At 66.1% G+C, this 84,587-nt stretch carries 76 protein-coding genes and 1 pseudogene; 39 read left to right on the top strand and 38 right to left on the bottom strand.

Annotation, left to right across the window (positions count from 1 at the left end; all coding sequences use genetic code 11):
* The 3 genes from A5481_RS11520 to A5481_RS11515 form a co-directional block, all read left to right on the top strand.
* Nucleotides 1–250 (top strand): DUF1236 domain-containing protein (locus A5481_RS11520; RefSeq protein ID WP_156655620.1); only part of this gene is annotated, 250 nt, incomplete at its 5' end.
* A gap of 189 nt (nt 251–439) precedes the next feature.
* The gene (locus A5481_RS32350) at nt 440–643 is read left to right on the top strand and encodes a DUF3606 domain-containing protein (protein WP_082173214.1); all 204 of its coding nucleotides are present in this window, start codon (nt 440–442) and stop codon (nt 641–643) included.
* 266 nt (nt 644–909) lie between these two features.
* Nucleotides 910–1,086, top strand: coding sequence for a hypothetical protein (locus tag A5481_RS11515; RefSeq protein WP_156311913.1), 177 nt, complete (start codon nt 910–912; stop codon nt 1,084–1,086).
* 4 nt (nt 1,087–1,090) lie between these two features.
* Here A5481_RS11515 and A5481_RS11510 read toward each other — a convergent pair whose 3' ends face one another.
* From A5481_RS11510 to A5481_RS11485, 6 genes are all read right to left on the bottom strand, one after another.
* A complete protein-coding gene (locus tag A5481_RS11510; RefSeq protein WP_048435012.1) occupies nt 1,091–1,543 on the bottom strand; it encodes a response regulator in 453 nt (150 codons plus the stop codon).
* A complete protein-coding gene (locus A5481_RS11505) occupies nt 1,540–2,658 on the bottom strand; it encodes a sensor histidine kinase (protein ID WP_064503954.1) in 1,119 nt (372 codons plus the stop codon). Before A5481_RS11505 ends, A5481_RS11510 begins: the two co-directional genes overlap by 4 nt.
* A gap of 223 nt (nt 2,659–2,881) precedes the next feature.
* Nucleotides 2,882–3,118, bottom strand: a complete 237-nt coding sequence (locus A5481_RS11500) for a hypothetical protein (RefSeq protein ID WP_048432339.1) — start codon at nt 3,116–3,118, stop codon at nt 2,882–2,884.
* Nucleotides 3,119–3,260: 142 nt separating this feature from the next.
* Nucleotides 3,261–3,635, bottom strand: coding sequence for a response regulator (locus A5481_RS11495; protein WP_048432338.1), 375 nt, complete (start codon nt 3,633–3,635; stop codon nt 3,261–3,263).
* 4 nt (nt 3,636–3,639) lie between these two features.
* Nucleotides 3,640–6,174 (bottom strand): GAF domain-containing protein, encoded by a 2,535-nt coding sequence (locus tag A5481_RS11490; protein WP_156655619.1) that lies wholly within the window; start codon nt 6,172–6,174, stop codon nt 3,640–3,642.
* Between the two features lie 339 nt (nt 6,175–6,513).
* Nucleotides 6,514–6,693 carry a hypothetical protein gene (locus A5481_RS11485; protein ID WP_048432337.1) on the bottom strand — a complete coding sequence of 60 codons (180 nt, stop codon included), beginning with the start codon at nt 6,691–6,693 and terminating at the stop codon, nt 6,514–6,516.
* A 340-nt stretch (nt 6,694–7,033) separates the two neighbouring features.
* Between A5481_RS11485 and A5481_RS11480 the strand changes: the two genes are divergently transcribed.
* The 3 genes from A5481_RS11480 to A5481_RS11470 all read left to right on the top strand — a co-directional run bounded on the left by A5481_RS11480 (nt 7,034) and on the right by A5481_RS11470 (nt 10,196).
* Nucleotides 7,034–7,333, top strand: coding sequence for a hypothetical protein (locus A5481_RS11480; RefSeq protein ID WP_048432336.1), 300 nt, complete (start codon nt 7,034–7,036; stop codon nt 7,331–7,333).
* Nucleotides 7,334–7,387: 54 nt separating this feature from the next.
* Nucleotides 7,388–7,834: a hypothetical protein gene (locus tag A5481_RS11475; protein ID WP_053082242.1), complete on the top strand. Its 447-nt coding sequence runs from the start codon at nt 7,388–7,390 to the stop codon at nt 7,832–7,834.
* A 112-nt stretch (nt 7,835–7,946) separates the two neighbouring features.
* A complete protein-coding gene (locus tag A5481_RS11470; protein WP_048432335.1) occupies nt 7,947–10,196 on the top strand; it encodes a ParB/RepB/Spo0J family partition protein in 2,250 nt (749 codons plus the stop codon).
* A 221-nt stretch (nt 10,197–10,417) separates the two neighbouring features.
* Here A5481_RS11470 and A5481_RS11465 read toward each other — a convergent pair whose 3' ends face one another.
* The gene (locus A5481_RS11465; protein ID WP_082172954.1) at nt 10,418–11,095 is read right to left on the bottom strand and encodes a Ros/MucR family transcriptional regulator; all 678 of its coding nucleotides are present in this window, start codon (nt 11,093–11,095) and stop codon (nt 10,418–10,420) included.
* A gap of 199 nt (nt 11,096–11,294) precedes the next feature.
* Between A5481_RS11465 and A5481_RS11460 the strand changes: the two genes are divergently transcribed.
* The 3 genes from A5481_RS11460 (at nt 11,295) to A5481_RS11450 (ending at nt 18,004) form a co-directional block, all read left to right on the top strand.
* Nucleotides 11,295–15,650: a strawberry notch-like NTP hydrolase domain-containing protein gene (locus A5481_RS11460; protein WP_048432334.1), complete on the top strand. Its 4,356-nt coding sequence runs from the start codon at nt 11,295–11,297 to the stop codon at nt 15,648–15,650.
* Between the two features lie 25 nt (nt 15,651–15,675).
* Nucleotides 15,676–16,737 carry a DUF7146 domain-containing protein gene (locus A5481_RS11455; protein ID WP_048432333.1) on the top strand — a complete coding sequence of 354 codons (1,062 nt, stop codon included), beginning with the start codon at nt 15,676–15,678 and terminating at the stop codon, nt 16,735–16,737.
* Between the two features lie 340 nt (nt 16,738–17,077).
* A complete protein-coding gene (locus A5481_RS11450; RefSeq protein ID WP_048432346.1) occupies nt 17,078–18,004 on the top strand; it encodes a DUF2493 domain-containing protein in 927 nt (308 codons plus the stop codon).
* 39 nt (nt 18,005–18,043) lie between these two features.
* Here the strand turns inward: A5481_RS11450 and A5481_RS11445 are convergent, their stop codons facing one another.
* Nucleotides 18,044–18,514 (bottom strand): hypothetical protein, encoded by a 471-nt coding sequence (locus tag A5481_RS11445; protein WP_156311722.1) that lies wholly within the window; start codon nt 18,512–18,514, stop codon nt 18,044–18,046.
* A gap of 465 nt (nt 18,515–18,979) precedes the next feature.
* Between A5481_RS11445 and A5481_RS33440 the strand changes: the two genes are divergently transcribed.
* Entirely contained in the window at nt 18,980–19,153 is a 174-nt protein-coding gene (locus A5481_RS33440; protein WP_156311721.1) for a hypothetical protein, read from the top strand.
* A gap of 577 nt (nt 19,154–19,730) precedes the next feature.
* Nucleotides 19,731–19,904 carry a hypothetical protein gene (locus A5481_RS34625; protein WP_167350030.1) on the top strand — a complete coding sequence of 58 codons (174 nt, stop codon included), beginning with the start codon at nt 19,731–19,733 and terminating at the stop codon, nt 19,902–19,904.
* Nucleotides 19,905–20,076: 172 nt separating this feature from the next.
* Here the strand turns inward: A5481_RS34625 and A5481_RS11440 are convergent, their stop codons facing one another.
* The 3 genes from A5481_RS11440 to A5481_RS11430 are packed head-to-tail and all read right to left on the bottom strand — an operon-like array spanning nt 20,077 to nt 22,554.
* Nucleotides 20,077–22,077 carry a type IV secretory system conjugative DNA transfer family protein gene (locus A5481_RS11440; RefSeq protein ID WP_048432332.1) on the bottom strand — a complete coding sequence of 667 codons (2,001 nt, stop codon included), beginning with the start codon at nt 22,075–22,077 and terminating at the stop codon, nt 20,077–20,079.
* Complete coding sequence (locus A5481_RS11435) at nt 22,074–22,271, bottom strand: conjugal transfer protein TraD (RefSeq protein ID WP_048432331.1); 198 nt, start codon at nt 22,269–22,271, stop codon at nt 22,074–22,076. Before A5481_RS11435 ends, A5481_RS11440 begins: the two co-directional genes overlap by 4 nt.
* A complete protein-coding gene (locus A5481_RS11430; RefSeq protein WP_048432330.1) occupies nt 22,255–22,554 on the bottom strand; it encodes a TraC family protein in 300 nt (99 codons plus the stop codon). Before A5481_RS11430 ends, A5481_RS11435 begins: the two co-directional genes overlap by 17 nt.
* A 525-nt stretch (nt 22,555–23,079) precedes the next feature.
* On the opposite strand from A5481_RS11430, the gene traA reads away from it, so the two are divergent.
* The 4 genes from traA to A5481_RS11410 all read left to right on the top strand — a co-directional run bounded on the left by traA (nt 23,080) and on the right by A5481_RS11410 (nt 29,544).
* A complete protein-coding gene (traA, locus tag A5481_RS11425; protein ID WP_082172953.1) occupies nt 23,080–26,820 on the top strand; it encodes a Ti-type conjugative transfer relaxase TraA in 3,741 nt (1,246 codons plus the stop codon).
* Nucleotides 26,821–27,041: 221 nt separating this feature from the next.
* Nucleotides 27,042–27,329: a hypothetical protein gene (locus A5481_RS11420; RefSeq protein ID WP_048432329.1), complete on the top strand. Its 288-nt coding sequence runs from the start codon at nt 27,042–27,044 to the stop codon at nt 27,327–27,329.
* Nucleotides 27,326–28,627: a Fic/DOC family protein gene (locus tag A5481_RS11415; RefSeq protein ID WP_048432328.1), complete on the top strand. Its 1,302-nt coding sequence runs from the start codon at nt 27,326–27,328 to the stop codon at nt 28,625–28,627. Before A5481_RS11420 ends, A5481_RS11415 begins: the two co-directional genes overlap by 4 nt.
* Nucleotides 28,624–29,544 carry a hypothetical protein gene (locus A5481_RS11410; RefSeq protein WP_048432327.1) on the top strand — a complete coding sequence of 307 codons (921 nt, stop codon included), beginning with the start codon at nt 28,624–28,626 and terminating at the stop codon, nt 29,542–29,544. The genes A5481_RS11415 and A5481_RS11410 overlap by 4 nt, the downstream gene beginning before the upstream one ends.
* An 84-nt stretch (nt 29,545–29,628) precedes the next feature.
* On the opposite strand, the gene A5481_RS11405 is transcribed toward A5481_RS11410, so the two are convergent.
* Genes A5481_RS11405 through A5481_RS35190 form a run of 9 tightly spaced genes read right to left on the bottom strand, consistent with a single transcriptional unit; the run spans nt 29,629 to nt 37,619 of the window.
* Nucleotides 29,629–30,036 carry a hypothetical protein gene (locus A5481_RS11405; RefSeq protein WP_245238640.1) on the bottom strand — a complete coding sequence of 136 codons (408 nt, stop codon included), beginning with the start codon at nt 30,034–30,036 and terminating at the stop codon, nt 29,629–29,631.
* A 14-nt stretch (nt 30,037–30,050) separates the two neighbouring features.
* The gene (locus tag A5481_RS11400) at nt 30,051–33,038 is read right to left on the bottom strand and encodes a hypothetical protein (protein WP_048432325.1); all 2,988 of its coding nucleotides are present in this window, start codon (nt 33,036–33,038) and stop codon (nt 30,051–30,053) included.
* The gene (locus A5481_RS11395) at nt 33,035–33,520 is read right to left on the bottom strand and encodes a hypothetical protein (RefSeq protein ID WP_048432324.1); all 486 of its coding nucleotides are present in this window, start codon (nt 33,518–33,520) and stop codon (nt 33,035–33,037) included. Before A5481_RS11395 ends, A5481_RS11400 begins: the two co-directional genes overlap by 4 nt.
* A 16-nt stretch (nt 33,521–33,536) precedes the next feature.
* Nucleotides 33,537–33,791, bottom strand: coding sequence for a hypothetical protein (locus tag A5481_RS11390; RefSeq protein ID WP_048432323.1), 255 nt, complete (start codon nt 33,789–33,791; stop codon nt 33,537–33,539).
* On the bottom strand, nt 33,791–35,092 hold the full coding sequence (locus A5481_RS11385) for a DotG/IcmE/VirB10 family type IV secretion system protein (RefSeq protein ID WP_048432322.1): 1,302 nt from the start codon (nt 35,090–35,092) through the stop codon (nt 33,791–33,793). Before A5481_RS11385 ends, A5481_RS11390 begins: the two co-directional genes overlap by 1 nt.
* 9 nt (nt 35,093–35,101) lie before the next feature.
* Nucleotides 35,102–36,187, bottom strand: coding sequence for a DotH/IcmK family type IV secretion protein (locus tag A5481_RS11380; protein WP_082172952.1), 1,086 nt, complete (start codon nt 36,185–36,187; stop codon nt 35,102–35,104).
* Nucleotides 36,184–36,840, bottom strand: a complete 657-nt coding sequence (locus A5481_RS11375; RefSeq protein ID WP_048432321.1) for a DotI/IcmL family type IV secretion protein — start codon at nt 36,838–36,840, stop codon at nt 36,184–36,186. The genes A5481_RS11380 and A5481_RS11375 overlap by 4 nt, the downstream gene beginning before the upstream one ends.
* Nucleotides 36,837–37,106 (bottom strand): hypothetical protein, encoded by a 270-nt coding sequence (locus A5481_RS11370; RefSeq protein ID WP_048432320.1) that lies wholly within the window; start codon nt 37,104–37,106, stop codon nt 36,837–36,839. The genes A5481_RS11375 and A5481_RS11370 overlap by 4 nt, the downstream gene beginning before the upstream one ends.
* A gap of 3 nt (nt 37,107–37,109) precedes the next feature.
* Nucleotides 37,110–37,619 (bottom strand): thioredoxin domain-containing protein, encoded by a 510-nt coding sequence (locus A5481_RS35190; protein WP_245238638.1) that lies wholly within the window; start codon nt 37,617–37,619, stop codon nt 37,110–37,112.
* A gap of 590 nt (nt 37,620–38,209) precedes the next feature.
* Between A5481_RS35190 and A5481_RS33435 the strand changes: the two genes are divergently transcribed.
* Both A5481_RS33435 and A5481_RS11360 read left to right on the top strand, forming a co-directional pair.
* Nucleotides 38,210–38,521 (top strand): hypothetical protein, encoded by a 312-nt coding sequence (locus tag A5481_RS33435; protein ID WP_156311720.1) that lies wholly within the window; start codon nt 38,210–38,212, stop codon nt 38,519–38,521.
* A 44-nt stretch (nt 38,522–38,565) separates the two neighbouring features.
* Complete coding sequence (locus A5481_RS11360) at nt 38,566–39,093, top strand: hypothetical protein (protein WP_245238646.1); 528 nt, start codon at nt 38,566–38,568, stop codon at nt 39,091–39,093.
* A 19-nt stretch (nt 39,094–39,112) separates the two neighbouring features.
* On the opposite strand, the gene A5481_RS11355 is transcribed toward A5481_RS11360, so the two are convergent.
* Nucleotides 39,113–39,634: a hypothetical protein gene (locus A5481_RS11355; protein ID WP_048432317.1), complete on the bottom strand. Its 522-nt coding sequence runs from the start codon at nt 39,632–39,634 to the stop codon at nt 39,113–39,115.
* 242 nt (nt 39,635–39,876) lie between these two features.
* Here A5481_RS11355 and A5481_RS11350 point away from each other — a divergent pair, with 242 nt between their 5' ends.
* The 20 genes and pseudogenes from A5481_RS11350 (at nt 39,877) to A5481_RS11265 (ending at nt 61,145) form a co-directional block, all read left to right on the top strand.
* On the top strand, nt 39,877–41,058 hold the full coding sequence (locus tag A5481_RS11350; protein ID WP_048432316.1) for a type IV secretory system conjugative DNA transfer family protein: 1,182 nt from the start codon (nt 39,877–39,879) through the stop codon (nt 41,056–41,058).
* Between the two features lie 4 nt (nt 41,059–41,062).
* Nucleotides 41,063–42,244: a type IV pilus twitching motility protein PilT gene (locus tag A5481_RS11345; RefSeq protein ID WP_048432315.1), complete on the top strand. Its 1,182-nt coding sequence runs from the start codon at nt 41,063–41,065 to the stop codon at nt 42,242–42,244.
* Complete coding sequence (locus A5481_RS11340; protein WP_048432314.1) at nt 42,225–42,857, top strand: YcbK family protein; 633 nt, start codon at nt 42,225–42,227, stop codon at nt 42,855–42,857. Before A5481_RS11345 ends, A5481_RS11340 begins: the two co-directional genes overlap by 20 nt.
* Complete coding sequence (locus A5481_RS11335) at nt 42,854–43,099, top strand: hypothetical protein (protein ID WP_048432313.1); 246 nt, start codon at nt 42,854–42,856, stop codon at nt 43,097–43,099. The genes A5481_RS11340 and A5481_RS11335 overlap by 4 nt, the downstream gene beginning before the upstream one ends.
* A 14-nt stretch (nt 43,100–43,113) precedes the next feature.
* A complete protein-coding gene (locus tag A5481_RS35185; RefSeq protein WP_245238636.1) occupies nt 43,114–43,755 on the top strand; it encodes a hypothetical protein in 642 nt (213 codons plus the stop codon).
* A complete protein-coding gene (locus tag A5481_RS32345) occupies nt 43,752–44,153 on the top strand; it encodes a hypothetical protein (RefSeq protein ID WP_082172951.1) in 402 nt (133 codons plus the stop codon). Before A5481_RS35185 ends, A5481_RS32345 begins: the two co-directional genes overlap by 4 nt.
* Nucleotides 44,150–45,100: a M23 family metallopeptidase gene (locus A5481_RS32340; RefSeq protein WP_082172950.1), complete on the top strand. Its 951-nt coding sequence runs from the start codon at nt 44,150–44,152 to the stop codon at nt 45,098–45,100. The genes A5481_RS32345 and A5481_RS32340 overlap by 4 nt, the downstream gene beginning before the upstream one ends.
* Complete coding sequence (locus A5481_RS11320; RefSeq protein ID WP_048432310.1) at nt 45,097–45,861, top strand: hypothetical protein; 765 nt, start codon at nt 45,097–45,099, stop codon at nt 45,859–45,861. Before A5481_RS32340 ends, A5481_RS11320 begins: the two co-directional genes overlap by 4 nt.
* A complete protein-coding gene (locus A5481_RS11315; RefSeq protein ID WP_048432309.1) occupies nt 45,858–46,868 on the top strand; it encodes a hypothetical protein in 1,011 nt (336 codons plus the stop codon). The genes A5481_RS11320 and A5481_RS11315 overlap by 4 nt, the downstream gene beginning before the upstream one ends.
* Nucleotides 46,868–47,863, top strand: coding sequence for a hypothetical protein (locus A5481_RS11310; RefSeq protein WP_048432308.1), 996 nt, complete (start codon nt 46,868–46,870; stop codon nt 47,861–47,863). Before A5481_RS11315 ends, A5481_RS11310 begins: the two co-directional genes overlap by 1 nt.
* A 69-nt stretch (nt 47,864–47,932) precedes the next feature.
* Nucleotides 47,933–48,711, top strand: a protein-coding gene (locus A5481_RS32335) for an IS5 family transposase (RefSeq protein WP_425350167.1) whose coding sequence is annotated in 2 segments (ribosomal slippage) — nt 47,933–48,262 and nt 48,265–48,711 — 777 coding nt in all. Because the reading frame shifts where the segments join, the coding sequence is not laid out codon by codon here.
* Between the two features lie 28 nt (nt 48,712–48,739).
* Nucleotides 48,740–51,013 (top strand): DotA/TraY family protein, encoded by a 2,274-nt coding sequence (locus tag A5481_RS11295; protein WP_048432305.1) that lies wholly within the window; start codon nt 48,740–48,742, stop codon nt 51,011–51,013.
* A gap of 14 nt (nt 51,014–51,027) precedes the next feature.
* A complete protein-coding gene (locus tag A5481_RS11290) occupies nt 51,028–52,356 on the top strand; it encodes a hypothetical protein (protein WP_048432304.1) in 1,329 nt (442 codons plus the stop codon).
* Nucleotides 52,357–52,879: 523 nt separating this feature from the next.
* The gene (locus tag A5481_RS11285; protein WP_048432303.1) at nt 52,880–53,116 is read left to right on the top strand and encodes a ribbon-helix-helix domain-containing protein; all 237 of its coding nucleotides are present in this window, start codon (nt 52,880–52,882) and stop codon (nt 53,114–53,116) included.
* Between the two features lie 176 nt (nt 53,117–53,292).
* Nucleotides 53,293–54,426, top strand: coding sequence for a plasmid replication protein RepC (gene repC / locus A5481_RS11280; protein ID WP_048432302.1), 1,134 nt, complete (start codon nt 53,293–53,295; stop codon nt 54,424–54,426).
* 349 nt (nt 54,427–54,775) lie between these two features.
* Nucleotides 54,776–55,314 (top strand): annotated as a pseudogene (locus tag A5481_RS35180) (transposase family protein); the annotation flags it as partial.
* Nucleotides 55,315–55,870: 556 nt separating this feature from the next.
* Nucleotides 55,871–57,073: a plasmid partitioning protein RepA gene (gene repA / locus A5481_RS11270; protein WP_048432342.1), complete on the top strand. Its 1,203-nt coding sequence runs from the start codon at nt 55,871–55,873 to the stop codon at nt 57,071–57,073.
* Nucleotides 57,070–58,104: a plasmid partitioning protein RepB gene (gene repB / locus A5481_RS32330; protein WP_082172955.1), complete on the top strand. Its 1,035-nt coding sequence runs from the start codon at nt 57,070–57,072 to the stop codon at nt 58,102–58,104. Before repA ends, repB begins: the two co-directional genes overlap by 4 nt.
* Before the next feature lie 783 nt (nt 58,105–58,887).
* A complete protein-coding gene (locus tag A5481_RS33425; RefSeq protein WP_156311719.1) occupies nt 58,888–59,133 on the top strand; it encodes a hypothetical protein in 246 nt (81 codons plus the stop codon).
* Nucleotides 59,134–59,963: 830 nt separating this feature from the next.
* Nucleotides 59,964–61,145, top strand: coding sequence for a Fic family protein (locus A5481_RS11265; RefSeq protein ID WP_048432301.1), 1,182 nt, complete (start codon nt 59,964–59,966; stop codon nt 61,143–61,145).
* A gap of 758 nt (nt 61,146–61,903) precedes the next feature.
* Here A5481_RS11265 and A5481_RS11260 read toward each other — a convergent pair.
* The 11 genes from A5481_RS11260 to A5481_RS11210 form a co-directional block, all read right to left on the bottom strand.
* Nucleotides 61,904–62,914, bottom strand: a complete 1,011-nt coding sequence (locus tag A5481_RS11260) for an ABC transporter substrate-binding protein (protein WP_167350028.1) — start codon at nt 62,912–62,914, stop codon at nt 61,904–61,906.
* Nucleotides 62,915–63,004: 90 nt separating this feature from the next.
* A complete protein-coding gene (locus A5481_RS11255) occupies nt 63,005–63,538 on the bottom strand; it encodes a cupin domain-containing protein (protein WP_048432299.1) in 534 nt (177 codons plus the stop codon).
* A gap of 5 nt (nt 63,539–63,543) precedes the next feature.
* A complete protein-coding gene (locus A5481_RS11250; RefSeq protein ID WP_245238634.1) occupies nt 63,544–64,563 on the bottom strand; it encodes an alcohol dehydrogenase catalytic domain-containing protein in 1,020 nt (339 codons plus the stop codon).
* Nucleotides 64,564–64,704: 141 nt separating this feature from the next.
* Nucleotides 64,705–65,865, bottom strand: a complete 1,161-nt coding sequence (locus A5481_RS11245; RefSeq protein WP_156311718.1) for an FUSC family protein — start codon at nt 65,863–65,865, stop codon at nt 64,705–64,707.
* A gap of 173 nt (nt 65,866–66,038) precedes the next feature.
* Nucleotides 66,039–66,800 (bottom strand): SDR family NAD(P)-dependent oxidoreductase, encoded by a 762-nt coding sequence (locus A5481_RS11240; RefSeq protein ID WP_048432297.1) that lies wholly within the window; start codon nt 66,798–66,800, stop codon nt 66,039–66,041.
* Nucleotides 66,801–66,804: 4 nt separating this feature from the next.
* Entirely contained in the window at nt 66,805–67,665 is an 861-nt protein-coding gene (locus tag A5481_RS11235) for a 2,4-didehydro-3-deoxy-L-rhamnonate hydrolase (RefSeq protein ID WP_048432296.1), read from the bottom strand.
* Nucleotides 67,666–67,763: 98 nt separating this feature from the next.
* Nucleotides 67,764–68,549: a 2-keto-4-pentenoate hydratase gene (gene mhpD, locus A5481_RS11230; RefSeq protein ID WP_048432295.1), complete on the bottom strand. Its 786-nt coding sequence runs from the start codon at nt 68,547–68,549 to the stop codon at nt 67,764–67,766.
* Nucleotides 68,550–68,559: 10 nt separating this feature from the next.
* Nucleotides 68,560–69,438, bottom strand: coding sequence for an alpha/beta fold hydrolase (locus A5481_RS11225; protein WP_064503952.1), 879 nt, complete (start codon nt 69,436–69,438; stop codon nt 68,560–68,562).
* Between the two features lie 48 nt (nt 69,439–69,486).
* Nucleotides 69,487–71,319 (bottom strand): FAD-dependent monooxygenase, encoded by a 1,833-nt coding sequence (locus A5481_RS11220; protein ID WP_064503951.1) that lies wholly within the window; start codon nt 71,317–71,319, stop codon nt 69,487–69,489.
* 37 nt (nt 71,320–71,356) lie between these two features.
* Nucleotides 71,357–72,310 carry a 3-carboxyethylcatechol 2,3-dioxygenase gene (locus A5481_RS11215; protein WP_048435815.1) on the bottom strand — a complete coding sequence of 318 codons (954 nt, stop codon included), beginning with the start codon at nt 72,308–72,310 and terminating at the stop codon, nt 71,357–71,359.
* 68 nt (nt 72,311–72,378) lie between these two features.
* Nucleotides 72,379–73,608 carry an ABC transporter substrate-binding protein gene (locus A5481_RS11210; RefSeq protein ID WP_048435816.1) on the bottom strand — a complete coding sequence of 410 codons (1,230 nt, stop codon included), beginning with the start codon at nt 73,606–73,608 and terminating at the stop codon, nt 72,379–72,381.
* 137 nt (nt 73,609–73,745) lie between these two features.
* Between A5481_RS11210 and A5481_RS32320 the strand changes: the two genes are divergently transcribed.
* Complete coding sequence (locus tag A5481_RS32320; RefSeq protein WP_167350085.1) at nt 73,746–74,528, top strand: IclR family transcriptional regulator domain-containing protein; 783 nt, start codon at nt 73,746–73,748, stop codon at nt 74,526–74,528.
* 836 nt (nt 74,529–75,364) lie between these two features.
* Here the strand turns inward: A5481_RS32320 and A5481_RS11205 are convergent.
* The 6 genes from A5481_RS11205 to A5481_RS11180 form a co-directional block, all read right to left on the bottom strand.
* On the bottom strand, nt 75,365–77,239 hold the full coding sequence (locus A5481_RS11205; RefSeq protein WP_082173322.1) for a flavin-containing monooxygenase: 1,875 nt from the start codon (nt 77,237–77,239) through the stop codon (nt 75,365–75,367).
* A 202-nt stretch (nt 77,240–77,441) separates the two neighbouring features.
* The gene (locus A5481_RS11200; RefSeq protein ID WP_048435817.1) at nt 77,442–78,149 is read right to left on the bottom strand and encodes an ABC transporter ATP-binding protein; all 708 of its coding nucleotides are present in this window, start codon (nt 78,147–78,149) and stop codon (nt 77,442–77,444) included.
* The gene (locus tag A5481_RS11195) at nt 78,142–79,962 is read right to left on the bottom strand and encodes a branched-chain amino acid ABC transporter ATP-binding protein/permease (RefSeq protein WP_048435818.1); all 1,821 of its coding nucleotides are present in this window, start codon (nt 79,960–79,962) and stop codon (nt 78,142–78,144) included. The genes A5481_RS11200 and A5481_RS11195 overlap by 8 nt, the downstream gene beginning before the upstream one ends.
* Nucleotides 79,959–80,843 (bottom strand): branched-chain amino acid ABC transporter permease, encoded by an 885-nt coding sequence (locus A5481_RS11190; RefSeq protein ID WP_048435819.1) that lies wholly within the window; start codon nt 80,841–80,843, stop codon nt 79,959–79,961. Before A5481_RS11190 ends, A5481_RS11195 begins: the two co-directional genes overlap by 4 nt.
* Nucleotides 80,844–80,932: 89 nt before the next feature.
* Nucleotides 80,933–82,150: an ABC transporter substrate-binding protein gene (locus A5481_RS11185; RefSeq protein WP_048435820.1), complete on the bottom strand. Its 1,218-nt coding sequence runs from the start codon at nt 82,148–82,150 to the stop codon at nt 80,933–80,935.
* Nucleotides 82,151–82,316: 166 nt separating this feature from the next.
* Complete coding sequence (locus A5481_RS11180) at nt 82,317–83,090, bottom strand: carboxymuconolactone decarboxylase family protein (protein WP_048435821.1); 774 nt, start codon at nt 83,088–83,090, stop codon at nt 82,317–82,319.
* Nucleotides 83,091–83,418: 328 nt separating this feature from the next.
* Between A5481_RS11180 and A5481_RS32315 the strand changes: the two genes are divergently transcribed.
* On the top strand, nt 83,419–84,369 hold the full coding sequence (locus A5481_RS32315) for a LysR family transcriptional regulator (protein WP_167350086.1): 951 nt from the start codon (nt 83,419–83,421) through the stop codon (nt 84,367–84,369).
* Nucleotides 84,370–84,587 lie beyond the last annotated feature (218 nt).

Below are 84,587 nucleotides of genomic sequence, written 5' to 3'. Positions count from 1 at the left end.
GGGCACCGTCAACGGCATCCTTGGCATCGACACGCGCCCGCGCTTCCGCAGCTACGTCGTGCGCGAACGGCACCCGTCTTACGCCTACGATGGCGATGTCCGGGTCGGCTCAGTGCTGCCGTCGTCGGGTGTGACCTACTACGACGTGCCGGCCGAGTATGGCGCCGGCAGCCACCGCTACACCATCGTCAACGAGCGTCCGGTGCTGGTTGACCCGCAGAGCCGGCGCATCGTCGAGGTGATCGACTAAGCGTCGCAGGACCGAATGAGGAGCGAGCGGGCGTCCCTCGCCCGCTCTTTCTGTCTCTTAAGAGACAATCCATTGCTGAAATTGTTAGACTGCCATCCAGCCTAGGACCGGCAACAAAGTGCATCCCTCTGCGTTGATAGAAGTACCGATGCCGCTTACGGCTCTGCTTATTCGGTTGGGAGTATCATCATGGTGTCTAGCGTTTCCCAGCCGATGAGCCGCCAGCGTCACATCGATATCTATTCCCCTGTGGATCGCGCCTACTGGTGCGAGCGCTTTGGCGTATCAGAGGACGCGCTGCGTCAGGCTGTGAAGCTGACAAGCACCCGGGCTAGCACGGTTGCGGCCCACCTCGGGATCTCCTTGTACGGAAAACGCATCCATCCTGCATGATGCCTGACGCGCGCCTCATTGGCTGGCCTAGTGGTCGCTCAATACAAAGGATTTAAAACGACTACTTTGAGGGCGCTTCGGCGCCCTTTTTGCTGTTCAATTCGGGTAAACCCATCTTAACGCCCTTGCCGCATCGTTAATGCCATCCTAAGCATAACAGCATAGTTTGAGAGATCGAACCGCAACACGGCCCTATGCTTGGTCATTGATCCGTGTCTGACCCCACGGGAAAGGTCCCTATGTCAGATACGACTCGCGAGGACAAAATGGCGCTGTTGCAGCAGGACGGCCTTGCGCTGCATCGCAGCCAGCCAACCGAGCACCATCTCGGCCGGCAGCTGCACAGGATCTACGAGGCAATGCCAATGCCGGAAGATCCGCAGCTTGCTGCCCTAATCGAACAACTGACAGTGCGCCTGTCCGAAACCAGGCAGCAGGACTGACTGCCTAGCGGCAGTGATCCGCCCGGATAGGCTGTCCGTTCGGGGTATGGCACGCGCACGCCATAGAGCTTCCTCGGGTCCCCGGGCGAGCTAGGGGTTCTTCCATCAACAGCCGCGTCAGCAGATGCTCCAGCGGCGCCGCCTGGTAGGGCTTCTGCAGCACCGGAACCGCCTTGTAAGCGTCCTCCAGCCCCTGCCTGCCGTATCCGGTCGCGAACAGGAACGGCGTGTGACGCTCGAACAGCAGGTCCGCGATGGGGTAGCTGCGCGCATCCCCCAGGTTCACATCCAGCACCGCCAGGTCGAACGATCCGGTGCGGGCCTGCGCCAGGGCCTTGTCGAGGCGCATCGCCACGACAACCTCACAGCCGAGTTCGAGCAGCATGTCCTCGGCCAGCATGGCGACGAGGCTTTCGTCCTCGACCAGCAGAACCCGACGTCCAACGAGCAACGTCATGAAGCTTGCCGCCCCTCGATGGTCTCCTGGCCGACCCAGCCCAAAGTGGTCAGCGGGATCTGTAGCTCGCAGATCACGCCGGCCGGTGCGTAGGTGATTTCGGCGCTGCCATCAAATTCCATGGGGAGCTGCCGCTCGATCAGCCGCGAACCGAACCCCTTGCGCGCCGGCGGCGTAACGGCGGGACCACCGCATTCTTCCCAACGCAGGTTGAGCTGCTGACGACCATCCTCCAGGTCGTGCAGGGACCAGGTCAAAACAATCTGTCCCTCAGGAACCGAGAGGGCGCCGTACTTGGCTGCGTTGGTCATCAGCTCATGCAACGCCATGGCCAGAGTTACGGCCACCTTCGGGTGCAGCCGCGCATCCGGTCCTTGTAGCTGAAAGCGGTTAAGGTCGACCTCCGCCAGTAGGTGCGGCGCCAGCGCGCGCTCGATCACGCTACGCAGGCTGGCACTTTCCCAGTTATCCTCGACCAGCACGTTGTGGGCGGTCGACAGCGCTACCATGCGCGCGTCGAACACGCCCCGCGCCGCCGGGTCCGGCGGTCCCCGAAACGTCTGGGCGGCGATCGACTGGACCGTGGCGAGGGTGTTCTTCACCCGGTGGTTCAGCTCGTTGATCAGCAGGCGCTGGCGCTCGGCCGCAGCCTTCTCCTCGCTGATATCGCGCACCTCGATGATGGTACCGATGATGTTGGTGGCGTCGTCGCGGATCGGGCTGGCGGTGAACCCGACCGGGTAGAAATGCCCGTCGCGGTGGACGAACACCTCCTCGCCGCGCTCCTGGTTGTTTTCCGGGAAGGCGCGGTCGATGGCGCACTCGTGCAATGGGAACGGTCGCCCGTCCGGATAGGTGTGATGGACGATGTCGTGCAGCGGGCAGTCCCGCGCCAGCACCTCGTCGAGGGTCCACCCGGTTAGCTGCTCGGCGGCGCGGTTCATGTAGATGCAGTGCTGGCGGTCATCCATCAGGAAGATGGAGACGGAAGCGTTGTTGAGCACGGCGTTGAGCCGCCGCTCGGTCTCGAAGAGCTGGCCGGCGCCACGCCGCAGGCTCACCAGCGGTGCGCTGGCGACGGCGGTGGACTGCAGCGGTTGCCGGGAGTTCGGCACAGTTAAAACCCTTCTTGCGGGTTGGTCTGGCACCCGCAGCGTAGGCTGGACAGCGGGTAATAGGCATCATGAGCGGCGGTGGTTGCCGCAGACCCAGGGTCTGCAATGCCCAGGGTAAGGGGGATGTTCCCTTGCCTGCTGACGCAAGGCTGGATCGCTGAGCGGACTGTAGCCGATCCGACCCTGGATCCCTTTTCAGTGGGTAGCCATGCCAAGCAAAGCGCTATCCACCGCCTTCCGTGGCGTCGTGGTTGGCGACCTCGAGAGCCGCCAGGTTACCGCGCAATTCCATACCTTTGACCCGGCGGCTACGGCTCATGGACCGGAACGTCGCTGCGGTAGCAAGGTGGTCGTCTGCCTCCATCAGGTCAGCAAACTCGGCCAGTTCGTGAGCCATGCTTTCCTGCTCGACAATCTCAGCGATCATCGCATCCGCCAGCCGCCTGTGTCCGTCGGTCATCCACTGCCACCTGAAATGCCGTTCGCACTTAAATCGCGGACATTTGACCGGGGCGCAAGGTGCAACTGGCTGCCGCTGGCTCTGGCCGGATGTGCACAACGCGCAGAGTTGGTAGCCACCAGTTTGGCCCTTGAACGTGGCCCTAGGCAGCGAACCGCCGAAGCGTCGCCTCGATCTTCCGCCGGTCGAACGGCTTGCCGAGCACGACCCCGCGAGACGGGATCTGGGCCTCATCCCACGGCCGCGACGAGATCATCAGCAGCTCGATCGGCGGCCAGCGGTCGCGGATCAGCAGCGCCAGCTCCATCCCGGCGGTCGAGCCGCGCATGTCGAGATCGGTAAAAACGGTGCGGATGTCGGTGCGGGTTTCCAGGATCTGGATCGCCTCGACAATGGTGCTGGCCTCGACGGGCTCACAGCCCGAGTTTTCAACGAACTCGACCAGCGCAATCATCAGGATCGGATCGTCTTCAACGATCAGGACACGTGGGAGTGCCGGGGGGGAAGACTGACCCATTGACCTAGTGAACCTGAACCTGAACATCGGCAAGCGGGGCGCGGAATTCAGCCTGCAAGCCCACCGGATCGTAACGGAGGTCGGCCACGCGCGTTCCGACCAGCCCCATGCGGATCAGTTTCGAGCCGAACCCGCCGCGGTTGCTCGGTGGTGTCACCGCCGGACCGCCGCTCTCGGACCAGTCGAGCACCAGCGTGGGTGCCTTGCCCTCCTCGGTGCGCCAGGCGATGCGCACCTTGCCGGTCCTGGCCGACAGTGCCCCGTACTTGAGAGCGTTGGTCGCCAGTTCGTGCAGCAGCAACGACAGCGACAGGGCGGCCTGCGGGCTGATGTCCAGGTCCGGGCCGTCAAGCGCGAACCGGTCCATGTCCGCCTGCATCGCCAGGACGCTTTCCATGACGTGACGCATCTTGGCGGCGGTCCAGCTCTTGTGCATCAGCACGTCGTGAGCACGCGACAGGGCCAGCACGCGACGCTCGAACGCTTCGACCGGCTCGCGCTCGGTCACGTTGCGCAGGGTCGAACTGGCGATGGATTGCACGATGGCGAGGGTGTTTTTCAGGCGGTGCGCAAGCTCGTGGTTGAGGACCCCTTGCAGCTCCTCGGCACGCACCCGCGCCACGCCAGCCTCAAGCCGGTCGGCAACATTCCTCAGAAATCCGAGCTCCTCGGCCGTCCAGACACGCGGATGCACGTCGTGGACAATGAACATCGCGACGGCGCGCCCGCGCTCACGCACCGGCATATTGACCAGGGCACCTACACCGATCGCCTGCAGGGCGGCCGGATCGGCCGCCGTCCGCGGATCAGTTGTCACGTCATTGATAGCCAGCGGCTCACCCTGGCGTAAGGGCGTCCGGAGGTCACCGTAGGCGTCGAACCGATGCCGCCCGGCGATGCTAACTTGGCCCGGTGCGGTCCAGTCCGGCTCGACATCGATCTCTTCGACATCACCGATGATGCGGCCGAACCCGGCACGGGTGGCGCCCAGAGTGCGACCGACGATCTCAGCCGCAGCTCGGGTCATGTCGGCGGTGGTCGTTAGATCACGCAGGCCGTCACCAAGCTGCAGCAGCGCGTTACGCCGCAGCTCGGCACCCACCCGCTGGGTCACGTCCAGAAAGATCGTACCGAAGCGGTCGCCGTCGAGTTTGAACGCCCGACCCTCGTACCAGCGGCGCAGTGTCTGCACTTCGCGAACAAACGTGATGGCTTCACCGGTTTCGACCACCTGGGCGAACTCGCTGATCCATTCCTCCTCAACGCCGGGGATGACGTCCCGAACGCTCCGGCCGATCGCCGTCGCCGGCTCGAGACCGAGCAGCGTTCCCCAGGCTGGATTGACCTCGACGAACTGCCAATCCGTGATCTGGCCAGCGGTGTCACGGACCACTTCGCCGATCATGAACCCTTCGCTGAGTCGGTCAAACAGCCCGCGCCAATAGATGGCCTGGCTGCGGGTTTGCGCACGGGCCTCGCTTTCCGCCAGGCTGGCCGTGGTCGCACCGGCAAAAAGCCCGAGCAGGGCTAGATCAGCGTCGGTGAACGCTGCGACCTGGGAGGATTGCAGCTTAAGGACGCCAAGCACGGTGTCGCCGCGCAGCACCGGCACCGCGATCGCTGAACGGAGCTTGAGCTGGTCGCACAGGTCGCGACGGACATGCGGGTTGGTCAGCGCGTCGTCCATGCGCTGTGGCGTGCGCGTGGTCGCGCAGTGGCCTGCCAGGCTGTCGGTCAGGGACAGGCGCAGGCCCGCATGGGGCGCCAGGGTCCCAGCCGGTGTATGATAGACGAGCTGCGCACCATCCAGCAGCTCGACTACACCGCCCTCGGCCGCCGGGATTGCCCGCATCGCTCCGGTGACGACGTGCCTTAGGGCTGCAGGTAGATCACCATCCACAATCGCCAGGGCGGCCTGAGTGTCGCGCAACGCCTCCCGGGCACGGAAAGCACCGGTTTCGTCAACACGCAGGGCATCGCGCTGCTGGATCGCCCGGCGCATGTCGAGTTGGGTCATCACCTGCCGGGCGGCCCGCCGTAGGGCGTCCTGCTGAGCCGGGGTCAGCCCTTCAGGGCGCGGCTGCTGGTCGATCACGCACAGCGAGCCGATCGTGATCCCATCCTGGGTTCGCAGGGGTGCACCGGCATAGAAGCGGATGAACGGCTCGCCGGTGACCAGCGGGTTGGCGGCCGTGCGTGGGTCCGCCAAGAGGTCGGGGACCTGCAGGATGTCCGGCTCAGCCAGGACGAACTTGCAGACAGAGCTATTGAGGTCGGTTTCACAGGGAGGAAAGCCGACGCGCGCCTTGAACCATTGCCGGTCGCGGTCAACCAAGCTGACCAGCGCCACCGGCACCCCACAGGCCAGCGCCGCGAGGTTCACCAGATCGTCAAACCCCTCCTCGGCCGGGGTGTCGAGAATGTCAAAACCGTCCAGCGCAGCAAGGCGCTGAGGGTCGAGAACGAGGGGCGGGACGGAGCTGGAAACCATTGGGTACAGGTTGTTTGTGCCCTTGGCACATACCACAAACCCGGTCACGGCGTCACAACGTTCTGCCCGTATATTCCTGGCGCGTGCTGCGAGCGCCTATGCCGGGTCCGATATGTCTGGTTCCATACGCCTCCTCTACACGAATGGGCTCGAAGGCTTTGCTGTAACGCAAACAGCGAAGCCTGAAAATCCGGTCTTGGGCTACGAGCAGCCATTCGCACATCACGGACTGGAGGTCCGCGACTGGCGCGATCCTGTCGTTCAGCATTTGCCGGCTGAACCGCCGCTACCCACCCTGAGCAGCGCTTCACCCACGGCGGTCTTCGTGCGGTCACGGTGATTAACTCTAGACCATAGCGGATCGAGGCCTTTGGGGGCGCGCAGGCGCTATCGCCAGCGGTCGCTGGCGCGCGCGCCGATCTCGCGGCCCTCGAGGCGCGCAACCTCGACCGCGATCTTCGTCCAGAACGTGATCCGGCGCCCATCCGGGCGCCGTGCCCGCTCGCGGGCGAGGTAGTAGGCATCGGCGCCGTGAAGGCGGTGCAGGATGCTGGCGCGCGCCCGCACCCTGGCCTGCCGTCGGGCGCGCCGGCGTAGAATTGTCCCAAGGCCCAGTGGAAGCGGACAGGGCTTCAAAGGGGCGGCCTTTTGCCGAAGTCGTGGACGGTCGGGCACGGCACGTCCCGGGCGCCGGGGCCCGGGTCCGTGATCTGCAATGTCATAGGCGCCGGATGCGGGTCGATCCAGTCGGCGTGGCGATTGAGCCGCTTCGATGCGACGAGGGAGGCCGGCCGCCGATCTGCGGGCCCGAGCATCGTGCCACCAGAGGGAGAGGAGGGGTCAGGGAAAGGGGCCACTCGGATGATTAGAGAAAGCCCTGTGCTCCAACGTGAATCGGCCGCCGCCGATGACCGATCCTCTCACCTTCAAGATGTCCCTCGATGTCGATCTTCTGGATCCCAGCCGGGTGCTCGAGGCCGCCGCCATCGAACTCGTGCGCCGCCACCACTCCTCGACGATCGACGCGGCACGGGCTCACCTCGCTGGCGACGTGGGAAAGGCGCTCACCGTCCTGGTCGACCTCCACGATCTCACGGCGGTCGGCGCCGTGGTGGTGCGGATCCAGGCGACTGCGGCTGCCTCAGCGCCTGCACTCCTTCCCGGCCCGGCCGCTCGCGCCCTGCCGGCCCCTGACCCGACTTCCTGATCGGTCCTGGCAGCCTTCGGCCCTCCCTCGCGCGCGAGGGGGGGCCTTTCCCCCGTGCAGCATCGCCGGTCCGGGACAAAGGGCTCCCGCCGGCGCAACCCGCAGGACTACGCCGAGACCGAGCGCCTGGTGCGCGAGGCCCTGGCCGAGGGCGCGAGCGTGACCTTCGAGGACCTTCAGGATTACGGGCTGACGCCGACCCTCGACGCTTTCTGCCAGGAGCACGGGCTGTCGTACCTGCGCGCCTGGTGCGCACGCTCCGGCGTGTTCGACGCCGGTGTCCGCCATTGGCGCCCGGGGCTGGCGAGCCCGGCCGCCGAGCTGGCCGACGACGGCGGCGAGCCGGTGATGACCCTGGCAGCGCTCCGCAACGCCCACGCCGCCGGCGAGACGCTGCCAGAGATCCTGGCGCGGCTCGAGCAGGCCGTCCCCGCCACCATCCCACCGCTGACCCTGGCCCCAACCGAGGCCGAGGGCGCCAGCGTGCAGGCCGCTGCCTGATCCGGCGACCAACGGTTCCGCGGCCCCCTTCTGGAGTCAGAGGGGGGCTTCGCCTGCGTGAGGGTTTCGAGGTCGACAGAGAGCCGACCGCCCGAGCCGAGGATGCCGAGCCATGACCAGGACCAAGGCCGCCGCCAAGATCGCCGCCACCGCCAAGATCGTGCTCACTGAGGCGATCGGGATCCCGTTCGACAAGCTCAGCCTGTCCCAGGCGAACGTGCGCCGGATCGCCGACGGCATGAGCATCGAGGACTTGGCCGCCGACATCGCCCATCGCGGCCTGCTCCAGTCCTTGAGCGTGCGCCCGGTCCTCGACGAGGCGGGCCAGGAGACCGGCCGCTTCGAGGTGCCTGCCGGCGGGCGCCGCTTTCGCGCGCTCGAGCACCTGGTGGCGACCGGGCGCATGGCCAAAACCGTCAAGGTGCCGTGCATCGTGCGCGCGGCCGGCAGCGCGATCAGCGCGACCGAGGACTCGATCGCCGAGAACGCGATGCGCGAGGCCCTGCACCCGCTCGACCAGTACCGGGCGTTCAGGGCGCTTGCCGACACCGGCATGTCGCACGCCGACATCGCCGCCCGCTTCTTCGTCTCGGAGAAGATCGTGGGCCAGCGCCTGCGGCTCGCCGGGATCAACCCCGCGCTGCTCGAGGCCTACGGCGCCGGCCAGATGACGCTCGAATGCCTGATGGCGTTCTCGGTCAGCGAGGACCATGCCCGCCAGGTTCAGGTCTGGGAGGCGCTCAAGAAGCGGGGCGCCTTGAGCAACTGGGGGATCCGGCAGGCCCTGACCGAGCGCACGGTGGGCATGGGCGAGCCCCGGGCGATCTTCGTTGGCGAGGACGCCTACGAGGCCGCCGGCGGCACGATCCTGCGCGACCTGTTCACGGACCGCGGCGACGGCTGGTTCGAGGACGCGGCGCTGCTCGACCGGCTGGCCAAGGCGAAGCTGGCTGAATTCGGAGCAACCGTGGCGACGGAGGGCTGGAAGTGGATCGAGGTGTCGCTGTCGCTGATGTCGAGCCGCGTCCACGGCCTGCGCGTTCTGCCGACCTGCTCCGAGCTGAGCGAGGCCGAGCGGGACGCCTTCGAGGCGGCGTTGGCCGAGCGCGAGGGGCTCGACAACGAGTACGGCTACAGCGACGAGGAGTGGCCCGCCGACGCCGCCCAACGGATGTCCGAGCTCGAGAAGGCCATCGCGGCGTTCGAGGCCCGCGCCCAGATCTACGACCCTGCCGACATCGCGATCGGCGGTGCGTTCGTTACCCTCGACTACGACGGCACGCCGAAGGTGCGCCGCGGCTACGTCCGGCCCGAGGACGAGCCCCGGGTGGAGTCTGAGACCCCTGCGGGTACGGACCCCGCCGCGGCCGCGGCCGGAGCGGCACCGATCGACGAGCCGGTCGCATCCCCCTTGGGCAGTGTCGCTGCCCCGGCTCCGGCGGTGATGCGCACGGTCATCACGATCGGGGGTATCACGCCCGCGCCCGCGCCCGCGCCGGAGGAGGCCGACCGCCCGCTGTCCGAGCAGCACCGGATCGAGCTGACCACCTACCGCACCATCGCGCTGCGCGAAGCGCTGGCCGACGATCCCCAGGCCGCCTTCATCGCGGTCCTGCACGCCATGGTGATCCGCGTCATCGTCACGGCCTACCGGGCCGCGTCGTGCCTGGAGGTCTCGACCTCCTCGGCCCGACCCGACCATAGCGTCCAGGGCCTCGACGCCTACCGGCCGGCGAGCGCCATCGACGCCAAGCGTGAGGCGTGGGCGAGGCGCCTGCCGGCCGACCACCGGGCGATCTGGGACTTCCTGGTCGACTTAGGCCCCGAGGAGCGCACGGACCTGTTCGCGCTCTGCGCTGGCCTCTCCGTCAACGCGATGCACAGCGCCTACGATCGGCGGCCCGCCGAGGTGATGCCGCATGCCGACCAGCTCGCCCAACTCGTCGGGCTCGACATGACCCGCGACTGGCGGCCGACAGCGACGAACTACTTCTCGCGCGTCACGAAGGGCAAGATCCTGGCGGCGGTGCGCGAGGCCAAGGGGGAGGACAAGGCCCAGCTCCTCGACCACCTGAAGAAGGCCGATATGGCGCGCGAGGCCGAGCGCCTGATGGCCGACAGCGGCTGGCTGCCCGAGCTGCTGCGCACGCCTGGCTTCGGCGTCGAAGGAGCGACGGCCCCGGTCGAGACGGCTGAATCCGATGAGGCGTCGGCGACCGAGGAGGCCCCCGAGGATGCCGCGCTGCCGGCGTTTCTCGGCGACGCTGAGGAGGAGGCCGGGTCCGAGCCGCTTCCGCCCTTCCTCGACGGCGAGGACGGCCTGGCCGACGGCGACACGGGGTATGCCATCGCCGCCGAGTGAGCGGCCATGGACGGGTGCGGACCTTGCGCTCGGACCCGTCCCGATCCCCGGTCGCTACGAGCGTCCTGCATGACCGCGGCGGGGTCGGGGTCAACGGGCAGGCCGTTCCCGCTCGCCTGAAGGCTCGCGTGACCCCGCCCCCTCGACCGCGGTCGCCACAACGCATCAGTGTTGTGAAGGCGGCGGCCTGATCGCGACCAAGATCCGCAAGGGGCCGGGCGTCAGCCCAGGCTCGCACCCTGTCCCACGTCGCCCTGCCGGCGCCATCCGCCTCGGGTGAGATCCACGCTGTAGGGCTTCGGTTTAGGTGGGTCCTCAGCGCCCCGCGTCTGCGTCTTGGCGGTGACGACCGATTTCCTTCGCGGCTTGGCCGTGCTGCGGTCGTACTTCCCGAGCTGCCTCTGCCGGGCGAGCTCGGCGCGATGCTTGAGGTCGGCCGCCGGCATCATCGGGTAGTCGTCGGGCAGGCCCCACTTCTCGCGGTAGGCGTCGGGCGTCAGGCCGAACAGCCGAAGATGCCGAGCCAGCATCCGGTAGTGCTCGCCGTCCTCGAAGCAGACGAGGTACGTTTCCTGGACCGAGTCCGCGATCTCCTTATACGAGAGGAGGCGCGCCGGGACCTGCGGACGGGGATAGTCCGATGCGACGTAGGACACCTCGGGTAAGGCCGGCGCGATCACGGACGCTGCCGGGGCGACCTCGACATCGCGCGGGGACCTGAGCGCCTTCGACACTGTCGTGATGAGCGCGGCGAGATCATCGGCCGGCAATCTGTTGCCGGCGACGTATCCCATCACGATCCGAGCCGTGCACCGCACGATCTCGGCGTCTCCATTCGATTGCGGCCGGTTCAACCGACGAATCCCTCCGCTGTGTCTGATTGTTTCATGCAAGCGCATGACTCGGCCATCGGTCAATGGTCTTAACCATTCCGCAAGGAAGTGACTGTGCGGAAGCGCGCTCGGTGTGTCCCCGATACTGCACTGCGGGATTAAAGTCCCGCGAGCTGAGAGGAAGAGGAGCCCAGTCGGGGATTAAGCCGACGCGAGGACGAGAGAGAGCCACGCGGTCCGGCATGATCTGACAGGAGCCGCGTCCATGAACTTCTCGATCAGCGCCAGGGACTTCCAGGCGAGCACCGCCCTCACCCCGAGCCCGGCCGCCATCGTCGAGGCCGGTACCCGCCTCGCTGACGCGCTGGCGCAGGGCCGGGCGATCGAGACCGCCAGCCTGCGGACGGCGATGGAGGCCGCCTGCGGCGGCAGCGACGTCTCGGGCCTGTGGCTGTGGAAGGACGCCTACGAGGCGACCGAGGTCGCCCAGATCGTGTTCCTGCGCCGGTTCTGGCCGGCGATCCGCGCCAAGGCCGCGACACCGGCCGGCCGGCTCGCGATGCTCGCCCGGATCGCCGGGATGCTGCCGACCCACACCCGGCGCAGCGAGGAGAGCGAGAGCCTCCAGCAGTTCTCGACCCCCCTGCCGCTTGGCTACGTCGCGGCCCTCGCCTGCGGCTTGCGGCCGGGCGAGGTGCTGCTGGAGCCGTCGGCCGGAACGGGCCTGCTCGCGATCCACGCCGAGCTTGCCGGCGCTCGCCTCAACCTCAACGAGCTCGCCGCGACCCGGGCCGGCCTGCTCGCGGCGCTCTACCCGGCCGGTTCGGTCACGCAGCTCGACGCGGCGCAGATCCACGACCGCCTGGCCGAGGACGTGGCGCCGAGCGTGGTGCTGATGAACCCGCCCTTCTCGGTGGCGGCTCAGGTCGAGGGCCGGTATCGCGACGCGACCGGCGATCACCTGCGCTCGGCCCTCTCGCGGCTCCCCCGCGGCGGGCGCCTGGTCGCCATCACCGGCGAGAGCTTCCGGCCCGACCGCTCGGGCGCGGCCAAGGCCTTCGCGGCGCTTGGCGAGCGCGGCGGGCGGCTGGTGTTCTCGGCCGGGCTGTCGGGCCGCGCCTATGCCAAGCACGGCACCAGCGTCGATGTGCGCCTCAGCGTGTTCGACCGCCTGCCCGCCGGCGAGACGGGTACGCACGTTGCTCCGCTCGGCCTGATGGATGATCCGGCCGGACTGCTGGCCGCTGTTCTGGCGGATGTCCCGGCCCGCCTGGAGCCGGCCGCCGCACCGGCCCGCCGGGCTTCGATCCCGGGGCTTTCCCGCAAGCCGGGGCCGGCCCCGCGCTCCCTCCCCTCGCCCCAGGTCGCCGCGGCGGCTGCCACCGACGTCACCGCTTCGGAGATCGCCTACACGGTGATCGAGGAGCTGCCCGCGACGCTCGCCGCCGAGGCGGCCCTCTACGAAGCCTACGCCCTGGAGACCCTGCGGATCGAGGGCGCTCACGCCCATCCGACCCCGCTGGTCCAGTCGACCGCCATGGCCTCGGTGCGCCTGCCCCGACCGGGCTACGCCCCGCGCCTCCCCGCACCGGTCGTCTCGGCCGGCCTGCTCTCGGAATGCCAGCTCGAGACCGTGATCTACGCCGGCGCCGCCCACGCCTGCCACCTGCCCGGTCACTGGACCGTCGATGAGACCGGTACGCTCCTCTCGGCCGCGGCCAAGGACGCAGAGGGCGCGGTGCGCTTCCGCCAGGGCTTCTTCCTCGGCGACGGCACCGGCGCGGGCAAGGGGCGCCAGGTCGCCGGCGTCATCCTCGACAACTGGATGCATGGGCGCCGCAAGGCGCTCTGGATCTCGAAGAACGAGGCGCTGCTGGAGGATGCCCAGCGGGATTGGCGCCACCTCGGCCAGGAGCCGCTCCAGATCGTCCCGCTGTGGCGCTACGCGCCGGGCAAGCCGGTGACGCTGTCCGAGGGCATCCTGTTCACGACCTTCGCGACCCTGCGCGGGGCCGGGCGGAACGGGTCCGGCTCGCGGCTCGACCAGATCCTCGCCTGGCTCGGGCCGAACTTCGACGGCGTGATCGCCCTCGACGAGGCCCACGCGCTCGCCAACGCCGCCGCCGGCTCGGGCGATCGCGGCGTGGTCGAGGCTTCGCAGCAGGGCCGCGCCGGGCTCGCGCTTCAGTACCGCCTGCCGGATGCCCGGGTGATCTACGTCTCGGCCACCGGCGCGGTCACGGTTGAGAAGCTGGCCTACGCCCACCGGCTCGGCCTGTGGGGCGGCGGCGCCTTCCCCTTCCCCACCCGGTCGGACTTCATCACCGCGATGGACCAGGGCGGCCTGGCCGCGATGGAGGTGCTGGCGCGCGATCTGAAGGCGCTCGGCCTCTACACCGCCCGCTCGCTGTCCTACGCCGGCGTCGAGGTCGAGATGCTGGAGCACGCGCTCACCCCGGAGCAGACGGCGATCTACGACGACTACGCCGACGCCTTCCAGGTCATCCACACCAACCTCGACGCGGCGCTGAAGGCCTCGGGCGTCACCGGCACATCCGGAACGTTGAACCGCGCGGCCAAGTCTGCTGCCCGCTCCGCCTTCGAGTCGAGCAAGCAGCGCTTCTTCAACCACCTCCTCACGGCAATGAAGTGCCCGAGCCTGATCGCGGCGATCGAGGCGGGGATCGAGGCCGGCTACGCTGCGGTCGTGCAGATCGTGTCGACCGGCGAGGCGCTGATGGAGCGGCGGTTGGCCGAGATCCCCTCGGAGGAGTGGGGCGACCTCCACGTCGACGTCACGCCGCGCGAGTACGTCATCGACTACCTCAAGCACGCCTTCCCGACCCAGCTCTACGAGCCGTTCTCCGACGCCGACGGTAACATCGAGTCCCGGCCGGTGATCGATGCCGACGGCCAGCCCGTCCTGTGCCGTGAGGCCGTCGAGACCCGTGACGCCCTGATCGAGCACCTGTGCGGGCTCGCACCCGTGCAGTCGGCCCTCGACCAGATCCTGCACCACTTCGGCACCGAGGTGGTGGCCGAGGTGACCGGGCGCTCGCGCCGCATCGTGCGCCAGGCGGGCAAGGACGGGATCGACCGCCTCGTGCTCCAGAACCGCCCTGGCAGCGCCAACCTGTCCGAGACGCAGGCCTTCCAGGACGACGAGAAGCGGATCCTGGTGTTCTCCGATGCAGGAGGCACCGGGCGGAGCTACCACGCCGACCGGGGCGCGAAGAACCAGCGCCTGCGCGTGCACTACCTGCTCGAGGCCGGCTGGAAGGCCGATGCGGCCGTGCAGGGGCTTGGCCGCACCAACCGGACGAACCAGGCGCAACCGCCGCGGTTTCGCCCGGTCACCACCAGCGTGAAGGGCGAGAAGCGCTTCCTCTCGACCATCGCGCGCCGCCTCGACACGCTCGGGGCCATCACGCGGGGCCAGCGCCAGACCGGTGGTCAGGGCCTGTTCCGGCCCGAGGACAACCTGGAAGGGCCGTACGCGGCCACCGCGCTGCGCCAGCTCTATTGGGCGATCGTGCGGGGCGAGATCGAGGGCTGCCCGCTCAAGGTGTTCGAGGCGATGACGGGCCTTGCGCTCACCTCCGAGGCCGGCCACGTCCTCGACGAGCTGCCGCCGATCGGCCGCTTCCTCAACCGCGTTCTCGCGCTTCGCATCGCGGTCCAGAACATCCTGTTCGAGGCGTTCGAGGAGCGGTTGGCCCAGGTGATCGAGGGCGCGATCTCGGCCGGCGTCTACGACGTCGGCGTCGAGGTGCTGACGGCTGAATCCTTCACCGTGACCGACCGCGAGGTGGCCTACACCCACCCGGCGAGCGGCGCGCACACCCACCTCCTGACCATCTCCGAGCGCCGCCGGCTCCGGCCGCTCGACCTTGCCGCGGCGCTCGACATGATCGCCGATGGCTACCGCCCCGTCGTGAACGCGAAGTCCGGCCGGCCGGCGCTGATGGGGAAGGCGGCGAGCGAGACGCGCGAGGACGGCTCGGTGGTGGCGCGGGTCCGCCTGGTGCGCCCGCTCCAGCGCCAGCTCCTCGACCGCGACCAGTATGCCCGCTCCTCGTTCGAGGAGGTATCGGCCGAGGCCTTCGCGGCGGCCTGGAGCGCCGAGCTTGCCAGCCTGCCCGAGTTCGACGAGCGCACCCTCTACGTGGTCACCGGCCTGCTCCTGCCGATCTGGGATCGCCTGCCCGGCATCGACATGCGGGTGTTCCGCCTCGTGACCGACGCCGGCGAGCGCATCGTCGGGCGCGTGGTCGACCCGCAGGACCTGCACGTCACCCGCGAGAAGCTCAACCTCGGCGCCGGCACCGCCATGGCCCCGGCCGACGCCTACGCGGCCGTGCTCGGGGGCCGTGCCAGCCTCCAGCTCACCGGCGGGCTTCAGGTGAAGAGAGTCCGGGTGATGAGCGAACACCGCATCGAGTTGATTGGGGTGAGCGAGAACGCGCGGGCGGCCTTGAAGACGATCGGCCTGTTCTCCGAAGTGATCTCGTTTCGTACGCGTCTGTTCATCCCGGTCGGAGAGAATGGGGCCGCCATCCTGGCCGCCGTCATCGACCGCTATGCACTGTTACGTTGCGTCGCCGCTCACGCTCACGCTTAATGCACGAACCCGACGGAGGCCGACCATGCCGATCCATCCCACCGCCGCGGATCTCTCCCGCCAACTCGCCGACAACGTCGAGGCGTTCTGCCGGCGCTACCTCTCGAACGGCCACCGGAACGGCCGCTGGTGGTGCGTCGGCGACGTCTTCAACACCGAGGGCGGATCGATGTACGTTCGGCTGACAGGGCCGAGCACCGGCAAGGGCGCCCGGGGCAAGTGGACCGACGGCGCGACCGGCGAGCACGGCGACCTGCTCGACGTGATCCGGCTCCAGAACAACGAGGACTGGAAGGCGGCCCTCTCGGAAGCACGGGCGTTCCTGAGCATGCCTCACCAGCCCGTGCCGGAGCGGGATCGCCCGCTGCCTGCGGCCCGCGATACGGTCGAGTCGGCCCGTCGCATGCTGCGCTACGGCCGGCCGGTGCCCGGCACCGTCGCTGCGGCCTACCTGCGCTCACGCGGGCTCGGCCACGCGCTCGACCAGGCTGCCCTGCGGTTCCACCCGCGCTGCCTGTACCGGCCCTCGGCCAAGGAGCCGGCGGGACCGGACACCTACCACCCGGCGCTGGTCGCCAGCGTCACCGACCTGACGGGCGCCGTGACTGCGGTCGGCCGGACCTGGCTCGCTCCGGACGGGCGCGGCAAGGCCGCTGTGCGCGACCAGCGGCGGACCCTCGGCAACCAGCTCGGCCATGGGGCGCGGTTTCCCGGCACGGTGCCCGACCTGATGGTGGCCGGCGAGGGCGCGGAGACGGTGCTGTCGGTCCAGCGCGTCCTGCCGGCCGTGCCGCACGTCGCCGCCCTGTCGGGGGCCCACCTCGGTGCCCTGATCCTTCCTCCCGGCCTGCGCCACCTCTACATCGCCCGCGACGACGATCCAGCCGGCAGGCAGGGCGCTGCGACCCTGCGCCAGCGCGCCGAGGCCGCGGGCATCCTGGTGAGCGACCTCGATCCCCGCGAGGACGACTTCAACACCGACCTGTGCCACCTCGGCCCGCGCGATCTCGCCCTGCATCTCGCGCCCCAGCTCGATCCAAACGACGCGGTGGCCTACCTCCAGTTCGAGGAGGCGATGGCCGCCTGACCAGCCTCCTGCCTGGTTGAGATCGAACCACAGGCAGGCCCGGGCCGCGAGAGAGCCGGCGTCCACGGCCTTCTTAGAGGGCGACTGATGCCGGGTCGGGAAACCTTCGGCGCAACGGCCAACGTCCGACGATTTTCCGCCGCCGCCTACGGCGGCTTTGCATCGCGAAGCAAAATCGACGGCCGTCGAGCCGTCCTCCGCTGACGCTCCGGCCCGCGCGGCCGCATCGCCAGGGTGCGATGCGGATCCTCGCGCGGGTGCGCCAGGCCCCCGAGCCCGGCCTTGGGTCGCCATGAAGGCCGCGATGGACGCGGTCCCCGGACCCCTGAAGGAGCCTGCGATGCTCGACCACCTCACCCGCGACCTCGACGACGACATGCAGCCCGATCCGACCCTGCTCGAGGAGCTCGCGGTCACCGGCTACCGCCCGTTCGAGGAGCACGACGATCCCCGGCCCCTGCCCCACTCCAGCAAACTGGACCATGCCCTCTTTGTGGCGATGTCCGCGCTCGGGGAGGCGTTCGCTGGCACCCGCCTGGAAGACGACCTCGAGGACGTGCTGTGGGGGGCCGTGAACGTCTTCCACCGCCGGGTCGAGATGATCGAGCGCAAGCTCGACGAGAACGAGCAGGCGCAGCGCCAGAGCCAGCGCGAGCAGGACGGCAGCGAGGTGCTCTCGGTCGAGCTGGAACGGCTGATCGCCCTCGGGCAGACCCTCTCGGAGCGCCGCAACGCCTTCGAGTACGCCCGCGACGCGGCCGCCCACCGGTTCACCCGGATCACCAAGTCGCTCTGGCGCCCCCGCTCCGGCTCGCAGGTGAACCGCGCGACGATGACCGCGGCGATGATCGACAGCCGCGACTTCATCAGCGCCCGGCGCCGGGCCGAGACCGAGATCCACCTGCCGCAGGGCACCCGGATCGCCTTCACGGGCGGCAAGCAGTTCCAGGACGTGTCGGTGATCTGGGACACCCTGGACCGCGTCAGGGCCAAGTACCCCGACATGGTGCTGATGCACGGTGGCGGCGAGGGCGCCGAGCTGATCGCCGCGAAGTGGGCGGAGAACCGCAAGGTCGCCCAGGTGGTGTTCAAGCCGGACTGGAAGCGCCACAGCAAGGCGGCGCCCTTCCGGCGCAACGACCAGATCCTGGAGCAGGCACCGATCGGGATCGTGCACTTCCCGGGCGGCGGGATCTCCGACAACCTCGCCGACAAGGCGATGGCGAAGGGAATCCCCGTCCAGCGGAACGTGAAGGCCGGCGCGTGAGCGCCGGTCCCCGCGGACGGGCGGCCCGTGCTCGGGCCGCTATAACCCGTCGTGGCTCGGGAGCCAGGCGGCCTCTCTCGCCTCCTTGGCGAGCCGCAGACAGGCCTCTTCGAAGACGTCCTGCACGTGCCGATCTTGGATGAGATCGGTCACGAGTGCGGCCACGCGATCGTAGGCCCCGCGGGGGATGGGGATCAGCTCTTCGGCGTCGCGGTAGATGACGGTGTCACCGGTCTGAACCAGCGTGAAGCTCGAGCGATCGCAGAACACGATGGCTTCCCCGTCAAGCTGGAAACCCTCTATCAGCTCCCCGACGTCGTCGATGCCGGTGGCCGAGACGGACCCTCCACTGATGGTCAGCGTGAGGCGCAGATCGGCAGGCTCGCCGACTTCAAACCGAAGCGAGGTGGAGCCCTCGAAAATCGCCTTGATGGTCATCCAGGAAGACGGCGGAAGAGGCGCGGCCGAGGCCTTGGGGCAGGTGAACGGCGCGAGCGGGTTGGCGGCCACGGTTGCCCCTGAGTTGTGCCTGTCTGCCGCAAGGTAGCACGCTGAGAAGGTCGGGTCAGCACTGAACCGTTGCCGATCTGTGCCGGGTTCGAAGAGCTCCTCCCCAACGCGAGCCACGCGCCTGGTCATGCCGTAAGGCGGTCACATCCCCCATCTGGCGGGAGCCACCATGCGGCCGACCCAACCCTTGCGAACGGCGCAGGAGAAGGCGCGGTCGCGACGTTCACCACGGCGTCGAACCGTCCAACGACGATGGCGACGAGGGAACAGACTCCGTCTCCGCTCGCAACCGTCCGGCCGGACGATTTTCCCCTGCCGCTACGCGCCATTCCTCGCGGAACAAAATCGCCAGACCGGCCGGTCCTCCGCTGCGCTCCGGCCCCGACGGGGTGCGGGCGGCGCCGTCGCCTGTTTGGGGGGTCGCATCGCGCCGGGACGGTCCCGAGCGCCAGGGAAACCAACCCGATGCTCCTCTCCACCAACACCCCTCAGTCAGGTCTTCGCGCGAACCTCCAGGCGATCCTGGCCTCGATGAATGCGGAGATGAACTCTCTCACCGACCTGGCCGCGCGGCGGGTCGTGGCGGAATGCATCGAGGAGGTCCAGGCCGCGATCGACGACCTCCCACCGGGGGCCTGAGCGAGCCGCCACGAGGGTCGGCATGAGCCGACCCTTCGCCGTTTTCGAGAGAACGAGAAGCTCGGCTTTTAGCGGCAACCGGATCGTGGAGGTATCGGCGTCAGGCTGGAAGCGCTCCTCCCCGGCGAGGGCAGCCTTCCTGGTCAGGCCGCGAGGCTGGAGGCGTCCGGAGCGGGCGCCATCACGAGCGGCGGCGGCGCGGTGGAGGGCGCCCTCCCGCGCCAAACGGGAGCAGCAGCGAGGGTCACGAGCCGGCCACCGCGCCCCATCCGGCAAGCCCGGCGTCCGGTCGATCCGCCCCAAGCGGAACCGGCGGTGAAGCGCGGCGCCGACGTTCGCCACAGCGTCGGACCGTCCCTACACGATGGCGACAAGGGAACAGACGGCGTCTCCGCCCGCAACCGTCCGGCCAGACGATTTTCCCCTGCCGCTTCGCGTCATTCCTCGCGAAACAAAATCGTCAGTCCGGCCGGTCCTCCGCTGCGCTCCGGCCCCTGCGGGGTGCAGGCGGAGCCGCCGCCTGTTTGGTGGGTCGCATCGCGCAGGGACGGTCCCGAGCGCCACAGGAACCCAGCCGATGCCGCGCCCCACCTCGACCCTCCCCGCCCACGCCCGCTACGCCCTCGTGACCCACGTTGCGGAACTCCAGGCCGAGCTGGCCTCCATCTCCTGCCCGCGCGAGCGGCGCACCATTCAGGCCGAGCTGAAGGCCGCCCAGACCCGGGTCGCCCAGCTCACCCCGGAGGGCTAAAACCCCCTCCTCCAGGGCCGCCCAACGGGCGGCCTTCTACCCCGGAGATCGGGGTGCCTTACCCTGGTTCGTAGCGCGCCGGACAAGCCTTCGGCGGGCACCCGTTCGGGCGCCCGCCGAACCGTCCGATTGGACGGGTTTCGCCGCGTCCGGCGACGCGGCGAGCGGCCCGTCAGGCCGCCTGTTGGCTCGCCTCAATCTCGGTTCGGTAATCATCCGCTTCCTGGCTTTCACGAGCGAAGAAGCGGTTCTCCTTGACGAGCTTCTTCATGTCGTCGCGTCGGAAATAGATCGCGCGTCCGCACCGGATCGGCTCGATGCCAGGCACGCACAGGATCTGCTCGTCGCGCCTCATGGTGTTGATGATCTCATCGGGCATAATGAGCGCCCGTTTGTGGAGCGAGGTCGAGGCCGACACGCTCACTCCGCCCGAGCCCTTGCCGCCCGAACGAGCCTGCTGGCTGAACGAAATGGTCTCCTGCGTGAAGTACCCGCAGCGCTCCGACAGCGCCTTGGCCGTTTCGACGTCGGTGACGGCCGAGAAGCTCTGCCACGAGGTCGACTCGAACCACGCCGAGACGGCATCCTTGTCGCCCCATTGCTGGCGAAGCTGGCCCAGCGCCTGGTACACCATCACGAGCACGATGCCGTATTTGCGGCCGGCGTCGCGGGCGACCTCGAGCAGGCTCATGTTGCCGAGCCGTGCCGCCTCGTCGAGGATGAACGCGACGCGATCTTTCACCTCACCGTTGGCATGGTAGAGCGTGTTCATCAGCCCGCCGATGATGACCCGGGCAAGGCCCGGGTAATCCTGAAGCGTCTGAAGGTCGAGCGCGACGAACACGTCGATATCGCTCTCGACAAGGTCGAGGCTGGAGAACTTCCCGCCCGACACGATGGCGGCGTATTCCTTGAACGACAACCAGTTCGTCAGATCGGCCGCGGTGGCGTAAACGCCGGAGAATGTTTGAGGCGTCATCGACTTGAACGGGCCCAGCGCCAGCGCGGCAAACGAGTCCTTTTCCTCGGCCCTGAGGATCCGGCTCAGGTACTCCAGGAAGTCAGGCTCAGCCTGCGAGATCAGCTCGCGCAGGGTGCGCAACGTGCGCGGCCGGGTCGCATCGAAACCCCGGTTGAGGCAGATGTGGGCGAGCACCCCGCGAATGAGTTGGAGCGCCGAATTTCGGAAGAAGTCGTTGGGATCGGCGCGCTTGACCTGGCCGGTGGCGATCCAGCCGACCACGGCGGCGATGTCCTTCTCGGCCGAGTTCTCACCCCGCCCGATCCAGTCGAGCACGTTGAACCCGCTCTTGGGATCCGTCGGCGTGATGCAGAACACCCGCCGACGGTTGCTCGGACCCTGCATCGTTTCTCGATACTCGGCGAGCATCGGATGCAACTCGGTCGAGGGGTCCAGCACGACGGTGTTCCATGGGCACGACAGCAGCATCGGGATCACGGTACCGGTTGTCTTGAACCCGCCCGATCCCGAGAAGATCAGCCCATGCCCGGAGCCGAGATCGGCGTTGAACCCCATCAGCGGTTTGCGCCCGCCGGAACCCCACGTCTTGCGATCGCCAGGCTTGAACATCCGCGAGGTGTTCTTGGGGTCGAGATCGGGCCGGTACAGCTCTCCGAGCACCAGCGCACCATCCTCCGGAAACAGCTCACCAGCGAGCTTCATCGGCGCCCATTCGGCGTCGCCATGGGCCGCGGATTTCGACCGAACCGGCTTGTTGTAGCCGCGCGTGGTCTTGCGGACCCGGACCAGTGAAACGACCGGCGCGATGAAGGCGACGAAGCCCGCAAAGCACACCGCGCAGAACAGCGGGATGTCGGCCTGGCGGAGCAGCGCGCGGGCGTCGGCTCGCGGATTGAGCGCGCTCAAACGAGCGATCTCCTCGCGGACCGTCCAAGCGCAAAGAACGATCAGGAATAGCGAGGAGAAGCTTGCGACCACCCGGCCACTGTCGCCGGCCCGGGTCAGGCCCGAAGCGGCAAACAGCACCAGTGCGGGGAACGCCACGGCGGCCACCCGCATGGCGTGGACCATCATCGTATGGCCCGGTTCGATGACGTAGAAGGCGCCGACCAGCGGGGCAAGGAACAGGCTGAACGTGAGGTGCAGCGCCAGGCCGATCGCGACGACGATGACCCCGTTAATCCACTTCATTTCGTGAACTCCTTGTCCCCCAGGCGGGCGAGCCGCTCTTCGACGGCAGGGTCGCGAATGCGCTCGCGGCCCTCGACCAGCAGCCCGAGCAGCACGTTGGTCGGGATGTCGGCGAGCCCGGCTTTGACGATCAGGCCGCCGAGCTTGATCTTCTGGTGCGCGTCCTGTTTCCGCTCCTCATTCCGCTTGAGCATCAGCTCCCTCCGGAGCCGATCGAGCGCCTCGACGTCCCTTTGCCTTGGGCTGCGCCACCTCCGGGTATTCCGTACGAAATCGCGCCACCAGTTCCTCGAAGGCCTTGGTCAGAACCTCCTCGGGAATGGCGATCGAGCCGAGACCGGCCTTCATTGCCAGGCCACCGATCCGCGCGGCCTCGGCCTTGTCATGTTCGGTGAGCTTCTTCTTCAGCGCATCGATCGAAGTGGTGAGCTGCTGGATCTCGCCGAGGATCGCCTCGCGCGACTTTGGCCTGGCCATGGATGCTCCGTTCCCATTCGGTTGGACAGCACTGGTTAACATCCGCAACACGAATGGGAAACGCTGCGTCAGTACGCCGAAGCGTTATCAGGCTCTGGACGCGAGGATCCGTGGTCCCAACGTCACACTTTCCGCGATGTTAGACTTAGAATGGTGTGGGGTGGCCCAGTCGGGTTGCCGATCATGAGCCAGACGATTGACCTTCGGCGGCCAAGTTTATGGCCGAGCTAAAGGCCTCTCCTCTCCCCTTCCGGCGGCGCGACCTTCGCCGGAGCGCGGAGGCCAGTTCGATCGGGCCTCGCCCGTTCCCGTTGCCCTGATACCTCCGGCGATCGCGCCCGCAGGAAGGGCGCGCTGGCCGGCTTTGCCGGGCAGCAGGTTCCGGCCCCGCAGGGGCCTCTCTTAAGCGGAGCTACGGCGCGGAGCGCCGCCGCAAAGTCCCCTGAGTTTTACGAAGGGGCGCACTAATGGGGAAACTTGCGTTTCCCTGGGTTAGCTGCTAATGGCCAAGCTCGGAACCCTCGCATGGCCATCTATCACCTCTCGCCTCAGGTCATCAGCAGCGCCAACGGCAAGAGTGCCGTCTCCAGCGCCGCCTACCGGCGCGCAGCCACGATGGTCCGTGAGGCCGACGGCAAGGTCATCTCGTACGAGGGTAAGCAGCACGTCGCTCATGCCGAGCTGAGCCTGCCGGCCGAGGTTCCGGCCTGGTTTCAGACCGCCATCGACGGGCGCAGCGAGAACGGTGCCTCGGCCTTGCTGTGGAACGCCGTCGAGAAGAAGGAGGGCTTGAAAGGCACCGGGCTGGCGATGGAGATGAACATCGCGCTGCCGATCGAGCTGACCTTCGAGCAGAACGTTGCGCTCGCCCGCGACTGGATCGAGACGGAGGTCGTCTCACAGGGTTTCGTCGCCGATTGGGCGTTTCATGACGCCCCCGGCAACCCCCACATTCACGTCATGATCCCGTTGCGCAGGTTGTCGGACAAGGGGTTCGCAGCCAAGTTTGAGTTCGCACGGGACCCTGCTGGCAACATTCTGTATCGAGACGACGGTAAGCCTCGCTATGAGCGTATGGCTGGACCGATGAAGCACCTCATCCCATGGCGTCGCTCATGGGCCGAGACATCGAACTTGCATCTCGCGAAGGCCGGTCTGGACCTGCGCATCGATCACCGTTCCCACGCCGAGGCCGGCATCCGGATCGAGCCGACCGAGCACATCGGCGTTCAGGCTTCCAACCTGCGCGGCACCGTCTCCGATCGGGTCGAGGAGGAGAAGCAGAAGCGCATCCGCAATGCGCAGGCGATCATCGCCGACCCCGACAAGCTGCTGCCGATCGTCTCGCGCGAGAAGAGTGTGTTCGACGAGCGCGACATCGCTCGCGCCGTGTTCCGCTACATCGACGACCCGGCCGCGTTCGAGGCGGTTCGTCTCAGGCTCGGCCAATCGCCCGAACTCGTCGCGGTCGCCGAGGAGGTGTTCGATCCCGAGAGCGGACGCGTGGTGTCGCCGGCGCGCTGGACGACGAGGGCGCTGCTTCAAGCCGAGATCCTGATGCAGGCGGCGACGGGCCGGCTCTACGCCGATGCTGGTCACAGGGTGTCACCGCGGGCGCTCGAGCGAGCCATTGCGGCCCGCCCGGAACTCTCCGAGCAGCAGCGCGACGCGGTCCGTCACGTCACGGCGCCCGAGCGGATCGCGGCCGTGGTCGGGTTTGCCGGCGCGGGCAAATCGACCATGCTCGGCATTGCGCGTGAGGCCTGGATCGGCGCCGGTCACGCCGTCGTCGGCGGGGCGCTGGCCGGCAAGGCGGCCGAGGGGTTGGAGCGGAGTGCGGGGATCGCGAGCCGCACCTTGGCGTCGTGGGAACTCGCCTGGAAGCACGAGCGCGACCTGCTGAAACCCGGCGATGTGTTCGTGCTCGACGAGGCCGGCATGGTCGCCTCCGAGCAGCTCTCGCGGATCGTCCAGGAGGTGGAGCGGCGCGGCGCCAAGCTGGTCCTTGTCGGTGACGCCCAGCAGCTCCAGCCGATCGAGGCCGGTGCCGGCTTCCGGGCGATCACCGAGACAATCGGCTATGCCGAGCTCTCCGAGATCTGGCGCCAGGTCGATCCGGCGATGCGGCGGGCAAGCGTGGCCTTTGCCCGAGGCGAGGCGGCCGCGGGACTCAGCGTTTACAGCGAAGCCGGGATGGTGCGGTTCTCAGCCGATCGTGAGGGCGCACGCGAGGCCCTGATCGCGGCATGGAAACTCGACTACCTTGGCCTCAAGCCCGACGGCCGGGCAAGCGAGACGCTGATCCTTGCCCAGACCAACGTCGACGTTCTGGCCCTCAATGCCTTGGCGCGTTCCGCGCTCAAGGCCGACGGGATGCTGGAGAATGAGGCCCGGTTCATCACGGCGCGCGGCGAGCGGATGTTCGCTCCCGGCGACCGCGTGCTGTTCCTCGAGAACGACCGCCAGCTCGGCGTGAAGAACGGGATGCTCGCCACCGTCGAGGCCGCGTCGAGCGGCCGGCTCACGGTCAAGCTCGATCGGGACGGCAGAGGCGACGGCGAGCGGATCGAGGTCCACGCCGAGGTCTATCGCAACCTCGATCACGGCTACGCGGCCACCGTCCATAAGAGCCAGGGCGCGACGCTCGATCGGGTCCACGTGCTGGCCACGCCCGGCATGGATCAGCATCTGGCCTACGTGGCGATGACGCGTCACCGCCACACCGTCATCCTCCACGGCGCGCATGCCGACTTCATTCCGGACTGGCGCAAAGCCAAGCTCGGAGCGGCGCCGTCACGGGGCGTTCTCGATGCGGCCGCGCTCGACGGCTTGTCCCGCCGGTTGTCGCGGGACGGTTCGAAAGCCTCGACCCTGGATTACGTCGACGAGGCCGCTTTCCGTGAGGCCGCTGTCGCGCTGACGCGGCCGCCGGAGTCGATCGACGGCGAGGCGGTCCGAGGCCGCGCGAGCGATCTCCCGCTGCTCGATGCCAAGGGGATCGCCAGGGATCTCTCGGCGCTCGCAGGTCGCCTCGAGGCAGACGGTGACGCGGCTGCGATCGGCCCCGACCGGAAGCCCGATGCCAGCGTCACCGACCCATCCGGCTCGCCAGCCCTGGCCGCGCTCGATGCGGCTCTCGCCCGGCTGGAGAACGCGGAAACCGACGTCGCCGACCGGGTGCGGCCACAGGATCTGCGTGCCCTCGCCTCGGCCTTCGCGGAACGCCGCGGGCTCAACGGTCACGCGGCCCTCACACCCGCGCTGGTGAAGCGCGCGCGGTCGATGATCGTGACGGTCCAGGTGCGCTGGCGCCGCCTGCATGGTGCGGCCGTTCGGCTTGCCGCCGCCTGGCAGGCACTCGTCTCGACCCGGCCCGCCGTCGTCGAGAACGTTCCGCTAAAGACCCGAGAGCCTGCCGCCCAAGCGATCCCGCTCAAGCCATTCCTCGCTGCCGTTCCCTTCGACAAGACCGCCGTCGATGCAGCCCTCGCATATCGCGTCGATCCGGAGCGAGATCTGAAGCAGGAACTCGCCTCGCTGCGATCCTCGATCCGCACGGCGGTCAAGGATCCCGCAGGCCTATTCAAGGCGATCTACGCCCAGCTTCGCGCGCCCGGAAAAGGCTACACCTCGCGCATCGACGAACTGCTGGCCGACCCGGAAGCCTATGGCGGTCTGCGGGGCCGCAAGGGCTGGTTCGTGCCGAAGCCGGAGAAGGAGGAACGCGAGAAAGCCGTGGCGTCGTATGACGCCATCAGAGGGGCCGCCATCAACCTCAAAAACCAGTATTCCGCCGAAATCGAGAACGCACGTCCGGAGGAAGTGCGATACCGCCGACGCATCGCGATCGAGGTGCCCGGCTTGTCGCCGGCCGCCTCGGCCGCGCTGGCTCAGATTGCCCGTACACCGGGCTCGGACCCACGGGCCTTCGATGCCGTCGTCGCGCGGTCTGTTGCGACGTCCGAGCAGCGGGCGGAGATCGAGGCATTCGCGAGCGCCGTTGCCCGCCGGTTCGGCGCCACCGGCGCGATCGGGCATTCGCCGGACAAGGGCCTCGGCCCGGCGCAGTGGCTCACGAGCGAGGAGCGCGAGATCCTGTCGGGCGGTGGGTTCGTCGCCTCCTACCTCAAGGAGGGAAGCCTCGATCACCTGATCGCCAAGGTCCTGCGCCGCGAGCTCGACCAGCGCCTCGACGTGCAGCCTCAGCAAACCCTGGAGCAGGGCAAGGAGCTCGACCGTGACCGTGATCTCGGGTTGACGGTCTGAGGCCCCGTTATTTCCTGGATCGGCTCCTGAAACTTGCCCGTTAGAACTATCTCCGGTCTCCGCTGTGACGCCTACGACACGCGGTCCGTATTGGCGCCGGGGCGACTATGGGTAAGGGTAGGAGAGAGAGGACAGCCGAGAGTTTTGGCCGTCTGAAGGACGGATCGAGAGTCGCTGCCTGCGAGCCGGACCGGCCGGGCTAGAACCGAGGAACCGCACCCATGAGTTTCCGCGACCTGCCGGCGCTGGTGACCCAACGCCAGGACGCCCTCACCCTGCTCGAGGCTCTCGCCACGGGCGTCGACGAGGGTGAGTTCGCCCCCTTCGTCACCGCGCTGATGTCCCCCGAGGATGAGCAGGCGGCAGCCATCATGCTCGGATCGGGCAACGGGATGTCCTTGCGCGTCCAGCTCGGCGCGCTCCTCGCCGGAGCCGGCCTCGTGACCAACGACGAGGTGTTCCAGGCCCTCGACGCGCGCCGGGCCCGAGCCAAGGGAGCGGTGGCGTGAGCGGCGATCCCTACGTCTACGAGGGCACCGATACCCTCAGGAACAACGCCGGCATCCGGGATCCCGAGGCCCTGGCCGAGCGCGAGCAGATCGTCTCGTTCCAGGCCCTGCGCCAGATGCTGAAGGAGCCGGTGCTCGGCAACTTCGACCAGGCGCATTTCGCGGCGATCCATAAGCGGCTGTTCGCTGAGGTCTACCCGTGGGCGGGCGAGACCCGCACGGTCGAGCTTTGGAAGCCCGAGATCGTGCTGAACGGCCGCAGCGTCGCCTACGCGCCGCCGGCGCAGATCGACGGCCTGATGCGGTCGGCCCTGTCGAGCTTGGCACGCGAAGAGCCAGGGAACCTGAAGGACAGCCGGCCGGCGATCCGCCTGGCCCAGAACATGGCGACGCTGTTCCAGGCCCACCCGTTCCGGGAGGGCAACACGCGCACGCTGCTGGCGTTCATGGAGCAGTACGCCCGCCACCATAAGCAGCCGCTCGACCAGGCCCTGATCAACCGGGTGCCGAGCGAGACCCGGGACAAGTTCGTGCTGGCCACCCGCGGCCAGATCCAGCCCTTGGCGGAGATGGTGCGGAATGCGCGGTACTCGGAGGAGCAGCGCGCTCATCCGGTCCTCGGCCGCCTGTCGGCGGAGGCGTTCGAGGCGACGCGGCTGATGGGTGCGCCGCGCATCGTCCTGCCCGAACCCGGCACCCAGGTCCGGGGCCAGGTGGTCGCCACGAGCTACCACCACGCCCTGGTGCGTCAGGACCGCGAGATTGCGGCGGTGCCGCTCGCCTCGTTCCGCGTGATGCCGGAGAACAACTCCCGCGTCGACGTGCGGGTGCTGCGCAGCGACGAGGGCCTGGACCGCAACCAGCCGCGCGAGGAGGTCGCGCGAAGCCAGGTCGTGGGCCGGGTGCTGATCCCGGCGAGCTACCTCATGCTCTCCGGCCAGCGACCCGAGGACGTGACGCGCAACCGCATCGAGATCCCGGGTCCGAGCCCGGCGCTTGCCGAAGCGCTGAAGAACCGACCGGCCCGGGAGATCGTCGCCGACCCGGGGCTGGCCGCCGAGGTGCGCCAGATCGACAAGAGCCTGATCGAGCGCTTCGGGCGCGAGGGCTCAGCGATCCTGGTCCAGGGCAGCGACACCGAGGCCAAGAGCCTCCTGCCGAAAGGTCAGGATCTTGAGCAAATTCGCGCCGTCCTGAAGCCCATGATGGACGTCCTGGTGGCCGACGATCGTCAGCAGACACTCGCCCAGCAGAAGACGCTCGGCCAGGAAGAGCCTCAGCTCGGACGGTCCGTATGAAGGCTCTGCATCGCAAGCCGGTCGAGTCGATCTCGGCCGGACCGATCATCACCCTTGCCGTCGTCTCCCTCTCGACGATGGGCGTTCTCAGCCTGCTATGGTGGACGTTCTCTCCGGTCCTCGGCCGGATGTATGCCGCCCTGCGGCTGCTCGAGAGCGCGACCCTGTGGCGGTTCACGGGCTGGGGCCGGTACTTCACCGGCACGCCGGCGGGCGAGCCGTTCGCGTTCGTGTCGATCTACCAGTCGAGTACTCCCTTCGGCCTGGTGGCCGCCCTGCTCACGGCGCTCATCGGCTTCCTCGCGTGGCGCAAACGCAGCCGGGACCACATCGAGAAGCTCATCACCCTTCCGCGCCAGGGCTTCGGAAAGGCGGAAATCATCAGTCGGTTCGTTCCGGCCCACCGGCTGGTGCGGCCGGTGCCGCTGGTCGACCCGGACCAGGAGACGTTCCCAGCCCAGCCGGACGTTTCCAACCCTCTCAAGGGGGTCCGCGACCTCCTCAATGCCAGGGCCGTGGAGACGGTGCTGGACGACATTCCCTGGCACCTCGCCGGCGCCCTCTTCCTGACGATCGACGCGGTGGCTCCCCTCGCCGATCGCAAGGCCCGCGAAGCCGTTCTGAAGGCCGTCAGGGCTGCCGGAGACCGCCACGCCGTGAATTCCCTGGCAGAGCACCCTGCCGCCCTCCTGCCGACCCTGCACGGCGCCCTGCTCCAGGCGATCACCGAACGGCCCGGCCGGGGTGACGCTCCGCTTTTCCAGGTTCATGCCGTGCTCGAGAAAAAGGAGGACCTCGCCTCGGTCGTCTCGGCGCTCGCTGCCGCGGCCCTCGCGGCGCACAGGCTGCATTTCCCGGATTACACGTGGCTTCGCCACGTCGATCCAAACTTGCAGTCTGCGATCACGACCTACTGAGGTCGCTCAATAAGTGGCGCCGAGCGGTGGGCCCGCTCGGCGCTGTCGTCGTGTCACGCTGTACCGGCCAGGTCGACACTCAGGTCAGGTGCCGGACCCGGTCATGTAGGTGGTGACGACGCCGATGATGACGCCCAGGATGGTGACGCCGGAGCCGACGACGATCCCGGCGATCGACCGGCCGCTATCCTCGCGGGCGTTGTCGTCCTGCGACGACTTGTAGAGCTTCACGCCCGAGATGCCGGCAAGGCCGATGCCGATCACCGCGAAGATGATCGAGATGACGATGCCGGCGTTGTTGCCGCCCGTGGCGATCGACGACGCGTTGAGCGACGAGCTCGCCGCCTTCGAGCGCGAGTTTTTGAGAAATTCGATCGGCGCGGACGGATCGCCCGAGGTGCCGCCCGTCGCCTGAGCCAGGGCCGAGACAGTGCTCCAGCCCATGACCGTCGCGGTCGCGAGCGCGTGGTAGTACATATCCTTGAAGTTCATGGAAGCCTCCATCGTCATGCTGCGGTTCTGGATCGGCCGATCTGGGGCTGAGCTTCGCTCATGATTTCCCCCAACACTTGATCGACGATCGTCTTTGCGATCCGGTCCTCACCGAACCGCGCAAGCGCGGACATCCGGCTCCACGTCTCGATGGCGGTGCCATCGGGAAAGCGAGAAGCGAGGATGCGCAGCGCATCGTTGACCGCCATCCGGCGGTACAGCTCGTCGCGCACCAGGCGGTCCTCCGCCTTGGTAGTCAGGGCCCACAGCATCCGGGGCCCGAGCGAGTTGTTCAGAATGATCCAGCGCTCTTCCTCGCGCAGCTTGAACCGCGCCAGCAGGTTCGCGCCGCGCCGCCCCTGCGGGCCGTGCACCTGGCGCTCGAGCGCGGACTTCACCGCCTGATCGAACCCGAAGGTCTTGCGCGCCTGCTCGCGGATCTCGTTCGAGTCGGCGTTGAGCACGAGCACGGTCGAGGCCATGTCGGCCAGCGTGTCGAAGTCGGCGAGCAGCTGCGAGACCAGGATCAGCTCCAGGCCCCACTTGCGGCCCTCGCGGGCGTCCGACTTCACCTGCCGGGCGATCGTCTCGACGCCGCCGGTCAGGTGGTACTCGTCCATGCACAGCCGCTTAGGCGTCTCCGCCACCTCGGCGTAGCGCGCCTCCCAGTACCGGACGTACTCCGCCCGGATCTTGTCCTCGGGCGGGAAATCCATCTTCGCGATCTCCTCGGAAAAGCCGGAGATCTTCGAGAGATAGACGTGCCGCGCGATCATGAACATCAGCGCGTTGTTGCGCTCGGCCTCCGGCGACTTGTGGCGCTGCGCCACATCCTGGAGATCGATCGACACCACCCGGGCCTCGCCGAGGTCGAGCCTCGTCGGCCGGGCGAAGATCGGGAACTTCTCGATCGCGGACTCGAGCGAGCGCTGGACGTGGCGGATCAGCTCGGCAGGGAAATCCTGCACCATGATCGGCTCGGCGAGCACCCGGGCGAAGTCCTCCAGCACCGGCATCGCGTAGCGCTGCGCGCGTTGCGCCGCGTTGAAGAGCCGGCGCTCGACCAGCGCGTCGACGATGCTCCACCACCGCGCCTTGTCGGGAACAGCGATGCCGAAGTCGTGGATGATCCGGTCGAGCTCGGGGTCGACGTCGGGCTGGTAGACCGCCGGCGAGGACGAGAACTGGAGGTCGCTCTTGAGCTGGAACACCCGCGAGATCAGGCGCGGGACGAGGAGCGCCACTTCCGGGTTCGACACGTTGAGGAGCGTCGTCAGGAAGTTCTCGATGAAGCTCCTCTCGCGCTCCAGCGGCATGCGCCGGCCGAGCCCGAGGTCGAGGAAGTTGACCGCGTAATCCGGCGTGTTGAGGAGCCGCACGTAGTACGCTTCGTGCCGCCGCTCAGGGGGGAGCGCGTTGCGCACCAGCTCGATGAACCCACTGGAGCTGACGCCGACGTCGATGACGGCGAGGAACGGCAGCGCCGCGCCGGCCGAGAACGCCGCGAACTCGACGTTGAGCCGGTTCATCAGCACGCTCTTGCCCGAGCCGGGCGTGGCGTAGATCAGCGTCAGCCAGAACAACTGCTCGGGCGACAGCGCCTCGTAGGGCACCGGCTTGCCGTCGGGCGTGACCAGCATGCTCTGGCCCTGCTTGAAGATCGGCGCCGTGCGGTGGAACGGCAGAAGGGCGGCGAGGTCGCCGAGCGGCGCGATCGAGCCCGGCGGAACCTCGGCCTGGACCGTCATCCCGGCTACCGTCTCGCACAGAGCCCGCAGCGGGTTGTGGGGCGCATCGGTCATCACCGCCTCGCCCCAGGTCATCATCCCGCTCATCAGGTACGAGCGGCGCCGCTCCAGGAGCCCCGGATCCTCGCCCGGCTCGGTCCAGGTCGTGGCGATCACCCGGCCCTTGACGATCGCCTCGCCGTCCTTCTGGACCACCTCCTCGAGCTGGCGCAGCGCCCGAAACAGGTTCTTGTTGCTCGGGCTCGCGAAGGCGAGGAGGCCGGCGAACACCTTCCTGAGCCGGAAGCCGACATCGGCATCGCGCAAAGCCTCGAGGTGGAAGCAGACCCGGAACGGCATGTCGGCGGAGCGCGACGAACTCTCCAGGAGCGAGTCGAGCAGCCGGTTGAACGGCAGGATGGTCGAGGGAAACATCCGCATGACCGCGAGCGCGTAGCGGCGCCCGCCCATGTCGAGGGCGCGCATGTTGCTCGCGGCCTGCGCGTTCGAGGTCATGATCTGGCGCGCGACGGTCGGCGTGAAGAACTCGCTCACGTCATCGTCGTGGCGCTCCTTGGCGCCCGGGTAGCGCCGGGTGCCAGGTCCGTAGGGCGTCCAGCCGTCGGGGGTCTCGTGGTAGAGGACCGCCGCCCGGATCTGCTCGAGGTCGCGCCGACGCCCCTTGTCGTCGGGAGCCAGGATCCGGCCCTGCAGGCGGGCCTCGCCGAGCGCCTCCACCACCCGCCGTACGAACGCGGCGTGGACGCCGTCGAGGGCGCCGAGCCGCAGGTAGGGGTTCTGCGCGTCGCGGGCCGGGGGCAACTCCTGCCAGGCCTTGCGGTTGTCACGTCGCTCGCGGCGCACCTCCTCGGGCGTACCGGCCGTCGGGCGGGTCCAGGCGGCGAGCAGGATCGTCTCGGAGCGCGCACGCTCCTCCAGGACGGTCCGGCCCTCCTCGATCAGCGCCTCGACCGACAAACCCTTCTGGCGGGAGCGCCGGCCCTGGCGCTCGACGAAGGGATCGATGACCTTGGCGGTGTTGAGCGAGGACTCGTAGGAGATCGTGATCTGGTGGCCTGGGCGCTTGAGGATCTGCGCGATCCCGCCGGCGAAGCGCTCGACCACGTTGACGAGGTAGTCGTCGGGCGAGACGATCGAGCGGATGCCGTCGATCTCGATCAGGGTGAGCTGCGACCCATCATGGGCGTAGACCACCGCCTCCTCGCGCTCCGGGTCGAAGCCCGCCAAGTCGCAGAACTTGTCGGCCGTCCTCATTGGATACCCCGCAGGATGACCGAGAATTGGTAGACGGGCACAGCGAGCGCGAAGAGCCAGGCTCCGAGCAGTCCCGGAATGATGCCCCGCATCAGTGGGGCCGGGCGGACGTGCAGGGCGCAGAAGACCTGTGCGAGGGCAAACACCATCGCGGCGCAGGAGAGCGTGATCGAGGCCGGATAGTAGGCGTAGATCAGCGGCGGGTAGGTGATGGCGCCGTCCAGACCGCGTGTCAGGCCGTCGTAGAGCAGCCCGGTCAGGAACAGGCAGCCGCCGCCTGCCATGCCGCAGAGGTGCAGGATCCGGCGCAAGCTCCGGTCCGAGCAGACCGACACCGACCAGGCGCGCGCGGCCACGACCGCGTAGCAGCCCGCCGCGAGGGTAAGCGCGATGGCCGCCTTGGTCACCACAGGATGATCGTCGAGGTAGGCCGCCGCGTTGGCGGTCAGGTTGTCGATGAGGTGCCAGGATCCGTCGTTCATCGCGTCAGGTCCTCCCTCACTCGGCGAAGTAGAAGGAGAATTGCGCGATGATGATCGTGGGGATCGTCATGGCGCAGCCGATCACCCCGGCAACGATCCAGTTACCCGCCGTGCCGTCGCCCGAGTTGTTGGCCTGGTAGACCCGCAGCATTGCGTAGCCGGTCAGGAAAATGCCAGTGACGGCCGTGAGCACGACCACGAGCCAGGCCAGCGTCGGCACGAGGTCGATCAGGCCGCGCAGGACGTCCGCGACTCCCTTCGAGCCACCCATCACGGCTTCCTCAGTTGAGAGATCGGCAGGGTCTCGGGCCGGTAGCTCGGACCAAAGGCCGGATCGGGCCCGTAGCCGGTGCCGGCGCCGACCGAGACGCGAGCGGCGTCGAGCGGCACCACCACCGGCTGGAGGAAGACGATGCCTACGGGGAAGTTGGTCGGGCTCGACAGTGTCGGCGGCCGGCTGAAGCTGCGCGCCGCAGCCGCGGTCAGGGCCTGGCCGACCGGCAGCGCGGCGCCGAGGCCCGCGGTCAGGTAATCGACGTTGCGGCCGGACTGGACCGCAAAGCCGTTGCCGACCACCGTCTGGGTGTTGAGCTGGGTCAGCTGCTGGCCGACCTGGCCGACGCCCTGGATCAGGCCGGCGATGACGAGGCCGCCGTAGCGCTCGAGCACGTGGTTGTCGACGTCCTCGGCGACGCCGGTACGGGCCTGGTCGACCGTGATCGCGAGCGCCTGCATCGGCCCCTGGCGGCCGTCCTGCAAGATCATGGTCGAGAACCGGATCGAGGCCTGCGTCTGCGAGTAGACGATCTGGCCGAGCAGCCGGATACCGTTGAGCGGCCCGGGCTGCTGGCGCTCGTCGAGGTCGACGATGGTGGCGAAGATCGGGGCTGCCGGGTCGTCGGAGTTGAAGCCGCGATCGAGCACCGCGTAGGCGACGTCGCCGGCGCGCGCCACGGTCGCGTGCCGGATGCCGGGGCCGAACGGGCCGACCGGCACCGGCGCTGCCGCAGCGGCCGGGCGCGGCTCAGGCGGCTTTGGCCGGTCGCCCTTGCCGAAGGAGCGCACGAGGAACCCGCCAGGGGTTGGCTTCAACAGCGCCTTGATCTGCTCGTTGATCGCCGCGACCTGCTCGGGGTCCGCCGTCGGCTGGACCGGCACGTCCCGGTACACGGTCTGGATGACCGGACGATCCTGGTAGATGATCTTCTCCACCACCTTGGGCTCCGGGGGCGGCTCCGGCGCCTTCGGGACCGGGTTCTCGTCAGGCAGATCGCCCATCGTCGCGCCGCGCTTCTCGGCGATCACCGTCGGCGCCACGTAGGGCTTGCCGGCGCTGTCCTTCTCGTCCGCCGCCTGGCGGTTGACGCCGGCGCGCCGGTCGGCCTCGACCTTGCCGACGGGACGCATCATGTCGTTCTGCGGACTAGGCGTCTGTCCGCGGATCTCGGAGGCCAGCCCGGCGCCCTGGTCCGTGCCGGGCGTGTCCTTCAGAACGAAGGCGGCCGAGCCGAGGGCGAAGACGAGGAGCGACCCACCCAGTGCAGCGGTCGCTTTCGGAGACAGCGTGGCCATTATCCCCTCCTAGAATTCGATGGTGATGGCGGTCTCGGCTCCGTCGCCGCGCTCGGCGACGAGGCGCGAGGCCGGGCGGAGGAACTCGTAGATCCGGTAGCCCGAGGCCGCGTCGGCCGAGGCGACCGGCTGCGGGCTGACGAGGTCGCCCTGGACGCGCACGTACATGCGCTCGCGGTAGAGCCAGGCCTGCGCCCCGCCGGTCGCAACGAGCTTCTGCGCGCCCGTCGGCGGCGTGCCGGCGCCGAACAGGTGCAGGAGCGCCGTCGTGTCGATCGGGGCCGCCCCGCGCGGCGGGCCGGGCGGACCGGCCTTGCGGACAGGGGCGCTCGCCGTGACCACCTTCACCGGCGTCAGCGGCGAGGTGCCAGCGACCCGCACCGTGACCGGGATGTCGACCGTCTCGCTCTGCCCGGAGAGGACCATCAGCGGGATCGGGTAGGGCACGGCCTCGAGGCGAATGAGGATGTTGCCCCAGGTGTCGTAGCGGCACGGCATCAGGTTGATCGAGGCTGGCCTGTCGGCGCCCGCCCCGGCCGGGACCTGCGTCGCCCCCAGCGTGGTATCCTGGCCGCAGCCGGTGCCATCCTGAGCAAACAGGCGCGGATCGTAGGCGACCGAGGCGATCGGCCAGGGCGCGCCCTTCGCATCCACGAAGGTGATCGGGCTCACGACCCCGTAGGCGAGATGCAGCGTCTCGGGCGCCGAGCGACTGACCTCCTGAGTGACGGTGAGGAGCCGCGGCTCCGGCCGGGGCATGCGCCCGTCGCGGCCGGGGAAGTTGCCCGCGCCCTGCGCATCCTGGACCGCCCGGCGGACGTCCTGGATCTCGCCGGGCTTGAGGATCATGCCCTGGGTGCCGCCGATCATGCGCTTGCGCAGCTCTTCGAGCTCGGCCGGGGTCAGGGCGCGCGGAACGGGCGGCGGCGGCGTCGCCAACGGGCCAGTGGCCGGCGGCACCCCGGCCGGCCGGCGTACCGTCTCGCCCGGGGGCTGGAAGTTCGGCGGCGGGGCCGGCTGCCCCGGAGCTTGTGCCACCGCGGCGGTCGCCCAGACGGCAGCCACGGCGAAGCCAGAGGCCAAAACGCGCTTCATGGCCCCACCTGATTGGTCAGTTGCTGCGTCGAGATCACCGAGTCGATCGCGATGCCGTTCGGGTTGATCGGAGAGGGGTCGATCCGCACGATCGTCATGGTCAGAAGACGCCGCTCGACCCGCGTCTCGACGTTCGTGCGATAGAAGATCTGAAGCGGAACCTCGACGCGCCAGTAGTAGCGGCCCGCGAGCTTACCCTCTTCCGCCACATTGGCCGGGTCGGTCGTCACGGCCGAGACGGTCTGGTAGCCCGTCACGACTTTCTGGATGATGCCGCTCTCTTGCAGAGCCGCCCGGTAGCGGTCGCGGCCCTTCGGCGTGAACGACTGGCTCAGCGCGTTGTTGATGAGCGCGCGCCAGTTCGCGTAGTCGTAGGAGTTCAACTGGACGGCCGACGAGACCGCGAACTCCTTCAGCCGCGCCTGGCTGATGTTCGGCTCGGCAAGCGGGATCGCCTCGCAGACGGCTTGCGCGTCCGAAGTCCAGATGAACTGCTTGACCGGAAACCGGATGAACGCGTTGTAGAACAGGAGCGCGTTGACCGTGAGCGACAGCAGCAGGAACAGCGACAGCAGCAGGATCCACTGCCACTGGTTGCGCAGCATCATCCGGCCGGCGTCGACCTCTTGGGCGATGTGATCGGCCGATTTCATGACTGCGGCCTTCCCGCCGTCGGCGGTGCCACGATCTTCACCTCGCAGCCGAACACGCCGCCATCGGCGACGTAGGGGATCACCTCGGCCCGCTTGATCGACAGGTAGGCGAGCCACATCATCGCCATCAGCGAGGCGAAGACCGCGCCGGCGAGGAACGACGAGGCGCGCGAGTAACCCTCGATCCGGTCGGCGAGGGCCGAGGGCGACAGGCACCCGCCCGCCGAGGGCAGGCTGAACGCCCCGATGGAAGCTCGGCGGGCCATCCGTCAGCTACCGGCCAGGACGGCGCGCAGCTTGGCGTCGTCGCCTGCCTCGTAGCCGACCATGATCGCGAGCCGTCCGTCGGGCCGCGGCACGAACATCGTCGGCACGCCGGGACGCAGGGCCGGTGAGGCCGCGAAGATCGAGGCGAACGCCTCCTTGTTCTCGGCGAGCTTGGCGGCGGTCTCGGGGCTGACCTCGCCCGGGTTGCCGCCCTTCGTCTCGAACGCGGCCTTGAGCGCCGCGACCCGATCGGTGGCCGAGAGGATGCCCGCCGCCATGCGGTTGCCGCCCTCGGGATCGCCGAGGACTACAACCGGTACCCAGCGCGCCGCGATCCGCCCATGCAGGGCCGTGAATGCAGCGTGGCAGTACGGGCAGCGCGGATCGAAGAAGATCGTCGCGATCTGACCCTCCGGCGTGCCCGGGGGCGCATCGACGACTGCGGCGAGCTTGGCCAGAAGCTCCATGACCGGCCTCGCAGCCTTGGGATCCTCGATCGTTGCGTAACTCACGGTCCCAGCCTGCTGCGGCACGGGCGCTGGCACGGCTGCCGGGACATATGTCCGGGCAACCGTAGGGGGTGTGATGGCAGGCGCTAACGCAACTTGTGGGGCGGGCTGCGGCGCAGGAACTAACAAATTGGCAGGATTGGCAGAATTGGCAGGATTGGTAGGAGAAGAATTGTTCTGTGAAAGCGCTGCCAAACTGGGATTTTGTTCCCGTGCCACGATCTGAAGCGAGACAGGCTGCCAGTTGTTAGACGTTGCAAGATAGACACAGGCAACGAGAGATCCGGCCCAGGCCAAGTGTTTTACTGCGTTCTCCATGCCAGAACCGCCCCACCAGAGTCATTGACGTTCGTGTTGGGGCTCTTATTGCGAAGAATGACACGACGTGTCAATTAAGGCTCGAGCCTACCGTAGCTAAACGATGCCGATAGAGGAGAGCCATGGCACGCCAGACACGCTCATTCGTGTGAAAATGACCTTTGTTCGTCGTGGTACACTGCAACATGTCGTATGTTATCGAGTAATACCCGGCGTCAGGGGTTGCAGTAAGGCCCAGGCAAGCGTCCCGGCTAGATCGAAAGGGTTAAGCAGAAATGGCCGAGAAAAGCTTCGTTAGGAACTGGTTAAGAAATGCAACCCTCGCGGCTGTACTCTCAACCGGTATGCTAAGCCTGGTGGTCGCCGCGCCCGATGCCGCAGCAGCTCCCGAGCAACAGAAAAGAAACAGATCGAAATTTGAGTATCACGATGGGAGTGCTGAGGAGAAGCGGCCATATCGCCGACCAAACCCCGACGTTGACCCAACGAATTTAAGATACGAGGAGCTGATAGCGCGCATTAACGCGCTTGAGGAGCGGCTTGAGGCGCTGGAATACCAGTCCAAGTTTTCGAAAAGGGTTCAGTGATGGCTGTGCCGGACCTCGGAAGCGTCCTCGTCTCGTTGAGCGAGGTGTTCCCGCTCGTCGTCAACCTGGTGTTCCTGCTGATCGCGCTCCTCGGGGTCGTGTACGGAACAGTCGGCCTCTACGGCCTCTACGGCGTCGCCGCCGGCGAGCACAAGTTCACGAACCGCCCCGTCACCATCGACGGCGCCATGGGCAAGCTCGCGCTCGGCAGCGCGATGATCGTCGCGCCGGTCCTTTTGTGGAAATTCGCCAACTCATTCGTCTTGGGCGGTGACATCACCTACAGCATGTTCAACTACGGCTCGACGCCACGCTCCTCGACCTGCGAGGATATCAAGAGCGCGATCACGTTTTTCTTCATGATGTTGGGCTCTTTCGCCTGGCTGATCGCCGGGATGCGGCTCTACAACGCCACGTCCGGCCAGCACGGCGCCGGCCCCGGCTCCGCCGCCCTGTATCTTGTCGGTGGGACACTCGCCTTCTTCATCAACGACGTGGCGAGCCTCGTCGGCAACACGATCAAGATGGACGTGTCGCTGTCGAACGTCTGCACGATGATCGGCGGGGCCTGAGACGATGCCGCCCCTCCTCTCACGGCCGATCGCGGCCGAGCAGGCCGCTCAGCTCGGCGGCCACGAACGCGCCGAGTGGCGCGCGGGCCTCGAACAACCGACCTCGCTCGAGCTGCCAGGCGCGGTAGCGCTGCACGAGCGCGCTTGCCAGCACCACGGTGCACAGGAGCATGGCGCCGAGCAGCGTGAGCCAGGAATGGGCGAGGATCGCCCAAGCCGCCGCCAGGACGCCGATCCCGACCGCGGCGAGGAACAGGACGAACGCCTGCCGGCGCGCCTCGTGCGCCAGGTCGCGGACGTCGGCCCCTTCCAGCGCGAAGGTGCGACCCATCTCGGCGAGCGTGAAGGTCGCCCCGCAGGTCGGGTCGTCGCATTTGCGAAGGTTGGGCGCTCCGGGATCCCCGATCAGGTGCCCGCGCCGGCACACCGGGCAGGCAGCGTGGGCGCCGCCGAGAACGGTCCCGGTCATCGCCGCGAAGGTGCGGTGCTCCGGCCCGACCCGACGCGCGAGCCGCGCCGAGAGAAACGATCCGATCCCCATCGATCCAGTCCATCAACAATGTTCCTTGGATGGAGCTTGTGGAGCAATCGGGGTTGTAACGGCAAGACAAATATCAATAAAAAATATCGGGGCTTCGACATGGACCTTTCTCGCATTCGATATCTAGTTCGATTGGCGATCGTGCTTCTCGGCATGTCCGTTCTGCTGCCTGCCTGCGTCAGTACTGGCAGCAGCACTTCGGGTCACGTCGACGCCAAGTTGCGCGAGCACGGGGTCTGACCATGCGTCTTGCGCGCTGGATCTTCTCCGCCTCGCTCGGTATCGCGCCCTTCCCGGCCACGGCCCAGGTCGCGAACACCTATTGCGCCCAGAACCCGGCGGCCTGTGCGCCCGTCGCGACGGCGGGCGCCTACGGCGTGCCCTATGGCGGCTACACCCAACCCACCTACGGCGGCTACGGGGGCGGCTACGCCCAACCCGCCTACGGCGGCTACGCGGCTCCCGGCTACGGTGCGGGCTACGGTGCGCCTGGGTACGGGGCCGGCTACGGCGCGGGCTACAGCGCGCCGGGCTATGGCGGCGGCTACGGCGGCTACGGCGGCTATCCTCCGCCCGGCTACTACGGCCCCGGCGGCGTGGCGCAGGCCAACGTCCTCAACCAGATCGCCAATGGCCCGCGGGGACTGCCCGGGGGTGACAGCCAGCCGTTCCCGCCGAATGTCGGCGACAACTCGGCTGCCCCTGCCCCGCCGCACCCGTCGAACCCCGACTTCCAGCGCTACTCGGCCGGGGTCTTCGGCGATGCAAACCGCCCGACCAAGGTGGTCCAGCGCACTGGCCGCTCGGCCGGGATCCAGGACGGCTACCTGGAGGAGTCGAGACGCATCGCCGCCTACCTCGACACGCCGGCGATCTCCGCCCGCCTTGAGGCCCGCTATCCCTTCCCTGCCGTGATGATCGGTGGCGACATCGTGCCCCCGGTGGTGTGCGAGCTGCGCGGCGTGCGCCAGACCCCGACCCGGACCCTGCTCATCACCACTCTCGGCTCGTTCGAGATCGTGCGCGATGCGCGCGTCGCCGTGATCCCGCCGAACTGGCGCGACTACCTCACCGTCACTCCGCCGCCCGAGGGCCGCACGACCTGGACCCAGCCTAAGGGTGACGCCGAGAAGGCGAACTGGGAGATCGGCTACAAGGGCGGGCTCGAGGTCGGGATCGCCCAGGCGCGGGCGGCCTTCGACGATGGCCTGGCGCGCCTCGACCGGGACTTCCTCGGCATGCGCCGCTACGGCGAGCTCGCCGCGGCCGGCGCGGTCAGCCTGCCGATCGTCAAGGTGCGCGCCACCGGCCTCAAGATCAGCCGGAACGGCCGCTCGGCCGCGGTCGACCAGCGCCTCCTCAAGATCGTCGTCACCCCGAAGTTCGTCAGCGCCGCAGGCCCGGCCGCTGTGGCCGCGGAGTAGGCCGATGCAGTGGAAGGGAGCCACCAGCTACCCCGAGGAGCCGATCGTCGTGCATGGCCGCGCCGAGGTCACGCGGCTCCTCATCCACGCCGTCGCGATCGGCGCCTCGGACGTGATCTTCCAGTCCGGCCGGCCGGTGCTCGCCTCCGTCCACGGGCATCTCTGTGCCCTGACCAAGGTCTGGCTTCAGCCGACCACGCTCGCGCGCATCGCCACCGAGCTGACCACCACCGAGTCGATCATGTCGAAGCTCTACTCGGGCCAGGACTTCGACCGCGCGATCACGGTGCTGGAGCAGAACGCGGGCGACCACAACGCCGAGCCGGTCGGGCACCGGTTCCGCATCAACGTCACTGCCGGCTACTACGAGGGCGACGTCGGCGTGCAGATCGTCAACCGCTACATCCCGGCCGACCCGCCCACGGTCGAGGGGCTCAGCGTCGAGCCCGAGATCGTCGCCGAGTCGACCCCGGCGCAGGGTGCCGTCATCATCGCCGGCGAGACCGGCTCGGGCAAGACGACGACGATCGCCGCCCTGATGCGCCGCATCCTGGAGCAGCCGACGCCGATCCACGGCAACGTGCTGACCTATGAGGCGCCGATCGAATTCGTGTTCGAGAACGTGCCGTCGTCGACCTGCACCATCATGCAGCACGAGATCGGCGTGCACCTGCCGTCCTTCGCCGCCGGCGTGCGCAACAGCCTGCGGCGCAAGCCCGCCCTCATCATGGTGGGCGAGCTGCGCGACATGGACACGGTGCTGGCGAGCGTCGAGGCGGCGCAGACCGGCCACCCGATCTACACCACCACCCACGCCAACGACGTCGCCCACATCCTGCGGCGCCTCACCCTCAAGTTTCCGGCCGACCTCCAGGTCCAGGCCTTCCACGACGTCCTGTCCTCGACCCACCTTCTGGTCTCTCAGCTCCTGGTGCCGAAGGTCGGCGGCGGCCGGGTCTGCCTGCGCGAGTGGCAGGTCCTCACCGATCCGGTCCGGCGCGAGGTGGCGCGTGCCGGCATGGCCGAGGCCGTCGAGACGCTGCGCACCATCATCGCGCGCGGCGAGGACGGCCGCTCGATGAAGCTCACCGTCATGTCCGCGCTCGAGCGGGGCGTGATCGACGTCACCACCGCCCGCCGCGTCCTCGATCGTTACGGATACCGCGATGCCCGTCTCGCGGCGTAGCCTCCTCACCGGCCTTGCCGGCACCCTCGCGGCCACCCTGCCAGGGCTCGACCGCGCATACGCCGCCGCGCTCGCCGGCGCTCCAGTCCCCATGGCCGCCGCGCCGGTGCGGCTGTGGCTGCGACGGGAGGGAACCCGCGAGGAGGTGAGCGCGATCGTCCGGACTCCGGACGGCTACAACGGGCGCGATCTCCTCCTGCTCTCCTGGCTGCTGCGCGACGTCGGTGACGGCAGCTCGGCCGTGTGGATCGATCCGCGCCTGTTCGATCTCCTGGCGGCTGTCCAGGGCGCGATGAGCGCGGTCCACGGCTCGGCCGTGCCGTTGATCGTCACCTCGGGCTACCGGACGCCCAAGCACAACGCCGGGTTGGAGGGAGCGGCGCGCGGCTCGCTGCATCTCGCTGGCCGCGCCGTCGACCTCAAGGCCTTCGGCTACGCCCCGGACGCGGTTGCGGTCGCGGGAGCGCTCTGCGGCCGCGGCGGCGTCGGGATCTACCCGTCATTCTGCCACCTCGACATCGGCGAGGCCCGGATCTGGGGCCGGGGACGCAAGAGCCCGCCTGGCCAGCCGACGCCCGGTACCCCGATCACCCAACCGAAGGAGCCCGCATGAGCGACGGTCACCTCCCCTGGCGCTGGTCCGCCGTGCCGCTCCAGTTCTTCGGCATTCATGGAAGCATCGCGGCGTTCTTTCCGCTGCTCATCATCACGGGTCTGAGCCGCTACACATTCATCGCGATGGGTTTGTACGCGGCGTTCCTCGCGTACTGCAATCACCGCAAGATGACCCCGATGCGGCTCCTCAAGTACGTTTGGGCGAAATTTATCGAAGGTGGAAAATGGCCGGCGTTCTAGATCGGACCCCGCTTATGCGGGCTTTCCTCCTCCTCGCCGCTGTCACCGGCGGGCTCGCGCTGGCCGTGCCAGCGCCGGCTCACGCGCAGTCGACCGGCAATAATTGCCTAGTGCGCCAAGCCGCCGACGCGGCCGTGCAGCGCCAGATCGCGCTGATCGACGCCGCCAAGGTCAACCCGTCGAGCTTCTTCAACGGGCCGAACTCGTGCATCGCCGGCGACCTGCTCAAGCGGTTCGACCTCTCGAACCTGATCCCGGACCTCTCGGGCTTCCTCACGAGCGCGGCGACGAACTTGGTGCAGTCGGTGATCGACCAGGCCAAGCGCCAGGTATGCCAGATCCTCGACAATCAGCTCCAGGACACGATCGGCAGTATCAATCGTCAGATGAACAGCTTCCAGAGCTCGATCACCGGCGACCTGTTCCGGCAGCTCAACGGCTCGATCTCGCCGATCTCGTTGCCAAGCATCACCAACATCGGCTCCTACAGCCACGTCCAGAACTCGGCATTTGGTTCGGCGCTTAACCTGACCCAGACGCAAACCTCGACCCCCGTAGTGCAGCCGGACACGTCACAGTCGTCCTCCTCCACGATTGTCATTCCGCCGTCGTCCGGCACGACGACCGGCACAGGATTTGAGGGGATCATGCAATGATCGGCCGGATCGCTCTGCTTTCGTCTGCCTTGTTTCTCGGTGCTGTGGGCGCAGTGCAAGCCCAGAAGCTCACTTTGCCAGTGGGTGTATGGGGTCATGACGGACCGAAAGGACCTGACTGCAAAAAGCCTTTCCTGAAAATCGAGGAGAAGCGCGTCATTCAGCGTTTCGATGAGGGAGAAGGTCGTTGTGTGATCAAAAAACTCAAGCCAAGGGGTAAATATATTGCTGTAAAAACTAAATGTGACTGGGATCAAAGCGTCCCTGTGCAGCTTCGCGAAGGGGCGGATGATGCGGATGATGACGCATTTTCCGTAAAAATAGTGAGTCCTACTAAAATATTGTTCAACAATACGGAATTTGGGCTTTGCCTGACCGATGCGAGGAGCGTTCGATGATGCGCCTCGCTTCGACAATTTTAGCACTTGCATCGTTGGCGTTCTTCTCTGAGCCAACGATCGCCGGCACTTGCCTGAGCGTCGATATCATGAACCCCGCCGGCCAGCGGGTCTCATCGCCATATGGCGTAGATCGGTCTGGTCGACCTGGCGCTTCCGCTGGATATCACCAGGGGCTGGACATCGTGAACAGTCAGGGTTCTGGAACGCCGATTTATTCCGGCTCATCCGGGAGTGTAAAATATAGGAACTTCGGCAAAGGTGGTGTAATCGCCGATGTTGTATCGGGGGATACTCGGTTTCTTTATCTTCATATGAACGTCGCTACTTTCCAAAACAGGCAGAGCCCCACGATTGCGGCGGGTGAACAGGTTGGGACGATGGGCTGCAAGGGCATGGATCACTGCGCCCCTCACCTCCATTTGGGAACGCTCCTCAAGGGGAGTGCCCTGTCGGCAACCGGCACCAACGGACGTGTCTGGAATGAGGTGTCTCGCAAGAGCAGTAGTCCATTGACTGCTGATGCGATCAAGTCAGCGGTGCCAGCGGCGTGGTACTATGTCAATCCCGAGCCGTTCCTGCCGCGGCAGATACCGATCTCCGCCAAGTATAAGGACATGGCCGGGGGGCCTCGCGACACCACACTGCCGAAGACCTGCTCACCAGGCGCGAACGAGGGCGCGGCAAGCGAGACCGTATCCCGCTCCGACACCCAATCGCAGCAGGCCGCCATCGCCAGCGCGGCCGAGCGATCGACCGGCTCGGAGGATCACGCGGTCAAGGTCGCCAACCAACCCAACCGCAGCCTCTACATCGAGCTGGCGCGGACCAATGCGACCGAGCTGACTGCCAACACCTTCGACTACGACGCGCAGATGGATGCCGCGCTCGCCCAGCTCGTCGCCCTCTACGCCCTCGATGCCCGCCCAGTGGAGGTTCGGCCATGACGCGCCACTCCCTCCTCCTTCCGGCTGGCGCCGTCGTGGCCGTGGCCCTCGCGTCCCCCGTTCAGGCGCAAGGCCTGTTCCCGCAATGGGAGATCTCCCTTCAGCGGATGATTTCCGCCATGAAGGTCTCCGGCGCGCAATCGAGCGCCACAGCTCTTCAGACCACCAACGGCCACAAGGCTGCCGCCGAGGCCGCCGCCTCGACCTTGGTGAGCCAGGACAACGCCCTGCGCCTCGCCCGGGCCCAGCATCAGTACGGTTTCGATACAGGGACGGGCTACGCCGCCTGCACGATTGCCCAGGGGCTCTCGGATGAGCGCGACAGCGCGTCCTCGGCGGCGAAGGTCCGGCAGGCCTTCCGCCAGGCCGACCAGCGCTGGCTGACCAACGGCGGCGACGCGGCCGAGCGCATGGGCGTCACCCTCGAGCAGCGTCGCACCTTCTACTGCTCGCCCTCCGAGCAGGCGACGGGCTGGTGCAACGGCGCCAAGCCTGGTGGCTTCGGCGCCGGCGACTCTGACGCCGCGCCCTGGCTGCTCAACCGCGACTACGGCGCCGAGGAGGTGTTGACCGCCGCCGACTACCTCGATGTCGTCGCTCCCCTGCCCACCGTGAAGCCCAACCCGACCACGGCCGAGGAGGATGCCGCCCTCGTCATGGCCCGCCGCCACGGGGCGATCATGAGCGGGGCTCGTGCCAGCCTCGTCGGCGTCATCCTCGGCGGCATGGGCGGCGACAGCCGCCAGGGAGGCAGCCCATGACCCGTCGCATCCTCCTCTCGGGCCTCGCCGCCGCGGCGATCGGCGCCGTCACCCCGGCGAGTGCCCAGACCTGCTTCGGCGTCGAGGCCCGCGTGAACATCGCCACCTCGACCCTCACCACCGCGATCACCGGCGCGATCACCACCACCGAGGCCGGTCTGATCACGCAGGAGATCGCCGAACGCGCCCGCCTCCTGTCGGCCGTGAAGGTCCTCACCGCGCAGTCGGCCGCCGGCTCGGACCAGGTCTCGAACGGCTTCCGGGCCTCGAGCGAGGCGCTCGCCACCACCGTCGTCACCCAAGAGCAGCGCCAGGCCGTGGCGCTGGCCACCCACCGCTACGGCTCGGTCGGCTACGACCCCTGCGGATCCAACACGAAGGCGCAGGGTCTCTACACGGCGATGACCGGGACCTCTGCCGCCCGCCGGCAGATCGTCACGCCCGTGCGCGCCCAGCCCGGCCGCTACGCCGACCCGAAGGACTGGGTCGGCGACGTCCGCTCGGGCGCCGCCCCCGACGGCGCCGCCCTCTACAGCGGCGACGCGCAGGCGGCGGCCAAGTTCATCAACACCGTCGTGGGCCCGCCCGACGAACGGCCTCGCGGCACTGCCACGACCGCCACCGCCGATCGTGACCGCCTGGAGAAGACGGGCAAAGACACCTACCGGTCGATGACCGCGGTGGTGCTCGCCGACATCGCAGCCGATTACCGAGCCGACGGCCCGATCGCGCAGGCGCGCAACCTCTCGACCCACTGGCAGGGCAACGACGGCGGTGCCGCGTGGGCAGCCGGTGTCGCCGGCCAGCACGATCGCGGCATCATCCAGGACGCCGTGCGGATGGAGGCGGCCAACCTCGCGCTCCTCGCCCACCAGATCAAACGCGGCATGCGCACCGAGGCCACGGCCGCGGCGCTGCTGCTCGCCATGGTCAACGCCCGCCTCACGAACAGCGTGCCCGCGCCTGCGCGCGGCCCCCTCACCCCCGCGAGCTTCCAGGCACCGTGATGAAACAGGTCCTCCTCGCTGTCTCCGCCGCCGCCCTCGCGGCCAGCCTCGCCGCGCCGGCGGCGGCTCAGACCTGCTTCGTCGCCGATCCGATCTGGATCGCCGGCCACAACAGCGCGACCGCCACCCTGACCACCCGGGTGGCCACCATGGGCACCAACATCGCGACCCAGCGCAGCCTCACCCTCGAGCTGTTGCTGTCCGCCATGAAGGTGCAGACCGCCCAGACCTCGACCAACGGCGAGCGCGAGGTCAACCTCGTCAGCAACACCCAGCAGGCCGTCGCCTCGACCCTGTCCCAGGTCTCGCAGCGCCGCGCCCTCGTCGACGCGCGCGAGCAGTACGGGATCGACACCGGCCAGGGCGTGAACGCCTGCGGTTCGATCGACCTGATGAACTCGACGAGCCGCTCCATGGGCAACGTCGCGAAGAGCGGCCGGGAGACCTATCGCAGCCTCGACGTGGCGCCGGGCAAGAACACCCCGGTCCAGGAGGCGGCCCGCAACCGCTTGCAGGACCCAACCAAGACCGACAGCGCGGTCCTGTTCGATCCGGCCGCCAGCGACGACGACCGCAAGGCCGTGATCGAGGCGATGGCCGGCCTGCCGATGCCGAAACCCACCGCCGCGATGCCGGGTGCCGAGGCCGACGTGATGATGCTGCGGGCCCGCCGCGTCGAGGCCCTGCGCTCGCCCGCACTCGTCTCGCTCAGCGCCGTGCGGGCGATGTCGTCCACCGACGACCACCAGACCGGCACCTCCGCCGGCTCGCCGCTCGCGCAGCTCGACGCGCTCATCAGCCAGTACGGCGGCGGGCCGCAATTCGAGGCGTGGTCGGCCGGGCTCGCAGGTCAGTCCGAGCACGGCTTGCTGATCGAGCTCACCCGCATGCGCTCGATGTCGCTGAGCCTGCGCCAGCAGCTCATCGAGCAGCAGGCCCGCACATCGGCGCTGTTCGGCACCATCCTGGCCACCCAGGCCGGCGGCAACCTCTAGGCGGTGTGGACTCTTGGGGTTTCCTGGTTGGGCGAGAAGTGATTGAAGGCTGCTTTTTGGAGGGCTGCCTTGGGAGTTCTGGACCGGCTCGTTCTCGGCGATGCTCAGTGGGAGCGGATGGTTCCTCTGATCATCGGCCGCCCGGATCAACGCGGCTCGACCGGGCGCGACAACCGCATGTTCGTGGAAGGCGTGCTGTGGATCGTACGCACCGGCGCGCCATGGCGCGACCTGCCCGAGGTCTTTGGCGACTGGAACAGCGTGTTCCGCCGCTTCAGTCGCTGGAGCCAGAAGGGCGTGTGGTGGCGCATCTTCGAGGCCATGGCCGACGATCCCGACTTCGAGTACCTGATCGTCGACTCCACCATCGTGCGCGCTCACCAACATGCGGCGGGCGCGAAAAAAGGGGGCCTGATGATCCTGCCCCGTCCGATCAGGCTCTTGGCCGATCCCGTGGCGGCCTGAGCACCAAGATCCACCTGGCCGTGCGCGGTCTGGGCTGTCCGGTTCGGTTTGTCATCACGGCGGGCCAGAAGGGCGATGCGCCCCAGGCCGAGGCGCTGCTGGCGGATCTCCCTGCTGCGGTTGTCCTGGCTGATGCGGCCTACGACAGTGATCAGCTGCGCGAGGCCATTGCTGGCAAGGGCGCGACGGCCGTGATCCCGAACAATCCCTCGCGATCCAAGAAGTATGAGCTCGACACAGCCCTCTATAAGGAGCGTCACCTGATCGAGTGCTGTTTTGCCAAGCTCAAACAGTTTCGACGCGTCGCGACACGCTACGAGAAGACAGCCCGCAACTACGCCGCCATGGTCACCATCGCGGCTATTGTCATGTGGCTGCGGTAACTGTCCACACCGCCTAGGGAATCCCCCCATGCTCCGCAGGATCATCGCCGCCGGCGGCAGCCTCGGCGCCCTCGCCGCGGCCGGCGCCGCCCAGGCCCAGACGACGGGCAAGGAGATCTTCACCCCGGTCCAGAACGACCTGGCGCTGGTGAACCTGCGCAAGCTCCTCGGCTGCGTGGTCGACGGCGTGTGGACCGCCGCGACCTGCTCGGACGATCGCCCGCTCACGGTGGCGCTCGGCTACTTCAACGTCGGCTGCCTGATCGTCTCGACGATCCTCGCCTGCTACCTGCTCTATTCGCTCGTTGCCGACACCGCGAACGACGGCCAGGCCTTCGGCCGGGGATCCTCCGCCAAGTACACTCTGCTGCGGGTGATGATAGGCGCGATCCTCAGCCTGCCGATCAAGTCCGGCCTGTCGCTCGTGCAGATCCTGGTGGTGCAGATCGCCGTCTGGGGATCGGGGTTCGGCGACACCCTCTGGACCCGCGTGGCCGGCACCCAGCTCACCGGCATGTACGGCACGCTTGCCCAGCCGACCCAGGCGCTCGGCGACTTCGCCCTGCGCGGCAAGCTCGCCAAGGTGCTCGAAGCACGCCTCTACGGCCACGTCTGCGCCCAGTCCTTGCAGCAATATGCCAACAACGTGTCGGGCCGCGACAATGCCGCCTCGATCGTCTCACGCACCGTCACCGATACCGGCAGCTTCGGATCGTGGAGCTCGCAGACGACGACGTATTACTTCGTCGACACTAATGGATATTTTCGCAAGTCGAACAACCTGTGCGGCTCGGTCGTCTACGAGCACCAGAAGATCAACGTCAACCTCGCCGACACGAAGGACGCCAGTACGACGACGCTCCTGATCGCGCTGGCGGAGCAGCAGAGCCAGCGCGCGTTCCAGGCGGCGATCGGCAGCCTCGACGGCGCCGCGAGCGGGATCGCCACCACCATCATGACCGGCACTCGCGACGAGGAGGCGATCCAGGGCCGCATCAAGGACGCGATCGACGCGGCCTATACCAGCGTCAGCCAGAGCCTGACCCAGGGCAACAACGCCCAGCTCAACCAGGTCCTGCGCAACTACCTGGACAACTCGACGGAGAACGGGTGGCTGTCGGCCGCGATGTGGCAGCGCTCGATGAGCCTCGTCCAGGCGAAGCTTCTTGCCGCCTCTGCCGGCCCGAGCGCCTCGGTGACGGCGGTGCCCCCGGCCAGCATCGCCACCTACATGCCCTCGCTCGGCCACAGCGCCTACTGGCCGCTCGCCCAGGAAGCGCAGCGCAACGTCACGTATGTTGGGTCGTTCAGCGGCTTCATCGCCGCTCAGGGCACCGGCAGCGTCGGGCGCATCGCTAGCGACGACCCGGTGGCGCAGGCCGATCCGCCGAGCGTGTTCGCCCGGGCGCTGTCGGCGATCTACTCGGGCGTGCTCGGGGTCATCAGCCGGCCGGAGAGCACGACCTGGAGGGATCCGATCCTGGAGGTGCAGGAAATCGGCCAGAGCATCGCGAACTTCGGCCTCATCGCAACTGGCGCTGGTGTTGGATCTGACTTCGTTGGCTGGGGCTTAGGGTTTGTTAAGCATCCCGCAGCGCAGGTTGGGCAACAACTTGCCGAAAAGGCCTCCGGCTTCCTCTACTTCCTAGCAACGATCTTGTTTGCCGCCGCTTTCATGCTGGTCGGCTTGGTGCCGTTCGTGGTCATCGTCCACTTCCTGATGGGAACGTTCAACTGGTTCCTCGTCGTCGCCGAGGCGATGATCGCGGTGCCGATCTGGCTCCTCACCAAGTTCATGCCGGCTCGATCCGACAGCTTCGTCGGCAACAGCGGTGCAGGCTACATGTTCTTCCTCGGCATCCTGCTCCGCCCTCCCCTGATCGTCATCGGCCTCCTCGCCTCGCTCCTGCTGATGCGAGTCGGCGTCGACATCACCAACGTGCTCTTCCGCGGGGCGCTCGCGATGCTCTCGCCCGACGGCACCATCGCCTACGCGATGGTCGGGACGGCCGGTCTGTTCGTGTATGCCGTGATCCTGTTCTCGATCGTCATGCTGTCGGCCGGCCAGATCAGTGCCCTGCCGGAGACCGTGCTGTCCTGGATCGGGGCACAGATCGAGCGACGCACCGGCAGCAGCACCGCGACGGCCGCGGCCGGCATCATCATGCCGAGCTCGCCGAACCAAATCCCGGGCGGCAACGCGGCCAGGACCGCCGGCGCCCTGGTTTCGGGCACCCGCGCAGGCTCGAGTGCCGCCGGCTGGACCATGCTGTCGATGATCCGCGGCCGGACCAAGGGTTGAGGGAAGCACGGCCGATGAACGATGACACCCCCAAAGAGGTCGCGTGGCATTTCGGGATCGCGACTGCGCTCTCAGTGTCGCTGTGCGCCGCGCCGTTCGTGCCCGAGGCTATCCTGGCCTACGCCGGATACCGCTTCCTGCGCCACTTCACCTACGGCTGGCGCAACTGGCGCGCGCCGGGGCGCGTGCCGCACCACCTCGGGCGCCGCGGCTACCGCGACGAGACCACGCGCCGGCGCGGCGATGCGACCTGGCCGATCGGCCTGGCGAAGACCGGTCAGGTCTGGCTGCGGCGCGAGGACTTGGTCCAGGGAGTGGCGATCGAAGGCGACGACCCGCAGTGGCAAACTTTGGCGATCAACAACCTCGTGTTCGGGGCCTGCATCAATCGAATGGGCGCCATCGTCGTCCAAGGCATTGTCCGGCCCGTCCTTGAGGATGACGCCAACCCCGACGACCAGGAGGCCGACGAGAAGGAGGAAATGCTGGCCCAGGGGTTCGCCGAACTTGCGCGGCCTTTCGGCCGCGACAACGAGGTTTATTCAATCGATCTCGACGCCGTGCCGCGACCGCCTCTGCGGATCACCGCCTCAACCTTGGCCGCTGCCATCGCGGACATGCGCCTGGGCCCCGAGGCCGAGACCTTGCACGGCGCGCTGATGCCGTTCATCGAAATGGTCGCTCAACGCCGCAAGAAGAACCCGCTCGAACTCTACGCCGCCTTCGTTGACGCGGTCGCGCTCGATCGCCTCGTCGCGGGCAAGTACGAGATCGACCTGCACGAAGTGAGCGCCGACGAGATCACGTCGGCCGACGGCGCTGCTCTCCAGGCGGCGATCGATCCGATCCGCGCGATCCCAAAGACCATTCGCGAGACCGGTCGCATAGCCCTTGCGGCTCACGCCTCCGAGATCGCCGGCCTCAAGAGCGTCTCGCTCACCGAGGGGCTTGAATTGTGCTCTGCCATCTCGGCCCGGGGTATCGTCTGCATCCGCCCGTCTTCTCCTCTCACCACCGCGCTGGTGATCGCACGGTGCGTCGAGGCACTGATGGATGGCAAGCCGGGCCACGCTGCGGACAACCTCATCCACGTGGTCTACCACGAGGAGCTGTCAGGCACGTTAGCGCGACGTTTCCGGGCCGCAGCAGTGCGGGCAGGAGCGATCGGGAGCCTTTCCCTCCCGGCGAGACCGCCCGGGCACATCCACAAGGCCACCCGGAAAATCACTGCGGTTCGCATTCAGGGCAGCACCTGGAACCCTGAAGGAGCCATCGGCACCGCAAAGGTCATTTCAACGATCAAGGATTGTTCGTTCACGCTCGACATTGAGATGCCCGCATGATCGAGCGTCTAACCCGCGGAGGGCCTAACAACGGCCTATCTACGTTGAAAATACCTTCGAACCACATCCAGGACGTGATTCGGGTTGACAACCCTTACCCTTGGGGACGAAAATGCCATTTCGTATAATAGTGCGCGTTTTTACACGGCAAAAAGTTTTGTTTCTATGGTTCTCTTTGCTGCGCCTTCGCTGCGGAACTCAGCTCGTTCTGTGTCGACTTTCGATCGTGCTTTAGCAAATTATGGGAATGTCGTGTTTATACTTATAAAAACTAGTGCGAACGAACCTGCCGAAATGTGCCGAAGGCCGCCCTGAATTTCTCCGGAGCGGCCTTCGTGGCAGTCGCAGTGACGGTGATGACCTCGGCACACGAGGCAGAATCTAACCCTGTGAATCAGCTCCATCCACACGGAACTGCGGTCCAATGCGCACTGTAGGCGGCTCGGCTTAATGACTCCTATTGCCCCGCTCATCCGAATCGGCCCACATGGGCTGTCACGTTGGCTGAATCGGATGGGGTCCGATGAAATCGGCAGAGGAACGTCTCGCGGAACTCACGGCCGGCGATCGTCGCCGGCAGGCGCGTCGCCGCGAAGCGCTGCGAGAGAAAGGCATGACCACGCAGAGCGTTTGGCTCATGCCTGAGATCCGCGCCCTGCTCGATCAGGAGATCGAGGCTGGACGGTTCAAGAACCGGTCCGAGGCGATCAATCACGCCCTGTCCACGGTCTACGGTGGCAAGGAGAGAGCAATGTCGTAGCGGCAAAGCAAAAGGCCCCGGTGCTGGGGAGCACCAGGGCCTTTGGATCACATATCCGCTTGGGGAAGGGACTGCGACCCGATTCGCACTCCTGTTGTAGCTTCCCTCCCATCAGCGGTCAATGACACCCTAACGGGTGAACGATCCCGCTTTGCCTTCCGCCATGGAGGGTTCGAGTGGAGAGGGTTAATACCGGTGGACGGCCGCTGACGCGTGCCGCTCTTGCCGGCCGGAGACGTGCGCTCGACGAGGGCCGCGCGGTCTCCAGGCGCGAACTCGCGGGTCACGCTCGTGACGCCGCCAAGTCACTGGCCTTGCGTCCTTCGCTGCGCCAAGTGCTCGAAGCGTTGGTCGCGGCCTGGGGCGAACAGCCTTGGGCCCGGCTCTTGGTCTGGCCCTCGAACGAGCGCCTTTGCGAAAAGACGGGGCTCTCCGAGCGCGCCGTCCGCTACGCCCTGCGCGATCTCGTGGCCCTGGAGCTGATCGCCCCGAAGGACTCTGCCAACGGCAAGCGCTACGCGATCCGAGCGCCCGACGGCTCGATCGTAGACGCCTTCGGGTTCGATCTCCTGCCTGTGGTCGCACGGGCTGGGGAATGGGCCGAGAGACTGCGCGGGTTGACCGCCGAGGTTGAGCACAGACGGCGTTCTTTTGACCTTTTAACCGTCTGTCGCCGTGCTGTTTCGGAAGCGCTGCATGGGCTCGCTACGCAGTACCCTGGAGTTTCGATTACCGATCTCGCCGAGGCGCGTGATGCCCTGGAAGAGTCCTCTCCCATGCGGTCGCGGTCCTCGAAAGACCCGAGCCTGGTCGTCGAAGCGTGGAGTGAGTTGCGGGAGTTGGCTGAGGATCGGTTCTACCAAGCCGCCTGTGCCGGCAAATCGTGCGGCCACATAGAAACAAACAACGAGCCCCTTAGTGAGTCTTGTAACAAGGTCTCTTCGAGGAATGATGGGGCCAGGGCAGTGCTTCACCCTGCTCTGGTGGCGGCCGCCTGCCCCGTCGCGGCTGAGCTCGGGTTCGAGATTCTGACCGAGCCGGAGCTCATCGACGCTGGGCGCTCACTTCGCGGTTCAATTGGTGCCCACCCGAGCGCTTGGTCTGAGGCCTGTGAAAGCTTGGGGCTGGTTCAGGCCGCGGCGCTCGTAGTGATGGTCGCCCAGCTGCACGACGACGAAACGACGGGCAGGCGCAAGTCCGAAATCCGGAACCCCGGCGGCTACTTCCGGCATCTCGTGCGGTTATGCCTCGATGGCCGCTACAGCGTGGCCGCTGAACTCATGACCATGCGTCGGCGGCGGATGACGTGACCGACAAAGAACGTATGTATGCTCAGGAATGCTCTATCATGCCGATCGCTACTTACGTCGAAAATGCCGATTTTGACTCAAGGTACATGTGTCGGGGACATTCAGCACTGGAGTGACAACACCGACCCAAACTAGACAACTTCGGATGCTGAAAAGGCCGCGAGCCGACAGCTATACAGCGAGGTCGCGCGGCTACTGTGACCCGAAAAGGGCAACCCTGCCTGATCGGCTCGATCATGGGAGGAAGCGTGAGAATCCGCTTCAGAACTGGCATGCAAGCTTGAGGTTTGAGTGAGCGGCACGCGTCACAGGCGTTGAGGGAGTGTCTAATGCACAACCGAAAGACCCGATGTGGACGCTTGCCGCTCGCGCAGATCTTTTGCGCGAAACCTTGCTATATGTAACCTGCCTGATCGACGTCGATCGGGTCTTGCTCGCGCAGCGGCTGCACGCCCCACGTCGAATAGGCCGCCCGTGGCTGTGGTCGCAGTGCGCCGTGCTCGATGGTATCCTCTGTGCCTTGCGCCAGCTGTCGCATTACTTCCCGCCCTGGGGCACGGTGTATAGCTGGTTCTAGCACTAGGCTGCGGCCGGCGTGTTCGAGCGGCTAGCTCACGCCTTGACCTTGGCGGATCGCAAGCGGGTCGGGAGCTAGTCCAGTCCGGCGGGGGCATCCTTGATGTGCAGGCCGTGCGCTCGGGTGGCGTTGGGTTCGAAGGCGTGCGCGGGTACGATCCCCCCGACCGCACCGTCGGCCGCAAGCGCCATGCACTAACCGACACGGGCGACAGCCTGCTGATGGTCGTAGCCTCCCCGGATGACCTGCATGACAGCCACGGTGGCGTCGCGCTCCTGCGGGTTCATCGTCAACTGTGGCCGTTCCTCGCCCCCTCCTCCTGGCTCCAAGTTTGCGAGCAAGAGAAGCCGCGCCGGTATCCACCGCTAGCTCGTCGCTGGTTGGGCGAAGCTGGCGGTCTCTATCTCCCCTCCCTCTTATGACAACATACCAAGACGTGGTGCGTTTCCCCCTATTGCGGTGCGTGAAGTCGTGATCGGCCGCTGCCCGCAGCTTCGATCGCGGTTCATGCCAATGACTCGGACCCCGACCCATTTGCCAGGTGGCTGAGGGAGTAGACCGAGCCTCAGCGCGATCTGCCGCCCATTGTCCGGACTGATAGACGGCGAGCCCGGTACGAGCGCTGTTGGCTACTACCAGCGATACGGATCGCGTTCTTGGTGGAACCACATTCGGTTCAGCGCGATCGAGCCGTCGTGGGGTAAACTTGGAGGGCAACCCAGATCGATCCTCATGCTTCGCTTGCCTCGCGCTGATTCCGGACTCGACACCCCCTGCGAATCGTAGCAAATCGGTAACCTTCACGGTTCTAACGTCCATTCGGCCGATTTACCGTGAGCGAGAGTTGAGGCTGTGAACCAGCATGTCATGCCGCACCAGACGTTGAGACCGTCAGTGGCCACCCAAAGCGAGATGATCGGCGACCACGCCGAAATCCTGCGTACCCAGTTGCAAAGGATGTCAGCTGCGCTCTATCCACCAAGTGCTGCTAAGACCCTCCGTCGGTTCTCCTCCGGCGAGGCTGCCAAAATCATTGGCGTTTCGGACAGTCGGCTGCGGCAACTCTCGATCGATCGAGCAGGACCCCAGCCCGAGGTTTCCGCGACGGGGCGCCGATCATATTCGCTCGCCGATATCCACGGCGTTCGCACGCATCTGGACGAGATTAATCGTTCGAGTCGCAAGTATCAGCCCTGGCGTGGACCTGGGGAGCACCTTCAGATCATTTCTGTGGTGAACTTCAAAGGGGGCTCGGGCAAGACCACAACGGCGGCGCACCTTGCACAGTCTCTCGTGCTTCGCGGTTATCGCGTCCTGGCCATCGACCTAGATCCCCAAGCCAGTTTGTCTGCCCTCCTCGGTGTTCAACCTGAACTCGATGTACGACCGAACGATACGCTTTACGGCGCAATCCGGTATGAGGGAGCTCGTCCACTCTCCGATATCATCCGCCCAAGCTACTTTACTGGCCTCGACGTTGTGCCGGCCAATCTCGAGTTGATGGAATTTGAGCACGAAACGCCGAAGGCGCTCGCCAAGCGTAGGAGCACCGACCAGCTTTTCTTCACCCGCGTCGCTCAGGCCCTCAGCACAGTCGATGACCGCTACGATATCGTTGTGATCGATTGCCCGCCGCAACTCGGCTTCCTGACGCTCTCAGCTCTCTGCGCGGCAACGTCGCTCCTCATCACGATCCACCCGCAAATGCTCGATGTCTCGTCGATGTCGCAGTTCCTCGCGATGGCGAACGACCTTCTCTCTGTCGTGCGAGATGCCGGTGGGAAGATTGAGTATGATGCATTGCGCTATCTCATCACGCGATACGAACCACAGGATGGGCCGCAGAACCGCATTGTTGCGTTGCTGCGCAACTTGTTTGGGGAGGCCGTACTAAATGCACCGATGCTGAAGTCCTCAGCGGTATCGGATGCCGGCCTGTCCAAGCAGACCCTTTATGAAATCGGGCGGGAGACCATGACACGTTCGACTTACGATCGAGCTATCGAAGCTCTCGAAGCCGTGAACGCTGAGATCGAAGCTACCATCCGTCGCGCGTGGGGGCGTGCATGAGCCGGAAATCAAGCCTCGACGCGATTTTCCAGACGGGACCGCTGCCAGCGGTCCCCTCCCCGGTTGAGTCGTTAGAAGCTTCTAACGGGCCGAGCGATGGTTCCAATCCACCATTAGAAGCTTCTAACCCGCTACCCGCTCCTCGCATCCGAAGCGGAGCCGTGGCGGCCATGGGATCGGCTCTTGAGCACCTTGCATCTCGCGCGGAGGTCGCCGAGCAGATCGAAACCGGTTCCGCCATTGTTGAGCTCGATGCCGAACTGCTCGACGGATCCTTCGTCGCCGATCGAGTGTCAGATGCGACTGATCCGACGCTCGATACTCTGGTCGAGAGCATTCGCGAAAGCGGTCAGCAGGTACCGATCCTTGTCCGCCCTCACCCGTCGAAGCCAGGCCGATACCAGATTGCCTTCGGACATCGTCGCGCGAGGGCCTGCCGTGCTCTCAGAAGGCCCGTCCGCGCAGTCGTTCGACCGCTCACCGACGCGGAGCTGGTTGTCGCCCAGGGCAAAGAGAACCTCGATCGCCGAAATCTCAGCTACATCGAGCGAGCCTTCTTCGCCTTTCGGCTTGAGGCTCTAACGTTCACGCGAGACGTGATCTGTGCGGCGATGGGAGTCCATAAGCCGGACGTATCCAACTACATCACTGTTGCACGTACGGTCCCAGAACACGTAGTCGCCGCCATTGGGCCGGCACCAAAAGCGGGTGGTCCGCGCTGGCGTGCACTCGCCGAGCTAATTAGGACGGCGCCGCCAAACAAGGTGGACCGCATCCTCGGCGACCCGAATTTCCAGAGACGGCCGACCGATGAGCGATTCGCCGAATTACTTGAGGCATTAGCCCCAAAAGCAGATGTGAAAAAGGTTGAGGTCTGGAAGGACGAGACGGGTCGCAAACTCGCTCGCGTCGAGCGGGGAGATCAGCGCTTCATCCTTTCGCTGGATGAGAAGCTAGAGCCGAGTTTCGGCAACTATCTGCTTGGTCGGCTTCCTGAACTCCTCGCTGACTTCAAGGCCGGCAAGGACTAGTGGCCTGCGTTTGGGGTTAGTGGCAAAGAGGATGCTCCTGGCTCAGCGTCGAGTACCCCAAGCAAAGCGTTTGACGCTGGCCAGGGTGGCGTCCGCTAACGTCATCCACTGGAACGGTTTTGAACCAGCGTTCGCGGTTTAAACGAAAGTGTGAATGTCGCGTTCGAGCCCCGACGCCGAGCAATAAACATCGCGCCGGATCGCGCGCTAGGTCAAAAGGCCGAACCACCGCGCGGCCTGGTTGATCTACGAGGCGGATGTCGGCGTGAAGTGCACGTGATAGCCCGGGCGCTTGGCAGCCGAGCGCGGATCAAGTTGGTCTTGTGCGCTGCCGAGTTGTCGATCACCACATGCACGTTGAGGTCGGCAGGTACCGCCGCCTCGATCTCATCCAGGAAGTAGCGGAGCTCGCTGGATCGGTGATGAAGGTAGCACTGCCCGATGGCGGTCTCGGCTTTCACGTTGCGAGCGGCAAATAAAGGGCTGTACTGTGCCGGGCATAGATGTGAGTGCGCCGCCCCTCCTGACGGAGCCAGAGCGGTAGCAATGGCTGCGTGCGCTCGAGTTCCTGAATCTGGTATTTCTCGTCCACGCAGAGAGCCAGGGCGCGGGTGAGTGGTGCCAGGTAAGGCCACACGACATCGCGCACCTTGTCGGCAAGCAGCGGATCGGCCGAGAGCTTGAAGGTCTCAAACCGGTGCGGATGCAGGCCGAACGCTCACCATACTCGCCTAACCGACGTGCCCGATACCTCATTGGCCTTGACCATGTGCGCTGGTTCCAGTGAACGGCACCCCGCGACCACTGGTAGAGCGCGCGGTCAATCAATTCGGTGACCTGTTCGTCGCCGATTCGAAGCGGCGCACCCGAGCGGGGTTCGTCAAGCGGACTATCCACTCGCTGAGTAGCGAAGCGCTGGCGCCACTTGCCAACCGTATGCTTGCCAGCGGCGAGGTGGCCGAGATGGCTGTATTGCTCAGACCGACGGCAGCCAACACCACGATCCTGGCTCTCAAGGCCAGGCCCTGAGTGGTTTTGCGCCGACGAGCCCATCTCTGAGCTCGCCTGGTCCCTCCTCGCGCAACTCCAGGATGGTGGGCACGCGGTAGACCATCGGCACCTTCCAGCAGGCGTTCCTCTGCCTCAAACTTCAGCCGCAGGGCACTATCGAGCCGGACGCGCCGGAGATCTCGAAACCCCGCTGCAAAGCCGAACTGGACTAAGGCCTGCTTGCTTCCGGACGCTTGCACCAACTCGTCAAAGGGCCGGTCCGGATCGAACGGTCTGGCCGGACCGATCGCTATGTTGTACCCTTACGTCGCTCGCATCGCCCAACGGCAACGTGGCTGATATCCTGATACGGGAAGTGCTCGCCATTCCTTACAAGCCGGGTTTCCGGGCCTACCAGCAGCGCGCCACGTATTGGTGCCCGGAACAGGGCAGGGGGCCAACGTCGCCTGTCATAAGTGAGGAGCTGCTCTGGTCTAAGGCGATTGCCTGACAGCTACCAGACTGCCGCCCTTTGGCCGCTCGGTTGGCGTCATTTACAGCCCAAGCCTCCGTACCGCAATAAGGTCGTCTGACTGATCTGAGAAGCTGCGCCAATCCCACTGCTGCCCTAGAACTCGCAGGATTCAAGCGGCGATTCCTTATGGAAAGTGTTCCAGGTGGCGAGCCATTTTGCGTAAGGAGCAGACAGCATGCCGGCAATCGACCGCCACAGAGTGCGACTCCTGCCTCTCTGGGGGGATGACCTGACAGCTGCGCGTCCCTTATTTAAGGGTGCCTACCTTAGCATCCATCTTATTTAAAGAAAGCCCGAATTGCTTTAATAACGCTCATCGGCCAAGATTGGCGGCATGACTGACATCTCTCAGACCAACCGTCGGCTCGGCCGGTTCCTTGACACGCCTGTCGCCGGCGAGGTTGTCCGCGCTTTTGTGCCGCCGCCACTCCCGCCCGAGCCGTCAATCGACGTACTCTCCCTCCTCGAGCGCCTGAGCGTCGCCGAACGAGCACTGGGGCGGCTCGATGGGATCACCATGCTCCTGCCCCGCCAAGAACTGTTCCTTTACATGTACGTCCGGAAGGAAGCGGTTCTTTCGTCGCAGATCGAGGGTACGCAGTCGACGCTCTCGGACCTGCTCCGGTTCGAAACCGAAGCGCAGGCCGGCGAGCCGATCGATGATATCCGTGAAGTTTCGAACTACGTCGACGCGATGATGTTTGGGCTCGAGCGTCTTGACGAACTGCCGCTGTCGCTCCGGCTCATCCGTGAGATGCACGCCCGCCTTCTTCAAAGCGGGCGCGGGGGCACCAAGAGCCCAGGCGAGTTTCGTCGCTCGCAGAACTGGATCGGCGGCAGCCGACCGGGCAACGCCCTCTTCGTTCCACCACCCGCTACCGAGCTCGACGCGACGCTCGGCGCGCTGGAAGCCTTCATGCACGAGAACCAGTCGAGGCTTCCCGCCTTGATAAAAGCTGGGCTCATCCACGTTCAGTTTGAGACAATACACCCATTCCTTGATGGCAACGGCCGTATCGGCCGCCTACTCGTGACGCTTTACCTCTGCGTGCACGGCGTGCTGCAGAAGCCACTTCTCTATCTGAGCCTTTATCTCAAGACTCGGCGCACCGATTACTATCGCCTGTTGCAAGAGGTGCGCGAGCACGGCTCTTGGGAGGCTTGGCTCGAGTTCTTCCTCGACGGTGTCGCCGAGACGGCCAATCAAGCCTTTGATGCGGCGAGGCGCATCGTTGATCTGTTCAAGCAGGACCGCGAGCTCATCACAGCCCAGAGTGAGCGAGCGGGCTCAGCGCTGCGCATTCACGACCTCATGCAGCAGAACCCGTATGTCACGAGTAATCAGCTCGTCGAAAGGACGGGGCTGTCCTCGCCGACGGTCAACGCGGCGCTCGCTGATCTACAGCGGCTCGGCATCGTCGAAGAGGTGACCGGCCGCCGGCGCGGCCGCGTCTTCGGCTATCGCCGCTACCTCGCTATCCTGAGCGAAGGCACCGATCCGCTGCCAACCGCCTAATCAACGCCATCGAAGGCTCACCCCCTTGCGTCTTTAAAGCGTCACTATGTTCGGCTTCCGCTGCTTTGCCTCGGCCCTGCGTGCGACGGCAGATTTCCTACGGGGGTAGGGGAGGGGGCCGACGACGACAAGGGCGTCCGGCAATGCGCAAAGCCGAACGAACCGAGGTGCGACTTCGACACTATGCGGGCGGTTCGGTCGGCGCCTTCGAAGGTTTGTGTGGGATGGATGCTCCTGCTTCGCCGCGACATCGTCACGGCCCTGCGTGCTACGGCAGGATATCTGCCGGGGCAGGGGAGGGTCCGGCAGTGACCCCAAGCGGATTTTTATAAAACGGAACGCGAATGTCCGGTTTTAAGGATGTTTCGGACATTCGAATTCGCGCCTATGGCAAAAATACGCAAATCAAGACGTATCTGTAAGGGTTATGATATTTCCCGATGGATCTTCGATTTCAACGTTATCTCTTGAGCGCATCACAAAATCTGATGGCACACCCGAAAATCCTGCGGTTTTTAAATACGACAAACAGTGCAAGAGCCCATGAACGTGCAACCGCAGCCCTGTCTCGCGACTGCTCGGATTTTCGTCAGTCTTCAATAAAACAAGACGCCGGCCGCCTAAATCAAATATTGCCGCGCCAGATCGCCCAGGCAACCGTTTCAGACCCAAGCCGTTCTCGTAGAACCTGATTGTCTCACGATAGCTGCGGCGGTGAGCAACGAGGTATAGCGATGAGAGATCTTCGGGAGGCATGATCAATCGACGGGGACGGCGGCCGGAACCTGAACGCCGAAGGCGCGTGCGACGTCACCATTGACACGAACGTCGATCTTATCCGGGCCGATCCAGGCCAAGTCGGCTGGCTTGATGCCCTTGAGCATCGGCACCATCTGCTCCAGCGCGCCTCGCCGATAGTAGGGAACGATGTCGACACCGATCGTGGCAACGCCACCCATATGGGTGTAGCCGCCGGGGGTGTCCATGGCGATCGGGAAACCTTGCGCCCGGGCAGCCTCGGCGATCTCCTTGCGTAGCGCGTACGTGTCGGCGCCGAGCAGTCCGATCCCGATCTGGGCTTGGGCTTCCTTCGCGGCCTTGATCGCAGGATCGAGGTCATTCTTCGACGCTACCGGCATAGCGACGACCTTGACCTTGCGGCCTTCCGCCAGGATGGACCACTCCGCAAGCTGGCGGACGTGTGTCGCGTTGCCGGGATTGTATAGAACCCCGATGGAGCGGAGGTCCGGGACGAGGCGCTGGAGCCATCCGAGCTGCTGCTCCATTCCGTCGGCCAGGTAGCTGTGCACGCCGACGACATTTCCTGTCCCCCTGGCAAGGCTGGTGGTCAGACCCGCCTTGATGGGATCGTCCTGTACGGAAATGCACAGGACAGGTACCGTCGCTGTCGCCTCCTTGGCGGCAGCGCAACCTGGCGACGATGACACGACGAGGATTTCAACGTTCTGGTCGAGCACCTCCTTCACCAAAGTCGGCATCTTCGACATGTTGCCCTCGGCCGTGCGAAAGACGACATCGAGGACCTTGCCGTGTGGGTAGCCTACTTCGGCGAGCGCGTCGAAGAAGGTCTGGTTCGTGACCGCCATCTTAGGAAAGCCGCCCGCTCCCGCCACGAAGCCGATCCTGTGCGTCGGACGGTCCTGGGCAAAGGCGGACACGGTCGAAACGAACGCGCCGCAGGCCGCAACGCAGGCGGCAAGGCTCAAGCGCCGGCCATTCGGCCGCCGCGCAGCGGTGGAACGGGTCATCTTGGTCAACCTTCTGCGATCGCGATGGGCGGAGCGCGGGCGATCCTTCGCCCGCATTCGGTCTTCGACGCCGGTCCTCGGCGTCCCGGCTCAGCGGCTCGCGCCGATCAGGACCGCGATCAACGTGGCGGGCTTGGCCGTGTGGTTGCGCCACGCGTGACGCGTGCCGTGCTGGACGACTACGTCGCCCGGGCGGAGCACTTTGGTCTCGCCGCCATCGATCTCGAGGGTCAGTTCGCCATCGAGGACGATGTCGTAATCGACCGTCAGCGTCGTGTGCATGCCGGGATGATCCGGCTCGAAGCAGGCGGCCAGGCTCCCCAGCCGCTCGCCGTATTCCTGCCCCGCTGCCGCAGGATCGAAGGTGGGTGCGGTAAAGACGGCATCCGGCGGGAAGGTGATCAGCCAGAGGCGCGTAGCCCCGACCTCCGGCATCGTCGCCTCGGGTCGTGCGGCGAGCGCGCTGCGGTCGCCGGCTAGGGACGGTTGCGCTTCGGTTCCCCAGACGAGGACCGGATCGAAGCCGGGCACCGCCGCGAAGGCGTTCGAGGGGAGCGGCCTGACGTCGACGAAGGCCGAACGGCCGTCCCGGTTCGCGACCACGTGGAGCGTTCTGTCCGACATCGGTCTCACCCGTGCATGACGACGGTGTTGGTGAAGCCGCCGCTTCGCCGGTCGACGGCGTCCAGCGCCTGCTCGATCTCGGCGAGCCCGAAGCGTTGATGCTCGAAGACCGAGAGATCCAGCGTGCCCGCCGCGGCCATCTCGGCCATGTCCTGGCCTTCGGCGACGCTGAACCACAGGGAGCCGATCACGCTGATCTGGAAGCACATCAGCTTGAACATCTCCAAGGGCAGCGGCTCGGCCATCCCGCCGATATCGACCATCCGGCCGCCCCGCCGGAGCGCGTTGATGCCCGCGATCGACGTCGTGTGTGGGGCGCCCGGCCCGACCGCATCGATGAAGATGTCGGCGCCGAGCCCATCGGTGCGCGCGCGGACCCACTCGTCGATCGGCTGCTCGCCGGCCGGGAGGACGTGGACCCTGTCGGGCGCGATGGCGCGCACCCGCTCCAGCAATTCCTTGTTGCGGGCCGTGCCGAAGACCTTCGTCACGCCCATCGCCAGGGCGAGGATTACGGCGCCGAGACCCAGCGTCCCGGTGGCGCCGCTGATCAGCACGCTGGTCCCCGCCCGGGCACCGGCCTTGCGCAGGGCGGAATAGGCCGTACCCAGATAGCCGAAGCGCGCGCCCGCCTCGAAGGAAACGGCGTCGGGCAGCATGACGATGGAGGAGGCCGGAGCGGTCATGTACTCGCCGAAGCCGGCGGTCGGGTAATCCTCGAACACCGTCTTCGACCGGGGGCCGAAGCCGAAATACCCAAGAAATGTGTAGGCGTCGCAGTTGATCGGCTCGCCCCGGCGGCACGCGTGACAGGAGCCGCACGAGACCCCCGGATTGACGTAGACGCGATCACCCGGCTTGATCGATTTGACCTGGCTGCCGACCTCGGCGACGACGCCGGCCGCATCCAGACCGTAAATCGCCGGCAGCGGCGGCAGCGGCAGGAACGGGAACCACTCGGCGTAGTGGGACATCACGTTCTTCATGTTGGGGATGATCCCGCACGCCTTGACCTGCACCAGCACGTCGTTGGCCCGCGGCTCCGGCCGCGTGATCTCGTCGATCGAGAAGTGCGTGCCGATCCGATGCAGGCGCGCGGCTTTCATCATGCCCATGGTCGCTCCTCCTTGTCGTATTTTGGTTGGTTCGGTGCAGGGCGGGAGCGGCTACTTCGACGGCTCACGTCCTCTACGGATCGTGTCGAGGTGGACACGGTCGTCCAGCGACGACATCACGATCGCCAGCACGATGCCGATCATCGCCCCGAGCAGGGTCTCGCACAGCCGCTCGGCCAGAAGCGACGTCGGTGGTTGCGGAGCGGCGATGTAGGTCATCAGCAAGGCGACGGGCGTCACGGCCGCCTGCCCGAGACCATAGTTGAAGCCGACGATAGTTTCCGTCAACAGTAAAAACAGCGCGGATATCGCGATAAGTGTAGAATAGTCCATAGTATTGCTGAGGATAATCCACGTCGCCGCGACACCGATCACGGTCCCGATCGTCCGCTGCAGGGCGCGGCTCGCCGTGATGTGGAGGTGCGTTCCCTGCATCACCGCCAAGGCACCGACAGCGGCCCAGCCCGGATAGCGCCAGCCCGAGGCCTGTGCCACGGCCAGCGCGATCGCCGCGCCGACGAGGATGCGTCCGGCCGCGACGGCCTCGTGGCTGAACGGTCTTGCGGAAAGCGCCGGCAGGCGCAGGCGCCGGACTTCCGATAGACGCAGCCTGTCCGTCAGGCCGCAGACGAGCCAGGCCAGGGCTGCGCCAAGGGCTGCCGCGAGAGCGCGGGCCCCGATCTCCGCGAGCGATCCGGTCGGCGCGAACGAGCCCGCGAACGCGAACGTGAAGATGATAGCGCCGGGTCCACCGAGGCGCCACTGCGCCACGGCCAGCGTCGAGGCACCGGCCGCGAACGCGATGAGCGCGCACCTCACCGGAACCGAGGCCTGCAGGAAGGACGCGGTCGCCGGAACCATCACGGCCGCGACGAGCAGGGCGCCGCAGACGGCGATGATGCGCCGGCGCTCCGACGGGGCGACATGCCGCCCGAACAGCGAGGCGAGTGACCCCAGGGCGGAGAAGCAGGCGAGTTCCGCGTGGCCGGCAGCCCAGGAGGCTGAGGCGGCGAGCACGAGCGACAGGGCGGCCTGGACGCCAACGACGACGGCGATCGTCAGCGACGGCGGCGACGTGATGGCCAGCGCATCCCGGAACTGCCGTGCCCCAAGAAGATGGGCCGCCGCGGATCTCCGGTTCGGCATGCCGGCCTCGCCCACACGAGTTGCCTGGTCCGGTCCCGGCAAGTGACGGATGTCAGGCGTGCTCACGACGGCGACTCCTCTTCTTCAGCGTGTGTGGAACAGCTGACCGGCCGACCGGGATTAATCGGACCTTTCTCCAAGGCATCCGGGGCCGAAGCCAGCCCGATCTCCCGCGTGTTCACTGCGTGAACAAAGAGGGAGGTCGCTGAAAGGGGCGCACGGGTTCAAGCCGCCCGCCTTCAGTACGTCGCCCGTCCCCCCGACACGTCGAACACCGCGCCGGTCGAGAACGACGCCTCCTCGCTCGCCAGGAAGCAGATCAGCGACGTTACCTCGTCGATAGCGCCGAAGCGGCCGATCGGGATCTTCGAGAGCATGAAGTCGATGTGGGCTTGCGTCATCTGGGCGAAGATCGCGGTACGCACCGCCGCCGGAGTGATGCAGTTCACCCGGATCTCGCTCTTGGCCAGCTCCTTGCCGAGCGACTTCGTCAGCCCGATCACCCCGGCCTTGGACGCCGAGTAGGCCGAGGCGTTGGGGTTGCCCTCCTTACCGGCGATCGACGCGACGTTGACGATGCGGCCGTAGCCGCCCGCCTCCATCGCCGGCACCGCGGCGCGGTTGCAGTAGAACAGGCCGTTGAGGTTGACGTCGATCACCCGCTGCCAGGCGTCGACGGGGTAGTCGCGCACCGTCGTGTTCGGCCCGGTGATGCCGGCGCTGCACACCAGTACGTCGAGCCGGCCGCCGAGCGCCGCCAAAGTCTCACGCATCGCGGCCTCGACCGCAGCGGCATCCGCGATGTCGAGCGCCCGGGCATCCGTTGCGCCGGTCGCGGCCTTGGCTTTCGCCAAGGCCTCCTGCTTGAGGTCCCAGAGCGCGACCGTCGCGCCCTCAGCCTTCAGGCGCGCGGCGACCGACAGGCCGATGCCGGAGGCGCCGCCGGTGACGAGAGCCGTGCGACCCTCGAAGCGGTTCGGGAAGGGGTTTGGGATAGTCATGGCCTCACGCCTCTCGACGCTGCCAAGCGGTCACATCCTGGCGCTGCTCTCCGAGCTTCTCGATGCCGAGCGTCATCACGTCGCCGGCCTTCAGGAAGACTGGTTCGGGCTTCATCCCCATGCCGACGCCCGGCGGCGTTCCGGTGGTGATGATGTCGCCGGGCATCAGGGTCATGAAGCGGCTGACGTAGGCGACGATCTGCGCGCAGGTGAAGATCATCGTCCGGGTGTTGCCGGTCTGCATGCGCCGGCCGTTGAGGTCGAGCCACATGTCGAGGCTCTGCGGGTCGCCGACCTCGTCGGAGGTGACGAGCCAGGGGCCGACGGGACCGAAGGTGTCGCAGCCCTTGCCCTTGTCCCAGGTGCCCCCGCGCTCGATCTGGTACTCGCGCTCCGAGACGTCGTTGACGAGGCAGTAGCCGGCGACGTGGTCGAGCGCCTGCGCCTCCTCAACGTACGAAGCGCGTGTGCCGATGACGATGCCGAGCTCGACCTCCCAGTCGCCCTTCACCGAGTCCTTGGGCAGCATCACCGCATCGTTCGGGCCTGACAGCGAGGTGATCGCCTTCATGAAGACGATCGGCTCCTTCGGGATCGGCAGGTTCGACTCGGCGGCGTGGTCGGCGAAGTTGAGGCCGATGGCGATGAACTTGGCCACGTTCGCCACCGGCGTCCCGAGGCGGGGTGTGCCGTCCACGACCGACAGGCTGGCGATGTCGATCGCCTTCAGGCGCGACAGGGCCTCGGGACCGAGGGCGTCAGGGCCGAGATCGGCGAGGTGGCCGGAGAGGTCGCGAATGCGGCCCTCGGCATCGAGCAGGCCGGGCTTCTCCTGGCCCGCTCGGCCGTAGCGCAACAGCTTCATGGCGTGATGATCCGATCAGAGTGAGCGATGCGTCGGCCAGGCGCGCCCACGGGCGGCCCCGAGCCTCGCATCGCTGGACGTGGCGGTATCTGGGTCGTTCAGGCGGCCGCGAACGATGCGCTGACGCTTCCAAGGCCTTCGATGGTCGCCTCGAACGCGTCCCCGGGCGAGACGGGCACCATCGGTCCGAGGGCGCCGGTCAGCACGGTATCGCCAGCCCGCAGGGGACGTCCGCGCCGCGCCACCTCCCCGGCGAGCCAGACCGCCGCATTGAACGGATGGCCGAGGCAGGCGGCGCCGCTGCCTTGCGAGACCATCTCGCTCCCCCGCTTCATCGACATCGCCGCCCCGCGCAGGTCGATGCCATCCAGGCGACGGGCCGGGCCGCCGAGCACGTAGAGGCCGGAGGACGCATTGTCGGCGACGGTGTCGACGATGCGGATGTCCCAGTTCGCGATCCGGCTGCCGACGATCTCCAGCGCCGGGACGACGTAGTCGACGGCACGGATGATGTCGGTGACGGTCGGGCGCTCGATGTCGAGATCGCGCCCGAGGACCAGGGCGATCTCGGCCTCGATTTTCGGCTGCTGAAGCCGGGTGAGCGCGATCGGCTCGCCTTCGCCGACGGCCATGTCGGCGAAGAGAACGCCGAAGTCCGGACGGTCGACGCCGAGCTGCTTCTGGACGGCCGGCGAGGTCAGGCCGATCTTGCAGCCGACGATCCGCCGCCCCTGCGCCACCCAATGCCGGGTGTTCTCCTCCTGCACCGCGTAGGCCGCATCGACGTCATTCTCGGGCAGCCGGTCCCGGAGCGGCCGGATGAAGTCGCCCGCATAGGCGCCGCGGATCGCCGAGGCGAGCTCGACCGCAATCGCATTCGTCATGACGCTTCCCTCACTTGCCGAGCAGGAAGTCGATGTGGAGCCGGTTAAACAGCTCGGCATCCTCGAATTGCGGCCAGTGCCCGCACTCGTTCATGACCACGTATTGAGCGCCCGGGATCATCTCCGAGATCTGCTTGCCCTCGGCCGGCGTCGCGGTCGGATCGTGCGAGGTCCAGACCACGAGGGTCGGCGCCTCGATCGAGCGGTACTGAGCCTCGGTGATCATGTTCGGGCGGCGGATCTCCATCTCCTGGAGGCACATGATCCGCCGCATGGTGTCGGAGAAGCCGGGCTGCGCGTAGATCGCCCGCCGGGTCTCGATGAGGTCGTCCGACACCATCGACTTGTCGCACATCAGGAATTCGAGGCGGGTCTTGATCCGCGCCCAGGTCGGGTCGCTGGCGGCCTCGTTCGAGAGGCGCTTCAGCCGCTCCATCACCTCCGGATGGGCAGTCCAACCGCCGGCGGTGTTGAGGACGAGCTTCTCGACGCTGTCGGGGTGGTGCACGGCCAGATAGGTCGCGACCCAACCGCCGAGGGACTCGCCCGTCAGCATGGCCTTGTCGCGGCCGAGCGCCTTCAGGACGGCGAGGACGTGCTCGGCGTAGTCCTTGACCTGGTAATCGATCGGCGGCTGGTCGGTCCAGCCGTGGCCGAGCATGTCGATGGCGACGAACCAGAAATGCTCGCCGTGCGGCCCGAAGTTGCGCGAATAGGCCTCCGCGTGGCCGCCGACGCCGTGGAGCGCCAGCACCAGCGGCTTCGAGGGGTCGCCCGACTGCATGTACCGGGTGCGGATGCCGCCGGCATCCAGGAAGCCCTGGCTGAAGCTGACATTGCGCAGGTCGGACCAGACGCTGGAGAAGTTCGCGGGACGGTCGTCGGACATGGGAGAACCTCGGTTGGTGGAACGTTGCGACCCAGAGGCGGGCCGCGTTCAGACGACGAAGGCGGGGGTCTTGCCGGCGGGGGCGGGGTGGTCGTGCAGCCCGGCGGATTGAGGCGTGCCGGAGGGCAGCGGGCGGTCGAGCACCGCGCCGAGAGCCTCGGTCAGCATCGCCCGGGCGGTCGCCGCGTCGGCCACCGCCGCTTCGTGGCGCCAGGCGACGTGGCCGTCCGGGCGGACCAGCAGGGCACCCGCTTCCTCGATCTCGCGAACTTTCTGCCAGGCGCAGTAGAGGTCCTGAGCGTCGGGCGTACCGACCACGACGACGCGCAGGTACGGCAGACCAAGCCCCCGGGCGGCCTCGGCCCAGGCCTGTCCGGCGAGCCCCGTCACCAGCGTGAAGGCGCCGCGGCCGGTGAGATCGAGGGTTGAGACCCGCCGCCCATCCCGGCCGACGAGCCAGGCATGGGGGATCTTGGCGCCGGGACGGGTGGTGGCCTGGAGGTAGAGCTGAGGATCGCGCGCCCATTCCTCTGGTCCGAGCGCCGGATCGGCCAAAACGGCATCCGAGACGTAGCGCTGGTTCATCTCGACGCCCTGGGCGTTGAACTCGGTGTTCTTGAGGTCGAGCGCATCCTGCACGGCGCGGCGGGCCGCCACTCCGTCGGGTCCGGGATCACGGAAGCGCGCGATGCCGGCCGCCACCGGGTTCTCGGCACCCGGCACGCGGAAGCAGGCGTTGAGCGGGGCGTAATCCAGACGGGACTGGTTCGCCCTCAGCACGATCTGCTTGCCGACCGGGGCCCGCTCCTCGCTGTAGCTGTCGAGCAGCTTGTCTCCGGCAAAGCCCTTGACGACGTAGGCGAGCTTCCAGGCGAGGTTGAACGCGTCCTGCACGCAGGTATTCATGCCGAGCCCGCTCGACGGCGGGTGCCGGTGGACGGCGTCGCCGCCGCAGAACACCCGTCCTTCCGAGTAGCGTGTCGCGTAGGCCTGGTTGACGTACCAGATCGAGGTCTTGACGATGTCGATCTCGACGTTCGGATCGCCGATCAGGACACCGATCTTTTGGCGGACCGTCGCCTCGCTCAGGTCGGGCTCGCCCTTGTTGATGTCGAAGCCCCAGCCGGCGATCCACTGCGTCCACGGCCTGACGGCGCGCAGCAGCCCCATGCCGATCTCGCCGAAGCTCGCGTCGGGCGTGACGATCCAGTTGAGGATGCTCGGCCGGTGCTGGCTGTAGCGGGTCAGGTCCGCGTTGAAGATGGTGTAGACGGTGCCGGCCCGCGCCATCTGGCCTTCGACCGGCAGCTTCAATTCGTCGACGATCACCGAGCGGGCACCGTCGGCGGCGATGAGGTAACGGGCGCGCATCGTATACTCGCGCCCCGTGAGACGCTCGCGCAGGAACACCGTCACGCCTTGGGCGTCCTGCTCGTGGCGCAGGTACTCGGTGTTGAAGGCGAAACTCGCCCCCCGCTCGGTGGCGGTGCGGAACAGGATCGGCTCCAGCAGCGGCTGGACGATGTCGACCATGCCGCAGGGGCTCGCCTTGATGTAGTCGCCCTTGCGGTCGTCGCCGGTGCCCCAGGTCCGCAGGCGGACGAGTTCCTGTCCGGCGAGGCTGGTCGTGAAGGTGGTGTCCCCCATCACGTCCCAGGGACTGGCGTAGCGCTCAATCTCCTCGCCGAGCCCGAGATCGCGAAACACCTCGTTCGTGCGCTGGTTGGTGATGTGGGCGCGCGGGCTGTCGGCGAGCCAGTTCCACCGCGAGATCACGTGCGCCCGCACGCCGTAGGTGGCGAGCGCGAGGGCCGCGGTGGCCCCGGTCGGTCCCGACCCGACGATCAGGACATCCGTGTCGAATGTGCTCGGGTCGCTCATGGACCTCCTCCCGTTTTTTTCTGGTTGCGACGGTCGGTTACGGTCGGGCGTCGTCGGCCTGGCGCGCCGCGATCATCGCCATGCCGGCGATCCAGCCGGGAATGGCTTCGTAGAAGTCCTGCTTGACCCTGTAGGGACCGGCGACGGACAGGGCCCCGAAGGCCGCGATCCACGAGAGGACCTCGTTGGCGCCGCGCCCGGCCGCCTCGCGCACCTGCGTGGTGTCGAGCGCGTCGGCTCGGGTGAAGTCGCCCGACCGCAGGATCTGCATGAAATCCGCGTCCCAGTCCGGGTTGAGCGGCTGGCAGGGTCCCTCGCCCTTGTGGGCGAGAACGCCCGCTTCGAGCACGCGTGCCTCACGGGCGTGCTGCGCCTCCGGGGTGGGGTTCCGGCCGTCGATGAGGCGCTCGCGGACCTCCGGTGGGGCCGTACGGATGTTCGGCAGCGGCGGATCGTGCGAGAGGCCGCCGGACGCCGCAAAGAGCACCCGCTTGCCGGTCTTTCGGGCGAAGCGGCCGACAGACTCCCCGAGCAGCCGGCAGCGGCGATAGGTCGGCAGCGGGGGGGCCGCCCCGTTTACGAAGATCGGCACCAGCGGGATCGACTTGAAGTCGTCGAACATTGCCTCCCAGATCTGCACGAAGCCGTGATCGACCGGCATGCGGAAGGACACCGCGACGTCGAAATCCTCAGCCCTAACGTGATCGATGAGGTCGAGGGCGATGTCTTCGGGAACCGGGAGCGGACCGGTGCCGCCGCCCCAGTCGCCGAGCGAAACGGCCCCGGCACCGACGCAGAACGCCGGCATGAGATCGTAGAAGAACCCGTTGAAATGGTCCGGGGCGAACTGGACGATAAGATCCGGCTTGAAGGCGCGAACCCAGGCGCCCAACTCCTCGAAGGCCGCCTTTACGCGGGCCTCCGTCTCGTTACTGGCGGGACCGCGGTTCATCAGCGGCGTATGGGATGCGCAGACGACGGCAAACGACATCGTAGTTCTCCGTAGATCGTCATTAGTGGACAGTAACGAGGCTGGGTCTGGGGCGATCGACGCTGAGACTATTTCTTGACGAGAGAGCACTCGCTGTCGGCCAAGGGCCTCGACACCGTGTCGCCGGGGAGGGTCTGTAGGACGTTGTAGAGGTCCCAGGGACCTTTTGCCTCGCCCGGCTTCTTGACCTGCAGAAGGTACATATCGTGGACCATCTTGCGGTCGGCGCGGATGTAGCCATCCTCGGCGAAGAAGTCGTGTACGCGCTGCTTCTCCATTTCCGTCATAACGGCGGAGGCCTCGTCGGTCCCCGCCGCCTTTACGGCCTTGAGGTAGTGGGCGACCGAGGAATAGACGCCGGCGTGGAACCCGGTCGGCATGATCTTGGCGCGCTTCAGGAAGCGTTCAGCGAAGGCGCGGGTTTCGGGGGTGCGATCCCAATAGAAGGGAGCGACCTCGTACGCCCCCTGGGCAATCGGCAATCCGATCGCCTTGATGTCGGTGAGCACAGATTGCAGCGGCACGATCTTGGCCGACTTGGTCAGGCCGAACTCGTCGGCCTGCTTCATCGCGTTCTCAGTGTCGCCGCTGGCGGCGGCGATGGCGATCACGTTGGCGCCTGCACTCGAAGCCGTGAGCAGCACGGCGGCGAAATCGCTGTTGCGAGAGGGGAAGACTGAATTGCCGACGACCTGGCCGCCGTTCTTCTTGACCTGCTCGATCGTGTCGCGTGTCAAGGCGTGGCCGTAAGCCTGATCGACCGTGAGGAAGTGCCACTTAGTGCCGCCCGCGGCGATGACCGCCTTAGCGGCGCCTTGCGCGAGACCGAAGGTATCGACGGTCCACTGGACGGAGAGCGGCGAGCACGCCTTGCCAGTGAAGTCCGAGGATGTGGACCCCGACAGAAGCACGATCCTGTTCTTCTGCCGCGCGACGGTTTGCACGGCGAACCCGATCGGCGAGCCTTGCATGTCCGCCACGACGTCGACGCCGTCGACATCGAACCAGCGACCGGCGACGGCGGAACCGACATCGGGCTTGCCCTGGTGATCGGCGGAGACGACCTCGACGTTCAGACCGGCACCGAAATCCTCCGCCGCCATCTGAGCAGCCACGACGGATCCCATGCCATTCGCCGTCGATGCGGGGCCGCTCAAGTCCGTTAGAACACCGATCTTGACCTTTCCATCGCTCAAGCCGGAGGTCTTCTGAGATCCACTCTGGGCAAGAAGCCCGGATGTGAAGGCGCTCGACAGCAGCAAAGCGGCAGCAGCCGTCATCGCCCGTTGGCCACGCATCGTTGTTTCTCCCTAGATATTTATCTTTGACTTGTCGGCCCGCTGTCCCGCGGCTGATGCCTGGCACATTTGGACGGGCCTTCTCGCCGATGCCAGCATCGATTAGGAACTGTTCACCCCATGAACAGGAGGCCAGGATGCACCCACCGGTTCGCGCCCTCACACGAGGGCTCTCACTCCTGGCGGAGTTGAATGCCGGAGGACCGAGTTCGGCACACGATCTGGCCCGCCGCACACGGCTCAATCGCACGACCACGTACCGTCTGCTCGAAACGCTCAAGGCTGACGGGTTCGTGACCTACGACGAGAACAGCGGCCAATTTAGTCCGACGCCGCAAGTCCGCCAGTTGAGTGACGGTTTAACGACCCGTGATGCGTCAAGTCAGGCGGCCCTACCGCCGATGTTCGATCTGCTTCGGGAGGTGAACTGGCCGAGCGACTTCGGCGTGTTCGACGCAGGGTCGGTGATGATCCGCGAGAGCACACATCCTTTCAGTCCGTTTTCCGTTCATCGATCCATGATCGGCCGGCGCCGATCATTGCTCCGAACCTCGTTGGGACGCGCCATTCTCGCAGCTGCGGACACTGACCTTCGGCGCGACATGTTGGAGATCGCTGCAGCTTCAAAAAATGACGACGCCACCCTGGCAACAGACAGAACTTATATTGAGAATATAATCCGGCAGACCGAGCGCGATGGCTACGCATCATCGGTGGGAGAGACAGAAACCAATATTAGTGCGATTGCACTCCCGATCCGCGCTCAGGGAAAAGTTGTAGGCAGCTTGAACATCATATTTTTCAAAACGTCCATAAATCCCCAAACAGCAGCAGAACGATATGTTGGTGCGCTGCACGCGGCTGTGACAAAAATCGAAGATCGAATGGATCTTAATATCAATGTCACGTCCGCGGACTAATAATGCCATTTTTCGGCATGTCGCTCAACGTTAATAATTCCAATTATATCGTGAAATGAATACATGTTTGACGGCCGATCTCGCAAGGACCGCTATCAAGTGTAGAGCAGGCGCTTTGAGAGCTTGGCGCGAAAGTCGGTTCCTGGCGCATAGCCGACATGTAAGATTTGGTGGCATTGCCGATAATAAACCGAGACACTTCCGTTTAACGGAAAGATATCGTTGCCTTGACGTTGGCTGCCCGCTCAACGGTCGTGAAGCCCTTGGGAATTCTGACAGGTCGACGCTGTTCCTGGCCAGCTAGGCTAGCCAGGGCATCCTTCAGCTGCTGCGCTGATCGACGTGGACGATAGCAGCAGAGCCTTTTGGGGCTTCACTGCTGCTTTGAATGGTGAGCGCGCAGAGAGACGAGGAGATGATGCTCTTCTCACTGCGCGCAGCTTTCCGGGCGCCAGCCTTGGACCTGTGCTCCTGTGTAGGGGAGGGCAGTCAGCCCGGACACACTGGGGGCGTCGTACAGCGCGTTCGAAAGGCGTCCTGCTGCTCGAGACGCCCCCGCGCGGTCCCGTCAGTCCTGGGGTATTCTAAGCCCAGCACGACAGTTTCGGTCCGAGCGTATCAGCACTGCCAGCAAGGCCTCGTAAGCCGAGAGGTTTATGGCCGTATTCTGGACCTTTTGGTTGCTCCAATCGGAGGATCGCACGCCTACTTAGGCAATCGTGCCCTCAATGGCATCGTACGCCTTTTGCCATGCATGCGCCGTCTAGATTGGAAACCTGGCTTGCATGTCGACCCGCATGCGGCTCCGCCACCGATAGAACATTAGAAGATCTGAATCAGGCTCGGTGATCGTTTGCTCCCAATGGCTGCAAGATTCCAATCTCCATCGCTTTGATCTGAAGCGCAAGGTACTTGGAGTTGATGCGGCACTGGGGCAAACCGCCGGCAATGAACCAAACACCCGGCTGTGGCGTGCGCTTGTACATGTTGCCCAGTTCGCCATCCTTATCGATACCCCACACTGGTCCTATGCGCTGTGCCATCTCGTCACCGAGCGTGCGACGAACCAGCTCTTCCTGGGGGTAGTAGCCGGTCGCTAGAACAATGAGGTCGGCTGAAACCGTAGTGCCGTCCTTCAATCGCACTCCCTTGGCGACGAAGCGCTCGATGCGATCATATTGCAGCAAGCCGAGTTCGCCTTTGATCAATAGGGCGGAACTTCCGGCATCTAAGTTGTAGCCGCCGCCGCGCCGGAAATACTTCATCTGGTGCCCGGTTTCGTCATCGCCGAAATCGTGCTTAAATCCGATCGCCTTAAGACCGGCGATCAAGTTTTCGTCGAGCTTGGCCATGCGCTTCGTCACTGCCTTGTAGCCAGCGATAACGAGAGCTGGCGGCGCGGAGGCAACAATCAGGTCACTGTCGTCCAGAGCGCCGCCCTCGTCCCAAACCGACTCGTTGAGACGGGCGCTCGGATCAATCGAAACCACCGTGGTAGAGCCTCGCTGAATCAAGGTGGTCTTCACGCCGTTGCTGTGTAGATCAAGCGCAATGTCGTTTCCACTGCTACCAGTCCCAAGCACGAGTGCGCGCTTCCCGGTCCAGGCCGCGCCCGTATTGAATTCCTCGGCGTGCATGATCTCCCCGGCAAACTCACCCAAGCCCGGCAGGTTGGGAACCATGGGGAACGAGCTGACGCCGTTGGCAAAAACCAGATGGCGGGGCCGGACGACGCGCTCGCTCCCGTCCGCCCGCCTTAGCCGCGCGGTCCAACGGCCCTCGTTTTCGTCCCAGCTACCCCCGACGAACTCTGTGCCCACCCAGCAATTGATCTCCATGGCATCCGCGTAGAACTCGAACCAGTTCGCCAGCATGTCCTTGGGGATGTAGAGCGGCCAGGTCGGCGGGAAGTCCATGTACGGCAAATGGTTGATATGGGTCGAGTTATGGAGTGCCAAAGAGTGGTAGCGTCGCCTCCAGCTATCCCCGATTCGATCCCACCGCTCCACCACCAGGGTGTCGACGCCTAGCTGGTTGAGCCGCGCGGCGATCGAGAGCCCGGCCTGTGCCCCTCCGATCACTAGAACCGTCGGATCTCGATCTTCGTAGGCTACCGCCCGTCGACGCATGTCGGCCCAGTTGTCGCCGCCGAAGTTGCGCGAGTAAGCCGCCCCGCTCGGACGGTTGGCGCCGACGCGTTCCTCATGTCCGCGCAGACTTTCGAGCGTCGTCGAGAGGAGCCAGGCCCGCATCTCACCGTCGTCGCGTGATTTCGAGAGACGCAGGAGGCCGGCGCCGGTGCCGAACGTAGTCTCGAACGCGAAGATCGCTTCCACGCTGTCAACGCCGAGCCGCGTCACGGTGCGCGGTTGCAGGCGAGCGTTCGGCACGTGGAAGGCGCGGGCATCGACACGGTCCTGCTCCGCCACGAGAGCTTTGGCGATCGCGTCTCGGCCCTGCGCGGACGAGAAATGCCACGTGAAGGCGAGCACGTCGCGCCAGTGGCACTCGGCGTGGAACAAACGGCTGATGCGGGTGGCGTCGCCGGAGCGGAGAGCATCCTCGAACCCGTGCAGCCATGTCTCGGCTCGCAGACGGGCCTGCTCCGTCGTTTCAGGCGTCCCGCCAGATACTAGGACGTCCTTAGTGGCCGCGGTTCCCTCGGCGGTGGTTGGGAGGGCAGCATCAAGCGATGAGAGGTCGGATCTCATGACGATCTACTCCTATTTTTTTATGGTATTCGAAATGTTTGTAGCTACGATGCGGCCATTGCACGGTTGATAGGCTGCTCACCGGTATTCAGTCATCAATGCGATGCGACAACCATGTGTGCGCAGAACGCAAAGATGGTACAAGCATCCAAAGCTGTTCCAGCAAACCGATGGCAGCTAAGCGGTATTGATGACGAGAGATCTAGAGGTAACTTGCTGTCAGCGAAGCGGCGCTATTGGCTAGGAGAGTGCGGCTGTCGCCATGCTGTACGACGCGTCCCCGCCTGAGGACGTAGCCGCGATCCGAGACCTTCAGGGCCAGGGTGGCCATCTGTTCGGCCAGCACGATGGCAATGCCGGACCGCTGGGCGAAATCCGTGATGAACTCGTAGATTTGGGACACGATGATCGGTGCGAGCCCCAATGACGGTTCGTCGAGGAGCAGGTACCGTGGCGACCTGATCGTCGCGCAGGAGATGATGACCATCTGCTGCTGCCCGCCGCTGAGGAGCCCAGAGGGCACATGTGCCTTCTCGGCGAGGATGGGGAAACGGTCGTAGACGTCCCGCAATGCGGTCGGCCATGGGACCGCCCTGGCCCCGAACTGCCAGGACAGGCGCAGATTGTTCTGCACCGATAGCGGCTTGAAGAGGCGGCGGCCCTCCATCGCATGCGCAAGGCCGAGACGCGCCCGCCGATGCGCCGGGATTTGCGTAACGTCCTGCCCGTCGAACAGGATGGAACCGGATCGCACGGGCGCGACGCCCGAGATGGCCCGCAGCAGCGAGGACTTGCCCGCGCCGTTGGCACCCAGCACCGCCGTCGTCGTCCCCGGCTCGGCGCACAGGCTGACATTGCGCAGAACCTCGATCGCGCCATAGGCGACGCTGACGTCGCGGACCTCAAGCATCGACCGTCTCCTCGGCACCCAGATAAGCGGCAACGACGGTCTTGTCCTGGCGCATCCCCGCCATGGAGCCGTGATAGATCACGCGCCCGCTATCCAGCACGATCACATCGTCGACGAGATCCGAGAGGAAATCCATGTGGTGGTCGATCAGGAGGACGCTGATCCCCATGCCGCGCATGTCGCGGATCAGTTTGGAGAGGCGCTCCATTTCGGGCTCGGCGAGGCCGGCCGCGGGCTCATCGAGAAGAATCGCTGTAGGCTCCGCGAGGAGCACACGCCCGACATCCGTGAGCCGGCGGTAGCCGTAGGGCAGGGAAGCGAGAGGTTGGTCGGCGACCGCCTCAAGATCGATCAGGCGGAGAACGGCCTCGACCCGCTTAAGGACGTGGGCCTCCTCGTCGGTCGCCGAGGGGAGGGCGAGGGCAGCGGCGAGGCCGGAGCCGCGCATGAGCCGATGGGCCCCGAGCATCAGGTTCTCGCGCACCGTGAAGTTGGGTACGAGGCGCGGGTCCTGGAACGTTCGTATCAGGCCAGCACGGGCGATCTCGAAGTCGGGCTTCCCGGTGATGTCGCGGCCCTCGAAGGTCACGCGGCCGGCGGATGGCCGGTAGAGCCCGCTTACGACGTTGACGAATGTCGATTTGCCGGACCCGTTCGGGCCGACAAGGGCCGTGATCCTGCCCGGGGCGAGGGCGAGGGAGACGTCGTCGAGTGCGGTGAGGCCGCCGAACCGCATCGTCACACTGTCCGCTGACAGCACCACTCCACCCGGCGCCCGCGCCGCCACGGGCCGCAGCGCGACGGGCGGTCCGTCGCCCCGGCCGGCCCTCGTCCGAGCGGCCGACCGGATGAAGCGCGGCGGATCGAGCAGCAGCCCGGCGATGCCGCGCGGCATCACGAGAAGCGAGAAGGTGAGGATGAGGCCGTACACGATGAACTGGTACTCGGCGAAGACCTGCAGTTTTTCCGGAAGGAACGTGAAGATCGTCGCGCTGATGATCTGCCCGGGGATCGAGCCGAGGCCGCCGACAATCGCCACGACCAGAACTTCGATTGAACGGTGCAGGTTGAAGCTATCGGGACCCAGATAGCCGACGAGGTGCGCGTAGAACCCGCCCGCCAGACCCGCTGCAGCGCCGCTGAGGGTGTAGGCGAGCTGCTTTGCGCCGCTGCGGGAGATGCCGAGGCTACCGGCCGCAATCTCGCTGTGGTGGATCGCGAACAGGGCGCGGCCGATCCGGCTGCGCGTGATGTTGTTCATGATGATGAGGAACAGCGTCGTCGCGAGGAGGAGGATCACGAAGTAGGTCGCGACGCCGACCGGCCGGCCGAGCGCTGTCAATGTCCGCAAGCTCGCGGACGGCACGCCCGGAAGGCCCATTGTGCCGCCGGTGAGGTCGTTCCACTCCCGCACGACCTCGAAGAAGATCATGCCGAAGCCGAGCGTCATCATTGCGAGATAGACTTCACGCACGCGGCCAGCCGGGAACGACAGGAGGTAGGCGGCCGCAGCCGACAGGGCACTGGCAATCGGAATGGTAAGGTAGAACTCGAGGCCGTACGACTTGGCCAGGATGCCCGCCCCGTAGGCGCCTATACCGAAAAAGCCGGCGTGACCGAGCGAAATCTGTCCGGCAATGCCGGTCAGGATGTTGATGCTCTGCGCGAAGATGATGCCGACGAGGACGAAGCAGAGGATCTGGACCGACCCATCGCTCAGGAGCGGAGAGATCGCGGCGAGGACCAGCACCACGGCTGCATGGGCGAGCGGGTGGCGCACGAGGCGCGACAGATGGGAGCGGACGCGTCTCATACCTTCACAGCCTCCGGGCGGGCGAACAGGCCCTGCGGCCGGACAGCGAGCATCACCATCAAAAGCGCAAACGCGATGCCGTGCTCGGCTGCAGTGGAGATGTATCCGCCGACGAGCTTGCTCAGCACCCCGACGACGATGCCGCCCACGAGCGCGCCGACCGAACTGCCCATGCCGCCGAGTACCGCCGACACGAAGCCGAGCAGAACCAGATCAAAGCCGAAGGCCGGATCGACGGTGCCGCCGATCTGGGCAATCAGCATGCCGGCGACACCGGCGAGCACGCTTGAGGCTACAAAGGAGAGCAGGATGATCGCTCCGACCGGCATTCCCTGAACCCGGCCGAGCTCCTGGTCGAACGAGACAGCCCGAATGACCTGGCCCCAGATGGTCTTGCCCAGGAACAGTTCCAGCAGCGCGACGAGGCCGACCGCGAGCACGAAGATGACGAGATATTGAAGGGCGGCGGGCTGCCCGAAGATCGTCACTGTGTCGGATGCGCTGAACACGACCTCCGGAAAGGCCACGGCCTGTGAGCCGAAATACTTGGCAGCAATGCCCTGCAGGAGGGTGCCGAAGCCGAGGGTAGCGACCATCCAGCCCATGCTGCCCTCGGTCTTCAAGGCGGGCCTCACGGCGAAACGCTCGATGAAGATGCCGAGTAGGCCGACAACCGCCAAGCCGGCGACAACTGCGAGCGCGAGCCAGACGCCTTGTGAGGCGAAGAATGCCGTAAGCATCGCGCAGAGCATCATCAGCGAGCCCTGTCCGAAATTGAGCGTGCGGGTCGTCCAGAACGTCATGTTCAAGCCGATGGCGACGAGCGCATAAGCTGAGCCGACGCTCACACCAGCGATCAGGAGCGAGAAAAGAAAATCCATGCGTCACGCGATCAGTCTGAGAACACCTGCACCGATGGGGAAGGCGGGATCGCGGTCGCGGCGGAGTGCGACCGGTCGCTCCTCGTCTGTCAGTCTGCGGAGAGCTGGAAAACAATCTTCTCCCCCGACTTCGCGAGCCGGTAGACCCCGAGATCGGACGGCTTGAGCGCGGTGTGATCGCTAGGGTCGAACGAGATAGACTTCACCGAAACACCTTCGAGGCCCTTGGTTTCCGCGAGGGCCTTGAGCACGCGCTCCGGCTCAGTCGAGCCCGCGCGACGGACCCCGTCGAGCAGCACGTTCGCGCAGTCGAAGCCCGACCCCACCGAGGTCGCCAGCGAGATCTGCGGGTTCTCCGGATCTGCGCCGTACCAGCGGTCCATGCCGTACTTCGCGCGGTAGAGATTGACGAAGCTCTTGGCGAGCGGCGCCATCGGGCGTTCACCGAGGGCCAAGGCATTGACGCCGTAGGTGCCGACCGCGAGGTCGCCCGCACCCTCAATGAAGGGAACCGTCATGGCGCCGGCCGAGCCGTAGAGCGGCACCTCGATCTTCAACCGCACCATGTTCTTGCGGATGACTGCAAAGTCCGCGCCGAGACCGATCACCAGGAGCGCGTCGATACCTGACCGCTGCAGCCGGACGAGCTGCGCCGTCATATCTTGCGCACGTTGATTGTAGGACTCGGTAGCAATCTTGGCTGTTCCACCGGCGGCGATCTGTTTCTTCACGAGATCGGCGCCGCTTACGCCATAGCCAGTGCTTTCGTGTAGGACGCCGATCGACTTGAACTTACCACCAAGTACCTGACCGAGCTTCTCCGCCTCGACGGTGTTTGAGATCGAGACAGAGAAGATATTCTTGCGCGGCGGCTTGTCGCGACCGTTCGGATAGACAATGGTGGGTGCCTGGGCCTGCGCATTGCAGAACGGCCGGCCGTCAGCCATCACCATGTCAACGACGGCGAGCGTCGGTCCACTGCCGGACGGGCTGACGATCAGCTGGACGCTCTTGTCGTCGAGGATCCGCCGCGTGTTCTGCACCGCACGATCAGGTACCAGCTGGTCGTCGAGGGGTTCGGGAAACTCGACCTTGCGGCCATTCACGCCGCCGCGCTTGTTCCATTCCTCCACTGCGAGGGTGATCCCGCGCCGCAATCCCTCGCCATACTCGTTGTATGGACCAGTCAAAGCGCCTGTGAAGCCGATTTTAACCGGGCCGTTATCCTGCGCCACGACCGGACCTGCGACTAGTGCCGTGGTGAATGTCGTGCAGGTAACGGCGACCGTTCTGAAATGCTGCAACATGGATTTCCTCCCTGTGGCGCTTTCGAAGAAGCGCTCAATTATTTCCCGGATATGCCGGTCCTTTATTAATCGTATCGATCCGAGATCCAGTCTCCCTACTGCGCGCAGCGCTGATGACCGGTGTCGTTTCGCTTGTCAGACGGGTGAACTGACTACCCTTCGACGGCTATTGGCCATCCCGAACGTTCGCGACCTCCTCGACGAGGATAGGTACGCCCTCGGTCAGGGTGTGGATGCCAAGAACGCTGACAAGCTCGAAGACCTCCATAATTTCCTTCGCCGTCGCACCGTAGCCGAGCGCATTGCGGATGTGGATGCGTGTCCCTGGATCGTATAGGTGGGTTGTCGAGACATCAATCGCGATGTATATGAGTTCTTTGGTCTTGGGTTCGAGGCATCCAGAACGCCATGGGACGGAAGAAAACTCTAGGTATGCCTCGAAGAAGTCGGGGGACAGGCGGAGCACGTGATTCCACACGTCGCTCCAATAGCCGCGATTGGCTGTGAACCGCTCCTTGAGCTCATGTTCCCGCGGACCGAGTTCGAGGGAAGCGAGTTCCCCGCCGCGCCCGGCCGCCTCGAGTTCCTCGATGAGGATCGGGACGCCGGACGTCGCGCTGTGGATGCCCAGCACCGCGGCCAGTTCCATGACCTCCATAATCTCGTCCTGCGTCGCGCCGCATTTGAGAGCGTTTCGCATATGGATCCGGATCGACGGACTGTAGAGGTGCGTCGTCGACGCGTTGGCGGCGATGCAAATTAATTCTTTTGTCTTCGAGCTTAAGGTGCCGATGCGCCAGGGAACGGCAGCGAGACGCAAGTAGCTCTCAAAGAAATCGGCATCGAGCTGAAGCATCTCACCCCAGAGGCTGCTCCAATGGCCGCGGGAGGAGATGAACTCTTCCTTAAGGCGCGCAAGACGATCCGGCTCAGCGGCCATCGGTTAGCCTCCCGCACGGCCTCGTCTGCCGCGAAGCGCTTCGGCTCGCGCGGAGGAGGCCTTCGTTTCCACCCTGAGGCAGCGCTTGGCTGCCCCCAATGGCGTCCCGTGAACCAGGATCGCCATGCGCACGATATGCGTGTTGCGCGACGATGATAGCCCTTCATTCGCGCAGGATCTTTACGCAATCTGCAACGATGCCAAGCGTTTTCAAACCGCGCTGCCCAGGCTGCGCCGCTGATCCGTCTCCGTGACCATATTCACGAACAGCGACGGTGAGCTAACATCGGCACGTGGGGTGACGAGGTTGGGGATGGAAACGCTACATATGATGCGGCTGTTCATGCGCGTCGCGGAGTCGGACAGTCTCTCCGCCGCTGCCCGCTCCTGCGGCCTTTCCCCTGCCTCGGTGTCACGTCAGATCAATGCGCTTGAGCAGGAACTCGGGGTTCGGTTGATCAATCGAACAAGCCGCAGGCTCGCGTTGACGGAGATAGGCCAGCTCTACCGGGAGCGCGGCTCGGCCATCCTATCTCAACTCGACGAACTCACCGACCGCGTCTCCCAGCATCAGGCATCTCCTCACGGCGTGATCCACGTTCACTCTCGCGTCTCAGTCGCGGAGCACTTTGTCATCCCTGTACTGCCGAGCTTTCTCAGTGCTTATCCCGATGTGAGGGTAAACTTGTGGCTTACCGAAGAATCGCGTGACCTAGTCGAAAACAATATCGACGTCGCCATTCGCCTCGGCAACCTCGACGAGCCGCAACTTGCAGTCCGCAAGATCGCATCAGGAGACCCACGGATCCTCTTCGCCTCGCCTGCCTACCTCAGCGCCCGTCCTCCCATTCGATGCCCAGAAGATCTCAGATCACACAATTGCCTTAGCTGGCCGCTTGATGGTCGTTTCGAAGACGGTCATGCGATCTGGCGCTTCAAGAATAACGACCAAAATCAAGAGGTGCGGGTCCGCGGCACGGTACAGATTAACAACACTAATCTACTGGTCCATCTAGCTCTAGCAGGCCTGGGAATAGTTTTGCTGCCAATCTGGACCGTTGCTGACCATCTTTCTGCGGGTCGACTTCAGCGCATCCTTCCTGACATTGATGTCACTCCAACAATCTTTGACCATCAAATTTACGCGGTATTCCAAAGATCGAGCTACACACCACGAAAAATCAGAGCATTCATCGATCATCTTGTGCGTGCCAACCGTTCAGCGATGCCTGCACATTATGATTGGGATCAAGATACTGTAATTAATGATTTTAAATAAACAAATCATATTAATTTGTGCTACAGAAATTAGCAGATCGCAGTAACTTCGCTTGTATTGCCCCTATCCGTATAAGCATGATGCCACAATCGCAAACGGGTATGTTCCGTTAAACGGAACTGATCGGCGCGTCTCGTTGCCAGCGCAGCACGGCGATCAGCTGCGTTGCGCGCTCCAAACAGCTATTTAGCGCGCTCCTAGTGCATTGACGCATTCAG

It is taken from the genome of Methylobacterium platani, assembly GCF_001653715.1.
In the GTDB taxonomy this organism is placed as follows: Bacteria; Pseudomonadota; Alphaproteobacteria; order Rhizobiales; family Beijerinckiaceae; genus Methylobacterium; species Methylobacterium platani.
The sequence above is the reverse complement of the archived record's forward strand: the minus strand, read 5'-3'. Positions and strand labels throughout refer to the sequence as shown.

What these genes read in the sequence shown, in the direction of transcription:
- A5481_RS32350 (WP_082173214.1), top strand. Translation starts at nt 440, where the DNA reads ATGGTGTCTAGCGTTTCCCAGCCGATGAGCCGCCAGCGTCACATCGAT.
- A5481_RS11515 (WP_156311913.1), top strand. Translation starts at nt 910, where the DNA reads ATGGCGCTGTTGCAGCAGGACGGCCTTGCGCTGCATCGCAGCCAGCCA.
- A5481_RS11510 (WP_048435012.1), bottom strand. Translation starts at nt 1,543, where the DNA reads ATGACGTTGCTCGTTGGACGTCGGGTTCTGCTGGTCGAGGACGAAAGC.
- A5481_RS11500 (WP_048432339.1), bottom strand. Translation starts at nt 3,118, where the DNA reads ATGACCGACGGACACAGGCGGCTGGCGGATGCGATGATCGCTGAGATT.
- A5481_RS11495 (WP_048432338.1), bottom strand. Translation starts at nt 3,635, where the DNA reads ATGGGTCAGTCTTCCCCCCCGGCACTCCCACGTGTCCTGATCGTTGAA.
- A5481_RS11480 (WP_048432336.1), top strand. Translation starts at nt 7,034, where the DNA reads ATGACCGATCCTCTCACCTTCAAGATGTCCCTCGATGTCGATCTTCTG.
- A5481_RS11470 (WP_048432335.1), top strand. Translation starts at nt 7,947, where the DNA reads ATGACCAGGACCAAGGCCGCCGCCAAGATCGCCGCCACCGCCAAGATC.
- A5481_RS11465 (WP_082172954.1), bottom strand. Translation starts at nt 11,095, where the DNA reads ATGCGCTTGCATGAAACAATCAGACACAGCGGAGGGATTCGTCGGTTG.
- A5481_RS11460 (WP_048432334.1), top strand. Translation starts at nt 11,295, where the DNA reads ATGAACTTCTCGATCAGCGCCAGGGACTTCCAGGCGAGCACCGCCCTC.
- A5481_RS11455 (WP_048432333.1), top strand. Translation starts at nt 15,676, where the DNA reads ATGCCGATCCATCCCACCGCCGCGGATCTCTCCCGCCAACTCGCCGAC.
- A5481_RS11450 (WP_048432346.1), top strand. Translation starts at nt 17,078, where the DNA reads ATGCTCGACCACCTCACCCGCGACCTCGACGACGACATGCAGCCCGAT.
- A5481_RS33440 (WP_156311721.1), top strand. Translation starts at nt 18,980, where the DNA reads ATGCTCCTCTCCACCAACACCCCTCAGTCAGGTCTTCGCGCGAACCTC.
- A5481_RS34625 (WP_167350030.1), top strand. Translation starts at nt 19,731, where the DNA reads ATGCCGCGCCCCACCTCGACCCTCCCCGCCCACGCCCGCTACGCCCTC.
- A5481_RS11440 (WP_048432332.1), bottom strand. Translation starts at nt 22,077, where the DNA reads ATGAAGTGGATTAACGGGGTCATCGTCGTCGCGATCGGCCTGGCGCTG.
- A5481_RS11435 (WP_048432331.1), bottom strand. Translation starts at nt 22,271, where the DNA reads ATGCTCAAGCGGAATGAGGAGCGGAAACAGGACGCGCACCAGAAGATC.
- A5481_RS11430 (WP_048432330.1), bottom strand. Translation starts at nt 22,554, where the DNA reads ATGGCCAGGCCAAAGTCGCGCGAGGCGATCCTCGGCGAGATCCAGCAG.
- traA (WP_082172953.1), top strand. Translation starts at nt 23,080, where the DNA reads ATGGCCATCTATCACCTCTCGCCTCAGGTCATCAGCAGCGCCAACGGC.
- A5481_RS11420 (WP_048432329.1), top strand. Translation starts at nt 27,042, where the DNA reads ATGAGTTTCCGCGACCTGCCGGCGCTGGTGACCCAACGCCAGGACGCC.
- A5481_RS11410 (WP_048432327.1), top strand. Translation starts at nt 28,624, where the DNA reads ATGAAGGCTCTGCATCGCAAGCCGGTCGAGTCGATCTCGGCCGGACCG.
- A5481_RS11405 (WP_245238640.1), bottom strand. Translation starts at nt 30,036, where the DNA reads ATGAACTTCAAGGATATGTACTACCACGCGCTCGCGACCGCGACGGTC.
- A5481_RS11400 (WP_048432325.1), bottom strand. Translation starts at nt 33,038, where the DNA reads ATGAGGACGGCCGACAAGTTCTGCGACTTGGCGGGCTTCGACCCGGAG.
- A5481_RS11395 (WP_048432324.1), bottom strand. Translation starts at nt 33,520, where the DNA reads ATGAACGACGGATCCTGGCACCTCATCGACAACCTGACCGCCAACGCG.
- A5481_RS11390 (WP_048432323.1), bottom strand. Translation starts at nt 33,791, where the DNA reads ATGGGTGGCTCGAAGGGAGTCGCGGACGTCCTGCGCGGCCTGATCGAC.
- A5481_RS11385 (WP_048432322.1), bottom strand. Translation starts at nt 35,092, where the DNA reads ATGGCCACGCTGTCTCCGAAAGCGACCGCTGCACTGGGTGGGTCGCTC.
- A5481_RS11380 (WP_082172952.1), bottom strand. Translation starts at nt 36,187, where the DNA reads ATGAAGCGCGTTTTGGCCTCTGGCTTCGCCGTGGCTGCCGTCTGGGCG.
- A5481_RS11375 (WP_048432321.1), bottom strand. Translation starts at nt 36,840, where the DNA reads ATGAAATCGGCCGATCACATCGCCCAAGAGGTCGACGCCGGCCGGATG.
- A5481_RS11370 (WP_048432320.1), bottom strand. Translation starts at nt 37,106, where the DNA reads ATGGCCCGCCGAGCTTCCATCGGGGCGTTCAGCCTGCCCTCGGCGGGC.
- A5481_RS33435 (WP_156311720.1), top strand. Translation starts at nt 38,210, where the DNA reads ATGGCCGAGAAAAGCTTCGTTAGGAACTGGTTAAGAAATGCAACCCTC.
- A5481_RS11355 (WP_048432317.1), bottom strand. Translation starts at nt 39,634, where the DNA reads ATGGGGATCGGATCGTTTCTCTCGGCGCGGCTCGCGCGTCGGGTCGGG.
- A5481_RS11350 (WP_048432316.1), top strand. Translation starts at nt 39,877, where the DNA reads ATGCGTCTTGCGCGCTGGATCTTCTCCGCCTCGCTCGGTATCGCGCCC.
- A5481_RS11345 (WP_048432315.1), top strand. Translation starts at nt 41,063, where the DNA reads ATGCAGTGGAAGGGAGCCACCAGCTACCCCGAGGAGCCGATCGTCGTG.
- A5481_RS11340 (WP_048432314.1), top strand. Translation starts at nt 42,225, where the DNA reads ATGCCCGTCTCGCGGCGTAGCCTCCTCACCGGCCTTGCCGGCACCCTC.
- A5481_RS11335 (WP_048432313.1), top strand. Translation starts at nt 42,854, where the DNA reads ATGAGCGACGGTCACCTCCCCTGGCGCTGGTCCGCCGTGCCGCTCCAG.
- A5481_RS35185 (WP_245238636.1), top strand. Translation starts at nt 43,114, where the DNA reads ATGCGGGCTTTCCTCCTCCTCGCCGCTGTCACCGGCGGGCTCGCGCTG.
- A5481_RS32345 (WP_082172951.1), top strand. Translation starts at nt 43,752, where the DNA reads ATGATCGGCCGGATCGCTCTGCTTTCGTCTGCCTTGTTTCTCGGTGCT.
- A5481_RS32340 (WP_082172950.1), top strand. Translation starts at nt 44,150, where the DNA reads ATGATGCGCCTCGCTTCGACAATTTTAGCACTTGCATCGTTGGCGTTC.
- A5481_RS11320 (WP_048432310.1), top strand. Translation starts at nt 45,097, where the DNA reads ATGACGCGCCACTCCCTCCTCCTTCCGGCTGGCGCCGTCGTGGCCGTG.
- A5481_RS11315 (WP_048432309.1), top strand. Translation starts at nt 45,858, where the DNA reads ATGACCCGTCGCATCCTCCTCTCGGGCCTCGCCGCCGCGGCGATCGGC.
- A5481_RS11310 (WP_048432308.1), top strand. Translation starts at nt 46,868, where the DNA reads ATGAAACAGGTCCTCCTCGCTGTCTCCGCCGCCGCCCTCGCGGCCAGC.
- A5481_RS11295 (WP_048432305.1), top strand. Translation starts at nt 48,740, where the DNA reads ATGCTCCGCAGGATCATCGCCGCCGGCGGCAGCCTCGGCGCCCTCGCC.
- A5481_RS11290 (WP_048432304.1), top strand. Translation starts at nt 51,028, where the DNA reads ATGAACGATGACACCCCCAAAGAGGTCGCGTGGCATTTCGGGATCGCG.
- A5481_RS11285 (WP_048432303.1), top strand. Translation starts at nt 52,880, where the DNA reads ATGAAATCGGCAGAGGAACGTCTCGCGGAACTCACGGCCGGCGATCGT.
- repA (WP_048432342.1), top strand. Translation starts at nt 55,871, where the DNA reads ATGCCGCACCAGACGTTGAGACCGTCAGTGGCCACCCAAAGCGAGATG.
- repB (WP_082172955.1), top strand. Translation starts at nt 57,070, where the DNA reads ATGAGCCGGAAATCAAGCCTCGACGCGATTTTCCAGACGGGACCGCTG.
- A5481_RS11265 (WP_048432301.1), top strand. Translation starts at nt 59,964, where the DNA reads ATGACTGACATCTCTCAGACCAACCGTCGGCTCGGCCGGTTCCTTGAC.
- A5481_RS11260 (WP_167350028.1), bottom strand. Translation starts at nt 62,914, where the DNA reads ATGACCCGTTCCACCGCTGCGCGGCGGCCGAATGGCCGGCGCTTGAGC.
- A5481_RS11255 (WP_048432299.1), bottom strand. Translation starts at nt 63,538, where the DNA reads ATGTCGGACAGAACGCTCCACGTGGTCGCGAACCGGGACGGCCGTTCG.
- A5481_RS11240 (WP_048432297.1), bottom strand. Translation starts at nt 66,800, where the DNA reads ATGACTATCCCAAACCCCTTCCCGAACCGCTTCGAGGGTCGCACGGCT.
- A5481_RS11235 (WP_048432296.1), bottom strand. Translation starts at nt 67,665, where the DNA reads ATGAAGCTGTTGCGCTACGGCCGAGCGGGCCAGGAGAAGCCCGGCCTG.
- mhpD (WP_048432295.1), bottom strand. Translation starts at nt 68,549, where the DNA reads ATGACGAATGCGATTGCGGTCGAGCTCGCCTCGGCGATCCGCGGCGCC.
- A5481_RS11225 (WP_064503952.1), bottom strand. Translation starts at nt 69,438, where the DNA reads ATGTCCGACGACCGTCCCGCGAACTTCTCCAGCGTCTGGTCCGACCTG.
- A5481_RS11220 (WP_064503951.1), bottom strand. Translation starts at nt 71,319, where the DNA reads ATGAGCGACCCGAGCACATTCGACACGGATGTCCTGATCGTCGGGTCG.
- A5481_RS11215 (WP_048435815.1), bottom strand. Translation starts at nt 72,310, where the DNA reads ATGTCGTTTGCCGTCGTCTGCGCATCCCATACGCCGCTGATGAACCGC.
- A5481_RS11210 (WP_048435816.1), bottom strand. Translation starts at nt 73,608, where the DNA reads ATGCGTGGCCAACGGGCGATGACGGCTGCTGCCGCTTTGCTGCTGTCG.
- A5481_RS32320 (WP_167350085.1), top strand. Translation starts at nt 73,746, where the DNA reads ATGCACCCACCGGTTCGCGCCCTCACACGAGGGCTCTCACTCCTGGCG.
- A5481_RS11205 (WP_082173322.1), bottom strand. Translation starts at nt 77,239, where the DNA reads ATGAGATCCGACCTCTCATCGCTTGATGCTGCCCTCCCAACCACCGCC.
- A5481_RS11200 (WP_048435817.1), bottom strand. Translation starts at nt 78,149, where the DNA reads ATGCTTGAGGTCCGCGACGTCAGCGTCGCCTATGGCGCGATCGAGGTT.
- A5481_RS11195 (WP_048435818.1), bottom strand. Translation starts at nt 79,962, where the DNA reads ATGAGACGCGTCCGCTCCCATCTGTCGCGCCTCGTGCGCCACCCGCTC.
- A5481_RS11190 (WP_048435819.1), bottom strand. Translation starts at nt 80,843, where the DNA reads ATGGATTTTCTTTTCTCGCTCCTGATCGCTGGTGTGAGCGTCGGCTCA.
- A5481_RS11185 (WP_048435820.1), bottom strand. Translation starts at nt 82,150, where the DNA reads ATGTTGCAGCATTTCAGAACGGTCGCCGTTACCTGCACGACATTCACC.
- A5481_RS11180 (WP_048435821.1), bottom strand. Translation starts at nt 83,090, where the DNA reads ATGGCCGCTGAGCCGGATCGTCTTGCGCGCCTTAAGGAAGAGTTCATC.
- A5481_RS32315 (WP_167350086.1), top strand. Translation starts at nt 83,419, where the DNA reads ATGATGCGGCTGTTCATGCGCGTCGCGGAGTCGGACAGTCTCTCCGCC.